The organism is Streptomyces sp. NPDC052101 (assembly GCF_040680235.1).
Classification (GTDB): domain Bacteria; phylum Actinomycetota; class Actinomycetes; order Streptomycetales; family Streptomycetaceae; genus Streptomyces.
Window position 1 is genome coordinate 444,418 of sequence record NZ_JBFAWH010000003.1, and the last position, 97,265, is coordinate 541,682.

85 protein-coding genes, 2 tRNA genes and 1 riboswitch are annotated in these 97,265 nt (G+C 70.9%); of the genes, 53 read left to right on the top strand and 34 right to left on the bottom strand.

The genetic code is table 11. The features are described 5' to 3' along the window. Positions 1-65: 65 nt before the first annotated feature. The 6 genes from AB0L75_RS09360 (at position 66) to AB0L75_RS09385 (ending at position 5,459) form a co-directional block, all read left to right on the top strand. Positions 66-671, top strand: a complete 606-nt coding sequence (locus AB0L75_RS09360) for a TetR/AcrR family transcriptional regulator (RefSeq protein ID WP_365177598.1) — start codon at positions 66-68, stop codon at positions 669-671. 123 nt (positions 672-794) lie between these two features. Then, complete coding sequence (locus AB0L75_RS09365) at positions 795-3,020, top strand: MMPL family transporter (protein WP_365177601.1); 2,226 nt, start codon at positions 795-797, stop codon at positions 3,018-3,020. Between the two features lie 147 nt (positions 3,021-3,167). Then, a complete protein-coding gene (locus AB0L75_RS09370) occupies positions 3,168-3,311 on the top strand; it encodes a hypothetical protein (protein ID WP_365177604.1) in 144 nt (47 codons plus the stop codon). Continuing rightward, positions 3,308-4,156, top strand: coding sequence for a DMT family transporter (locus AB0L75_RS09375; RefSeq protein WP_365177606.1), 849 nt, complete (start codon positions 3,308-3,310; stop codon positions 4,154-4,156). Before AB0L75_RS09370 ends, AB0L75_RS09375 begins: the two co-directional genes overlap by 4 nt. A 42-nt stretch (positions 4,157-4,198) precedes the next feature. Next, positions 4,199-5,089 (top strand): NAD(P)-dependent oxidoreductase, encoded by an 891-nt coding sequence (locus AB0L75_RS09380; RefSeq protein ID WP_365177609.1) that lies wholly within the window; start codon positions 4,199-4,201, stop codon positions 5,087-5,089. Between the two features lie 94 nt (positions 5,090-5,183). After that, a complete protein-coding gene (locus AB0L75_RS09385) occupies positions 5,184-5,459 on the top strand; it encodes a DUF1876 domain-containing protein (protein ID WP_365177612.1) in 276 nt (91 codons plus the stop codon). Between the two features lie 34 nt (positions 5,460-5,493). Here AB0L75_RS09385 and AB0L75_RS09390 read toward each other — a convergent pair whose 3' ends face one another. The 3 genes from AB0L75_RS09390 to AB0L75_RS09400 form a co-directional block, all read right to left on the bottom strand. After that, the gene (locus tag AB0L75_RS09390; protein WP_365177615.1) at positions 5,494-6,681 is read right to left on the bottom strand and encodes a serine hydrolase domain-containing protein; all 1,188 of its coding nucleotides are present in this window, start codon (positions 6,679-6,681) and stop codon (positions 5,494-5,496) included. A gap of 73 nt (positions 6,682-6,754) precedes the next feature. After that, complete coding sequence (locus AB0L75_RS09395; RefSeq protein WP_365177618.1) at positions 6,755-7,201, bottom strand: organic hydroperoxide resistance protein; 447 nt, start codon at positions 7,199-7,201, stop codon at positions 6,755-6,757. A 107-nt stretch (positions 7,202-7,308) separates the two neighbouring features. Continuing rightward, the gene (locus AB0L75_RS09400; RefSeq protein ID WP_365177621.1) at positions 7,309-7,773 is read right to left on the bottom strand and encodes a MarR family transcriptional regulator; all 465 of its coding nucleotides are present in this window, start codon (positions 7,771-7,773) and stop codon (positions 7,309-7,311) included. A 233-nt stretch (positions 7,774-8,006) separates the two neighbouring features. On the opposite strand from AB0L75_RS09400, the gene AB0L75_RS09405 reads away from it, so the two are divergent. Then, positions 8,007-8,345 carry an SsgA family sporulation/cell division regulator gene (locus tag AB0L75_RS09405; protein WP_365177623.1) on the top strand — a complete coding sequence of 113 codons (339 nt, stop codon included), beginning with the start codon at positions 8,007-8,009 and terminating at the stop codon, positions 8,343-8,345. Here AB0L75_RS09405 and AB0L75_RS09410 read toward each other — a convergent pair whose 3' ends face one another. Both AB0L75_RS09410 and AB0L75_RS09415 read right to left on the bottom strand, forming a co-directional pair. Then, complete coding sequence (locus AB0L75_RS09410) at positions 8,346-10,019, bottom strand: penicillin-binding transpeptidase domain-containing protein (RefSeq protein ID WP_365177626.1); 1,674 nt, start codon at positions 10,017-10,019, stop codon at positions 8,346-8,348. Positions 10,020-10,178: 159 nt separating this feature from the next. Next, complete coding sequence (locus tag AB0L75_RS09415) at positions 10,179-11,927, bottom strand: phospholipid carrier-dependent glycosyltransferase (protein ID WP_365177629.1); 1,749 nt, start codon at positions 11,925-11,927, stop codon at positions 10,179-10,181. Between the two features lie 139 nt (positions 11,928-12,066). Between AB0L75_RS09415 and rsmI the strand changes: the two genes are divergently transcribed. From rsmI to AB0L75_RS09445, 6 genes are all read left to right on the top strand, one after another. Then, positions 12,067-12,915 (top strand): 16S rRNA (cytidine(1402)-2'-O)-methyltransferase, encoded by an 849-nt coding sequence (gene rsmI / locus AB0L75_RS09420; RefSeq protein WP_365177632.1) that lies wholly within the window; start codon positions 12,067-12,069, stop codon positions 12,913-12,915. 368 nt (positions 12,916-13,283) lie between these two features. Further along, positions 13,284-13,688, top strand: a complete 405-nt coding sequence (locus tag AB0L75_RS09425; protein WP_365177635.1) for a hypothetical protein — start codon at positions 13,284-13,286, stop codon at positions 13,686-13,688. Between the two features lie 47 nt (positions 13,689-13,735). After that, on the top strand, positions 13,736-14,632 hold the full coding sequence (locus tag AB0L75_RS09430) for a TatD family hydrolase (RefSeq protein ID WP_365177638.1): 897 nt from the start codon (positions 13,736-13,738) through the stop codon (positions 14,630-14,632). Between the two features lie 139 nt (positions 14,633-14,771). Further along, on the top strand, positions 14,772-16,208 hold the full coding sequence (locus AB0L75_RS09435; RefSeq protein ID WP_365177640.1) for a ubiquitin-like domain-containing protein: 1,437 nt from the start codon (positions 14,772-14,774) through the stop codon (positions 16,206-16,208). A gap of 249 nt (positions 16,209-16,457) precedes the next feature. Further along, positions 16,458-17,327: a 16S rRNA (adenine(1518)-N(6)/adenine(1519)-N(6))-dimethyltransferase RsmA gene (rsmA, locus tag AB0L75_RS09440; protein WP_365177642.1), complete on the top strand. Its 870-nt coding sequence runs from the start codon at positions 16,458-16,460 to the stop codon at positions 17,325-17,327. Then, the gene (locus tag AB0L75_RS09445) at positions 17,324-18,217 is read left to right on the top strand and encodes a 4-(cytidine 5'-diphospho)-2-C-methyl-D-erythritol kinase (protein WP_365177645.1); all 894 of its coding nucleotides are present in this window, start codon (positions 17,324-17,326) and stop codon (positions 18,215-18,217) included. The genes rsmA and AB0L75_RS09445 overlap by 4 nt, the downstream gene beginning before the upstream one ends. Positions 18,218-18,226: 9 nt before the next feature. On the opposite strand, the gene AB0L75_RS09450 is transcribed toward AB0L75_RS09445, so the two are convergent. Continuing rightward, positions 18,227-18,817, bottom strand: coding sequence for a Uma2 family endonuclease (locus AB0L75_RS09450; RefSeq protein ID WP_365177648.1), 591 nt, complete (start codon positions 18,815-18,817; stop codon positions 18,227-18,229). A 155-nt stretch (positions 18,818-18,972) separates the two neighbouring features. On the opposite strand from AB0L75_RS09450, the gene AB0L75_RS09455 reads away from it, so the two are divergent. The 4 genes from AB0L75_RS09455 (at position 18,973) to AB0L75_RS09470 (ending at position 25,714) form a co-directional block, all read left to right on the top strand. Further along, positions 18,973-20,781 carry an ABC-F family ATP-binding cassette domain-containing protein gene (locus AB0L75_RS09455; RefSeq protein ID WP_365177651.1) on the top strand — a complete coding sequence of 603 codons (1,809 nt, stop codon included), beginning with the start codon at positions 18,973-18,975 and terminating at the stop codon, positions 20,779-20,781. A gap of 358 nt (positions 20,782-21,139) precedes the next feature. Next, positions 21,140-22,870, top strand: a complete 1,731-nt coding sequence (locus AB0L75_RS09460; protein ID WP_365177654.1) for a PQQ-binding-like beta-propeller repeat protein — start codon at positions 21,140-21,142, stop codon at positions 22,868-22,870. A 109-nt stretch (positions 22,871-22,979) separates the two neighbouring features. After that, positions 22,980-24,803, top strand: a complete 1,824-nt coding sequence (locus AB0L75_RS09465; RefSeq protein WP_365177657.1) for a PQQ-binding-like beta-propeller repeat protein — start codon at positions 22,980-22,982, stop codon at positions 24,801-24,803. Positions 24,804-25,030: 227 nt separating this feature from the next. After that, positions 25,031-25,714 (top strand): LuxR C-terminal-related transcriptional regulator, encoded by a 684-nt coding sequence (locus AB0L75_RS09470; RefSeq protein WP_365177660.1) that lies wholly within the window; start codon positions 25,031-25,033, stop codon positions 25,712-25,714. 117 nt (positions 25,715-25,831) lie between these two features. On the opposite strand, the gene AB0L75_RS09475 is transcribed toward AB0L75_RS09470, so the two are convergent. Further along, positions 25,832-26,173 carry a hypothetical protein gene (locus AB0L75_RS09475; RefSeq protein WP_365177663.1) on the bottom strand — a complete coding sequence of 114 codons (342 nt, stop codon included), beginning with the start codon at positions 26,171-26,173 and terminating at the stop codon, positions 25,832-25,834. Between the two features lie 20 nt (positions 26,174-26,193). Further along, positions 26,194-27,885 (bottom strand): sodium:solute symporter family protein, encoded by a 1,692-nt coding sequence (locus AB0L75_RS09480; protein WP_365177666.1) that lies wholly within the window; start codon positions 27,883-27,885, stop codon positions 26,194-26,196. A gap of 179 nt (positions 27,886-28,064) precedes the next feature. On the opposite strand from AB0L75_RS09480, the gene galT reads away from it, so the two are divergent. Genes galT through galK form a run of 3 tightly spaced genes read left to right on the top strand, consistent with a single transcriptional unit; the run spans position 28,065 to position 31,239 of the window. Beyond that, a complete protein-coding gene (galT, locus tag AB0L75_RS09485; RefSeq protein ID WP_365177669.1) occupies positions 28,065-29,126 on the top strand; it encodes a galactose-1-phosphate uridylyltransferase in 1,062 nt (353 codons plus the stop codon). Further along, a complete protein-coding gene (galE, locus tag AB0L75_RS09490) occupies positions 29,123-30,085 on the top strand; it encodes a UDP-glucose 4-epimerase GalE (protein ID WP_365177672.1) in 963 nt (320 codons plus the stop codon). The genes galT and galE overlap by 4 nt, the downstream gene beginning before the upstream one ends. After that, positions 30,085-31,239, top strand: coding sequence for a galactokinase (gene galK, locus AB0L75_RS09495; RefSeq protein WP_365177675.1), 1,155 nt, complete (start codon positions 30,085-30,087; stop codon positions 31,237-31,239). The genes galE and galK overlap by 1 nt, the downstream gene beginning before the upstream one ends. Positions 31,240-31,302: 63 nt before the next feature. Here galK and AB0L75_RS09500 read toward each other — a convergent pair whose 3' ends face one another. Then, positions 31,303-31,752 (bottom strand): GNAT family N-acetyltransferase, encoded by a 450-nt coding sequence (locus AB0L75_RS09500; RefSeq protein ID WP_365177678.1) that lies wholly within the window; start codon positions 31,750-31,752, stop codon positions 31,303-31,305. A gap of 317 nt (positions 31,753-32,069) precedes the next feature. On the opposite strand from AB0L75_RS09500, the gene AB0L75_RS09505 reads away from it, so the two are divergent. Beyond that, the gene (locus AB0L75_RS09505) at positions 32,070-32,837 is read left to right on the top strand and encodes a response regulator transcription factor (RefSeq protein ID WP_365177681.1); all 768 of its coding nucleotides are present in this window, start codon (positions 32,070-32,072) and stop codon (positions 32,835-32,837) included. On the opposite strand, the gene tamR is transcribed toward AB0L75_RS09505, so the two are convergent. Further along, complete coding sequence (tamR, locus tag AB0L75_RS09510) at positions 32,796-33,293, bottom strand: MarR family transcriptional regulator TamR (protein WP_365177684.1); 498 nt, start codon at positions 33,291-33,293, stop codon at positions 32,796-32,798. The genes AB0L75_RS09505 and tamR overlap by 42 nt on opposite strands. Before the next feature lie 104 nt (positions 33,294-33,397). On the opposite strand from tamR, the gene AB0L75_RS09515 reads away from it, so the two are divergent. Then, positions 33,398-34,210 (top strand): trans-aconitate 2-methyltransferase, encoded by an 813-nt coding sequence (locus tag AB0L75_RS09515; RefSeq protein WP_365177688.1) that lies wholly within the window; start codon positions 33,398-33,400, stop codon positions 34,208-34,210. 2 nt (positions 34,211-34,212) lie between these two features. Further along, positions 34,213-34,593: a VOC family protein gene (locus tag AB0L75_RS09520; RefSeq protein WP_365177691.1), complete on the top strand. Its 381-nt coding sequence runs from the start codon at positions 34,213-34,215 to the stop codon at positions 34,591-34,593. On the opposite strand, the gene AB0L75_RS09525 is transcribed toward AB0L75_RS09520, so the two are convergent. From AB0L75_RS09525 to AB0L75_RS09540, 4 genes are all read right to left on the bottom strand, one after another. Continuing rightward, positions 34,568-34,816 (bottom strand): type II toxin-antitoxin system RelE/ParE family toxin, encoded by a 249-nt coding sequence (locus AB0L75_RS09525; RefSeq protein ID WP_365177694.1) that lies wholly within the window; start codon positions 34,814-34,816, stop codon positions 34,568-34,570. The two genes, AB0L75_RS09520 and AB0L75_RS09525, sit on opposite strands and share 26 nt — an antisense overlap. After that, entirely contained in the window at positions 34,813-35,067 is a 255-nt protein-coding gene (locus AB0L75_RS09530; protein ID WP_365177697.1) for a type II toxin-antitoxin system Phd/YefM family antitoxin, read from the bottom strand. The genes AB0L75_RS09525 and AB0L75_RS09530 overlap by 4 nt, the downstream gene beginning before the upstream one ends. Positions 35,068-35,128: 61 nt before the next feature. Beyond that, complete coding sequence (locus AB0L75_RS09535) at positions 35,129-35,806, bottom strand: TetR/AcrR family transcriptional regulator (RefSeq protein ID WP_365177699.1); 678 nt, start codon at positions 35,804-35,806, stop codon at positions 35,129-35,131. Further along, on the bottom strand, positions 35,803-36,810 hold the full coding sequence (locus AB0L75_RS09540; RefSeq protein ID WP_365177702.1) for a fatty acid desaturase: 1,008 nt from the start codon (positions 36,808-36,810) through the stop codon (positions 35,803-35,805). Before AB0L75_RS09540 ends, AB0L75_RS09535 begins: the two co-directional genes overlap by 4 nt. A 303-nt stretch (positions 36,811-37,113) precedes the next feature. On the opposite strand from AB0L75_RS09540, the gene ppc reads away from it, so the two are divergent. Next, positions 37,114-39,858 carry a phosphoenolpyruvate carboxylase gene (ppc, locus tag AB0L75_RS09545; RefSeq protein ID WP_365177704.1) on the top strand — a complete coding sequence of 915 codons (2,745 nt, stop codon included), beginning with the start codon at positions 37,114-37,116 and terminating at the stop codon, positions 39,856-39,858. A gap of 54 nt (positions 39,859-39,912) precedes the next feature. On the opposite strand, the gene AB0L75_RS09550 is transcribed toward ppc, so the two are convergent. The 7 genes from AB0L75_RS09550 to AB0L75_RS09580 all read right to left on the bottom strand — a co-directional run bounded on the left by AB0L75_RS09550 (position 39,913) and on the right by AB0L75_RS09580 (position 45,651). Then, positions 39,913-40,431 carry a hypothetical protein gene (locus AB0L75_RS09550; protein WP_365178067.1) on the bottom strand — a complete coding sequence of 173 codons (519 nt, stop codon included), beginning with the start codon at positions 40,429-40,431 and terminating at the stop codon, positions 39,913-39,915. 74 nt (positions 40,432-40,505) lie between these two features. Continuing rightward, positions 40,506-41,111: an aminoacyl-tRNA hydrolase gene (gene pth, locus AB0L75_RS09555; protein ID WP_365177707.1), complete on the bottom strand. Its 606-nt coding sequence runs from the start codon at positions 41,109-41,111 to the stop codon at positions 40,506-40,508. Positions 41,112-41,186: 75 nt separating this feature from the next. Continuing rightward, entirely contained in the window at positions 41,187-41,780 is a 594-nt protein-coding gene (locus AB0L75_RS09560) for a 50S ribosomal protein L25/general stress protein Ctc (RefSeq protein WP_365177710.1), read from the bottom strand. A gap of 200 nt (positions 41,781-41,980) precedes the next feature. Continuing rightward, the gene (locus tag AB0L75_RS09565; protein ID WP_365177713.1) at positions 41,981-42,961 is read right to left on the bottom strand and encodes a ribose-phosphate diphosphokinase; all 981 of its coding nucleotides are present in this window, start codon (positions 42,959-42,961) and stop codon (positions 41,981-41,983) included. A 151-nt stretch (positions 42,962-43,112) separates the two neighbouring features. Then, on the bottom strand, positions 43,113-44,561 hold the full coding sequence (glmU, locus tag AB0L75_RS09570; protein ID WP_365177717.1) for a bifunctional UDP-N-acetylglucosamine diphosphorylase/glucosamine-1-phosphate N-acetyltransferase GlmU: 1,449 nt from the start codon (positions 44,559-44,561) through the stop codon (positions 43,113-43,115). Between the two features lie 132 nt (positions 44,562-44,693). After that, positions 44,694-44,767: transfer RNA gene (locus tag AB0L75_RS09575), tRNA-Gln, on the bottom strand. Between the two features lie 11 nt (positions 44,768-44,778). Then, entirely contained in the window at positions 44,779-45,651 is an 873-nt protein-coding gene (locus AB0L75_RS09580; RefSeq protein ID WP_365177720.1) for a hypothetical protein, read from the bottom strand. A gap of 166 nt (positions 45,652-45,817) precedes the next feature. On the opposite strand from AB0L75_RS09580, the gene AB0L75_RS09585 reads away from it, so the two are divergent. Then, positions 45,818-47,113 (top strand): histidine kinase, encoded by a 1,296-nt coding sequence (locus AB0L75_RS09585; protein WP_365177723.1) that lies wholly within the window; start codon positions 45,818-45,820, stop codon positions 47,111-47,113. Between the two features lie 127 nt (positions 47,114-47,240). Here the strand turns inward: AB0L75_RS09585 and AB0L75_RS09590 are convergent, their stop codons facing one another. Both AB0L75_RS09590 and AB0L75_RS09595 read right to left on the bottom strand, forming a co-directional pair. After that, positions 47,241-47,774 carry an SUKH-3 domain-containing protein gene (locus AB0L75_RS09590; protein ID WP_365177726.1) on the bottom strand — a complete coding sequence of 178 codons (534 nt, stop codon included), beginning with the start codon at positions 47,772-47,774 and terminating at the stop codon, positions 47,241-47,243. Between the two features lie 52 nt (positions 47,775-47,826). Further along, positions 47,827-48,342, bottom strand: a complete 516-nt coding sequence (locus AB0L75_RS09595) for a YwqJ-related putative deaminase (RefSeq protein ID WP_365177728.1) — start codon at positions 48,340-48,342, stop codon at positions 47,827-47,829. Positions 48,343-48,605: 263 nt separating this feature from the next. Between AB0L75_RS09595 and AB0L75_RS09600 the strand changes: the two genes are divergently transcribed. The 3 genes from AB0L75_RS09600 to AB0L75_RS09610 all read left to right on the top strand — a co-directional run bounded on the left by AB0L75_RS09600 (position 48,606) and on the right by AB0L75_RS09610 (position 53,875). After that, entirely contained in the window at positions 48,606-49,616 is a 1,011-nt protein-coding gene (locus AB0L75_RS09600; RefSeq protein WP_365177731.1) for an SMI1/KNR4 family protein, read from the top strand. A 10-nt stretch (positions 49,617-49,626) separates the two neighbouring features. Beyond that, positions 49,627-52,680 (top strand): SUKH-4 family immunity protein, encoded by a 3,054-nt coding sequence (locus AB0L75_RS09605; RefSeq protein WP_365177734.1) that lies wholly within the window; start codon positions 49,627-49,629, stop codon positions 52,678-52,680. 322 nt (positions 52,681-53,002) lie between these two features. Beyond that, positions 53,003-53,875, top strand: coding sequence for a cellulose-binding protein (locus tag AB0L75_RS09610; protein ID WP_365178070.1), 873 nt, complete (start codon positions 53,003-53,005; stop codon positions 53,873-53,875). Positions 53,876-53,933: 58 nt separating this feature from the next. On the opposite strand, the gene AB0L75_RS09615 is transcribed toward AB0L75_RS09610, so the two are convergent. The 3 genes from AB0L75_RS09615 to AB0L75_RS09625 form a co-directional block, all read right to left on the bottom strand. Then, the gene (locus tag AB0L75_RS09615) at positions 53,934-55,580 is read right to left on the bottom strand and encodes a cation acetate symporter (protein ID WP_365177738.1); all 1,647 of its coding nucleotides are present in this window, start codon (positions 55,578-55,580) and stop codon (positions 53,934-53,936) included. Then, positions 55,577-56,065 (bottom strand): DUF485 domain-containing protein, encoded by a 489-nt coding sequence (locus AB0L75_RS09620; RefSeq protein WP_365177741.1) that lies wholly within the window; start codon positions 56,063-56,065, stop codon positions 55,577-55,579. The genes AB0L75_RS09615 and AB0L75_RS09620 overlap by 4 nt, the downstream gene beginning before the upstream one ends. A gap of 275 nt (positions 56,066-56,340) precedes the next feature. Beyond that, entirely contained in the window at positions 56,341-57,840 is a 1,500-nt protein-coding gene (locus AB0L75_RS09625) for an MFS transporter (RefSeq protein ID WP_365178073.1), read from the bottom strand. A gap of 514 nt (positions 57,841-58,354) precedes the next feature. On the opposite strand from AB0L75_RS09625, the gene AB0L75_RS09630 reads away from it, so the two are divergent. The 5 genes from AB0L75_RS09630 (at position 58,355) to AB0L75_RS09650 (ending at position 67,293) form a co-directional block, all read left to right on the top strand. After that, positions 58,355-59,143 carry an ABC transporter ATP-binding protein gene (locus AB0L75_RS09630; RefSeq protein WP_365177744.1) on the top strand — a complete coding sequence of 263 codons (789 nt, stop codon included), beginning with the start codon at positions 58,355-58,357 and terminating at the stop codon, positions 59,141-59,143. Next, positions 59,140-61,719: an FtsX-like permease family protein gene (locus AB0L75_RS09635; protein WP_365177747.1), complete on the top strand. Its 2,580-nt coding sequence runs from the start codon at positions 59,140-59,142 to the stop codon at positions 61,717-61,719. The genes AB0L75_RS09630 and AB0L75_RS09635 overlap by 4 nt, the downstream gene beginning before the upstream one ends. Before the next feature lie 265 nt (positions 61,720-61,984). Continuing rightward, complete coding sequence (gene mfd, locus AB0L75_RS09640; protein WP_365177750.1) at positions 61,985-65,518, top strand: transcription-repair coupling factor; 3,534 nt, start codon at positions 61,985-61,987, stop codon at positions 65,516-65,518. Between the two features lie 237 nt (positions 65,519-65,755). After that, positions 65,756-66,472, top strand: coding sequence for an HNH endonuclease family protein (locus AB0L75_RS09645; RefSeq protein WP_365177753.1), 717 nt, complete (start codon positions 65,756-65,758; stop codon positions 66,470-66,472). Between the two features lie 77 nt (positions 66,473-66,549). Beyond that, positions 66,550-67,293, top strand: coding sequence for an N-acetyltransferase (locus tag AB0L75_RS09650; protein WP_365177756.1), 744 nt, complete (start codon positions 66,550-66,552; stop codon positions 67,291-67,293). A gap of 36 nt (positions 67,294-67,329) precedes the next feature. Here AB0L75_RS09650 and AB0L75_RS09655 read toward each other — a convergent pair whose 3' ends face one another. Next, positions 67,330-68,052 carry a hypothetical protein gene (locus AB0L75_RS09655; protein WP_365177759.1) on the bottom strand — a complete coding sequence of 241 codons (723 nt, stop codon included), beginning with the start codon at positions 68,050-68,052 and terminating at the stop codon, positions 67,330-67,332. A 205-nt stretch (positions 68,053-68,257) separates the two neighbouring features. Then, positions 68,258-68,956 carry a hypothetical protein gene (locus AB0L75_RS09660; RefSeq protein WP_365177762.1) on the bottom strand — a complete coding sequence of 233 codons (699 nt, stop codon included), beginning with the start codon at positions 68,954-68,956 and terminating at the stop codon, positions 68,258-68,260. A gap of 184 nt (positions 68,957-69,140) precedes the next feature. Between AB0L75_RS09660 and AB0L75_RS09665 the strand changes: the two genes are divergently transcribed. The 12 genes from AB0L75_RS09665 (at position 69,141) to AB0L75_RS09720 (ending at position 83,417) form a co-directional block, all read left to right on the top strand. Further along, on the top strand, positions 69,141-71,447 hold the full coding sequence (locus AB0L75_RS09665; protein WP_365177764.1) for an N-6 DNA methylase: 2,307 nt from the start codon (positions 69,141-69,143) through the stop codon (positions 71,445-71,447). A 191-nt stretch (positions 71,448-71,638) separates the two neighbouring features. Beyond that, complete coding sequence (locus AB0L75_RS09670; RefSeq protein ID WP_365177767.1) at positions 71,639-72,268, top strand: hypothetical protein; 630 nt, start codon at positions 71,639-71,641, stop codon at positions 72,266-72,268. A 38-nt stretch (positions 72,269-72,306) separates the two neighbouring features. After that, positions 72,307-73,800, top strand: a complete 1,494-nt coding sequence (locus AB0L75_RS09675) for a serine/threonine-protein kinase (protein WP_365178076.1) — start codon at positions 72,307-72,309, stop codon at positions 73,798-73,800. Positions 73,801-73,959: 159 nt separating this feature from the next. Next, on the top strand, positions 73,960-74,616 hold the full coding sequence (locus AB0L75_RS09680) for a SurA N-terminal domain-containing protein (protein ID WP_365178079.1): 657 nt from the start codon (positions 73,960-73,962) through the stop codon (positions 74,614-74,616). Positions 74,617-74,714: 98 nt separating this feature from the next. Then, positions 74,715-75,722 carry a nucleoside triphosphate pyrophosphohydrolase gene (locus AB0L75_RS09685; RefSeq protein ID WP_365177770.1) on the top strand — a complete coding sequence of 336 codons (1,008 nt, stop codon included), beginning with the start codon at positions 74,715-74,717 and terminating at the stop codon, positions 75,720-75,722. Between the two features lie 72 nt (positions 75,723-75,794). Beyond that, positions 75,795-77,153: a cytochrome P450 gene (locus AB0L75_RS09690; RefSeq protein WP_365177773.1), complete on the top strand. Its 1,359-nt coding sequence runs from the start codon at positions 75,795-75,797 to the stop codon at positions 77,151-77,153. A 190-nt stretch (positions 77,154-77,343) separates the two neighbouring features. After that, complete coding sequence (locus AB0L75_RS09695) at positions 77,344-78,501, top strand: transglycosylase family protein (RefSeq protein ID WP_365177776.1); 1,158 nt, start codon at positions 77,344-77,346, stop codon at positions 78,499-78,501. Between the two features lie 185 nt (positions 78,502-78,686). Beyond that, positions 78,687-78,861, top strand: a riboswitch (cyclic di-AMP (ydaO/yuaA leader). A 4-nt stretch (positions 78,862-78,865) separates the two neighbouring features. Beyond that, positions 78,866-79,579, top strand: coding sequence for a transglycosylase family protein (locus tag AB0L75_RS09700; protein ID WP_365177779.1), 714 nt, complete (start codon positions 78,866-78,868; stop codon positions 79,577-79,579). A gap of 364 nt (positions 79,580-79,943) precedes the next feature. Continuing rightward, positions 79,944-81,230, top strand: a complete 1,287-nt coding sequence (gene eno, locus AB0L75_RS09705) for a phosphopyruvate hydratase (RefSeq protein WP_365177782.1) — start codon at positions 79,944-79,946, stop codon at positions 81,228-81,230. Between the two features lie 98 nt (positions 81,231-81,328). Further along, positions 81,329-81,805 carry a septum formation initiator family protein gene (locus AB0L75_RS09710; protein ID WP_365177785.1) on the top strand — a complete coding sequence of 159 codons (477 nt, stop codon included), beginning with the start codon at positions 81,329-81,331 and terminating at the stop codon, positions 81,803-81,805. A gap of 46 nt (positions 81,806-81,851) precedes the next feature. Beyond that, positions 81,852-82,379: a DUF501 domain-containing protein gene (locus tag AB0L75_RS09715; RefSeq protein ID WP_365177788.1), complete on the top strand. Its 528-nt coding sequence runs from the start codon at positions 81,852-81,854 to the stop codon at positions 82,377-82,379. 66 nt (positions 82,380-82,445) lie between these two features. Beyond that, complete coding sequence (locus tag AB0L75_RS09720) at positions 82,446-83,417, top strand: Ppx/GppA phosphatase family protein (protein WP_365177790.1); 972 nt, start codon at positions 82,446-82,448, stop codon at positions 83,415-83,417. Positions 83,418-83,505: 88 nt separating this feature from the next. Here AB0L75_RS09720 and AB0L75_RS09725 read toward each other — a convergent pair whose 3' ends face one another. Continuing rightward, complete coding sequence (locus tag AB0L75_RS09725; protein WP_365177793.1) at positions 83,506-83,736, bottom strand: hypothetical protein; 231 nt, start codon at positions 83,734-83,736, stop codon at positions 83,506-83,508. A gap of 560 nt (positions 83,737-84,296) precedes the next feature. On the opposite strand from AB0L75_RS09725, the gene AB0L75_RS09730 reads away from it, so the two are divergent. Beyond that, the gene (locus tag AB0L75_RS09730) at positions 84,297-85,676 is read left to right on the top strand and encodes an NAD(P)/FAD-dependent oxidoreductase (protein ID WP_365177795.1); all 1,380 of its coding nucleotides are present in this window, start codon (positions 84,297-84,299) and stop codon (positions 85,674-85,676) included. Positions 85,677-85,783: 107 nt separating this feature from the next. Here AB0L75_RS09730 and AB0L75_RS09735 read toward each other — a convergent pair whose 3' ends face one another. Next, complete coding sequence (locus AB0L75_RS09735) at positions 85,784-86,434, bottom strand: hypothetical protein (protein ID WP_365177798.1); 651 nt, start codon at positions 86,432-86,434, stop codon at positions 85,784-85,786. A gap of 249 nt (positions 86,435-86,683) precedes the next feature. Between AB0L75_RS09735 and AB0L75_RS09740 the strand changes: the two genes are divergently transcribed. Then, positions 86,684-87,976, top strand: a complete 1,293-nt coding sequence (locus AB0L75_RS09740) for a cyclopropane-fatty-acyl-phospholipid synthase family protein (protein WP_365177801.1) — start codon at positions 86,684-86,686, stop codon at positions 87,974-87,976. Positions 87,977-88,064: 88 nt separating this feature from the next. On the opposite strand, the gene AB0L75_RS09745 is transcribed toward AB0L75_RS09740, so the two are convergent. Together AB0L75_RS09745 and AB0L75_RS09750 are read right to left on the bottom strand one after the other, a co-directional pair. Next, complete coding sequence (locus AB0L75_RS09745) at positions 88,065-90,593, bottom strand: FtsX-like permease family protein (protein ID WP_365177803.1); 2,529 nt, start codon at positions 90,591-90,593, stop codon at positions 88,065-88,067. Beyond that, on the bottom strand, positions 90,593-91,363 hold the full coding sequence (locus AB0L75_RS09750) for an ABC transporter ATP-binding protein (protein ID WP_365177806.1): 771 nt from the start codon (positions 91,361-91,363) through the stop codon (positions 90,593-90,595). The genes AB0L75_RS09745 and AB0L75_RS09750 overlap by 1 nt, the downstream gene beginning before the upstream one ends. A gap of 412 nt (positions 91,364-91,775) precedes the next feature. On the opposite strand from AB0L75_RS09750, the gene AB0L75_RS09755 reads away from it, so the two are divergent. Further along, positions 91,776-91,862 (top strand) — tRNA-Leu (locus AB0L75_RS09755). Between the two features lie 91 nt (positions 91,863-91,953). On the opposite strand, the gene AB0L75_RS09760 is transcribed toward AB0L75_RS09755, so the two are convergent. Both AB0L75_RS09760 and AB0L75_RS09765 read right to left on the bottom strand, forming a co-directional pair. Next, positions 91,954-92,214, bottom strand: a complete 261-nt coding sequence (locus AB0L75_RS09760) for a hypothetical protein (protein ID WP_365177809.1) — start codon at positions 92,212-92,214, stop codon at positions 91,954-91,956. A 164-nt stretch (positions 92,215-92,378) separates the two neighbouring features. Further along, positions 92,379-92,786, bottom strand: a complete 408-nt coding sequence (locus tag AB0L75_RS09765; protein WP_365177812.1) for a helix-turn-helix transcriptional regulator — start codon at positions 92,784-92,786, stop codon at positions 92,379-92,381. Between the two features lie 232 nt (positions 92,787-93,018). Between AB0L75_RS09765 and AB0L75_RS09770 the strand changes: the two genes are divergently transcribed. From AB0L75_RS09770 to AB0L75_RS09790, 5 genes are all read left to right on the top strand, one after another. Then, complete coding sequence (locus AB0L75_RS09770) at positions 93,019-93,234, top strand: hypothetical protein (RefSeq protein ID WP_365177815.1); 216 nt, start codon at positions 93,019-93,021, stop codon at positions 93,232-93,234. A gap of 44 nt (positions 93,235-93,278) precedes the next feature. Then, on the top strand, positions 93,279-93,497 hold the full coding sequence (locus tag AB0L75_RS09775; RefSeq protein ID WP_365177817.1) for a hypothetical protein: 219 nt from the start codon (positions 93,279-93,281) through the stop codon (positions 93,495-93,497). Positions 93,498-93,599: 102 nt separating this feature from the next. Further along, positions 93,600-95,525 carry a hypothetical protein gene (locus tag AB0L75_RS09780; protein WP_365177820.1) on the top strand — a complete coding sequence of 642 codons (1,926 nt, stop codon included), beginning with the start codon at positions 93,600-93,602 and terminating at the stop codon, positions 95,523-95,525. 80 nt (positions 95,526-95,605) lie between these two features. After that, a complete protein-coding gene (locus AB0L75_RS09785; RefSeq protein WP_365177823.1) occupies positions 95,606-96,289 on the top strand; it encodes a hypothetical protein in 684 nt (227 codons plus the stop codon). 180 nt (positions 96,290-96,469) lie between these two features. Beyond that, positions 96,470-97,265, top strand: a 796-nt coding sequence (locus tag AB0L75_RS09790; RefSeq protein ID WP_365177826.1) for an FAD-dependent monooxygenase, incomplete at its 3' end; no start/stop codon positions are given.

The following is a 97,265-nucleotide window of genomic DNA, read 5'->3' on the forward strand; positions in this document are numbered from 1 at the left end:
ACGCTCTCAGGGTATCTTCATGGTGGTACGCAACCGAAAGGCTCCGGAGTGGGAGGGTGAGTGGCATGACCGAGGTTGTCGCAACGTCGCGTCGTAGCCGGATCACGCCCGAGCGCGAGGCCGAGTTGTACGAGGCCGTGCTCGACCTGCTCCGGGAGGTCGGCTACGACGCCCTCACCATGGACGCCGTCGCCGCCCGCACCCGGTCCAGCAAGGCCACGCTCTACCGCCAGTGGGGCGGCAAGGCCGAGCTGGTGGCGAAGGCGGTGCGGCACAGCAAGCCGGGCGGCTCCGCCGACGAGGTCGACACCGGGTCGCTCAGGAGTGACCTGCACGCCCTCACCCTGCGTTCGGACGACTGCGAGATGGAGCAGAACTCCGCGCTGATGCGAGGTCTGGCCATGGCCGTCCACGGCAACCCGGACCTGCTGCGCGCGTTCAAGGACCATCTCATCGAACCGGAGATGGCGGGATTCCGCCGTGTGCTGCAACGGGCGGTCGACCGGGGCGAGGTCCGTGCGGACAACCCGGCGATCGGCTACGTGATGCACATGATGATCGGCGCGTTCGCCGCCCGCACCCTGATCGACGAGCAGCCGCCGACCCAGGCCTTCCTCCTTTCGTACATCGACGCCGTGGTCCTCCCTGCCCTCGGCGTCACCACCGGCTGATCGCCGCGATCACCGGCTGAACCCTCTCCCCGACAAGCCCACCACCTGACGTCACCGCTCATGTCGTCGGGCTGATCTCCCCTGCCCTGATGAACCCCACGACCTGACCGGGAGTACGTCTCCGTGGCCACGATGCTCTACAAACTCGGCCGTCTCGCCTTCCGGCGACGGCACTTCGTCGCCCTCATATGGGTCGCGCTGCTCACCCTCGCCGGGGTGGGCGCCGCCTCCGCACCGGCCGCCGGCAACACCTCCTTCTCGATCCCCGGCACCGAGGCGCAGAAGGCCTTCGACCTGCTGGAACAGCGCTTCCCCGGCATGAGCGCCGACGGCGCCACCGCGCGCGTCGTCTTCAAGGCGCCGGCCGGCGAGAAGATGACCGACCACGACAACAAGGCGGCCGTCGAGAAGACCGTCAAGGAGCTGGGCAGCGGCTCCGAGGTCACCTCCGTCGCCGACCCCTTCGCGGGGCACGCCGTCAGCAAGAACGGCCAGATCGCCTACGCCTCGGTGAAGTACAAGGTCTCCGGCATGGAGCTGAAGGACTCCTCGAAGGACGCCCTGAAGGAGGCCGCACAGCACGCACGGGACGCCGGACTGACCGTCGAGGTCGGCGGAGACGCGCTGAACGCGACCCCGGAGACCGGCTCCAGCGAGGTCATCGGCATCGGGATCGCCGCCGTCGTCCTCGTCATCACCTTCGGCTCGCTGCTCGCCGCCGGATTCCCGCTGCTCACCGCGATCATCGGCGTCGGCATCGGCGTCTCCACGATCACCGCGCTGGCCAGCGCCCTGGACCTCGGCTCCACCACCTCCACCCTCGCGTCGATGATCGGCCTGGCCGTCGGCATCGACTACGCCCTCTTCATCGTCTCCCGCTACCGCGCCGAACTGGCCGAGGGCCGCGAACGCGAGGAAGCGGCCGGACGGGCCGTCGGCACGGCGGGCTCGGCGGTGGTCTTCGCCGGCCTCACCGTCGTCATCGCCCTGGTCGGCCTGTCGGTCGTCAACATCCCGATGCTCACCAAGATGGGCGTCGCGGCGGCGGGCACCGTCGCCATCGCCGTTCTCATCGCGCTGACGCTGATCCCCGCCCTGCTCGGCTACGCGGGCCGCAGGATCAAGCCGGCCGGCGAGAAGAGCAAGCTGCTCGGCGGCGGCCGTACGCCGAAGAAGCCGGGCCGGCCCAACATGGGCACCCGCTGGGCGAGCTTCGTCGTACGGCGCCCGGTCGCCGTCCTGCTGCTCGGTGTGCTCGGCCTCGGCGCGGCGGCCATCCCCGCCGCCTCCCTGGAGCTGGGCCTGCCCGACGACGGCTCCCAGCCCACCTCCACCACCCAGCGCCGCGCCTACGACCTGCTCTCCGACGGCTTCGGACCGGGCTTCAACGGCCCGCTGATGGTTGTGGTCGACGCCAAGGGCAGCCACGACCCCAAGGCCGCCTTCACCAAGGTCGGCGACGAGATCAAGGGCCTGAACGACGTGGTCACGGTCACCCCGGCCGTGGCCAACAAGGCCGGTGACACCGCGACGATCACGGTCGTACCCCAGTCCAAGCCGTCCTCGCACACGACCGAGGACCTGGTCCACGCCATCCGTGACAAGGGCGCGGACGTCGCCAGGGACACCGGCTCCAAGGTCCTGGTCACCGGTTCGACGGCGGTGAACATCGACGTCTCGCAGAAGCTGAACGACGCGCTGCTGCCGTATCTGGCGCTGGTGGTGGGTCTCGCGTTCCTGCTGCTGATCGTGGTCTTCCGCTCGGTCCTCGTCCCGCTGAAGGCGGCCCTCGGCTTCCTGCTCAGCGTGCTCGCGGCCCTCGGTGCCGTGGTCGCGGTCTTCCAGTGGGGCTGGCTGTCCGGCCTGATGAACGTCGAGCAGACCGGCCCGGTCATGTCGATGATGCCGATCTTCATGGTGGGTGTCGTCTTCGGTCTCGCGATGGACTACGAGGTCTTCCTCGTGACCCGGATGCGGGAGGCGTTCGTCCACGGCGAGACGCCCGACCAGGCCGTGGTGACCGGCTTCAAGTACGGAGCGCGGGTCGTGACCGCCGCGGCCGTCATCATGATCGCCGTCTTCTCCGGCTTCATCGGCTCCACCGAGGCGATGGTCAAGATGATCGGCTTCGGCCTCGCGATCGCCGTCTTCTTCGACGCGTTCATCGTCCGCATGGCCATCGTCCCGGCAGTGCTCGCGCTGCTCGGCAAGCGGGCCTGGTGGCTGCCGAAGTGGCTCGACCGCGCGCTGCCCAACGTGGACGTCGAGGGCGAGGGCCTGCGCGCCATGTCGGACTCGGGCCGCAAGGACGCCGACCCCGACGGGGAGCGGGAGCTGGTACGGGCCTGACGCAGCGCGTCCGGCGGCGGACCGGCCGGTGAGGGTGCCCGTGGGGACGGGGCCGCACCCTCACCGGCCTTCCGCCCTTCTCGCGGCAGGCTCCGGCCCCGGTAAAACGGCTCGATCCCCTCTGTGATCACCGTTAGCGTGCCCCGCATGACGACAGCCGCCACCGACGCCGAAGTACCAGGAGCCCACCCCCGCTTCACCGAGTCCCTCGGCGCGCCCGGCCTCGCGGTGCCGGTGTCGATGGACGACGCCGATGACGCGCCGGTGGACGTGCGCGAGCGGACGGCGTGACGCCGCTGGTGACCGCCGCGGTCCTGCTCGCCGCGGTCACGCACGCGAGCTGGAACGCCATCGCGCACAAGATCACCGACAAGCTGGTCGGGTTCACCCTGATCCTTGCGGGCGGGGTGCTCATCGGGCTGTCGCTGGCTGCCTTCGCGGCGTTTCCGGCGGCGGCCGCATGGCCGTACCTGCTGGTCTCGGCGGCCGTTCATGTGGTGTACGTCGTGCTGCTGATGACGTCGTTCCGGCTCGGTGACTTCGGGCAGGCCTATCCGATCGCGCGGGGGAGCGCGCCGCTGGTCGTCACCGTGTTCGCGGCCCTCTTCGCACACGAGGTGCCCGACGGGTGGGCCGCGGCGGGCATCGCCGTGTCCTGCGCGGGCCTCACCGGGGTCGCGCTGTGGGGGTTGCGCGGGCACCGGCCCGACTGGGCGGCGATCGGGGCCGCCCTCGCCACCGGGCTCTCCATCGCCTCGTACACCGTCGTCGACGGGCTCGGGGTGCGCGCCTCCGGTTCCTCGCTGGGGTACACCGCCTGGCTGATGGTGGTGCAGGGCGTGGTGATCCCGGCGTACGCCGTCTGCTGCCGCTGGCGGCGGGAGACGGCAGCCGTGCTGCGGCCGTTCGCGGCACTCGGGCTTTTCGGAGCCCTGCTCTCCGTTTCCGCCTACGGCCTGGTGCTGTGGGCGCAGACCCGGGCGGCACTCGCTCCGGTCGCCGCCCTGCGCGAGTCCTCGATCATCGTCGGTGCGGCCATCGGGGCGCTGTTCTTCAAGGAGCGCTTCGGGGCGCCCCGGATCGCGGCGGCGGGACTGCTGGTCGTGGGGATCGGGCTGATGCTGCACGCCGGGTAGCAGGATGGCGTTGGGCCACAACACACCGTACGAGGGAGCCTCATGACCGACACACCGACCGTCAGCGTCCTCGGCACCGGCATCATGGGCGCCGCCATGGCGCGCAACCTCGCCCGCGCCGGGCTCGGGGTCCGGGCCTGGAACCGCACTCGCGAGAAGGCCGAGCCACTGGCCGCGGACGGGATCCGGGTCACCGGCACGTCCGCCGAGGCCGTCGAGGGCGCCGACGCCGTACTGACCATGCTGTACGACGGCAACACCGTCCTGGAGGTGATGCGCGAGGCCGCCCCGGCGCTGCGGCCTGGCACCGTGTGGGCGCAGTGCACCACCGCCGGGGTCGAGCTGGTCGCCGATCTCGCCGGCTTCGCACGCGAGCACGGCCTGGTGTTCTACGACGCCCCGGTCCTCGGTACCCGCCAGCCCGCCGAGGCCGGTCAGCTGACCGTGCTGGCCGCCGGGCCCGAGGAGGGCCGGGAAACGGTCACGCCCGTCTTCGACGCCGTCGGCGCGAAGACCGTGTGGACCGGCGAGGACGGCGCGACGGGCAGCGCCAGCCGGCTGAAGCTGGTGGCCAACAGCTGGGTGCTCGCCGTCACCGCGGCGACCGGTGAGGTGCTGGCCCTCTCGAAGGGCCTCGGCGTCGACCCGCAGGGCTTCTTCGACCTCGTCGAGGGAGGACCGCTCGACATGGGGTATCTGCGGGCCAAGTCCGCTCTGGTGCTCGACGAGAAGCTGACCCCGCCGTCGTTCGCCGTGGCCACCGCCGAGAAGGACGCGCGGCTCATCGTCCGGGCCGGCGAGCGGGCCGGCGTACGGCTCGACGTGGCCGAGGCCACGGCCGAACGGTTCGCCCGGGCCGCCGCCCAGGGGCATGCGGGCGAGGACATGGCCGCCGCCTACTTCGCCAGCTTCGACGAGCAGCCGGGCGGGTGACGGGACCGGCGAAAGAACCGGCGCCGGTCCTCCACGTGACGTTCCGCGCGCCCTGGAGCACCCTGGAATCAGCGAAATTCCGGAGGTGGTCGACATGATGCACACCGCTGTGGGATGGCACGTCGAGATGGAATTCCAGGAAGACAGCGACCACACGCGCGCGGTCGCCCTGGTGCGCCTGCCCGATGGCACCGAGGTGCGGGCCCACGGGAACGCCACCCGTCACCGCATCGACGCGAACCAGCCGAGAGTCGGCGAGGAGATAGCGGGAGCCCGCGCACTCAACGACCTGGCCATGCAGCTGCTGACCAAGGCCCACGACGAGATCGACGCGGAGTCCGGGCGGACCTCGCACTCGATCAACGTGTGACGTCGCACGGGTGATGCCGGACGGGTGAGCAGCCCTAGGGGAGCGCCGTGAGCGCCGTGCGGACCGCCCGTACCAGCGCCTGCGCCCTCGGGTCCGCCGTCACGCTCTTGCGGAAGCCGTTGGTGACATAGCCGAAGGCGATACCGGTCTCCGGATCGGCGAAGGCAAGGGCGCCGCCCCGGCCCGGGTGGCCGAAGGAGCCGGGGGAGAGCAGCGGGGACGCCGCGCCGTGCAGCATGTAGCCGAGGCCGAACCGGGTGCCGACGACCAGGACCCGGTCCGGCCCGGCGGACCGCTCGCCGCGGGCCAGCTCCATCGTCTCCGGGGTGAACAGCCGGGTGCCGCCGTCCACCTCGCCGATGAGTGAGGCGTAGAAGCGGGCCAGGCCGTCGGCGGTGGCGATGCCGTTGGAGGCGGGCAGGGCGGCGGCGCGATAGGCGGGGTCGTTCTCGTCGGGGAGCGGGGTGATCGCGGCGAACGCGCGCCGGGTCAGCGAGTCCGGGTCGGCGTAGGCCTCGGCCACCGCGCGTTTGGGGCGCGTCTTCAGGCCACCGGCCGCCTCGGGCGCCTCCAGCGGGCCGACGCGGCCCACGCGCGCGTGCTCCGACTCCGGCAGGCCGAGCCACAGCTCCGCACCGAGGGGGCCGGCTATCTCGTCCGCTATCCACGCGCCGACCGGGCGGCCGGTGACGCGCCGGATCAGTTCGCCGGTGAGCCAGCTGTAGGTCTGGGCGTGGTAGCCGTGGTCCGTGCCCGGCTCCCACACCGGTGCCTGCGCGGCGACGGCCGCGGCGCCCAGGTCGGGGTCGGCGGCCTCGGCGGGGGTCAGCGGGCGGTCCAGCACGGGCACGCCGGCGCGGTGGGCGAGCAGGTGCCGGACGAGGGTCTGCTCCTTGCCGGCCGCCTTGTACTCGGGCCAGTACGCGCCGACCGGGGCGTCCAGGTCGAGTTCGCCGCGCTGCTGCAGGAGCAGGAGTACGGCGGCGGCGACGCCCTTGGTCGCGGAGCGCACGATCTGCGCGGTCCCGGGTTCCCAGGGGGCCGCACCGGGCGCACCGGCCGCACCGTCGACGTCCTTCGTGCCGGCCCACAGGTCGACGACCTTGTGCCCGTCGCGATACACGGCGACGGCGGCGCCGCGTTCCCCGAGCAGCGCGAAGTTCGCTGCGAACGCCTCCTCGACCGGCTCGAAGCCCTCGGCCACTGTGCCGTTCACGTCCACGCCCGCTGTCCCTTCCGTTCGCCTGCGACAGCGGGTGGAACGCGGGCTGCGCGCCTGGGATTCCTCGGTGGGATCAGCCCAGCAGGATCGTTACATCGATGTTGCCGCGCGTCGCGTTGGAGTAGGGGCAGACCTCGTGCGCCGCGTCCACCAGCCGGGCGGCCATGTCCGGGTCGAGGACCGGCAGGGAGACGCTGAGGGCGACCGCGAGGCCGTAGCCGCGGTGCCGGTTCGGGCCGATGCCGACCTTGGCGGCGACCGTGGAGCCGGTCAGGTCGTAGCCCTCGCGGTTGCCGACCAGGATCAGCGCGTTGTGGAAGCAGGCGCTGTACCCGGCCGCGAACAGCTGTTCCGGGTTGGTGCCGTTGCCGTCGCCGCCCAGCTCCGGGGGCATCGCGACCTTCAGCTCGATCTGGCCGTCCTGGCTGGTGACATAGCCGTCGCGGCCACCGTGGGCGGTGGCCTCGGCGACGTACATGATCTTCGTCGGGCGGGTGTCGACATCAGTGATGTCGGTCAAGGCCGGCCTCCCCCGGAACAAGTGGCGCACAAGTACATCGTGCACAAGGTACTGGCCGGTAGGTCAGTGTGCGGAACCAGGGGGCCGCAACTATGGGTAACGTCAGGTCAGCGCCGGTCGGCTGCCGCGTCGGCGCGCCCGGTGAGCTTCCACAACTCCTCACGCAACCGCGCGACCTCCTGTGCGCCGAGGCCCGTCGTGGTGAGGAGCGCGCCTGGTACGCGCGCTGCGCGCTCCCTGAGTTCCTCCCCGCGCCCGGTGCACGCGACGAGCACCGAGCGCTCGTCGCCGGCCGCGCGCTCCCTGCGCACCAGACCCGCCCCCTCCAGCCGCTTCAGCAACGGCGAGACGGTCCCGTAGTCCAGGCGCAGGGCGCGCGCCAGTTCCTTCACGCTGGTCTCGCCGCGCTCCCACAGCACCAGCAGCACGAGGTACTGCGGGTAGGTGAGCCCGAGGTCGTCCAGAAGCGGACGGTATGCGGCGGTCACGGCGCGCTGTGCGGCGTACAGCGCGAAGCACAGCTGCTCGTCCAGCTGCAGCGATCCCTCGACGGCGCGGTCCTCGTTCGTCACGCGCCCATTGTCACGGACTGACCGCGCAGGTAGGAGCGCCGATGAATCCGTCAGGTACGTGCGCCGATCGATTTTGGGCCTTTGTTGCGAAGGTTTTGCAAGAAGTAATCGGTCGTGCATCCGTTCCGCAAGACAGGCCGTTCCCGGGGGCGTGAACCGGAAAATGTGCGACATTGGAGAGAAAGCGGAAGCACGGCTTTCGTATGTGTCACTCAGCGTGAAAGGGCGGTCCGATGTCTGTGGTCGAGCAGTACGCGCGCGCCCATATCGTCACGGACGAGGAGGACCCGGGGGCCGTACCGGTGGTGCTGCGGTACGACCCCGACTCCGATCCACGGTCCGTCCGGGTCGGCCTGCCGGGCCCGCACGAGTGGACCTTCTCCCGCGCGCTGCTCGAACGGGGACTGCGGGCACCGGCCGAGAGCGGTGCCGTCCGGGTGTGGCCGTGCGGCCGGGTGCAGGCCGTCGTCGAGTTCCACACCGACAACGGTGTCGAGGTGGTCCAGTTCGAGTCGAAGGCGCTGCTCAGGTTCCTCCGCCGCACCTACACGGCGGAGCCGGTGCGGACCTGATCAGCCGCCTGTCTTGAGCAGGGTCGCCACCATCGGACCGGCCGTGTCGCCGCCGTGCCCGCCCGCCTGGACCACACCGGCGGCGGCGAGGTCGCCCTGGTAGGCGGTGAACCAGCCGTTCGGCTTCTTCTGCCCGTCGACCTCGGCGGAGCCCGTCTTGGCGCCGTAGTCCCCGCTCATGCCCGCCATCGCCTTGGCCGCGGTGCCGTAGTCCGCGGTGAACTTCAGGACGTCCTTCAGCTGGGACTGCGTCGTGGACGACATGGTGCGCGCGGCCTTCGCCAGCGTGCGGTTGTCCACGGAGGGCGAGACCAGGTACGGCTGCCGGAAGACGCCCGACTCCACCGTCGCCGCCACCGACGCCATGTTCAGCGGGTTCATACGCACCGCGCCCTGCCCGATCAGCGAGGCGCCCATCTGCGCGCCGCTCTGCACCGGGACCGAGCCGTCGAACGACGGCACGCCGATGGACCAGTTGTCCATGCCGAGGCCGTAGACCTGCTGGGCCTCCTGTGTCAGGTCGCTGTCGGACAGCTTCGGCGCGAAGTCGATGAAGGCGTTGTTGCAGGAGGCCCCGAAGCTCTGCTTGAACGTGCCCTTCTTGATCTCGGAGTCGGCGTCGTTGTGGAACGTCCAGCCCGCGAGCTTGTACGTCTTGGGGCACGGGTGCGACGCGTCCGGAGTGATGAGCTTCTTCTCGAACAGCATCGTCGACGTCACGATCTTCATCGTGGAGCCGGGCGCGAGGGAGCCCTGGAAGGCGACGTTGAAGCCGTGCCCGCTGTTGGCGACGGCGAGGATCTCGCCCGTCGAGGGCCGTACGACGACCACGGACGCCTTCGCCCGCTTGTCCACCTGCTGCTCGGCGACGCTCTGGAGGGCCGGGCTCAGCGTCGTCCGCACCGCGCCCGGCGTGCCCTGGCTCAGCTCCACCAGCGTCTTGTCGGGCAGTTGGGCCTTCTGCGAGGCCTTGCCCCGCGCCACACGCAGTTCGATGCCGGCCTTGCCGCCCGCCGTCTTGCCGTACTTCTCCCGCAGGCCGTCCAGGACCGGGCCCAGGGACGGGTACTTGGCGGCCGTCAGCTCGCCGCCGGAGCGGTCCAGCGCCTTGATCGGCGGGGTGCCGGACTCGCCGGTGACGAGCGTGTCGCCGTCCTTCAGGTCCGGGTGGACGACGGAGGAGTGCCAGTCGACCAGCGGCTTGCCGTCGCTCGCCCGCCGCACCACGGTGAGCGAACTGCCGTACGCCAGCGGCTTGCTGAGCTTCCGGTACGACACCGTCGCCTTGACGGAGAACGGAACCCTGGCGCCCGCGGGCGTGCCGGGGGTGAGGGTGACGTCCTTCAGCCGGGCGTCCTTGGCGTAGCCGGTGAGCAGCTTGGTGGCGGCGGAGGTGTCGTCGGTGGTGGCGGCCGCCTCGCTGATCCTGCCGTGCTGCCATGCGGTGAGGAAACCGGTGGAGGCCGCGCGGACCTCGGCGGCGCTGAGCGGGCCGGTCTTGACGTGCTTGTGGTCGGCGGTGGCGGACGTGCGCTCGTCGGCGGCCGCGCCGCCGCCGGTCAGTGCGTAGACGCCGAACCCGGCGCCGCCGACGACCACGGCGATCATCCCGCCGACCAGCACGGCGGGTCTGCTGGTCTTCCGTCGCTCGGCGACGCGCCTTCTCTTGCCCACAGCCTCAGTTCCTCCGTGCCTTCCCCAGGATTCCCGTAGCCCACACACTCCCAACGACGGCACTCACCCTAAAGTCCCCACCTACGAGGGTGATGTCGGCGGCGATTCCGTAGCAGGCTTGCGACAATCCGCGCACCGGTCCGGCCGTCGAACCGCGGTTCAGACCCAGGTGTCCAGCCACATCCGCGACCGCCAGGAGTCGATCGGGATTGCGGTGCCGGTGTAAAGCGGCCAGAAATAGATGAAGTTCCAGGCGATCAGCAGCACCAGCACGCCCGCCGCCGAGGCGCCGACCACGCGGCGGGTGTCGGAGGAGCCCGGCGGGCCGACGATCGCACCGATCAGCATCGCCACCGCCAGGCACAGGAACGGCACGAAGACGACCGCGTAGAACAGGAAGATGGTCCGCTCCTGGTACATGAACCAGGGCAGGTAACCGGCCGCGATCCCGCACGCGATGGCACCGGCGCGCCAGTCGCGGCGCAGCGCCCACCGCCACAGCACGTACAGGATCGCGAAGCAGGCCGCCCACCACAGCAGCGGGGTGCCGATCGCCAGCACCTCACGGGCGCACTTCTGCCCGGCGTCCGAAGGGCAGCCGTCGGCGCCGGGGTTCGGGGACTCGTAGAAGTACGACACCGGGCGGCCCAGCACGATCCAGCTCCACGGGTTGGACTGGTAGGTGTGCGGTTGCGTGAGCCCGATGTGGAACTTGTAGACCTCGTGCTCGTAGTGCCACAGGCTGCGCAGCCAGTCCGGCAGGAAGGTCCAGCTGCCGCCCTTGCCGTCGGTGGCCGCCCAGTTGCGGTAGTAGCCGCCGGTGCCGTTCGTCGGGGAGAGGATCCAGCCGGTCCAGGAGGCCAGGTAGACGGCGATCGCCACCGGGACCGTCGCAAGGAAGGCGATGCCCGTGTCGTACTTCAGGGCCGCCACGTACGGGTGGTGGGCCCCGGCCGTCCTGCGGGCGCCGACGTCCCACAGCACCGCCATCACGCAGAACGCGGCCAGGATGTACAGGCCGTTCCACTTCGTGCCGATGGCGAGGCCCAGCATCAGCCCGGCCGCCCAGCGCCAGGGGCGCAGGCCGAAGCGGAACGTGTCGGCCACGCGCGCGTCCGGGCGCACCCGGCCGTCCGAGTCGGCCGGCAGCGCGGCGGCCAGCCGCTCCCGCGCCCGGTCCCGGTCGATGATCAGGCAGCCGAACGCGGCCAGCACGAAGAACATCAGCACGCCGTCGAGCAGCGAGGTCCGGCTCATCACGAAGTGCAGGCCGTCCACCGCCATCAGCGCGCCCGCGAGGCAGCCGAGGAACGTCGAGCGGAAGATACGGCGCCCGATCCGACACAGCATCAGGACCGAGAGGGTCCCGAGCAGTGCCGTCATGAACCGCCAGCCGAAGGGGTTGAACCCGAACATCAGCTCGCCGAGGCCGATGACGTACTTGCCCACCGGCGGGTGCACGACATACGCGGCGTCCGTCGGGATCGCCAGATGGCCGTGCATCTGCAGCACCTGGTCGTTGGCGTTCTTGTCCCAGTTGACCTCGAAACCGCGGTGGACGAGCGCCCAGGCGTCCTTGGCGTAGTACGTCTCGTCGAATATCACCGCGCGTGGACTGCCCAGGTTCCAGAACCGCAGCAGGCCCGCCATCAGCGTCACCAGCAGCGGACCGCCCCAGCCCGACCAGCGGGTGATCCGCTCGGCGAGGACCGGCGACACGCCGAGCGCCTGCCACAGCCGGGGACTCGGCTCGGCATACGGGGGCACCAGCCGCTCACGTACGTCGCCCGAGGGCGCGTCCCCCGCCGGTACGTATCCGAATCGGCGCAGCCGCTGCTGCCACGACGGCCGCTGGTCGTGCGGCGTCTGGCCCTGCCGGAGGTCCATGGAGGACGCGGTACTGGTCACCGCGCCATGGTAGGGAACCGTCCTGTGCGAGTCCCGCGCATGTGCGGTACCGGTCGGGATGCGGTCGATTTCCCGGTGCCGGAGCTGGCCGCCCGCCGTCGCGGGCGGCACTGTCAGTGGTCCCTGCGAGGATGGGGGCGTGACTGGAACCCTTGTCCTCGCAGGTACCCCCATCGGCGACATCGCGGACGCGCCGCCCCGGCTCGCCCAGGAGCTGGCCGGCGCCGACGTGGTCGCCGCCGAGGACACCCGGCGGCTGCGCCGGCTCACCCAGGCGCTGGGCGTCACGCTCGGGGGCCGCGTGGTGTCGTACTTCGAGGGCAACGAATCCGCCCGCACACCGGAGCTGGTCGAGGAGCTGCTCGGCGGCGCGCGTGTGCTGCTCGTGACCGACGCCGGGATGCCCTCCGTGTCCGACCCGGGCTACCGGCTGGTCGCGGCGGCCGTGGCGAAGGACATCAAGGTCACCGCCGTACCCGGTCCGTCCGCCGTCCTCACCGCGCTCGCCCTGTCCGGGCTGCCCGTCGACCGGTTCTGCTTCGAGGGCTTCCTGCCGCGCAAGGCGGGCGAGCGGCTGTCCCGGCTCCGGGAGGTCGCGGACGAGCGGCGCACCCTTGTGTACTTCGAGGCCCCGCACCGGCTCGACGACACCCTCGCCGCCATGGCCGAGGTCTTCGGCGCGGACCGGCGAGCCGCCGTCTGCCGGGAGCTGACCAAGACGTACGAGGAGGTACGGCGCGGTCCGCTGGCCGAGCTGGCCCGGTGGGCCGCGGAGGGCGTGCGCGGGGAGATCACCGTCGTGGTCGAGGGGGCGCCCGAGGCCGGCCCGCAGGAGCTGGACGCGGAGGAACTCGTGCGCCGGGTGCGAGTGCGGGAGGAGGCCGGGGAGCGGCGCAAGGAGGCGATTGCCGCGGTGGCGGTGGAGGCGGGGGTTCCGAAGCGGGTGGTATTCGACGCGGTTGTCGCCGCGAAGCGTGTTGGTGAGTGAGCGGAGTTTGCTCGGGTAGCGCCGTGGGGGCTCGGTCCGTCGCCGGGTGCGGGTCCGTGGTGGCTTGTCGCGCCCACGCGGCAAAGCCGCATGTCGATAGAGCCCCGCGCCCCTTCAGGCGCTGCCCCCGACCGGCATGTATACCCCCTCTGAGCAGCGCTGTTCTCGGGTGAGCGGATGGGCCATGGGACGGCAAAGGGCTGTCGTCGATGGCAAAGGGAAACGGGGCCGGCCGGGGCCTTTTCGGCAAGGAAGACTCAAATCGCCTCCAACACTCGACAGCCCTGCTGCGTTCGCGCTGGTGAAGGCGTCCACTGGTCGAAGGGACGCACAACCCGTCCCTCGTCCAGCGGACAAGAGGAGCTGGCATGAGCGAGATCGCAGGGCAGACCGGCCTCCGTGGCACGCCCACAGCCGTCGTTCACGAGTCGTATTCCTTCGCCTGCATGCGATGCGGGCACGGCTGGGAGCAGTCGTACGAGATAGAGCACCACACGGACGCCGACGGGCACGAGTTCGTGCTGTACGTGGCCGACGGCCGGGTCGTGCCGTCGCCGCTGAGCCGGCCCAGCTGCCACAACTGCGACGGCCACGTCGTGCGGATCATGCGCGCGGGACAGGTCTCGTCGGTGCGTGGCGCCGCAGAGCGGCACCACAGCGTGCCGCAGGCGGGGCCGGTCGAGGCGCCGCCGGTCGGGGCCGCGCAGCCCAAGGAACCGCACCACTGGCATCTGTCCGATCTCCTGCACCCGTTCCACCGCAAGGCCGGCTGAGCGGATCGCCGTCCGCCGAGGGCGTGCCCCTTTCGTAGGATCGGGGCATGCCTTCGAACGCCGGCCAGACCGCCAAGGGCGACAAGAACGCCGCGCCGCCGCTTCCGCCGCCGCTGCGCGTTCCGGTCGCCGACTCGCACACCCACCTCGACATGCAGTCCGGCACGGTCGAGGAAGGCCTCGCCAGGGCCGCGTCGGTGGGGGTGACGACGGTCGTCCAGGTCGGCTGCGACATCAAGGGTTCCCGGTGGGCCGCCGAGACCGCGGCCGCGTACGACGCCGTCCACGCCGCCGTCGCCCTGCACCCCAACGAGGCCCCGCGCATCGTGCACGGCGACCCCGACGGCTGGTCGCGGCAGGGCGCCCGGGAGCCGGGCGGCGAGGCGGCGCTGGACGCGGCCCTCGCCGAGATCGACCGGCTCGCCGGACTGCCCCAGGTGAAGGGCGTCGGCGAGACCGGGCTGGACCACTTCCGCACCGGCCCGCAGGGCAAGGCCGCCCAGGAGCGGTCCTTCCGCGCCCACATCGAGATCGCCAAGCGGCACGGCAAGGCGCTCGTCATCCACGACCGCGACGCGCACGCCGACGTCCTGCGGGTCCTGAAGGAGGAGGGCGCCCCCGAGCGCACCGTCTTCCACTGCTACTCCGGCGACGCCGAGATGGCGGAGATCTGCGCACGCGAGGGCTATTTCATGTCCTTCGCCGGCAACGTCACCTTCAAGAACGCCCAGAATCTGCGGGACGCCCTCGCCGTCGCCCCGCTGGAGCTGGTCCTCGTGGAGACCGACGCGCCCTTCCTGACCCCGGCGCCGTACCGCGGCAGGCCCAACGCGCCCTACCTGGTCCCGGTCACGGTCCGTGCGATGGCCGCCGTGCGCGGCATCGACGAGGACGACCTGGCAACGGCCCTCGCCGCCAACACCGCCCGCGCCTTCGGCTACTGAGCCGCCTCCCTGTTCGGGCACTGAGCGCGCGCTCGACGGGCAACAGTGCGTAGTCGCGTCGCTTTGGAGAGTGACGACCGCTCCGCTAGGTTCTGGGGGCCCGATCCGGACCCCTCTGGCACCTCTGGAGTGTGTCGGCGTGAGCAAGTCGCAGTACGAGACGTTCGAGACATACGAGTCGTACCAACCGTACGGGTCGTACGGCTCCGAAGCCTCCGTGCACACCGCGGAGACGCTGCCGTACGGGCTGTACGAGGACACCTACCGCCCCGCCTACGAGGCGCAGGCGTACTTCGTCTCCGAGCCGGTGCTGCCCCGGCAGACCGGGAGCATGCCGGGGGCCCGGAGCGCGGCGGACACCTGGAGCGCACGGGACGACGGCGGGAGCGCGCCGGACGAGGACGGGGTGTGTGACGCCGGGTCGCTCGCCATAACGGGTGGGCGGGCGGAGCGCCGGCGCAGGGCGCGCTGCGCCGAGCGCCCGGAGTCCACCGTGCGCCGCCTGCTGCCGCAGGCGCTGGTCGTGGCCTTCCTCGCCGGCGGCACCACCGCGTTCGTCGCCAAGGACAAGGCGATCGAGCTGACCGTCGACGGCAAGCAGCGCACCCTGCACACCTTCGCCGACGACGTGCGCGAGCTGCTCACGGACGAGGGCGTGCGCACGGGGGAGCACGACATGATCGCGCCCGCCCCCGGCGCGGCGCTCGCCAGCGGAGACGCGGTCGCCGTGCGCTACGGGCGCCCCGTCCGGCTCACCCTGGACGGCCGACGGCGCGAGGTGTGGACGACGGCGCACACCGTGGCAGGAGCGCTGGACGAACTGGGAGTGCGCGCCGAGGGCGCGTATCTGTCCGTCTCACGCTCCCAGCGCATCGGACGCGCCGGGCTCGCGCTCGACGTGCGCACCGAACGCGCCGTCACGATCATGGCCGACGGCCGCACCCGGACCATCCGCACCAACGCGGCCACCGTCCGCGAGGCCCTGGAGGAGGCCGGGATCGGCCTGCACGGCCAGGACGCCACCTCCGTCCCGCCCGACAGCTTCCCGCGCGACGGGCAGACGGTGACCGTACTGCGGGTCAGCGGCAGCCGGGAGGTCCGCGAGGAGCAGATCCCCTTCGACGTCGAGCGCACCGATGACCCCACGCTCTTCAAGGGCACCGAGGTCGTCGCGCAGGCCGGACTGCCCGGCCTGCGACGCGACACCTTCCTGCTGCGCATCGTCAACGGCGTCCGGGAGAAACCGCGCCGGGAGACCTCCGAAGTGGTGCGCAAACCGCGCAAGCAGATCGTGAAGGTGGGCACCAAGCCGCTGCCGCACTCCGTGTCCGGCGCGGACCACCTGAACTGGCGCGGCCTCGCCACCTGCGAGTCCGGCGGCCGCCCGAGCGCGGTCGACCCCTCGGGCACGTTCGGCGGGCTCTACCAGTTCGACGCGCTCACCTGGCACAGCCTCGGCGGCAGCGGCCGTCCGCAGGACGCCCCGGCGGAGGAGCAGACGTTTCGCGCGAAGAAGCTGTACACGCGGCGGGGGGCGACGCCCTGGCCGCACTGCGGGGCGCGGCTGCACGGCTGACGGCGGCGGGTACGGGGATGCGCCGTCGGGCTCGCGGCCGTCTGCCGGGTGCGGGTGAGTGGGCGGCTGGTCGCGCCCACGCGGCGGAAGCCGCATATCGACACAGCCCCGCGCCCCCCGGGGGGTTGCGGCCGCCGCACCTGCGTGAGCAGCACCCCGCCGGCGCCGGTGAGTGCGACCCCGCCCCCGGTCGGCCCCGGCACAGGGCACCTGGCAAGCCGGCCGGGCGGACCCCCGTACCCTTGTCCCGTGAGCAGCCCCACCCCCGACGCCCTCCTCGGCCCCGCCGACGTCCGTGAACTCGCGGCAGCGCTCGGTGTCCGTCCCACCAAGCAGCGCGGCCAGAACTTCGTGATCGACGCCAACACGGTCCGCCGTATCGTGCGCACCGCGGAGGTCCGCCCCGACGACGTGGTCGTCGAGGTCGGCCCGGGGCTCGGTTCCCTCACGCTCGCGCTGCTGGAGGCCGCCGACCGGGTCACCGCCGTCGAGATCGACGACGTACTCGCCGCGGCCCTGCCCGCGACCATCGGGGCGCGCATGCCGGCGCGCGCCGACCGGTTCGCGCTGGTCCACTCGGACGCGATGCACGTCACCGCACTGCCCGGCCCCCCGCCGACGGCGCTGGTGGCGAACCTCCCCTACAACGTCGCCGTACCGGTGCTGCTGCACATGCTCGAAACCTTCCCGAGCATCGAGCGCACCCTCGTCATGGTGCAGTCCGAGGTCGCCGACCGGCTGGCCGCCGCGCCCGGTTCGAAGGTGTACGGCGTGCCGTCCGTGAAGGCCAACTGGTACGCCGAGGTGAAGCGGGCCGGAGCCATCGGCCGCAACGTCTTCTGGCCCGCGCCGAACGTCGACAGCGGGCTGGTCTCCCTCGTCCGGCGGACCGAGCCGATCAAGACGACGGCCTCCAGGAAGGAGGTCTTCGCGGTCGTCGACGCCGCCTTCGCGCAGCGCCGCAAGACTCTGCGGGCGGCGCTCGCCGGCTGGGCCGGGTCCGCCGCTGCCGCCGAGGCGGCCCTGGTCGCGGCCGGGGTCTCGCCGCAGGCGCGCGGGGAGTCGCTGACGGTGGAGGAGTTCGCGCGGATCGCCGAGCACAAGGAGACGGGCAAGTGAGCGTGACCGTACGCGTCCCGGCCAAGGTCAACGTCCAGCTGGCGGTCGGCGCCGCCCGGCCCGACGGTTTCCATGACCTCGCCAACGTCTTCCTCGCCGTCGGCCTGTACGACGAGGTGACGGTCACTCCGGCCGACGAACTCCGCGTGACCTGCGAGGGAGCGGACGCCGACCAGGTCCCCCTGGACCACGGCAACCTGGCCGCGCGCGCGGCGATCGCGCTCGCCGCTCGCCGGGGCATCGAGCCGGCCGTGCACATCCACATCGCCAAGGACATCCCGGTCGCCGGCGGCATGGCCGGCGGCAGCGCGGACGGCGCGGGCGCGCTGCTCGCCTGTGACGCGCTGTGGGGCGCGGGCGCTTCGCGGGCAGAGCTGCTCGCGATCTGTGCCGAGCTGGGCAGTGACGTGCCGTTCAGCCTGGTCGGCGGGGCGGCTCTGGGGGTCGGGCGCGGGGAGCGGCTGACCTCCCGGGAGGTCGGCGGCACCTTCCACTGGGTGTTCGCGATGGCCGAGCGGGGGCTGTCCACCCCGGAGGTCTTCCGTGAGTTCGACCGGCTGGCAAAGGGGCGGGAGATCCCGGAGCCGGTGGCTTCGGCGGAGCTGCTGGAGGCGCTGGCGAAGGGCGACGCGGAGGCGCTGGCCGCGGCCGTGTCCAATGATCTTCAGCCCGCGGCGCTGTCCCTGTTCCCGGAGCTGGCGGACACGCTGGCGGCGGGGCGCGGGGCCGGTGCGCTTGCTGCGCTGGTCTCCGGTTCCGGGCCTACGACGGCCTTCCTCGCGCGTGATGCCGAGTCGGCGGAGAAGGTGGCCGAGGCCCTGCGGGCGTCGGGGACGTGCAGGGCGGTGCGGATGGCGCAGGGGCCGGTGCCGGGGGCGATGGTGGTCTGAGGGTGCCCTTCAGAGTTCGTCGATTGCCGTCAGATCGATGTCGATGGAGTACGGCTTGTCGACCTTGATACGGTCGCGGTAGGTGCCGGTCGGCCGGTACATGCCCGTCTCCGCCGAGAGTTCGAAGACCTCGACGACGGGGTGGTCGTCCGGCCCGGCCATCTCGACCAGCCAGTAGTACTGGATACCTGCTGCGGCGTACTTGTGCGTCTTGGTCAGTCGGTCGCGGGCCTCGGACTCCGGGGAGATGACTTCAACGGCGAGCACGACGTCCTTAGCCTCGAAGTACGTCTGCTTCATTCCCTTCTTAGCGGCGGCCTTGATCACGGAGATATCGGGCTCGGGGCCATTGCGCCGATCCAGCACCACCGTCATCTCGCGCGCGACCTTCAGATCGGACGGCATGGTTCGGCGCAGGCCGGTCACCAGCAAGTCCATCGCGGCGAAGTGGAAATAGCGCTGCGGGCTCACAAGGACCAAGCTCCCGTCGATCAGCTCCGTGTGCGGCGGGAGATCCGGCATGGTGAGCAGGTCGTCGATGGTGTAGCCGTCCATCGGCGGCATCCGCCACCCGGACCGCTCAACAGGCTGGGCCGTCATGGTTCCTCCCATGGACAAGATCCTGGCGCCTGCCCTCCACGGTAGCGGCCGCATCCCGATCACGTCATCACAAAGAGTGACAACCCCCTCGCGCCCCGCCCCCGCCTCCGCAGGCCCTACGCTAGAAGGCTGAGGTCCCCGCGCACAGGAGTGAAATGGCCGTCAACCTGGTCAATGTCGAGAACGTCAGCAAGGTGTACGGCACCCGTGCCCTGCTGGACGGCGTCTCGCTCGGTGTGTCGGAAGGGGACCGGATCGGGGTCGTCGGGCGCAACGGCGACGGCAAGACCACCCTCATCCGGATGCTCGCCAAGCTGGAGGAGGCCGACACCGGACGCGTCACGCACTCCGGCGGGCTGCGGCTCGGCGTGCTCACGCAGCATGACTCCCTCGACCCGGCCGCCACCGTCCGGCACGAGGTCATCGGCGACATGGCCGACCACGAGTGGGCGGGCAACGCCAAGGTCAGGGATGTGCTGACGGGACTGTTCGGGGGGCTGGACCTGCCGGGCTTCCCCAAGGGGCTCGACACCGTCATCGGGCCGCTGTCCGGTGGCGAGCGGCGCCGTATCGCGCTCGCCAAGCTGCTCATCGAGGACCAGGACCTGATCGTCCTCGACGAGCCCACCAACCACCTCGACGTCGAAGGCATTGCCTGGCTCGCCCGCCACCTGCCGAACCGGCGCTCGGCGCTGGTGTGCGTCACCCACGACCGGTGGTTCCTCGACCAGGTCTGCACCCGCATGTGGGACGTGCAGCGCGGTGACGTGTACGAGTACGAGGGCGGCTACTCGGACTACGTCTTCGCCCGTGCCGAGCGCGAGCGGATCGCCGCCACCGAAGAGGTCAAGCGGCAGAACCTGATCAGGAAGGAGCTGGCCTGGCTGCGCCGCGGCGCCCCCGCGCGCACCTCCAAGCCGCGCTTCCGCGTCGAGGCCGCCAACGAGCTGATCGCGGACGTGCCGCCGCCCCGGGACAGCTCCGAGCTGATGAAGTTCGCCTCCTCGCGGCTCGGCAAGACCGTCTTCGACCTGGAAGACGTCACCGTGCAGGCCGGGCCCAAGGTGCTGCTGAAGCACGTCACCTGGCAGCTGGGCCCCGGCGACCGGATCGGTCTCGTCGGTGTGAACGGCGCCGGCAAGACCTCGCTGCTGCGTGCCATGGCCGAGGCGGCGCGCACCGAGGGCGAGCAGCAGCCGGCCGGCGGACGCGTCGCCGTCGGCAGGACCGTGAAGCTCGCCTACCTCTCCCAGGAGGTCGCCGAACTCGACCCCACCTGGCGGGTCCTGGAGGCCGTGCAGCAGGTCCGTGAGCGCGTCGACCTCGGCAAGGGGCGCGAGATGACCGCCGGGCAGCTGTGCGAGACGTTCGGCTTCAGCAAGGAGAAGCAGTGGACGCCGGTCGGGGACCTCTCCGGCGGTGAGCGGCGGCGGCTTCAGCTGCTGCGGCTCCTCATGGACGAGCCGAACGTCCTCTTCCTGGACGAGCCCACCAACGATCTCGACATCGAGACGCTCACCCAGCTCGAGGACGTCCTCGACGGCTGGCCCGGCTCGATGATCGTCATCTCCCACGACCGGTTCTTCGTCGAGCGCACCACGGACCGGATCTTCGCCCTGCTCGGCGACGGCGCCCTGCGGATGCTGCCGCGCGGCATCGACGAGTACCTGGAGCGGCGCCAGCGCATGGAGGAGGCGGTCGCCGCGCAGGCCGCCGCCGCGGCGCCCAAGCCGGCGGCGACGGAGAAGAGCGCCGCCGACCAGCGCGCCGCCAAGAAGGAACTCCAGAAGATCGAGCGGCAGTTGGACAAGATCTCCGAGAAGGAGACCAAGCTGCACGCCCAGATCGCCGAGAACGCCACCGACTTCGGGAAGGTCGCCGAACTGGACGGCCGGCTGCGGGACTTGGCCGCAGAGCGCGAGGAACTGGAGCTGCGCTGGCTGGAGCTGGCGGAGGACGCGTAACGCGTACGAGCGCGACGGCGCGGGCGCGGGCGCGAGGGCGTGCGCAACCCATACCCGCGCCCCTGGCGTGAATCAGCCACCGCATGCCCGGGCTTCGCTGCCCTCCCTCCCCGCCCCGCCGTTGTCTTCTCCCGGCGCGCGGCGCTGTTGCGTGCGCCGCGTGAAGGGGGCGTGAAGGCGCATAACGACGGCATCACAGGCCGGTCGTCCCTTGGGAACAGCGGCGGATCCGAGCCCGTGCGCTGTCAGTACCGGGTGATAGAAAGGGCCGTCTGAGAACTGTCTGAGTAACGACCCAGGGTCCGTCAAGAACCTCAGGGCGTGGCTAAAAATCAGTGAACGAGGGGGAAGAGCGCTGATGACTCAGCCGCCCAACCAGCCGCCGGAGGGCGGCTTCGGAGCGCCACCGGGCCAGCCGCCACAAGGCGGCGGCTTCGGCGCTCCCGGTGTACCGCCCACGCCCCCGCCGCCGGCCCAGCCGCCCGCCGTCCCGCCGCAGCCGCCCCAGCCGGGCTACGGCCATCCCCAGCAGCCGGGCCCGTACGGCGCGCCCACCGCAGCGGGCACCCCGGGTCTCTACGGCTATCCGCAGCAGCCCGGCCCGTACGGCGCGCCGCCGCAGCCCGGTTTCGGCCAGCAGCCGCCGTACCCGGGCGCGCCCGGTGCCATGCCGGGCGGCAGGCCCAAGGGGAGGACCGCGCTGATCATCGGCGCGGCGGTCGCCGCGCTGCTCGTCATCGGCGGCACGGTGTACGCGGTCACGAGCGGCGACGGCAAGAAGAAGCCGGTCGCCCAGCACAGCGACGACCCCAAGCACTCCGCCACCACCGCGCCGAGCGCGTCGAGTTCGACCGGCGGCGGTGACGACCCGGAGAACCTCAACGCGGGCCGGCAGGCCGGCGAGGCGAAGGTGCTCTGGTACAAGTCGGCGCCGGACACCCCCGGTTCGGGCGCCGACGCGCCGGGCCTGTGGGTCACCGGCAAGACGGCGGTGAAGGCGGCGTACAAGCAGGTCTTCGGCTACAGCGTCGGCGACGGCAAGCCCGCCTGGAGCCCGATCACCTTCCCGCAGAAGATCTGCGCGGTCACCCCGGAGCCCTCGGCAGACGGCAAGGTCGTCGTGGCGTACATGAACGGCACGGACAGCAAGGCCGAGTGCAACCAGCTCCAGCAGATCGACCTGGACACCGGCCAGAAGGGCTGGAGCGGCAGGACCGACCACCGCGGGGCGTTCGACATCCAGGTCGAGATCGACCTGACCATCAGCGGCGAGACGCTGATGGTGGGCCGCTCGGGGGCGGGCACGGCGTACGACGTCGACAGCGGCAAGAAGCTGTACGAGAAGGGGGAGTACGGCGGGTCCTGCGCTCCGTCCGGGTACGCGGGCGGCGCCGGCCGGCTGATCCAGGCGTCCTCCTGCGCCCCGTTCGAGCCCAACGAGCACTACGAGATCCAGGAACTGGACCCGGCCACCGGCAAGGTCAAGTGGAACCAGCCGGTCAAGAAGGGCTGGGAGGTGACCAAGGTGTACTCCCTGGACCCGCTCGTGGTGTACCTGACCAACCCGGACAAGAAGGCCTGGAACATCTCCACGTTCACCAAGGACGGCAAGTTCCGCTCCGAGGTGAAGGTCGACGAGAAGTTCGCGCCACGCTGCGGCTTCCTCGACCAGGGTCTGCAGGGCTGTCAGGGCGTCGCGGCCGACGCCGACACGCTGTACCTGCCGACGGACACCACCAGCACCGCCAACGAGATCGTCGCGATCGGCCTGGCCGACGGCAAGGCGCGGTGGCGGGCCAAGTCCCCGGCCGCCGAGCCGATGTACCCGGTGAAGGCCGAGGGCGGCAAGCTCGTCGCGTATGTGGAGCCGTCGTACGACGCGGGCGGCCAGGTGGTGTCGATCCCCGTCACCGGTTCCTCTCCCAGGACCACCAAGCTGCTGCAGAACCCGCAGGGCACGGCCGAGATCGAGGGCGCCTTCTACGACGGTGTCGTGGGCTGGGCCGACGGGCGGTTCTTCATCTCCGCCGGCCGGCTGTCCGGCAGCGGGCAGTCGAAGGAGAAGATGATCATGGCCTTCGGCAACTGAGCCGCGTCCCGGCTCCCCCTGTTCGTGGCGAAACCCTTCGCCGTATCCCTGTCCCTTCGCCGTATCCCTTCGCCGTACGGCTTTCGAGCCTCACCGAGGTATCCGTCCCATGACTCAGCCGCCTCCTCCGCCGCCGAACCAGCCCCCGCAGCAGCCCGGTTTCGGCCCCCCGACCCCGCCGCAGCCGCAGCCTCCGCAGCCTCCGCAGCCGCCGCAGGCCCCGCAGCCCCCTCAGCCGCAGCCCGGCTACGGCTACCCGCAGCAGGCACCTCAGCCGCCCCAGCCGCAGCCCGGTTACGGCTACCCGCAGGCCGCGCCGGCCCCGCAGCCGCCCCAGCCCGGCTACGGCTACCCCGGCGGACAGCAGCCCGCCGCCCCCTACGGCGGCCAGCCGCAGAACCCGTACGGGCAGCCCGCCCAGCCGGGTTACGGCTATCCGGGCCAGCCGCCGACCGTGCCGATGCAGCCGCAGCCGGGACAGAGCGGCGGCGGGCGGAACAACACCACGCTGATCATCGTCGTCGCCGCGGTCGTGGCCATCGCGCTGATCGTCGGCGGCGGCTTCTGGTACGCCAACTCCTCCGGGGACGACGGCAAGACGCACCACACCGCCTCCTCCAGCGGCGGCACCGGCGGCAAGAGCGGCGGCGGCACCGGGGGCGGGACCGGCGGCAAGGAGAAGGTGCCGGCCAACCCCGCGGGCAAGGTGCTGTTCGAGGTCCCGCTGCCCACCGCGAACGACTCGATCAGCACCGAGGGTTCGTGGCTGACCGACAAGGTGTACGCCAAGAGCGGCATGGCCGAGATCGTCGGCTACGACCCGGTCAAGGGCACGAAGCTGTGGACGATCCCGCTGCCCGGCCCGGTCTGCGCGGCCAGCCCGCATGCCACGTCCGACGGCAGGACCGCGATCGTCTACCAGCCGAAGTGGAACACGAAGAAGGACATTGCCGGGTGCACACAGATCTCCGCGATCGATCTCAACGCGGGTAAAAAGCTGTGGACGAAGTCGGTCAACTCCGGTGACTATCCCATCAGCTACCGGAATGTGACGGTCGCTCAGCGCACCGTCGCGGTCGGCGACAGCAGGGGCGCCGCCGCCTTCGACATCGACTCGGCCAAGCCGCTGTGGCTGCCGAAGGTGGGCGACGCCTGCTACGACAACGGCTACGGCGGCGGCGACAAGCTGGTCGCCGTGCGCAAGTGCGGAGACTCCGACAACAAGCAGCTGCTCATCCAGACGCTCGACCCGAAGACCGGGAAGGTGATCTCCGAGTACAAGATGGACCCGGGGATCCAGTACGCCTCCATCGTCTCCACCGACCCGCTCGTGGTGGCCGCCGACGTCGGCGACAGCGCCGGTGACGGCAGCGAGGTCTCGGACTACTTCTCCATCGACAACAAGACCGGCAAACTGCTCGCCCACATTTCCGCGCCGGGCAAGAACTACGGCGGCAAGTGTGACGGCCTCTACGTCATCGAGGCCTGCAAGTCGATCGTCGCGGGCAACGGCAAGCTGTACGTGCCGACCGAGGAGCACGACGGCAACGGCTCCTTCGGCAGCACCAACGAGATCGTCTCCTTCGACCTGAACACCGGCAAGCCGACCGGCCAGCGCCTCGAAGCCGGCGACGGCTATCTGCTGAGCCCGCTGCGCATGGACGGCGGCAACCTGATCGCCTACAAGAAGCCGCCCTACGACAAGGGCGGGCAGGTCGTCAGCATCGACGGCGGATCCTTCAAGGCGACCACGCTGCTGCAGAACCCGGCCTTGAACGGCGAGCGGAGCGCAGAGTCCAACATGCTGCCGGAGGACTCGGAGATCCTCTTCGGCGACGGGCGTCTGTACATGTCGCAGGTCTACGCCAAGGAGAAGGGCTGGGCGTCGGACGGCAAGGAGGACCTGGTGGCCGCGTACGGCACGAGCGGCTGACCGGCGCGCCGACGCCGTAGCGTGTCTCGCCCGAATGGGTGACTTACCGAGAAGTGCCCCGGATTTCATCGATCCGGGGCACTTCTCATCAAGAGGGGCAGCAATACGTCGAACAAGCGTGTAGCTTCCGGGGGCATGAAGGGCGGGGTGCCGGGGGGCCCTCTGTCCTTGCGGACCATTGGACGTCCATAGTGGGGCATCCATGGGGGGGACTGGGGGGTTGCTCTATGGGAGTACGGCTCATGGTCGTCGACGACCATCGCCTGCTCGCGGAGGCGTTGGCGTCGGCGCTCAAGCTGCGCGGGCACCGGGTGCTCGCCGCGGCGGCTCCGGCCGCGGGCGCGGCGGACCTGGTGATCGCACGGGCGCCGGAGGTGTGCCTGCTGGGTACGGCGGCACCGGCCGAACCGGGTGTCTTCGACCCGGTGGCGAAGATCAAGCGGGACCGGCCGCAGGTGGCGGTGGTGGTGCTCGGCCCCGTGCCCTCGCCGCGCGGGATCGCGGCGGCGTTCGCCGCGGGCGCCTGCGGGTATGTGCGGCACGACGAGCGGATAGAGGGCGTCGAGCGGGCGATCATGAAGGCGCGCGCGGGGGAGGCGGCGGTCGCTCCGCAGCTGCTCCAAGGGGCCTTCGGGGAGCTGCTCAACCCCGCCGCACAACCTGACGACGAGGCCCAGCGGTTGCTGTCGATGCTGACGCCGCGGGAGGTCGAGGTCCTGGTGCGGGTGGCCGACGGGGAGGACACGCGGCTGATCGCGGCCGGGATGCGGATCGCGCCGAGCACCGCGCGCACGCATGTGCAGCGGGTGCTGATGAAACTGGGGGTGGGGTCGCGCCTGGAGGCGGCGGCGCTGGCCGCGCGCACGGGTCTGCTGGACCGGGCGGGCCCACTGAACCCCGGCCCGGATTAGGCACTGGTGCTGCGGCGGGTCACGTCGGGCGCTGCTCGCGGAGGCTGAGCTGCAACCCCCAGGGGCGCGGGGAACTGCGCGACCAGCCCCCGCGCGCCCGCAGTCGGGAACGGCGCTCTACTCCCCGTGCGTCTCCTCCGGCGAAACCGCCGGAGGCGTCGGCCTGAGTTTGAGCCAGGCCAGGAAGAAGATGCCCAGCAGCAGCATGCCGATCCCGGTCCAGAGGTTGATGTTGACGCCCTGGGCCTTGTCGATGGCGGACTGGGAGTCGGTGATGCCGGTGATCGTGACGATGACGCCGTACACCACGAACAGGCCGCCGATGATGCGGCGCAGGTCGAAGATGCGGGCCGCGGTCGCGGACTTGCCCTCCAGCTCGGTGACTTCCCGCTGGACGTCCTCCTCGCTGTAGTGGAAGGGCTCGTGACGGCGGTCGGAGTGCTCGGAGTTGTCGCTCATGGTTCCTCGGTCCTTCCGTGTCAGAACGAGAACGGGATGTAGCAGGCGGCGGCCAGTACGACCGCGCCCCAGCCCAGCAGGGCCGGCTTGCGGTACCAGGCGTCGTCGCCGGCGGCGGGCGCCTCGGCCATGCCGGGGGAGCGGGTGCCGTAGACGAGCCCCTGGAGTTCCTCCGCCGGCTTCGGCTTGGTGAAGAAGGACACCGCGACCATCACGACCGCGCCGGCGACGAAGCCCGCGATCGCGGAGACGAAGTTGGCGCCCTGGTCGGAGGGGATCGAGATGATGCCCTTCTTGTAGAGCACGAAGTAGTTGACCATCGCGGTCACGGTGCCCGCGAGCAGGCCCCAGAAGCCGGACTTGGCGGACGCGCGCTTCCAGAACATGCCGACGATGAAGACGACGAACATCGGCACGTTGAAGAAGGAGAACAGCGTCTGCAGGTAGCTCATGATGTTCGAGAACGAGGACGCCAGGAACGCCGTGCCGACCGAGGCGGCCACGCCGATCGCGGTGATCAGGCGGCCGAAGCGGACGTAGTACGCGTCCTCGCGGCCGCGCACCACGTACTTGGCCCAGATGTCGTTGGTGAACACGGTGTTGAAGGACGACACGTTCGCCGCCATGCCCGCCATGAAGGCCGCCAGCAGACCGGTGACCGCGATGCCGAGCACGCCGTTGGGCAGCAGCTCCTGCATCAGGTACGGGATGGCGTCGTTGTACTGCAGGCCGGAGCCGGAGGAGCCGATCTTCGGTACGAGCGCGGCGGCGACCAGGCCCGGGATCATCACCAGGAAGACGATGAAGATCTTCGGGTAGGCGGCGATCAGCGGGGTGCGCTGGCCGGCCGAGAGGTTCTTCGCGGACAGGGCGCGCTGCACCTCGGCGAAGTTGGTGGTCCAGTAGCCGAAGGAGAGGACGAAGCCGAGGCCGAGGACGATGGTCAGCCAGTTGGCGCCGAGCGGGTTGACGCTGCCGATGCCGGTCCCGCCCCAGGCGGTCGTGAAGTTGTGGCCGTGGGTCGCGGTGAGCTTGTGGGTCAGCCCGCCCCAGCCGCCGACCTTCTTCAGGCCGAGGATGGTGATCGGGATGAGGGCGGCCAGGATCACGAAGAACTGGAGGACCTCGTTGTAGATCGCGGAGGAGAGGCCGCCGAGCGTGATGTACGCGAGCACGAACGCGCCGGCGACGACGATGGCGACCCACTGCGGCCAGCCGAGCAGCGCCTCGACGACGATCGCGAGGGCGTAGAGGTTGACGCCCGCGATCAGGATGGCGGCGAACGCGAACAGGATCGAACTGAGCAGGTGAGCGGCCCGGTCGAAGCGCAGCAGCAGGAACTCGGGGACCGAGCGGACCTTGCTGCCGTAGTAGAAGGGCATCATCACCAGGCCCAGGAAGACCATGGCGGGGATGGCGCCGATCCAGTACCAGTGCACGGTGTAGGCGCCGTACTGGGCGCTGTTCGCGGCCATGCCCAGGATCTCGGTGGCCGCCAGGTTCGCCGAGATGAAGGCGAGGCCGGTGATCCAGGCGGGCAGCGAGCGTCCGGAGAGGAAGAAGTCGAGGCTGGTCTTCACCGAGCGGCGGGCCGCGAAGCCGATGCCGAGGACGACGACGAAGTAGATCGCCAGGATCGTGTAGTCCAGCCAGTTGGTGGGGAGCCGTAGTTCCGCCGCCAGATACAGGGGGCTGTCTGTGGGGGTTTGCATGAGAACTCGCTTCGTTGCGCGAACTGATCCAGAGCGGAACCTACGTCTCCGCGTTCAGTAATTGAACACTTCTGTTGGTGTTCTTTGTTTGATTGTGATGATCCTAGGTGTTGTCGGGTTGTGGTCTGTTATGTTTGATTGTGTTGAGTGATTGGGTGCGGGACGTAGAGGAGTCCGGCGTGAAGAAGACCTCGACCCGGCTGGCCGACGGTCGTGAGCTGATCTACTACGACCTCCGGGACGACACCGTGCGGGACGCCGTCGACCGCCGGCCCCTGGACCGCACGGTGACCACGTCCGAGATCCGCCCGGACGTGCTGCTCGGCGACTCGGTCGCCGTCGCCTCCCACCGGCAGGGCCGCACGTACCACCCGCCGGCCGACGAGTGCCCGCTGTGCCCGACGCGGGGCGACCGGCTCAGCGAGATCCCGGACTCGTCGTACGACGTCGTCGTCTTCGAGAACCGGTTCCCCTCGCTCGCCGGCGCCTGTGGCCGCTGCGAGGTCGTCTGCTTCACCTCGGACCACGACGCCTCCTTCGCCTCCCTGAGCGTCGAGCAGGCCCGTCTCGTGCTGGAGGCCTGGACGGACCGGACGTCGGAGCTGTCGCATCTGCTCTCCGTCGAGCAGGTCTTCTGCTTCGAGAACCGGGGCGAGGAGATCGGCGTGACCCTCGGTCACCCGCACGGACAGATCTACGCCTACCCCTTCACCACCCCCCGCACCGCGCTGATGCTCCGCTCGCTCGCCGCGCACAAGGAGGCGACCGGCGGGGAGAACCTGTTCGACGCCGTTCTGGAGCGGGAGCTGGCCGGCGAGCGGGTCGTCCTTGAGGGTGAACACTGGGTCGCTTTCGTGCCGTACGCGGCGCACTGGCCGTACGAGGTCCACCTGTACCCGAAGCGGCGCGTCCCCGACCTGCTCGCCCTCGACGAGGCGGCACGCACAGAATTCCCCCAGGTCTATCTGGAACTCTTGAGGCGCTTCGACCGGATCTTCGGCACCGGTGAGCCTCCGACGCCGTACATCGCGGCCTGGCACCAGGCCCCGTTCGGCCCGCTGGCGGAGTTCGACGGGGTGACGAGGGACGACTTCGCGCTCCACCTCGAGCTTTTCACCATCCGCCGCACTTCCGGCAAGCTGAAGTTTCTCGCGGGTTCCGAGTCCGGCATGAGCGTGTTCATCAACGACGTGCCGCCGGAGCGCGCGGCCGAGCGACTGCGAGAGGTAGCGAGTTCATGAAGTACCTGGTGACGGGCGGCGCGGGTTACGTCGGCAGTGTCGTGGCCCAGCATCTGCTGGAGGCCGGCCACGAGGTCACCGTCCTCGACAACCTCTCCACGGGCTTTCGCGAGGGCGTGCCGGCGGGCGCCACCTTCATCGAGGGCGACATCCGCGACGCCGCCAAGTGGCTCGACCCCTCCTATGACGGCGTGCTGCACTTCGCCGCGTCCTCGCAGGTCGGCGAGTCGGTGGTGAAGCCGGAGAAGTACTGGGAGAACAACGTCGCCGGCTCCCTCGCCCTGCTCGGCGCGATGCGCGAGGCGGGCGTCCGCAAGCTCGTCTTCTCCTCCACGGCGGCGACGTACGGCGAGCCGGAGCAGGTCCCGATCCTGGAGACCGCCCCGACGAAGCCGACCAGCCCCTACGGCGCCACCAAGCTCGCCGTCGACCACATGATCACCGGCGAGGCGAACGCCCATGGCCTCGCGGCGGTCTCGCTGCGCTACTTCAACGTGGCGGGCGCGTACGGCGCCTACGGCGAGCGCCACGACCCCGAGTCGCACCTGATCCCCCTGGTCCTCCAGGTCGCCCAGGGCCGCCGCGAGGCGATCTCGGTCTTCGGCGACGACTACGCCACCCCCGACGGCACCTGCGTCCGCGACTACATCCACGTGGCGGACCTGGCCGAGGCCCATCTGCTGGCCCTGACCGCCGCGCGGCCGGGCGAGCACCTGATCTGCAACCTCGGTAACGGCGAGGGCTTCTCCGTCCGCGAGGTCATCGAGACGGTCCGCCGGGTCACCGGCCACCCGATCCCGGAGATCGTGGCCCCGCGCCGCGGCGGCGACCCGGCGGTGCTGGTCGCCTCGGCGGACACCGCCCGCGAGAAACTGGGCTGGAACCCGACCCGCGCGGATCTCGCGGGCATCGTCGCGGACGCCTGGGAGTTCGCGCAGCACATCACAAGGGAGCACTAGTGGGGGCACAGCAGGTCGCGGAGCGCTTCGCCGAGCTGTACGGCGCCGAGCCGGAGGGGGTGTGGGCGGCGCCGGGCCGGGTCAACCTGATCGGCGAGCACACCGACTACAACGACGGCTTCGTCATGCCGTTCGCACTGCCGCACCGTGCGACCGCGGCGGTCTCCCGCCGCACCGACGGCGTCCTGCGCCTGCACTCGGCGGACGTCCAGGGCGGGGTCGCGGAGCTGCGGCTGGACGCCCTCGCCCCGCAGAGCGACGAGGACTGGACGGCGTACCCGGCGGGCGTGGTCTGGGCCCTGCGCGAGGCGGGCCACGCCGTCACCGGCGCGGACGTCCACCTGTCCGCCACGGTCCCGACGGGCGCCGGCCTGTCCTCGTCCGCCGCGCTGGAGGTCGTGATCGCGCTGGCGCTCGACGACCTGTACGAACTCGGTCTGCCGCGCTGGAAGCTGGCCCGGCTGTGCCAGCGCGCCGAGAACGTCTACGTCGGCGTGCCGACCGGCATCATGGACCAGACGGCGTCGGCCTGCTGCGAGCAGGGCCACGCGCTGTTCCTGGACACCCGTGACCTGTCCCAGCAGCAGATCCCCTTCGACCTCGCGGCCGAGGGCCTGCGACTGCTGGTCGTGGACACCCGGGTCAAGCACGCGCACAGCGGCGGCGAGTACGGCAAGCGCCGGGCGGGCTGCGAGAAGGGCGCGGCCCTCCTCGGCGTCGACGCCCTGCGGGACGTCCCGTACGACGGCCTGGACGCGGCGCTGGCCCGGCTCGGCGACGAGGATGAGGTACGGCGCCTGGTCCGCCACATCGTGACGGAGAACCACCGCGTCGAGCGCGTCGTGGAACTCCTCCGTGCCGGTGACACCCGTGCGATCGGCCCGGTCCTCACCGAGGGCCACGCCTCCCTGCGCGACGACTTCCGCATCTCCTGCCCGGAGCTGGACCTGGTCGTCGACACGGCGCTCGGGGCGGGTGCGCTGGGCGCCCGGATGACCGGCGGCGGCTTCGGCGGTTCGGCGATCGTCCTGACCGAGGCCGACGACGTCGACACCCACACCAAGGCCGTCGAAGAGGCCTTCGCGGCAGCGGGCTTCACCGCCCCGCGGGTCTTCGAGGCGGTGCCTTCGACGGGGGCGCGGCGTCTGGTCTGACGTCCGCGGCTCGGGGTGGGGTGGCGCCGGGTGTCGGACCTGGCTTCCTCCGCGGTGCCGGTCTCACGGTGCCGGTAGCCGCTTGGTCAGCGTGTACTCCGTGATGCCCGGTGGGTAGTCGGGGATCACGGACACCACCTCGTAGCCCTGTCTCTCGTAGAAGCGGGGGGCCTGGAAGTCCCAGGTCTCCAGGCGGGCGGCGGTGCAGGAGCGCTCGGTGCGGGCGATGTGCTCCGCCCTCGCCAGCAGGCGCGAGCCGAGGCCCGTGCCGCGGTGGGCGGCGTCGACCCACAGATAGGTGACGTGCAGCCAGGTCGTCCAGGTGTGGCCGACCAGGCCGCCAGCCAGGTCGCCGGCGCGGTCCAGGGCCCAGACGTGCAGGGGGACTTCGCGTTCGCCGGGCGTGCCGCGCAGGGCCGCGAGGACCGGGGACGCCGCCGTGTCGGTGTCCCGCAGCCGGGAGCGGAGCAGATCACGTCGGCCTTTGTCGACTTCCGCCTCAATACGAAACATGCGGCACACGATAAACGCGACGGACGACCAGTTCTGTAAATCCGCTTCCGCTGCGTGCTGTCATCCGTACTCTGTGGAACAGCACCGGTGGGGGCCGGTGCCGCTCAGGGGGCGAGACAGGCGGGTACGGCGCCCGCGGTGGGGTAGCAGTTTCCGCGACGGCGGCGGCCGTGCGGCGCGCGTCCTTGTCCGAAGGTGTCGTACCCGCACGGGTCGTCGTTCTCCGCACCTGTCCGGTCCTGCGGACCGGCTGACGGCGGGTCTCTCCAGGCCTTTGTCGTCCCCTGCTCCAACTGGAGCCTGGGGAAGGGGGTTTCGTGGTTCGTATCCGAGTCCTGGTCGTGGACGACCACCGTATCTTCGCCGAGTCGCTCGCTGCCGCCCTGGCCGCCGAGCCGGACGTCGACGTCTCCGCCGCCGGCAGCGGCCCCGCCGCGCTGCGCTGCCTGGAGCGGGCGGCCGGTGAGGGCCGCCGCTTCGACGTCCTCCTGGTCGACGCCGACCTCGGCGGCCATGTGCCCGGCACCCGCCCGGCGGTGCCCGTGCAGGAGGGCGACGAGGAGGGACTCGTCGACGGGATCTCGCTGGTCGCGGGCGTGCGCTCCGCCCAGCCCGCGGTGCGGATCGTGGTGCTCGCCGAGAAGGACGACCCCCGCCGGGCGGCGCTCGCCCTGCAGGCCGGTGCCTCCGGGTGGGTCGCCAAGGACTGCTCGCTGTCCCGGCTGCTGACGGTGATCCGGGGTGTGCTGCGCGACGAGACCCATCTGCCGCCCGCCCTGCTCACCGGCGTGCTCAGGGAGCTGACGGCCGCCCGCCGGCACCGCACCGAGAGCGAGCGGCTGGTGGAGTCCCTCACGCCCAGGGAGCGGGAGGTGCTGCGCTGCATGGTCGCGGGGCTCGGCAGGAAGGCCGTCGCCGAGCGGCTGTTCCTCTCCCCGCACACCGTGCGCACCCATATGCAGAACGTCCTCGGCAAGCTCGGCGTCCACTCGACGCTGGCCGCCGTGGCGCTCGCCCGCCGCGCGGGGGTCGGGCCGGCCGACCTAACCGGGGAGGTTGTCGAACGGGGCGGTCAACTGGCGTAGCAGACCGGCCAGTTCAGCGCGCTGGGCGCGGGACAGCTCGCCGAGGATCGCCCGCTCCTGCTCCAGCAGCCCGGCCAGTGCCTGGTCCGCGCGGTCCCGGCCGGTGTCGGTGAGCCGGACCAGCACGCCCCGCCGGTCGCTCGGGTCGGGCAGCCGCTCCACCAGGCCCTTCTTGGCCAGCCGGTCGATGCGGTTGGTCATCGTGCCCGAGGTGACCAGGGTCTGTGTCAGCAGCTGGCCGGGGGAGAGCTGGTACGGCGTGCCCGCGCGCCGGAGCGCGGTCAGCACATCGAACTCCCAGGGTTCGAGCTGGTGCTCGGAAAACGCGAGCCGGCGTGCGCGGTCCAGGTGCCGAGCCAGCCTGCTCACCCGGCTGAGCACTTCCAGCGGCTCCACGTCGAGGTCCGGACGCTCCCGGCGCCACGCTGCGACCAGCCGATCGACCTCGTCCTCCATGGAGATCAGTGTAGTGGTTGTGTCGACATGAAGTCTCTTGATGTCGAGTCTCTCGATATCGATTCTCTTGACATCGAGATATATGGGCGGGGACAGTGGCGGGTATGACGAAACCCATCTGGGATCCCGGTCAGTACCTGCGGCACGCCGGTCACCGGGCCCGCCCCTTCACCGACCTGCTCGCCCGCGTCCCGGACCCGCCCGCGCAGCAGCCCCGCATCGCCGACCTCGGCTGCGGCCCCGGCAACGTCACCGTCCTGCTCACCCGGCGCTGGCCCACCGCCCATGTCACCGGCTACGACAACTCGCCCGAGATGCTCGACCGGGCCCACACCGAGCACCAAGGCCAAACGGCCGGAGGCGGCCGGCTGGACTTCGCCCACGCCGACGCCCGCACCTGGGTACCGGAAGAGCCGTACGACCTGATCGTCTCCAACGCCACCCTCCAGTGGGTGCCGGGGCACGCCGACCGCTTCGCCGACTGGATCGCAGCCCTCTCGCCCGGCGGCACCTTCGCCTTCCAGGTCCCCGACAACATCGACGCCCCGCTGCACGCCCTGATGCGCGAACTCGCCGGCACGCCCCGCTGGAAGGCCCGCCTCGCCGACGTCCTGCGCCACACCGACTCCGTGCACACCCCCGGCGCCTATCTGGACCGCCTCGCCCGCCTCGGCTGCGCCACCGACGTGTGGCAGACGACCTACCTCCACGTCCTTGAGGGCGAGGACCCGGTCCTGGACTGGGTGAAGGGGACCGGCCTCAGGCCCGTCCTGACCGCGCTCGCCGACGACCCCGAGGCACGGGACGCCTTCCTCACCGAGTACCGGGACCTGCTGCGCGCGGCCTACCCCAGCGCGCCGTACGGCACGGTCCTGCCCTTCCGCCGGCTGTTCGCGGTCGCCGTGAAGGAGGGCTGAGGATGCTGGTCGCGGTCGATCATGTGCAGCTGGCGGCGCCGCCCGGGTCGGAGGACGCGCTGCGGGCGTACTACGCCGACGTGCTGGGGATGACGGAGATCCCGAAGCCGCCGGTACTGGCGGCGCGGGGCGGCTGCTGGTTCCGGGCGGGGGCCGTCCAGCTCCACCTGGGTATCGAGGATGACTTCCGGCCTGCGAAGAAGGCGCATCCCGGGCTGCGCGTGACGGGTATCGAAGCGTACGCGGCCCGGCTGATCTCCCTCGGCGCCCCGGTGACCTGGGACGACAACCTCCCCGGCCATCTCCGCTTCTATTCGGAGGATCCGGTGGGCAACCGGCTGGAGTTCCTGGAGCCGGTCAGTCCGCCCGGCCGACGTGGGTGACCAGGATGCGGACGACCTGGGCGTCGATGATGTACAGGACCCGGTACTCGTCAACACGCAGGCGGCGGAAGTCCGGGCCGTACGCTGTCGAGGCCGCCGGACGCGGATCGTGAGCCAGTTCGTCGACGGCGTCCAGGACCTTGGCGAGTCCTGCCGGGTCCTCCTCCAGGATCCGTGCTGCGGCATTGAGGGCGTGCGGTTCGAAGATGATCTCGTAGGTCACGGCTTCTCAAGCCCCAGTCGCCTGCGCACCTCTGCCATGGGGATGCCCTCGCCGAGCGTGCCCTCGGCCTTGCGGCGCAGATAGTCGGAGACGGCCAAGGCGTCTTCGAGATCCTCTATCACCTGCGGTGAGACAAGCAGCGCCGCCACGTGCCCGTGGTCGGTGAGGGCGATGGTCTCGCGGCTGTGTGCCGCGCGTCGGACGAGGTCGCCGAGCTGGGAGCGGGCTGCGCTGATCGCGATCTGAGTCATGCGGCTATGTTTTCACAAGGTGGATCCAAGTGCTCACTAGTGTCACCTTTTCCGGTGAACCTCAGCTCTTCCGGTGCCCTATCAGCCGCGGCTTCTGCTCCAGTCCGTCCAGGCCGTGCCAGGCCAGGTTCACCAGATGCGCGGCGACCTCCGCCTTCTTCGGGCGCCGGACGTCCAGCCACCACTGCCCGGTCAGGGCGACCATGCCGACCAGCGCCTGCGCATACAGCGGCGCGAGCTTCGGGTCGAAGCCCCGGGACTTGAACTCGCGGCCCAGGATGTCCTCCACCTGCGTCGCGATGTCGGAGATGAGTGAGGCGAAGGAGCCCGTGGACTGGGGGATGGGGGAGTCACGGACCAGGATGCGGAAGCCGTCCGTGTACTCCTCGATGTAGTCGAGCAGGGCGAACGCGGCCTGCTCGCACAGCTCCCGGGGGTGGCCGGCCGTCAGTGAGCTGGTCACCATGTCCAGCAGCCGCCGCATCTCGCGGTCGACCACCACCGCGTACAGGCCCTCCTTGCCGCCGAAGTGCTCGTACACCACCGGCTTGGACACCCCGGCCTTGGCCGCGATCTCCTCCACCGAGGTGCCCTCGAAGCCCTTCGCCGCGAACAGGGTGCGACCGATCTCCAGCAGCTGCTGGCGGCGCTCGGCGCCGGTCATACGGGTCCGGCGGGTCCGCCGCTGCTTGTCGGTGCTGGAGGTGCTGCTGGAGTCGGTCGCCACGGCGTCAATCATGCCGCCTCGGCGCTCGCCTTCCGGCGCCGGGAACCGTCATCACCGGTGTTCCGGCGCGAATCGATACGCGAGCGTGACGGCCAGCGCACGTCGTACGCCCAGCCGAGCGCCTCGAAGATCCGGATGATGCGGGCCGAGGAGTCGATCTGCCCGCGCATCACACCGTGCCGCGCCGAGGTCGGGTCGGCGTGATGCAGGTTGTGCCAGGACTCACCGCACGACAGCACCGCCAGCCACCACACGTTGCCCGAACGGTCCCGCGACTTGAACGGCCGCTTGCCCACCGCGTGGCAGATCGAGTTGATCGACCACGTCACATGGTGCAGCAGCGCCACCCGTACGAGTGAACCCCAGAAGAACGCGGTGAACGCGCCCCACCAGGACATCGTCACCAGACCGCCGATCAGCACAGGCAACAGCAGCGAGGTGGCGGTCCACAGCACGAACTGGCGGGAGATCGCCCGGATGGCCGGATCCTTGACCAGGTCCGGCGCGTACTTCTCCTGCGGAGTCTGCTCCTCGTCGAACATCCATCCGATGTGGGCCCACCACAGGCCCTTCATCAGCGCCGGAACCGTCTCCCCGAACCGCCACGGAGAGTGCGGGTCGCCCTCCGCGTCGGAGAACTTGTGATGCCTGCGGTGATCGGCCACCCAGCGCACCAGGGGCCCCTCGACCGCCAGCGACCCCATGATCGCCAGCGCGATCCTCAAGGGCCGCCTGGCCTTGAACGAACCATGGGTGAAGTACCGGTGGAAACCGATCGTGATGCCATGGCATCCCAGGTAGTAGAAGAAGACCAACAGGCCCAGATCGAGCCAGCTCACCCCCCAGCCCCAGGCCAGCGGCACAGCCGCCACGAGCGCCAGGAACGGCACGGTGATGAACAGGAGCAGCGTGATCTGCTCGATCGAACGCTTCTGCTCGCCACCCAGCGTGGCGGAGGGGTAGAGAGTGTCGTCGGCCTTGGGTGCTTCTTCGATCACATCGGAACTCGAGGTCATGCGCGTCCCCTGTGGGGTCGAGGGTCGGGGCAGATGCCGGGCCGCCGGGACCGGACGGGACTCGACGGTACTTTCCCTACGGTTCCGTAACCTACGGCGTCGTAAGTATGGCAGCGTGGCGTGCGGCGGCAAGAGCCCGAGAGCCTGCGCGTCCACATGGCCACCTATCCTTGGACTCGGTCGGACAGCGCGGTCCGCTGAAGTTTCCTTCCCGGACGCTCCGGCCCGTATGCGGCGCCCGCCGCCTGCCGGCCGGCCGGGTTCCCTCCCAGACGAGCTTCAACACTGCAAGGAGCCGCACCTGTGAGCAGTGCCGACGACCAGACCACCACGACCAGCAGCGAGCTGCGCGCCGACATCCGCCGGCTGGGTGATCTCCTCGGCGAGACCCTCGTACGGCAGGAAGGCCCCGAGCTACTCGACCTGGTCGAGAAGGTCCGCCGCCTCACCCGCGAGGACGGCGAGGCCGCCGCCGAGCTGCTGCGCGGCACCGAACTGGAGACCGCGGCCAAGCTGGTGCGCGCCTTCTCCACCTACTTCCACCTCGCCAACGTCACCGAGCAGGTGCACCGCGGCCGCGAACTGCGCGCCCGGCGCGCCGCCGAAGGCGGCCTCCTCGCCCGCACCGCCGACCGGCTCAAGGACGCCGACCCCGAGCACCTCAGGCAGACCGTCCAGCACCTGAACGTTCGCCCCGTGTTCACGGCACACCCCACCGAGGCCGCGCGCCGCTCGGTCCTGAACAAGCTCCGGCGCATCGCCGCGCTCCTGGAGCTGCCCGTCCTCGACTCCGACCGCCGCCGCCACGACGTCCGCCTCGCCGAGAACATCGACCTCGTGTGGCAGACCGACGAACTGCGCGTGGTGCGCCCCGAGCCCGCCGACGAGGCCCGCAACGCCATCTACTACCTCGACGAACTCCACGCCGACGCCGTCGGCGACGTCCTGGAGGACCTCACCGCCGAACTGGAGCGCGTCGGCGTCAAGCTCCCCGACGACACCCGCCCCCTCACCTTCGGCACCTGGATCGGCGGCGACCGCGACGGCAACCCCAACGTCACCCCCCAGGTCACCTGGGACGTCCTCATCCTCCAGCACGAGCACGGCATCAACGACGCCCTGGAGATGATCGACGAGCTGCGCGGCCTGCTCTCCAACTCCATCCGCTACACCGGCGCCACCGACGAACTCCTCCAGACCCTCCAGACCGACCTGGAACTGCTCCCCGAGATCAGCCCCCGCTACAAGCGCCTCAACGCCGAGGAGCCCTACCGGCTCAAGGCCACCTGCATCCGGCAGAAGCTGACCAACACCAAGCAGCGCCTCGCCAAGGGCACCCCCCACGAAGCAGGCCGCGACTACCTCGGCACCGCCGAACTCCTCACCGACCTGCGCCTCATCCAGGACTCCCTCAGGCAGCACCGCGGCGCGCTCTTCGCCGACGGCCGCCTCAACCGCACCATCCGCACCCTCGCCGCCTTCGGCCTCCAGCTCGCCACCATGGACGTCCGCGAACACGCCGACGCCCACCACCACGCCCTCGGCCAGCTCTTCGACCGCCTCGGCGAGGAGTCCTGGCGATACGCCGACATGCCCCGCGACTACCGCGCCAAGCTCCTCGCCAAGGAACTGCGCTCGCGCCGCCCGCTGGCGCCCACCCCCGCGCCCGTCGACGCGGCGGGCGCCAAGACCCTCGGCGTCTTCGGGACCGTCAAGAAGGCCCTGGAAGTCTTCGGCCCCGAAGTCATCGAGTCCTACATCATCTCCATGTGCCAGGGCGCCGACGACGTCTTCGCCGCCGCCGTCCTCGCCCGCGAGGCCGGCCTCGTCGACCTGCACGCCGGCTGGGCCAAGATCGGCATCGTGCCGCTCCTGGAGACCACCGACGAGCTGCGCGCCGCCGACACCATCCTGGAAGACATGCTCTCCGACCCGTCCTACCGGCGCCTGGTGGCGCTGCGCGGCGACGTCCAGGAGGTCATGCTCGGCTACTCCGACTCCTCCAAGTTCGGCGGCATCACCACCAGCCAGTGGGAGATCCACCGCGCCCAGCGCCGACTGCGCGACGTCGCCCACCGCTACGGCGTACGACTGCGGCTCTTCCACGGCCGCGGCGGCACCGTCGGCCGCGGCGGCGGCCCCTCCCACGACGCCATCCTCGCCCAGCCCTGGGGCACCCTGGAAGGCGAGATCAAGGTCACCGAGCAGGGCGAGGTCATCTCCGACAAGTACCTCATCCCGGCCCTGGCCAGGGAAAACCTGGAACTGACGGTAGCCGCCACCCTGCAGGCCTCCGCCCTGCACACCGCACCCCGCCAGTCCGACGAGGCCCTCGCCCGCTGGGACGCCGCCATGGACGTCGTCTCCGACGCCGCCCACGCCGCCTACCGCAGGCTCGTGGAGGACCCGGACCTCCCGGCGTACTTCTTCGCCTCCACACCCGTCGACCAGCTCGCCGACCTGCACCTCGGATCGAGGCCCTCACGCCGGCCCGACAGCGGCGCCGGCCTCGACGGACTGCGCGCCATCCCCTGGGTCTTCGGCTGGACCCAGTCCCGGCAGATCGTCCCCGGCTGGTTCGGCGTCGGCTCCGGCCTCAAGGCACTGCGCGAGGCGGGCCTGCGGCAGGAAGGGGACACCGTGCTCGACGAGATGCACCAGCAGTGGCACTTCTTCCAGAACTTCATCTCCAACGTCGAGATGACCCTCGCGAAGACCGACCTGCGCATCGCCCAGCACTACGTCGACACCCTCGTCCCCGACGAGCTGAAGCACGTCTTCGACACCATCAAGGCCGAACACGAGCTGACCGTCCGCGAGGTACTGCGCATCACCGGCGAACAGGAACTGCTGGACGCCCAGCCCGACCTCAAGCAGACCTTCACCATCCGCGACGCCTACCTGGACCCGATCTCCTACCTCCAGGTCACCCTGCTCAGGCGCCAGCGTGACGCCGCCGAGGCCGACGTCACCCCCGACCCGCTGCTCTCCCGCGCCCTGCTCCTCACCGTCAACGGCGTGGCGGCGGGCCTGCGCAACACCGGCTGACAGCCACGACACACAAGACGGTGCCCCCGAGGTCGTACGACCCCGGGGGCACCGTCACGAACCGGCCTGCACGGCAAGAAAGGCCGCCGTCAGCAAACCCACACCCGACAGACCCAGCACCCACGCCACCCGCGTCAGCCGCATCCCGCCCGCGACCACCACCGACGCCAGCAGCAGCGCCCCGCCGAACGGCACCCACGCATACAGAATCCCCGCCGGACCCGAACGCACCGCGTCCGCCGTACCCGGCTTCAGGACCACGTCGTACGTCCGCCCCGCGCGCACCGCCACGGACTTCCCCAGCTCCACACGCGCACGTGCCCGAGCCCCCGCCGACGTCGGCGTGAAGGGACCGGTGCATATGTCGCCCGAGCAGGAGGTCACCCGCACCGTGCCCTGCTCACGCCCCTTGGCCAGCATCACGTGCTGCGCGCTCCCCCAGGAGCCCCACACCCCGGCGAACAGGACCAGCGCGGCGACCGTGCCCATCACCGCGACCCGCCCGAACCGCAGAGCGGTCACGGAGGCCCGACGAGCAGAAGTGGTGGCTGTGGCAGACATGGCCGGGATCATTGGCCATACCGCCACGACCGGTCAACTCGCCCGCCCGCCGTAGAAGTACATGTCCGGAGTTGTACGCGCCCACATCACGAGTTGTACGCGCCCTGCGCCCGCTCCAGACCCTCGATCACCAGACACTCCACCGCATCCGCCGCACGGTCCACGAAGTAGTCCAGCTCCTTGCGCTCCGCCGACGAGAAATCCTTCAGCACGAAATCCGCGACCTGCATACGACCCGGCGGCCGGCCGATCCCGAACCGCACCCGGTGATAGTCCGAACCCATCGCCTTCGTCATCGACTTCAGACCGTTGTGCCCGTTGTCACCACCGCCCAGCTTCAGCCGCAGCACCCCGTAGTCGATGTCCAGCTCGTCATGGACCGCCACGACGTTCGCCACCGGAACCTTGTAGAAGTCCTTCAGCGCGTTCACCGGACCACCGGACAGATTCATGTACGACATCGGCTTCGCCACGATCACCCGCCGGTTCGCCGGCCCCACAGGACCGATCCGCCCCTCCAGCACCTGCGCCTGCGCCTTGCCCGCCCGCTTGAACTTCCCCCCGATCCGCTCCGCGAGCAGGTCAGCCACCATGAAACCGACATTGTGCCGGTTCATGGCGTACTCCGGCCCGGGATTCCCGAGCCCGACGATCAGCCAGGGGTCACTGCTGACGGGGGTGGTCACGTCCATATCTCCTTGATACGCGCCAGCCGCCGCCCCCCGCGAGGGAAGCAGCGGCTGAACAGTCGATGACGACGGGGAGGATCAGGCCTCCGCCGCCTCGCCCTCGGCGGCCTCTTCGCCCGCGGTCTCCTCGGCCTGCGCCTGCAGGACCTGCAGAACGACCGCGTCCTCCTCGACAGCCAGGGTCACACCGCTCGGCAGCTTGATGTCCTTGGCGTGGACGGAGGCACCGGCCTCCAGACCCTCCACGGAAACCGTGACGGCCTCGGGGATGTGCGTGGCCTCGGCCTCGACCGTCAGCGTGTTCAGGACGTGCTCCAGCAGGTTGCCACCCGGGGCCAGCTCACCCTCGGCGTGCACCGGAACCTCGACCGTGACCTTCTCGCCACGCTTGACCAGCAGCAGGTCGACGTGCTCCAGGAAGCCCTTGACCGCGTCACGCTGGACGGCCTTCGGGATCGCCAGCTCGTTGGTCTTGCCGTCGATGTCCAGCGAGATCAGGACGTTCGGCGTACGCAGCGCCAGCGTCAGGTCGTGACCCGGCAGGGTCAGGTGCACCGGCTCGGTGCCGTGGCCGTACAGAACAACCGGAACCTTGTTCTCACGGCGGATGCGACGGGCGGCACCCTTGCCGAACTCGGAACGGGTCTCGGCGGCGAGCTTCACCTCGGACATACGGATCACTCCTCGTAGAAAATCGGAACGAACGTGGTCACCCGGCCACGAACGGCCTGCTACGAAGAGCGCGTCGATAACGGACCGCCGTACACACGTGTACGGCCTCCCTCGCCGAGCAACTTCACCAGTTTACTCGGACCGGAAGGCCGCACCCAAAAGGATCTTCAGCTAGCCGCCGTGACGGACCGCCAAAAACCTCACTGCTCGTCGAAGAGGCTGGTCACCGAGCCGTCCTCGAACACCTCACGCACCGCACTCGCGATCGTCGGAGCGATCGACAGCACCGTGATCTTGTCCAGATCCCGGCCCAGCTCCGCCGGCGTCGGCAGCGTGTTCGTGAACACGAACTCACTCACCCGCGAGTTCTTCAACCGGTCCGCGGCCGGACCCGACAGCACACCGTGCGTCGCCGTGACGATGACGTCCTCCGCACCATGCGCGAACAGCGCATCAGCAGCGGCACAGATCGTGCCACCCGTGTCGATCATGTCATCGACCAGGACACACACACGCCCCTTGACCTCACCCACGACCTCGTGGACGGTCACCTGGTTCGCCACGTCCTTGTCACGCCGCTTGTGCACGATCGCCAGCGGCGCACCGAGCCGGTCGCACCACCGGTCCGCCACCCGCACCCGACCCGCGTCCGGCGACACGACCGTCAGCTTGTTCCGGTCCATCTTCTCGCCCACGTAGTCCGCGAGCAGCGGCAGCGCGAACAGATGGTCCACCGGACCGTCGAAGAAGCCCTGGATCTGGTCCGTGTGCAGATCCACGGTCAGGATCCGGTCCGCACCCGCCGTCTTCATCAGGTCCGCGATCAGACGCGCCGAAATCGGTTCACGACCCCGGTGCTTCTTGTCCTGCCGCGCGTAACCGTAGAACGGCACAATCACCGTGATGGAGCGGGCCGACGCACGCTTCAGCGCGTCGATCATGATCAACTGCTCCATGATCCACTGATTGATCGGAGCCGTGTGGCTCTGGATCACGAAACAATCGGCACCACGCGCCGACTCCTGATAACGGACGTAGATCTCGCCGTTCGCGAAGTCGAAGGCCTTCGTCGGGACAACCCCGACACCCAGCTGCTGGGCGACCTCCTCGGCAAGCTCGGGGTGGGCGCGGCCGGAGAAGAACATCAACTTCTTCTCGCCGGTCGTCTTGATCCCGGTCACAGCACTGTCTCCTCAGAGGTTGTCTCAGCCAGCCGGCTGCTCGGCGACCTCTCGGCTGGGCAAGAGAGGCCGTATCAGCTGGTAAGGGCGGGCGCACACGTGCGGATGTGCACTTATCACGGTACGCCGTGTTCGACGCAACCGTTTCCGATCACTCCTCGCCCTCACCCCGCCGGGACGCCACCTCGGCCGCCTTCGCAGCCGCACTCCCCGGACGCTTCCGCGCCACCCAACCCTCGATATTCCGCTGCTGACCACGGGCCACAGCCAGCGAACCAGGCGGCACATCCTTCGTGATCACAGACCCGGCGGCGGTGTACGCACCGTCCCCGACCGTGACAGGCGCCACAAACATGTTGTCCGAACCGGTCCGGCAATGCGACCCGACCGTCGTGTGGTGCTTGTCCTGACCGTCGTAGTTCACGAACACACTCGCCGCGCCGATGTTCGTGTACTCACCGATCGTCGCGTCACCCACATACGACAGATGCGGCACCTTCGTACCCTCACCGATCGCCGCGTTCTTCGTCTCGACGTACGTCCCGATCTTCCCCTTGGCACCCAGCCGCGTACCAGGACGCAGATACGCGTACGGCCCGACACTCGCCCCAGAACCCACCACAGCACCGTCGGACACCGTGTTGTCCACCCGAGCCCCCGCACCCACCTGCGTGTCCTTCAACCGGCTGTTCGGCCCCACCTCGGCACCCTCACCGACATGCGTCGACCCGACCAGCAGCGTATTCGGCTGGACCACCGCATCCCGCTCGAACGTCACCGTCACATCCACCCACGTGGACGCCGGATCCACCACCGTGACCCCCTCCAGCATCGCCACGGTCAGCAACCGGTCATTGAGAATCCGCCGCGCCTCAGCCAACTGCACCCGGTTGTTGATCCCGGCGATCTCCCGGTGATCACCCGCCACGGACGCACCGACCCGATGCCCGGCCTCCCGCAGAATGCCCAGCACATCGGTCAGGTACTCCTCACCCTGACTGTTGTCCGTCCGCACCCTCTTCAACGCGTCCGCCAGCAACGCCCCGTCGAACGCGAACACCCCGCTGTTGATCTCCCGGATCGCCCGCTGCGCCTCCGTGGCGTCCTTGTGCTCCACGATCGCGGTGACGGCACCCGACGCCTCGTCCCGCACGATCCGGCCGTAACCGGTCGCATCCGGCACCTCGGCGGTCAGCACGGTCACGGCGTTGCCGTCGGCGCGGTGGGTCGCGGCGAGCCGCGTCAGGGTGGCCCCGGTGAGCAGGGGAGTGTCCCCGCACACGACCACCACGGTGCCGTCCACGGACCCGCCCAGCTCCTCCAGGCCCATCCGCACGGCATGCCCGGTCCCGTTCTGCTCCGCCTGCACGGCGGTCCTGGTGGCCGGGTCGATCTCGGCGAGGTGGGCGGCGACCTGCTCACGGGCGTGGCCCACGACGACGACGAGATGCTGCGGGTCCAACTCGCGGGCGGCGGCCAGCACATGACCGACCAGGGAACGGCCACAGATCTCGTGCAGGACCTTTGGTGTGGCCGACTTCATACGGGTGCCCTCACCCGCTGCGAGAACGACGACGGCTGCCGGGCGGATGGCGCTCACGGGGTTTGCCTTTCGGCTGAGGGTGAGTGGGAATGACAGCCGCAGGATACCGGGGGGACTTCTGGTGGAGATGAGAGCGGGCCCTGACGGCGGTGTTGCCGGTCAGGGCCCGAACCTGGGTCTTGTGTGCTGTGGCTCCCGGAGAAGGATTCGAACCCTCATTCAACGGACCAAAACCGTTTGTCCTACCCTTAGACGATCCGGGATCGTTTGCGCGCTATGTCCGAATTGATTGATCGGCTTCGCGTGCGGCCTCCACTATGCCGTACCAAGACCCCTCGATGCGACGGTACAAGTCGGCACCTTTCAGGACTTTGATCACGAGACAGCCTCGGTAGTTGTCACCGGTGTTCTTGCGGACCGTCTTGGGGTTGTGCTTCTTGATGGTGGTCTTGTTGAAGGAGTCAGGGGTGGCGCCGACGAAGTCCGCCCAGTAGCGCTCGGCTGCTCCGACGTCCGCCGTCTCGTGAATCATCACCGTGAATCGCAGGCGATCGCGTTCCACCTGCAGGAGGTCCAGCCAGGCGAGGAACACCTCGATCATCCCGGGATCACTGTTCACGAAGGTGACGTTTTCCCGGCGGTCGTACGGCTTGTCCTTGCCGCCCTCGGCCCAGTAGAGCCCTACGCCCAGCAGGAACAGCTCCCGCGTCGACAGGTTGCCGATCGCCTGCTTGGCCTCTTCTTTCGTGCGCGTGCGCCCCTCGTCCCGGATGCGCAGCTTCTCCTCCCAGCCCTTCCGGGCGATGGCCGCCGATTCCTCGGGGGTGCGCTTGCGCTCCGGCCTCGGCAAATCTCGCACCCACAGCGAGATCGAGCTCTTCGAGCAGCCCAGCTCGACCTGGATCTGGTCGTAGGTCCAGCCCTGGAGTCGTAGTTCCCTCGCCCTGTCCCGCAGGTCGTCCTTCGCGTTCGGGCGCTTGGTCCACTCGGGAGGCGGCTCGCCTTCCAGGAGTCGGTTGAGGATGTCGTTGTTGTCGACGTGCAGTCGGTCGCGGATCTGTCGTCGGCTGAGCCCTGCCTGGCGCAGGGCGATCGCCTGTTCCCGTAGGGCCTCGAAGTCGGCGTACCTACCTGGTGAATGTGCCATGGGCATACTGTCCGGCCGAAATGGTGGGCTCCGGGGTCGAACGGGAAGGGTTCACCAGTTCGAGGGATTTCGGTGGGTTTCGAGGCGGTCCGGTTGCGGGGTGTGGTGTGTGGAGGTAGGTGAAAGTCACCGGAAAAGCCGCAGCTGTCGCCCGTAGGCTGGAGGCATGACCACGACGGGGGAAGAGCACTCCAGGGCCTTGACCGGGCCCTGGTGGTGGACCAGGTGGCGCAGTGCGGTGCTCGACGGGAGTCTCGCGCTGGTGTCCGCTGTGGAGTGCGGCGCGGAGGGGGTCCCGTTCGCACGGGATGCGGGGATCCCGGTGCCGGTGGGGATCCTTTTCGGTTTGATCGCCGGTTCGGTGCTGCTGGTGCGGCGGAAGTGGCCGATCGCGGTCGTTCTGGTCGCCATCGCGATCACGCCTGCGCAGATGGGGTTTCTGCTGGGCATCGTCGGCCTGTACACCCTGGCCTCGTGTGAGCTGCCTCGGCGGATCATCGGGGCGTTGGCGGGGATGTCGCTGGTGGGGACGGCGGTGGTGACGTTCGTGCGGGTGCGGCAGGACATGGCGCGGGGTGATCTGACGCTCGGTGACTGGTTCGTGCCGTTCGCGGCGGTGACGACGTCGCTGGGGCTGACGGCTCCGCCGGTGCTGCTGGGGTTGTATGTGGGGGCGCGGCGGCGGTTGATGGAGAGTCTGCGGGAGCGGGCGGATTCGCTGGAGCGGGAGCTGCAGTTGCTCGCTGAGCGGGCGGAGGAGCGGGCCGAGTGGGCGCGTAACGAGGAGCGGACGCGGATTGCGCGGGAGATGCATGACGTGGTCGCGCATCGGGTGAGTCTGATGGTGGTGCATTCGGCGGCGTTGCAGGCGGTGGCGCGGAAGGATCCGGAGAAGGCGGTGCGGAATGCCGCTTTGGTGGGGGACATGGGGCGGCAGGCGTTGACCGAGTTGCGGGAGATGCTCGGGGTTTTGCGTGCGGGGGATGAGGTGCGTGCGGCGGGGGTGCCGTTGGTGGCGGTGGGGGAGGCGGCTGCTGCGGCGGCTTCTCGGGCGGTGGTGGAGGACGGGCCGTGTCTGTCGGAGTTGGATGAGTTGATCGGGCAGTCGGCGGCGGCGGGGATGGTGGTGGATCTGTCGGTGCAGGGGGAGGTGCGGTCGTATGCGGCGGAGATCGAGCAGACGGCGTATCGGGTGGTGCAGGAGGCGTTGACGAACGTGCACAAGCATGCGGCGGGTGCGAAGACGCATGTGCGGTTGGCGCATCGGGTGTCGGAGATCGCGATGCAGGTGGAGAACGAGCCGCCGTCGGAGCCGGGGTCGGCGTCGGCGGTGGGGTTGCCGTCGGGTGGGAATGGTCTGGTGGGGATGCGGGAGAGGGTTGTGGGGCTGGGGGGTGTGTTTGTGTCGGGGCCGACGGATGCGGGGGGTTTCCGGGTGTCGGCGGTGATTCCGGCGGCTTGAGGGGGTGTGCCGCCGGGCCCTGATCCGGTGTGCTGCTGTGTCCCGATCCGGTGTGCTGCTGTGTCCCGATCCGGTGTGTCGCCGTGTCCTGGTCCGGTGTGTTGTCGGCCGTGTGCCCGGCGGTGGCTCAGCCGGCGGTGAGGCGTACGGGTTCGATGCCGGTGATGAGGGTGGCGAGGGCGTGGTCGATGTCGGGGCCGACGTACCAGTCGCCGGTGTGGTCGAGGGTGTAGACGCGGCCTTCGTTGTCGATGGCGAGGACGGCGGCGGTGTCGGTCTCTTCGCCGAGGGGGCAGATGTCGGTGCCGAGGGCGCGGCCGAGGTCGCCGAGGGTGCGGGCGTGGTGGAGGCCGTGCAGGGGGTCGAGGCGGAGGGTGGCGGGGGCGATCTGGCGGCCGGGTCCGGTGGGGACGATGTGGAGGCCGCCGAATTCGGCCCAGGCCTCGACGGCGGCGGGGAAGACGGTGTGCCGGTGTCCGGCGGGTGAGGTGTGGTCGCGCAGGGCGTCGGCCCAGATTTCTGCCTGTTTTATGTCCCAGCGTCCGGGTTGCCAGCCGGCGGCGCGCAGGGCGGCGTCGACGAGTACGGGGAAGCGGGCTGGTGTGGTCCCGTGCTCGTGGCGGGTGGACGGTTTGGGGGTGGTGGCGTTGTCGGGGTGCATCTGCCCTTCGATCGTCGTGCCGGCGGTGTCGTACTGGGGTGGACGGTGATGGTCAGCCGTCGGTTGCCGTGGGGTCGACGATGCGGACGCCGAAGTGGGCGCTGAGGGCGGTGCAGGCGCGGCAGGGGGTGGCGAAGCTGCCGTGGAGGGGGTCGCCGTCCTCGCGTATGCGGCGGGCGGTGAGTTTGGCGTGTTTGAGGGATTTGCGGGCTTCGCCGTTGGTCATGGGTTTACGGGAGGCGCGTTTGCTGCGGGTGGTGTCGGCGGCGGTGATGTGCCGGGAGATGAGGATGGTTTCGGCGCAGCGGCCGGTGAAGCGGTCGCGTTCGCTGCTGGTGAGGGTGTCGAGGAAGTCCTGGACGAGGTGGTGCAGGGGCGGGGGTCGGTCGCCGCGGGCGGCGGTGCCGGTGAGGGTGGCGCCGCGGACGGAGAGGGCGGCGGCGACGGTGGGCAGGATGCCGTCGCGGCGGTGCCGGAGGGTGGGGGCGGGGGGTGCGTCGGTGCCGCTCCAGCCGATGCGGGGGTCGCCGGCCCGCACGTCGGTGCCTCCGGTGCGCAAGGTGTTCATGATTGTTTTTCCCTCCCCGGGCATCCCCTCGAAGGACACAGGGTGCCAAATGCCGTGGCCGGTGCGGAAGCTGGGGCGGCGCGACACGCCCGGTCGGGGCAGGTCGTCACGGTGGGGTGACGGCTGGTGACGGAAGCGGAGGGCTGGTTTCCCCGGGGTTGTGGTGGGCCGGTGACCGGGGTTCGTGTACCGCATAGGCTGTCGCCATCCGCGATCGACACCGCCGATTGAGGCCAGAGAGAACGCCGCAGGGGGCTACCGCCATGACGACAGGTCGGCTCGGGCAGCAAGCCGCGCCGCCGAACGCGGCCTATGCCGGGCAGGTCGTGCATTTCCCGGATCCGGTCCGGGCGGCACGTCACCCGAGAGGAGTACGGGTCGACGAGCATGGTTACCCGGATTTCTCTCCGTACGCGCGTGTGGCGGTGGAGATCGCCGAGCCGCCGGACGGTTTCGGTGTCGACGAGTTGCGGCTGACGGACTATGTGTCGGCGAACGCGGCGTTGGCGGCGGAGCAGCACGAGTTGTGGGACACGGTGCCGGATGTGGCGACGCCGCACGGCTGGACGTGGCATCACGTGGTGGGTACGCGCCGGCTGGAGTTGGTTCCGGTCGAGGTGAAGGCGTTGCTGCGGCATCACGGTGGGGTCGCCACGGCGCCGGTGGAGCACGGCAAGCGGGGGACGCGGCCGTTGCAGGAGACGCGGCCGGCGCATTTCGGGCTGCCGAAGTCGGGTGTGGCGGTGACGGAGGCGCAGGTGCAGGGTGTCGAGGAGGATCTCGGCTTCCGGCTTCCGGGCGCGTATCGCTCGTTCCTGAAGGCGGCGGGCGGGTGTGCGCCGGTGGGTACGGCGCTGGACGCCGAGTTGGGTCTGCTGCTGGACCAGCCGTTCTTCACGGTGCGCGAGGAGGCGGCCGTGAATGACCTGGTGTATGTCAACAAGTGTCTGCGCGACCATCTGACGAAGGATTACCTGGGGGTCGTGTTCGTGCAGGGCGGGTTGCTCGCGGTGAAGGTGAAGGGCGAGCGGGTCGGTTCGGTGTGGTTCTGCGCGTACGACGATGTGCGTGATGTGGATCCGTCGTGGTCTCCGGCGGAGCGGGTGGAGCGTCTGCTGCTGCCGTGCGGTGAGGACTTCGACGCGTTTCTGTCGCGGCTCGCGGGCAGTCCGCCGGAGTTGGAGACGGTGGCGAATCTGATGGTCGACGGCGGTTTCGCGCATGTCGTTCCGGTGTCGGCCGGCTCGGCGTCTTCCGGTTCGGTGGGGGAGTGAGCTTCAGGCGATGGTGACCTATGCGCAGGCGCAGGAGCGCGCCGAGGAGTGGATCAACGGTGATGTGCCCGCGTACCAGCACCGTGAGGTGCGGGTGCGGGAGTTCGAGCTGGGCTTCGTGGTGTGGGGCGAGGACCGGGCGGAGGGTCCGCGTTCGGATGCGGGCGCGCAGCGGCTGGTGATCGCCCGGGACAGCGGGGAGGCGACGCTGTGGCCCGGTCTGCCGGTGGGTGAGGTGATCCGCCGGTACGAGGAGGAGTACGGCCGTGCCGACGAGCCGCGGGATGCGGTTCCGGCGCCGGCGGCTGCTCGGATGGACCTCAATCAGACGTCGTTCCTGCTGACTCCTCCGGAGTGGTTGCAGGAGGCGGCGGACAAGCTGGGTATCGGGGGTGAGCGTCGGCCGGAGGGCGAGAGCGGTTCGGGGGCTGGGGTCGGTGCCGGTTCTGGTGCCGGTGCCGGCGCCTCGGGCGCGGGTGCCGGCGCTTCGGGCGTGGGTGCTGGTGCCGGTTCCGGTGCCGGTCTCGGGGCTTCGTCCGGTGGGGCGGGGCTGGCGGAGACGCGGGCCGGGGTGCCGGCGGAGGCTTCCGGGGCGTTCGGTGGGGCGCAGGGTGGGCCGGGTGCGCCGGGCGCGTCCGGTGTGCCCGGGGCGCCTGCTTCTGGGAACGCGCCGTCCATGGATGTGCCGGTGGGGGCCACGCCCTGGGCCGGTACCGACACGAACGCGGGCCCCGGTGAGGACGACCGTTCCGTGCCGCTGCCCGCGACGGTGTTCGCGCCGCCGCTGAGCGATGCGGGCGACGGGGTGCCGAAGCCGCCGGTGAGTGCGCCGGAGGCGAAGACGGCGTTGATGTCGGGGGGCAGCCAGTTGCCGCCGACGGCGGTCGCGCCGGCGCTCGATCCCATGAACGCGCCGGGCGCGCAGGGCTTCCCGCCGGGCGCCGTTGGTGTGCCCGGGGCGCCCGCTGCTCCTGGTGCGCCGGGCACACCGCAGGGCAGTACGCCTCCTCCGCAGCTCGGCACGCCGCCGTACGGCCACCCGCAGCCGCCGGCAGCTCCCGGCACGCCTCAGCCGGGCGTACCCGTGTATCCGCCGGCGCCCGGCGCTCCGCTTCCGCCCCCCGCTGTTCCCGGTGCGCCGGGCGCACCGCAGGGCAGCACGCCCCCGTCGCCTCCGAGCGCTCCGACGTACGGCTATCCGCAGGGGCCCGGCACTCCGCAGGGCGCCCCGGGGTACGGCTATCCGCAGGCGCCGGGTGGTGCGCCGCAGCCTCCGGCGGATGCGGGTGCGTCCGCGCGGCGGCTCGCGCCGAACGCCGGCGACATCGCGGATGCCGCGACCAGCAAGGCGGCGCCGCCGCCGAAGAAGGCGCGCGGCGGCGTGGGTGCGCCGCCTCCTCCGCCGGGTGCGCCTGGCGCGCCGGGCGCGCGCCCGGGGGGTGCGCCGACGCCGCCCGTGCCGGGTGCGCCCGCCGGTGGGTACGTGCCGACGCAGCTGATGTCCTCGCTCGGGCCGGAGGGGCCCGAGGGGCAGGGCGGTGCGGGCGCGCCGGCCGGTCCGGGTGGTGCGGGTGGCGCGGAAGGGGTGCAGGCGCCGGGCGTGCCTCACGTTCCGGGCGCCCCCAACCCGCCTGCCCCGCCTGCCCCGCCTGCCCCGCCTGCGGGCAACGTGCACCATGCGGCCACGATGCTGGCCGACCCCAGCCAGATGGGCAGGGGCGCGCCGCAGATGCCGGGTGCCCCGGGCATGCCGCATCCGCCCGGTGCTCCCGCGGCTCCGGGTGCCCCGGGCATGCCGCCGCCCGTGCCTGGCGCACCGCAGCCTCCGGGCGCCCCCGCCGGTCCCGGCGCGCCTGGCGCGCCAGGCGTTCCGGGGGGCGGGCGCGGGGCCGTGCACCACGCGGAGACCATGCTGGCCGCGCCCCCCGTGACAGGTCCCGGCGCCCCCCCGCCACCGCCCGCCCCTGGCGCACTCGGCGCTCCGGGCGCCCCCGGTATGCCGCCGGGTGCCCCGGGCGCGCCGCAGCCGATGGCGCCGGGCGCGCCCGTGTCGGGGCAGCCGCCGGCGTACGGGTATCCGCAGCAGGGGCAGCCGACGGTCGGCCCGGGCTATCAGGCCGTGCTGCGCTACCGCGCCCAGGACGGTTCGGAGCAGCAGCTGATCCGGCGCTCGGCGCCGGGTACGCCGCATCCGGAGTGGCAGATCTTCCACGAGCTGCGGGCGATGAACGTGCCGGCGGACCAGGTGCTGGAGCTGCACACCGAGCTGGAGTCGTGCCAGCTGCCGGGCGCCTACTGCGCGCGGATGATCCGGGAGCAGTGGCCGCAGGCGCGCATCACGAGCATCGCGCCGTACGGCACGGACCACGCGAGCCGGCAGCAGGGCATGCGGCAATTGCTGGCGCACCAGGGCGAGTTGCACCAGGTGGCGGACGGGCCCGCGCGGCCCGCGCCGGTGCGGGCGCCGCTGCAGCCGGTGCAGGCGGCGCCGCCGGTCCCGCCGGAGGGCATCGCGCAGGAGCTGGCGGCGGTGTTCGGGCCGGGGGTCTTCCGGTTCGAGCAGCAGGCGGTGTCGCGGCAGGGTGTGCCGCCGGTCGTGGCGCACACGCTGGTCGTGGCCGGTCTGCCGGTGGACATGAGCCCGTTCTTCTGGGCGCAGGCCCAGCCGGGCCGTCCGGTGCCGACGCTGGCGGAGCTGGCGGCCGAGCGCGGGGTGCAGCCGGCGTCGGACGCGGGCTCGTACCTCGTGATGGGCACCGACTTCGGCAAGGCGATCTGTGTGCAGTACGGGACGGCGAACATCGTGTCCGTGCCCGTGGAGGCGGGGCCGGGCGGGGCTCCGGTGCCGCCGCAGTTCGTGAACACCGGGTTGCCCGAGTTCGCGCGCTGCCTGGGGTTGCTGGGCCGGATGTGGCGCCTGCGGTACGGGCTGAACCAGGAGCAGGCGGGCCGCTGGACCGTCGACTTCCAGGCGCAGCTGGCCGCGCTGGACCCGGCGGCGCTCGGCTCGCCGGAGAGCTGGTGGTCGGTGCTGCTCGAGCAGATGTGGGACGGGCTGCTGTAGACGGACCGTAGGCCGGGGTCCACCGGCCGAGCCGGGGTGCCTGTGGGCCGAGTGGGTGGCGCCGCTGCCTCGATGTGTCGCCGCGCGGCGGCACGGTGACGGGCGGGCGGCGCCCGTTCGCAGCAGGGGCATCACCCTTGGGAAGGAAAGGGGATGGGCGACCCCGCCCGGCACACCGAGCGCGAAGTGCGGGATCCAGAGCGTGACGTCGCTGCGGAGTGTCGCGTTATGAACACTTACGTCCGATCCATCAAGATGTGCGCGAAATCTTCCTGTCGTGTATGTCCGGTGGAGAGGGGTGCCCAGGGTGAGCAGCGCATCGATGTCGCCCCACGGCTTCGAGACCGCCCGGGGGCGCGGCTACCGCCCCGATCAGGTCGACGCCTCCTTGGAGGCGTTGTCGTACGACCGTGACGCCGCGTGGGAACGGGCCGCGCGGCTGACCGTGCTTGCCCGGGACATGGAGGCGGAGGCCGAGCGGATGCGCGAGGTCGTGGCCCAGCTCGCACCGCAGGCGTACGAGGCGCTCGGGGAGCGCGCGCAGCGTTTGTTCGAGTTCGTGCTGGAGGAGGCGGAGGACCTCCGCGAGCGTACGCGGCGTGCGACGCACGAGCAGGTCGCGCAGGCCGAGGCGTGCGCCGATGACGCGCGCCGGGAGGCGCAGGAAGCGGCGGACGCGCTCCGCGCGGAAGCCGACGAACACGCCTGCCAGCGGCTCCAAGCGGCGCGCGCCGAGGCCGACGCCCTGCGCGTCGGCGCGCGGCGCGAAGTGAAAGAAGGGCGCCAGGCGGCGCTCACCGCGTTGCGCGAGGTACGGCAGCGCACCACCGCCATGCTCACCGAGCAGTCCCGGGAGCACGCCGAGCGCTGGGCCGAGGCCGAGCGCGAGGAGGCCGAGCGGATCGCCGCGCTGGATGCCCGGCACGCCGAGCGGGAGAGCCGGGCCGAGACGGCGCTGTCCGACGCCAAGCGGGCCCTCGAAGAGGCCCACGAGTTCGCGCACCGCAGCCAGGAGGAGGCACGCGCGAGTGCCGCCGAAATCGTCGCCGACGCGCGCGTGCGCGAGGAACGCATCGCCGGGGAGACCGAACAGGTGCTGCGCGAACACGGCGAGACCTGGGACGACGTGCAGGCGCACATGGACCACGTCCGCAGCCGCCTGATCTCGCTGACGGGCAGGGCGGCCCTGGAGTAGCGCTCCCGGCCGCCCCCTCAGTCCTCTCGCCCACCCCTCAGTCTCCTCGCGCCCCCGCTCAACTCCCCTTCCGCACTGCCCCCGCCAGGATCCACCCCTCCACCGCCTCGTACTGACGCCGCTGTCGTTCGGCCTTGGCGCGGCCCGAGACGACCGTGCCGAACCAGCCGAAGAAGAAGCCGGCCGGGATGGAGACGATCCCGGTCGTGGTGAACGGGAACCAGTTGAAGTCGGCGTGCGGGAACGCCGAGACGGGTGAGCCGGAGACCAGATTGGTGCCCGGCATGAGCAGCAGCACGGTCAGTGAGCCCCCGATCAGCGTGCTCAGCAGCCCGCTGCGGGTGTAGCGGCGCCAGAAGAGCCCGTACACCAGGGCGGGCGCGATGGCCGAGGCGCCCATGCAGAAGGAGAGCGTGATCAGGGGCTGCAGGCTGTGGTGCTGCGCCAGCGTCGCCAGCAGGATCGTCGGCACCCCTATGGCGAGCGCCGAGACGCGGGCCAGTGCCATCTCGCGCCGGGCTGGCATCTCCTGCACGCGGGCCGCGAAGACGTCGTGGGCGAGGGAGTTGGCGCAGGCCAGGATCATCCCGGCGACCGAGGCGAGCAGGGTCAGGAAGATCGCGGTGGTGACCATCGTGAACAGGAAGGTTTCCGCCGTGGACACGTCCGCGCCGAACGCCGCCCGCGAGCCCAGCAGGTACGCGGTGTTGCCCTGCGGATCGGCGCCGGCGATCGCGGCGCGGCCCACCAGGGCCGTGGCACCGAACCCGACCACTGTGATGACCAGCACGAACAGGGCGACGATCGACACCGCCCAGGACATCGAGCGGCGCACCTGACGGGCGCTGGAGGCGGTGTACATGCGCATGGTGACGTGCGGCAGGACGCCGCCGCCGAGCACCACGGTCAACTCCGAGGCGATCATGTCGAGCCGGGACTTCGGTGCGGTGCCGAACTCCAGCCCGGAGCGCAGGAAGGCCGGCCCGGCGCCGCTCCGCCGCGAGGCGGCGGTGAACAGGGCGCCCGGGTCCCAGTCGAAGCGGCGCAGGATCAGCACGGCGACGGCGGCGCCCGAGCCGACCAGCATCACGATCTTCAGGATCTGGATGAGCGCGGTGCCCTTCATGCCGCCGATCGCCGCGTAGGCGATCATCAGGGCGCCGAGTCCCACGACGCATCCGGTCTTCAGCGACTCGTTGGAGAAACCCAGGATGAACGCCATCAGCTGCCCGGTTCCGGCGAGTTGGACCACCATCAGCGGCAGCAGCGCGGCGATGGTCACCGCGCAGGCGGTGATGCGTACACTGCGGCCCGGCAGCCGGCGGGCGAGCGCGTCGCCCATCGTGAAGCGGCCGGCGTTGCGCAGCGGTTCGGCCAGCAGGAACATCAGCAGCATCAGCGACAGCGCCGTACTGAGGGCGAGCACGACCCCGTCGTAGCCGCACAGGGCGATGATTCCGCCGGTGCCGAGGACGGTGGCGGCGGAGATGTAGTCGCCGGCGATGGCGAGGCCGTTGCGCAGCGGGGACAGGGAGCCGTAACCGGTGTAGAACTCGTCGAGGTCGTCGCGGTCGGGGCCGGTCATCACGCACAGCAGCAGGATGACCGTGGCGACGGTGGTGAAGGCGACCAGGGACATGGACTGGGCCGTGCCGCTGAAACCGGTGAAGCCTCCCACGGCCGGGGTGCCGGCCGCGCCGGTCATCGGGTCACTCCTCGGCGTGCGTCCAGTTCGGCCACCTTGCGGATGCGGTCCGCGAGCGGGTCGACGTGCCGGCGCGCGGTGTGCTCGTACAGGACGATCGCGAGCCAGGTGACGGGGAGTTGGACCAGGGCGAGCAGCAGCCCGGCGGGGATGCCGTCGGCGACCGTGCGCGTCATCACGCCCGGCGCGCACGCCGACAGGACCAGGAACAGCGTGAAGTAGCCGAGCGCGGTGAGCGTGGCGGTGCGCCGCTGCCACCGGTAGGCGCCGCGCAGTACGCGCAGGTGGCTGTGGTGGCCGAGGGGTTCGCGGGGCGGCCGGCGATCGGGCCGGGGCGGGGCCGCGGGCGCGGGCTGCCAGGGGTAGGTGAGGTGGGAGGGGGCGGGCGGGTCGAAGGCGGAGCGGGGTGGGTAGCTCGGCTGGTGCGGTTGGTCGTAGAACGGATGGGGCGGGTCGTACAACGGGTGTGGTGCGTCGTTGGACATCCCGGGGCTCCTTGCGTGGCTCGGGTCCGTGGCGGCGGACCGCAGGGAGGTGGGGGGTGGGGATTGGAGCCACGCACGTTACTCGCGGGTTCGGGCTCGCGCGGCGTTTTCGCCGAACTGGCCGGTCGGTATGCGCTTACTACGCGAAAACGCGTCCGAGCTGGGGTGTTACCCGCGTTAACTCAGGGGTGTCCGACGTGAGTTGTACGGCCGGTCCGCGTGCCCCTAGTGCCCCGGCACCAGCTCGCCGGGCACCGGAAACCGCCGCGCCGCCGTCACTCCGGCCGGACCGGGAAGCGTCGCGGTGCCACCAGCAGCAGGACCAGGAAGGCCAGTGCCGCCGCGCCCGCCGCGCCGAAATACACCGCGTGCACCGCGTCGGCGATCGCCCGCCGGGTCGCCTCCGGGGCCGTACCGGTGTCCAACGCGCGCGTGACGGAGTCCAGATCACCACCCCCGCCCAGACGCGCGGCCAGCACCCCGTTGGCGACGGCACCGAACAGCGACGCGCCCACCGTCTGTCCGGTCTGCCGGCAGAACAGCACGGACGCGGTCGTGGTGCCCCGCTCCGACCAGCCCACCGTCGACTGCACCCCGACGATCAGCGGCAGCTGGAACAGCCCGAGCGCCCCGCCCAGCAGCAGCATCAGCAGCGTCGGCTGCCACCACGAGCCCGGGTAGGGCAGGAACGGGAACGCGACGAGGATCAGCGTGGCCAGGCCGATGCCGAGCAGCGCGGTGTCCCGGAAACCGATGCGCCGGTAGACGTGCTGGCTGAGCGCCGCCGACACCGGCCAGCTGAGCGTCCACACCGACAGCACGAAACCGGCGGCGACGGGCGCGAGCCCGAGCACCGACTGCGCGTACGTCGGCAGGAACACGCTGGGCGCCACCATCAGCAGCCCCAGCGCGCCGAGCGCCAGATTGACCGCCGCGATCGTCCGGCGCCGCCACACCCACCCCGGGATGATCGGCTGCGCCGCCCGCCGCTCCACCACGACCACCACACCGGCCAGCGCCAGACCGGTGCCGAAGAGCGTCAGCGAGGGCGCCGACAGCCACGGCCAGGCGACCCCGCCCTGCACCAGCGCGGTCAGCAGCACCCCGCCGCACGCGAACACCGTGAGCGCGCCCGGCCAGTCCACACGCGCGCGTGCCGGCCCTTCTGCCTCCGGGTCCTTGGGCTTCTCCCGTTCGGGCTCGTGCAGATGACGGACGACCAGCCACAGCGCGGCGGCGCCTATCGGCAGGTTGATCAGGAAGATCCAGCGCCAGTCGGCGTACGCGGCGAGCACCCCACCGAGCCCCGGCCCGGCCACCGCCGACAGCGCCCACACCGTGGACAGCTTGGACTGGATCTTCGGGCGCTCCGCCAGCGGATACAGATCGGCGGCCAGCGTCTGCACGGTGCCCTGCAACGCCCCGCCGCCCAGGCCCTGCACGATCCGGAACGCGATCAGCGCCGTCATGTCCCAGGCGCCCGCGCACAGCAGCGAGCCCAGCAGGAACACGGCCGCGCCCGCCACCAGTACCGGCTTGCGGCCGAACGTGTCGGACAGCTTGCCGTAGACGGGGAGCGTGACGGTGACGGCGAGCAGATAGCCGGAGAAGAGCCAGGAGAAGACGGAGAAGCCGCCGAGGTCGCCGACGATCTGCGGTACGGCCGTGGAGACGATCGTGGCGTCCAGCGCGGCCAGCGCCATCGCCAGCATCAGCGCGGCGACCACCGCGCCCCGCCGCCGGGTGTCCGGCCGGCCGGCCCCGTCGCCGCATATCGCGGGTGTCGTACTCCCCCCTGCGAACCCCTCGCCGTGACTCCCCACCGCGAACCCCTCCCCTTGACCCTCTGCCCGAGTCTGCCCCGTGCCCCTTGCATCTATCTGCGGTACGACAGCTTGCCACGACCCGTGAGGGTTGACCCTGACCCGACGGAAGGGTGGAGGCTTCCCGCACCGAAGGGTGGAGACGACCCCGAGAAGGGCTCCGCCCGCGGGTGGAGCACCCCTAGGGGTCCCTCCGTACTACGGCTCGGGGAGGGTTCGTCCCGGCGGAGGACGAGATGGGCCCGGTGCCGTCCTTAACCTGGCTTTACGCCGCTGGGGGGCGGCTGACCGCACCGGCGGGGTGGGGTTTTCCCCCGGGAAAGAGGGGGCTTCGCACCAGCGCGGGAGGACCCCGCCGGCCGCGAGACTCGACGACGTACCCAGAGCGACACGACGTACCCGGAACGACGCCCCGGGCCACCGGGGCACCACTCACCGATCTGCCAACCGAAATAGGAGACATACCGTGACATCGGCTGTGACCATTCCCAGGCACGGGGGCACTGGAGGGCCTACGGCCGTTGCCGCGCGGGCGCGGCAGGTCGTGAAGGCGTACGGGTCCGGCGAGACCCGTGTCGTCGCCCTCGACCACGTCGACGTGGACATCGCACGCGGCCAGTTCACCGCGATCATGGGCCCCTCAGGGTCCGGCAAGTCCACACTGATGCACTGCCTCGCCGGGCTCGACACCGTGACCAGCGGTCAGATCTACCTGGACGAGACCGAGATCACCGGCCTGAAGGACAAGAAGCTCACCCAGCTGCGCCGGGACCGGATCGGCTTCATATTCCAGGCGTTCAACCTGCTGCCCACGCTGAACGCGATCGAGAACATCACGCTGCCCATGGACATCGCCGGCCGCAAGCCCGACCGGGCCTGGCTGGACCGCGTGGTGGAGACCGTCGGCCTCGCCGGACGGCTCAAGCACCGGCCGACCCAGCTCTCCGGCGGACAGCAGCAGCGCGTCGCCGTGGCCCGTGCGCTCGCCGCCCGCCCGGAGATCATCTTCGGGGACGAGCCGACCGGAAACCTCGACTCGCGGGCGGGCGCCGAAGTCCTCGGCTTCCTGCGCCGCTCGGTGGACGAACTCGGCCAGACCATCGTGATGGTCACGCACGACCCGGTGGCCGCCTCCTACGCCGACCGCGTGCTCTACCTCGCCGACGGCCGGATCGTCGACGAGATGTACCAGCCGACGGCCGATCAGGTCCTCGACCGCATGAAGGACTTCGACGCCCGGGGGCGTACGTCATGACCGTCCTGAAGACCTCGATGCGCAACTTCTTCGCGCACAAGGGCCGGATGGCGCTCTCGGCGGTCGCGGTCCTGCTGTCGGTGGCGTTCGTGTGCGGCACGCTGGTGTTCACCGACACCATGAACACCACCTTCGACAAGCTCTTCCAGGCCACGGCCTCGGACGTCACGGTCACCGCGAAGGGCTCCTCCGACGGCGGTGAGACCACCTCCCGCACCGGCAAGCCGCCGGTCGTGCCGGCCTCCCTGGTCGCCCAGGTGCGCAGGGCCGAGGGCGTCGCCAAGGCCGAGGGCACGGTGTTCTCCACCTCCGTGACCGTCGTCGACGCCAAGAAGGACAAGCTCTCGCCGACCAGCGGCGCCCCGACCATCGTCGGCAGCTGGAACGGCAACGACGCCCGCACCATGAAGATCACCTCCGGTACGGCGCCCAGGGGCCCGGACCAGGTCATGGTCGACAAGGACACCGCCGACAAGCACCACCTGAAGATCGGCTCCGAGATCGGCGTGATCTCGGTCGTCGGTACGCACTACGCGCGCGTGTCCGGCATCGCCGCCTTCCAGGTCACCAACCCGGGCGCGGCCATCTTCTACCTGGACACGAAGACCGCCCAGCAGACCCTGGTCGGCCGGACCGGCGTCTACACCAACATCAACGTCACCGCCGCCAAGGGCCTGACCGACGACCGCCTGAAGCAGAACGTCACGGCCGCCCTCGGCCACGGCTACAAGGTGCAGACCGCCAAGGAGGTCGCCGACGCCAACCAGAAGAGCGTCAAGAGCTTCCTGAACGTCATGAAGTACGCGATGCTCGGCTTCGCCGGGATCGCCTTCCTCGTCGGCATCTTCCTGATCATCAACACCTTCTCCATGCTGGTCGCCCAGCGCACCCGCGAGATCGGCCTGATGCGCGCCATCGGCTCCTCCCGCAAGCAGGTGAACCGGTCGGTGCTGGTCGAGGCGCTGCTGCTGGGCGTGATCGGCTCCGTGCTCGGCGTCGGCGCGGGCGTCGGCATCGCGGTCGGGCTGATGAAGCTCATGGGCAGCATGGGCATGCACCTGTCCACCGACGACCTGACCATCGCCTGGACGACGCCCACCGTCGGCGTGCTCCTCGGTGTCGTGGTCACCGTCCTGGCCGCCTACCTGCCCGCCCGGCGCGCCGGCAAGGTCTCCCCGATGGCCGCCCTGCGCGACGCGGGCGCCCCGGCCGACGCCAAGGCCGGCGTCGTCCGGGCCGTGATCGGGCTGCTCCTCACCGGCGCCGGCGCCTACAGCCTGTACATCGCCGGCACCGCCGACAAGGCCAAGTCCGGCTCGGGCTGGCTCGGCCTGGGCGTGGTGGCCACGCTGATCGGCTTCGTCGTCATCGGCCCGCTGCTCGCCGCCGGAGTGGTCCGCGTCCTCGGCGCGATCATCCTGCGGGTCTTCGGCCCCGTGGGCCGCATGGCCGAGCGCAACGCGCTGCGCAACCCGCGCCGCACCGGCGCCACCGGCGCGGCCCTGATGATCGGCCTGGCCCTGGTGGCCTGCCTGTCGGTGGTCGGCTCCTCCATGGTCGCCTCGGCCACGGACCAGCTCGACAAGACCGTCGGGACGGACTTCATCATCTCGCCCGACAACCAGCAGCTGATCAAGCCGCAGGAGGTCGAGGCCGTCAAGTCCGCACCGGGCCTCGCGCGGGTCACCGAGTACCGGCCGACCCAGGCCGACTTCACCACCCCGGACGGAAAGACCCTCAAGGACACCGACATCACGGGTGCGGACCCGACCTACGCGACCGACCTGCGCACCAAGACGGTCGCCGGCGACCTCAAGGACGCCTACCGGCCCGACTCGATGTCGGTCCACCAGAAGTTCGCCGAGGACCACGGCATCCACCTCGGCTCCAAGATCACCGTGGCCTTCCAGGGCGGCTCCACGGCCCACCTGACGGTGCGCGCGATCACCAGTGACGACACCGTCATCGACAAGGGCGCGATGTACACCTCCCTGGCCACCATGGTCAAGTACATCCCCGCCGACAGGATGCCGCTGGACGAGATGGTCTTCGCCTCCGCCAAGGACGGGCAGCAGGCCGCCGCCTACAAGGCGCTCAAGGCCACGCTGCACAGGTATCCGGAGCTGACCGTGCGCGACCAGACCGACTACAAGAAGGCGCTGAAGGACCAGGTCGGCCAGCTGCTGAACATGATCTACGGCCTGCTCGCCCTCGCGATCATCGTCGCCGTCCTGGGTGTCGTGAACACCCTGGCCCTGTCGGTGGTCGAGCGGACCCGGGAGATCGGCCTCATGCGGGCCATCGGTCTCTCCCGCCGCCAGCTGCGCCGGATGATCCGCCTGGAGTCTGTGGTGATCGCCCTCTTCGGCGCCCTGCTCGGCCTCGGCCTGGGCATGGGCTGGGGCGCGACCGCCCAGAAGCTCCTGGCGCTGCAGGGCCTGAAGGTTCTCGACATCCCCTGGCCGACGATCATCACGGTCTTCATCGGCTCGGCCTTCGTGGGCCTGTTCGCCGCGCTGATCCCGGCGTTCCGGGCGGGCCGCATGAACGTACTGAACGCGATCGCGACGGACTGATCGCGACGGACTGATCGCGACGGACTGGCGGAGCAGCCGCGCAGGCTGCGCCGACGACCACCGCATACGGGGGTTGCGGGGGAAGACCCGGTGCCGGGGAGTCTTGGGTGACTCCCCGGCACCGGGTCCTTTTGCCGTCAACGGAAACAGGGGTTGTCCACAGGCTCCGACGGCAACGCCGACGGAGTCGTACGCTGGACACCCCCGGCCCGTCGCACGAGTCGGGCCCTTCGTGTTGCCGACCCCCCTGGACGGAAAACCCTCCATGACCCTGCACGGTCTGCTCGACGCCGTCGTCAAGGACCCCGCCCTCGCGGAAGCGATCACGGCGGCCGCAGACGGCAACCGCATGCACGTCGACCTCGTCGGCCCCCCGGCGGCCCGCCCCTTCGCGGTCGCCGCCCTCGCCCGCGAGGCGGGCCGCCCGGTGCTCGCGGTCACGGCGACGAGTCGCGAGGCCGAGGACCTGGCCGCCGCCCTGCGCTCCCTGCTGCCCGCCGAGGGCGTCGTGGAGTACCCCTCCTGGGAGACGCTGCCGCACGAGCGGCTCAGCCCGCGCAGCGACACCGTCGGCCGCCGCCTCGCCGTCCTGCGCCGCCTCGCCCACCCCCGCCCGGACGACCCCGAGACCGGCCCGGTCTCCGTCGTCGTCGCACCCGTGCGCTCCGTGCTGCAGCCGCAGGTCAAGGGCCTCGGCGACCTGGAGCCGGTGGCCCTGCGCACCGGCCAGAACGCCGATCTGAACGACATCGTGGAAGCCCTCGCGGCCGCCGCCTACGCGCGCGTGGAGCTGGTCGAGAAGCGCGGCGAGTTCGCCGTGCGCGGCGGCATCCTGGACGTCTTCCCGCCCACCGAGGAACACCCCCTGCGCGTGGAGTTCTGGGGCGACGACGTCGAGGAGATCCGCTACTTCAAGGTCGCCGACCAGCGCTCCCTGGAAGTCGCCGAGCACGGCCTGTGGGCGCCGCCGTGCCGCGAGCTGCTGCTCACCGAGGACGTCCGCGCACGCGCGCGTGCCCTCGCCGAGGACCACCCGGAGCTGGGCGAACTCCTCAACAAGATCGCCGAGGGCATCGCGGTCGAGGGCATGGAGTCCCTCGCGCCCGTCCTGGTCGACGACATGGAGCTGCTGCTCGACGTCCTGCCCAAGGGCTCGATGGCCGTCGTCTGCGACCCGGAGCGGGTCCGCACGCGCGCCGCCGATCTCGTCGCCACCTCGCAGGAGTTCCTGCAGGCCTCCTGGGCGGCCACCGCCGGCGGCGGCGAGGCCCCGATCGACGTCGGCGCGGCCTCCCTGTGGTCCATCGCCGACGTCCGCGACCGCGCGCGCGAGCTGGACATGATGTGGTGGTCGGTGTCGCCGTTCGCGGCGGACCTGGAACTGGACGCGGACACCCTCAAGCTCGGCATGCACGCGCCCGAGACCTACCGTGGCGACACCGCGCGGGCCCTCGCCGACACCAAGGGCTGGCTCGCCGACGGCTGGCGCGCGGTGTTCGTCACCGAGGGCCACGGCCCGGCCGCCCGCACGGTGGAGGTGCTCGGCGGCGAGGGCATCGCCGCCCGCCTCGACGCCGACCTCGGCGAGCTGAGCCCCTCGGTGGTGCACGTCTCCTGCGGCTCGATCGAGTACGGCCTCGTCGACCCGGCGCTGAAGCTCGCCGTGCTCACCGAGACCGACCTGTCCGGCCAGCGCGCGACCGGCCGCGAGGGCGCCCGGATGCCGGCCCGCCGCCGCAAGACCATCGACCCGCTCACCCTGGAGGCGGGCGACTACATCGTCCACGAACAGCACGGCGTCGGCCGCTACATCGAGATGGTGCAGCGCACCGTCCAGGGCGCCACCCGCGAGTACCTGGTGGTCGAGTACGCGCCCGCCAAGCGCGGCCAGCCCGGCGACCGCCTGTACATCCCGACGGACCAGCTGGAGCAGATCACCAAGTACGTCGGCGGCGAGGCCCCCACCCTGCACCGGCTCGGCGGCGCCGACTGGACGAAGACCAAGGCCCGCGCCAAGAAGGCGGTCAAGGAGATCGCCGCCGACCTGATCAAGCTGTACAGCGCCCGCATGGCCGCCCCCGGCCACTCCTTCGGCACCGACACGCCCTGGCAGCGCGAGCTGGAGGACGCCTTCCCCTACGCCGAGACCCCGGACCAGCTCACCACCATCGCCGAGGTCAAGGAGGACATGGAGAAGTCGGTCCCCATGGACCGCCTGGTCTGCGGCGACGTCGGCTACGGCAAGACCGAGATCGCGGTGCGGGCCGCCTTCAAGGCCGTACAGGACGGCAAGCAGGTCGCCGTGCTCGTACCGACGACGCTGCTCGTGCAGCAGCACTTCGGGACGTTCTCCGAGCGGTACGCGCAGTTCCCGGTGAGCGTGAAGGCCCTGTCCCGCTTCCAGACCGACACCGAGGCCAAGGCCGTCCTGGAGGGCCTCAGGGACGGCGCGGTGGACGTCGTCATCGGCACCCACCGCCTGTTCTCCTCCGAGACCAGGTTCAAGGACCTGGGCCTGGTCATCGTCGACGAGGAGCAGCGCTTCGGCGTCGAGCACAAGGAGCAGCTGAAGAAGCTGCGCGCCAACGTGGACGTGCTGACCATGTCGGCCACGCCCATCCCGCGCACCCTGGAGATGGCGGTCACCGGCATCCGCGAGATGTCCACGATCACCACGCCCCCGGAGGAGCGCCACCCGGTGCTCACCTTCGTCGGGCCGTACGAGGAGAAGCAGATCGGCGCCGCCATCCGCCGCGAACTGCTGCGCGAGGGCCAGGTCTTCTACATCCACAACCGCGTCGAGTCCATCGACCGGGCCGCCGCCCGGCTGCGCGAGATCGTCCCCGAGGCGCGCATCGCGACGGCTCACGGCCAGATGTCGGAGTCGGCGCTGGAGCAGGTGGTCGTCGACTTCTGGGAGAAGAAGTCCGACGTCCTCGTCTCGACCACGATCGTCGAGTCCGGCATCGACATCTCCAACGCCAACACCCTCATCGTGGAGCGCGGCGACACCTTCGGCCTGTCCCAGCTGCACCAGCTGCGCGGCCGCGTCGGCCGGGGCAGGGAGCGCGGTTACGCCTACTTCCTCTACCCGCCGGAGAAGCCGCTGACGGAGACGGCCCACGAGCGCCTGGCGACCATCGCCCAGCACACCGAGATGGGCGCGGGCATGTACGTGGCGATGAAGGACCTGGAGATCCGGGGCGCCGGCAACCTGCTCGGCGGCGAGCAGTCCGGGCACATCGCGGGAGTCGGCTTCGACCTGTACATCCGCATGGTCGGCGAGGCCGTCGCCGACTACCGGCGCCAGCTGGAGACCGGCGAGATCGAGGAGGAGCCGCCGCTCGAGGTCAAGATCGAGCTGCCCGTCGACGCGCACGTCCCGCACGACTACGCGCCCGGCGAGCGGCTGCGTCTGCAGGCATACCGCGCCATCGCCTCCGCCAACTCGGAGGAGGACGTCAAGGCCGTCCGCGAGGAACTCACCGACCGCTACGGCAAGTTGCCCGAACCGGTGGAGAACCTGCTGCTGGTGGCCGGACTGCGGATGCTCGCCCGCGCGTGCAGCGTCGGCGAGATCGTGCTCCAGGGCACCAACATCCGCTTCGCACCGGTGGAGCTGCGCGAGTCGCAGGAACTGCGGCTCAAGCGCCTCTACCCGGGCACGGTCATCAAGCCGGCCGTGCACCAGGTGCTGGTCCCGCGCCCGAAGACCGCGAAGGTCGGCGGCAAGCCGCTGGTCGGCCGCGAACTGCTGGGCTGGGTGGGCGAGTTCCTCGCTTCGATCCTGGGGTCGTAGCAGGTCGTAGCAGGTTGTAGAGGGTCGTATCGGGGCGGCGGCACGTTGTGAGCGGGCTCACGCGCGTGCCGGCCGTGCTCCCCCCGTACGGCACCGCTATGCCCCAACCCGAACACCGGCTGTCCGAAAACGCCGCTTTGGTCCTCATCTGCAGGGGGCCTCGCGGCGGTTACCGTAAGGGACGGAACGATTCCGCCTGTGTCCGGGGCGGGCCGGGGTGAGTGAGGGGGACGTACCGTGACGCGTCTGAGGGGCGGGGCGGTCGCCGCCGCGGTCGTGCTGATCGCCGTGGCCGGCTGCAGCAAGGAGAAGACCAAGGGGGCCTCCGGGTCCGAGCGGACGGGCGGCAACGGCGCGGTGCTGGCCGCCGTCGACTCACTGCCCGTCAAGGGCCGGGCGCCGAAGACCGGTTACTCGCGGGAACGGTTCGGCACCGCCTGGGCGGACACCGACTCCAACTCCTGCGACACCCGCGACGACATCCTCAAACGCGACCTGAAGGACCTGAAGTTCACCGGCGGTACCTGCAGGGTCTCCTCCGGCCTGCTGGAGCCCGACCCCTACTCCGGCAAGGACATCACCTACCGGCGCGGCCGCAGCCAGGTCGACATCGACCACGTCGTCCCCCTCTCCGACGCCTGGCAGAAGGGCGCCGAGTACTGGGACGCGAGCAAGCGCATAGCCCTGGCCAACGATCCCCTGAACCTCATCGCGGTCGACGCGAGCACCAACCGCGGCAAGGGAGACGGCGACGCGGCCACCTGGCTCCCGCCCAACGCGGCGTACCGCTGCACCTATGTCGCCGACCAGGTCGCCGTGAAGAAGAAGTACGGGCTGTGGGTCACCGACGCCGAGAAGGCCGCCATGAAGAAGGTCCTCACCGGCTGCCCGAACCAGAACCTCCCCACGGGCGGCAACCCGACCAAGGCCCCGGAGCGCTTCACCGCCCGCTGAGCCGGGCGGCCGGCACGCACCGACCGGGCGGTGAAATCCATTACCCGAGGCGGGGCGTGCCGCCTACCGTGAAGGTCATGGACGTCAAGGTGAGCAGCGTCGCCGAGCGGCCCGACCGGCTGCCGGCGGTGTTCGAGATGGCCGACACATGGCCCGAGTTCGTGACCAACGACCCCGTGGGCGCCGCCCACTACGGCCGTATCCCCGCCGAACTGCCCGAGTACGCGCTGTTCGCCGAGGACGAGCACGGCGAGATCGTCGCCCACGCCTTCAGCGTGCCCTTCGCCCTCGACGTCGACGGCCGGCGCACCTTGCCCGCGCGCGGCTGGGACCAGATCCTGCTCTGGGCCTTCGCCGACCTGCGCCGCGGCACCCGCCCCGACACGGTGAGCGCCGTCTCCGTCACGATCGCCCCGCACGCCCAGGGCCACGGCCTGTCCGCCGTCATGCTCTCGGCGATGCGGGACAACGCCCGCGCCCGTGGCTTCCGCGAGGTCGTCGCCCCCGTCCGCCCCAGCGCCAAGCACCGGGAACCGCACACCCCGATCACCGAGTACGCCCACCGGGTACGCCCTGACGGCCTGCCCGAGGACCCGTGGCTGCGCGTCCACGCCCGCGCCGGTGCCCGTATCGACTCCATCGCCCCGGCCTCCATGACCGTGGGCGCCTCGCTGGAGGAGTGGCGCCGCTGGACGGGGCTGCCCTTCGATGCCACCGAGGACGTCGAGGTGTCCGGCGCACTGGTCCCGGTCCGCTGCGAACCGGAGCAGGGCTACGCCGTCTACGTCGAGCCCAACGTATGGATGCGGCACCCGCTGTGACCGGATGAGCGTCGTACGGCGCCAGTACCCCGTGGGTCAGGCGGACTTCATGGCCTTCAGGGAGCCGAGGGTCCGCGTCGTCACCTTCCTCGCGGACGCGGCGCCGTTGTCGCCGCCCGCCGTGGAGAGCACGGTGACCACGGAGCTGCCGGAGCGCACCGCGATCAGCGTGCTCCCGTTCTCCCAGGCGCCGCTCGTCAGCGTCATCGTGTAGGCCTCGTCACCGAGGCCGGCCGTAGCTCTGCCCGTGAGCCTCACCTTGGCGTGCGCGTCGGTGTCCGTGAACGTGGCGCACTCGCCGGCGACGGTCCGGATCTCCTTCATCACCGCGTTCGCCGTGGTGCCCTGGAACGCGTCGATCTCCTCGACCACCTCCTCGGTCTTGCCGCGGTTCGCGTAGTCGTTCTGCGCGAACGACACGCCCCCCTTGAAACCGGTCACCTGGATCCAGGACGTGCCCTCCAGCCTCGTGCAGTCCGGCTTCGCGGTGCTCCGGCCGGACGGTGCGAGGAACGTGCCGCCGCTGTCCGAGGTGCCGTCGGCCGTGGGAGCGAACCCGGCCGGGAAGGCCGACGCGGGTGCCAGCGCCTTCTTCAACTGCGTACCGGTGGCGAGACCGGCGTTCAGGTCCTTCGCCTTGGCCGGCTTCGCGTCCGTGCCGCCGCCGGTGGCGGAGGAGGAGCCGGAGGAGCAGGCGGTGAGGGCCAGGGGAAGTACCGCGACGGCGAGCAGCGTGGCGGCACGGGGCGAGAGGCGCATGACAGTCCTTCAGAGGTGGGTGTTGCGGGGGATGTGTACGGCGTGCCGTACGGCGTCCTGGGCCGGTCCGGCCGCGGGGCTGAGCCCGCGAACCGGCAGCCGGGGGACGGGTGCGGTGAGCGATGAGCGGTTCGTGATGAGCGGTTCGTGATGAGTGGTGAGGGGTCAGGGGCCGGAGTGGGGGCTCCGTGGGTGGTGGTGCGGCTCAAGCCGCCTTCTTCCAGTTGCCGCAGCCGCTGGTCTTGAAGTAGGCGTCGTCCGGGCTGATGGTGACGACGGCGGTGCCGGTCACGTTGTCGTTGGCGATGACCGAGTCCAGTCCGTGTTCGGCGTCCTTGGTGCGCTCCCAGTAGCAGGAGTCGTCCTTGTTGCCGGTCGACCTGTAGGTGCCCGGCGCGATGTCGGTGCCGACCTTATACATGCCGCCGTCGCCGTCCATCGCCCGGGCGGGCGTGCCCTTCGCCGCGGGGTCGACGGCCTCCCAGTCCTTGCAGCCGCTGGACTTGAAGATCTTGTCGCTGGCCTTGACGGTCACGTAACCGGTGCCGGTGACGTTCTCGTTGGCGAGCGTCGAGTCCGTCTCGCCCTTGGCGTCCTTGGCGCGCTCCCAGTAGCACTGGTCGTCGGTGTTGCCGGACGTGCGATACGTGCCCGGCCGCATGTCGGAGCCGATCCGGTACTCGCCGTCGCCGGCGAGGGCGGTCTTCTTCTTCCCGGCCGCCTGCGCGTCCCCCGGGCCCTTGGCGTCCTTCGTGCCGCCGGGAGTGTGCTCGGCCGAGGCGGACGAGCCCTTGCCGCCGCCGGAACCGCCGTCCTTGCCGTTGCCGCCGGCGTTCGCGGACACGGCGGCGATGACGGCGATCCCCACGACGGCACCCAGCCCGACCTTGGTCTTCATTCCCATGGCGAATCCCTCCCCAAAGCGGCGGCCACCCCCTCCGGCGGGCCACTCGTTCGCTGGGTCAATGACAGCAGAGGCTGTGAACCGAGTCAACACGGTTCACAGAGTTAATTGCGTACACGATGTGAATGCATGGATCTCGTGTACGCCGGTATGCTCGGTGCACACGGACGAGGGGAGCGGGCCGGTGCAGGACAACGCGACAGAGGTGACCGCGGCCGGAATCGCCCGGCTGGCCGGAGTGGGCCGCGCCGCCGTCAGCAACTGGCGCCGCCGGCACGCCGACTTCCCCAAGCCGGTCGGCGGCACCGAGACCAGCCCGTCCTTCGCGCTCGCCGAGGTCGAGGGCTGGCTGCGCAAGCAGGGCAAACTCGCCGAGGTCCCGCTCCGGGAACGCGTCTGGCAGCAGCTCGTCGGACACCCCGCGGGTGCCCTGACCGCCCTGGTGCACACCGGCTGCGCGCTGCTGCTGATCCACGAGCACCCCACCGTCTGGCTCGACGCGAGCGCCGGCTCCGACGCCCGCCTGGCCGCGATGCTGCCGGGCGCGCTGGAGCAGGTCCTGCGGGGCGTGAACGCGGGCCCCGCGGCGCGTGGTGTGAACGCGGGGCACGCGGGGGCCGGAGTGAACGCGGGCTTCTCGGCGTCTGGTGTGAACGCGGGTCCTTCGGCGTCCAGTGTGAACGCGGCCGCCGTGGCATCCGGTGTGAACGCCTCTCTCGCGGCGCCGGGTGTGAACCCCTCAGCGGACCGGCAGCCTGTGAACACCCCACCGGCTGTTCACAGCACCCCCCCTGTCCACGGCACCCCGGCCCTGCACGCCCCCACCCCGCGCACCCCCACCCCACAGGCCCCCACCCCGCCCCCCCTCGCCCTGCGCACCCCCACCGGCCCCCAGCTCCTCCCCTCCACCCCGCTCCTGCGCGGCGCGGCCGAGCTGGCCGCCGGGACCGGGGCGCGGGAGGCCTTCGAGTTCCTGCTGGGCCGGCACCTGGACGCCAACCCCCGCCAGTACACGCTCACCCCGGCCGAACTCGCCGGTCTCATGGCCGACCTCGCCGGCCCCGCCCGTACCGTGCTGGACCCCGCCTGCGGCACCGGCGCCCTGCTGCGGGCCGTCGACACCCGCCCCGACCAGGAGCTGTACGCCCAGGACAGCGCACCCGACCTGGCCGCGCTCACCGCGCTGCGGCTCGCGCTGCACTCCCGGGCCGGCGTGCACGGCGCCACCGGCGACACTCTGCGCGCCGACGCCTACCCGGAGCTGCGCGCCGACGCGGTGCTGTGCCATCCGCCGTTCAACGAGCGCAACTGGGGCCACGACGAACTCGCCTACGACCCGCGCTGGGAGTATGGCTTCCCGGCCCGCACCGAGTCCGAACTGGCCTGGGTGCAGCACGCGCTGGCCCGGCTGGCCGACGGCGGCTTCGCGGTCCTGCTCATGCCGCCGGCCGCGGCCTCCCGCCGGTCCGGGCGCCGGATCCGCGCCGACCTGCTGCGCCGGGGCGCGCTGCGGGCCGTGGTCGCGCTGCCCGTCGGGGCGGCACCGCCGTACAACATCCCGCTGCATGTGTGGGTGCTGCGCCGGCCCGACCGGACGCCGGCGGCGCCCGAGGTGCTGCTCGTGGACACGGGGAGGTTCGCCGGGGAGGGGCGCGGCGGACCGGACTGGGCAGCGGTGCGCGAGGCCGTACTGGAAGCATGGCGCGCCTTCGAGCGTGCGGGACGGCTGGAGGAGCGGCCGGGGCTCGCGCGTTCCGTGCCGGTCATCGAACTCCTCGACGACGATGTCGACCTCGCTCCCGCCCGCCATCTGCCGCCGCCGGCCGTGGCCGACGGCGCGGAGCAGCTCACGGAGGTGCGCGAGCGCCTCGGCGCGACCCTGCGCCTGACCGCCGACCTCACCCCGCCGCCCGCCGACCCGGCGCCGGGCGCGCGCTGGCCGCTCACCACCGTCGGCGAACTCGCGCGCGGGGGTGCGCTGATGATGCGCAGCGGCGGAAACGGCGGCCACGCGCGCGTGCCCGTCCTGACCGACCATGACGTCCTCGCCGGCACGGTGCCCTCCGGGACGCTTCCGGAGAGCGAGGAGGAGGCCGTGCTGACCGAGCCGGGCGACGTCGTCGTACCGGTGCTCGGCGGCGGCTCGGTGGCGCGCGTGATCGACGATGCGACGGGGGGCGCCGCCCTGGGGCGCAACCTCGTGCTCCTGCGCCCCGATCGCACAGCGCTCGACCCGTGGTTCCTCGCCGGCTTCCTGCGCGGTACCGCGAACAACCGGCAGGCCAGCAGCTATGCCTCCACCGCGACCCGGCTGGACGTGCGCCGCCTGCAGCTGCCCCGGCTCCCGCTGGACGAACAACGGCGCTACGGCGCGCGTTTCCGCGCACTCGACGAGTTCGAGCGGGCGCTGCGCCATGCGAGCCGGCTCGGGCAGCAGCTCGTGCGCGGGATGTACGACGGACTCACCGACGGTACGGTGGCGCCCGACTGATCGCCGACTGATCGCCGGCGGGCGCCGGTCGGCCGCTGGTCGTGTGCGCGGGCCGGACAACGGTTCGGTACAACCGGGACGCTTGTCCGTGTCGGGTCATATGCTCGAAGCGACAATCACACGACCGGCGTTGTCCGCCCTCCGGAGCGCCGGGCGGACACGTACGTCCACATCAGGCATCAGGAGCAGCCATGCAAGGCCACGGCTACGGACAGCCGGTGAAGCAGCCGCCGCACACCGCGTGGCTGGTTCTGCTGCGTGTGCTGTTCGTGGCGATCGGGTTGTTCAGCATCGGCTTTCTGGCCTGGACGATGCTGCTGCGGCTGGCGGCCGTCACGCGCCGGTCGCTGGACTGGGGCCTGTTCATCGCCGTGCTGGCCGCCGACATCCTCAGCATCACGCTGCTGGCCGGCGAGCCCGGCGACGAGATCCACACCTCGTCCGGCTACGTCGGCCTGTTCCTGCTGCTCTTCACGCTCGTGGCCGCGATCGCGTACTACCTCGCGGCGGACGTCCGCCACTTCCTGCAGCGGCAGCAGGCGTACGCGGCGCAGCGCACGGCACAGGCCGCGTACGCCTATCCCGGCCCCGCGAACCCGTACACCGCGGCGACCGTGCCGACCCCGCCGGCCATGCCGGTCGGCCCGCACACTCCGCCCCCGATGCCGCACACGCCCGTGCCCCGGCCGCCGCTGACCACCCCGCCGCCGCAGCGCCCGGCGCCCAGCCACATCGACCAGGTGCGTGCCGAGCTGGACGAGCTGAGCGACTACCTGCGCAAGCACGACGGCCGGCCCGGCGGCCACGAGGGCGGAAGGTGACCGTGGCGGCAGGACGTGTCGTCGCCGGCCGGTATGAACTGTCCACGCTCATCGGACAGGGCGGCATGGGCCAGGTGTGGACGGCGTACGACCGGCGGCTCGACCGGCGCGTGGCGGTGAAGCTGCTGCGCCCCGACAAGGTGGCGGGCCAGGAGGCGGACGAACTGCGCCGTCGCTTCCTGCGCGAGTGCCGGGTGACCGCGCAGGTGGATCACCCCGGTCTGGTGACCGTGCACGACGCGGGCACCGAGGGCGAGGAGCTGTTCCTCGTCATGCAGTACGTCGACGGCGCCGACCTGTCCGACCATCTCGCCGAGCACGATCCGTACCCGTGGCAGTGGGCGGTCGCGGTGGCCGCGCAGCTGTGCGCCGTGCTGAGCGCCGTGCACGCCGTGCCGATCGTGCACCGCGACCTCAAGCCGCGCAATGTGATGGTGAAGCAGGACGGCACGGTCACCGTTCTCGACCTGGGCGTGGCCTCGGTGATGGACACCGACACCACCCGCCTCACCCACACCGGCTCCCCGATCGGCTCGCCCGCCTACATGGCGCCGGAGCAGGCGATGGGCGGCGCCGTCGGCCCGTACACCGACCTGTACGCACTCGGTGTGCTGATGCACGAACTGCTCAGCGGTGACGTGCCGTTCGCGGGCTCGACGGCGCTCGGAGTGCTGCACCGGCACCTGTACGAGCCCCCGCTGCCGGTGCGCCGGATCCGCCCCGAGGTGCCGGAGGCGCTGGAGGCGCTCGTGCTGCGGCTGCTCGCCAAGGACCCGCAGCACCGGCCGGCCTCCGCACAGGAGGTGTACGAGGACCTGGCGGCGCTGCTGCCGGCGCGCGGGATCCCCACCGGGGCACCCCTGGACCCCACGCGCCCCTTCCTGCGTCCGCACGCTCCCTGGCCGGACCGCGCGCGGACCCCCGCGCCCCAGCCTGCCCCCGTCACGCCGGCGCCGCCGGTGGCCGGGAAGCCCGACGTCGCCGCGGCCGTCGACGAGGTCAAGCGGCTGCTGGGGGAGGGGCGCATCACCCAGGCCGTGGACATCCTGGGCGCGATCCTGCCCGCCGCCGCCGAGCAGCACGGCGAGCACTCCCCGGTCGTGCGCACCCTGCGCAAGCAGTACGCGGCCACGCTCATGGACGACGGCCAGTACCGGCGCGCGCTGCCCGAACTGCGCCGGCTCGCCGCCGAACGCGCCGCCGAGGCCGGCCAGGCCGATCCGCAGTCCCTGCGCTACCGCTACGAGGCCGCGCAGTGCCTGGAGCAGCTGGGCGAACCGGCCGCGGCGCTCGCCGAGTACCGCGCGCTGCTGCCGTACTACGAGAACCAGTACGTCTCCGGCGACCCGCAGCTCGCCCACGAGGTCCGCAGGCGCATCGGCCATCTGCTGCTCGCCGTCGGCGACCGGCCGTCCGCCCACGACACCCTGGCGCGGCTGCTGATGGACGTGGAGCGGCTGCACGGCCCCGGCTATCCGATGGCCCTGGAGATCCGGCGCACCCTGCACTGGCTCGGACAGGTACGCGGCTAGATCCGCCGTCGCCCGGTCCGGGGACCTTCAAGGGCGCCGCGGTGCCCGAAGCGCGTGCGAATCGTTGGTCGAATGGGTTGGCCGCGGCCTCCCCACTGCCTACCATCGATCACCGCAAGACTTTGTGCACAGCCGCACAATCTCCCCTTGGAGGTTCCCTTGCACCGCCGCCGTCGCACCGCGCTCGTTCTCACCGCCGCGATCGCCGCCGCGGCACCCCTGCTGACCGCCTGCGGAAGCGCCGCGCACCCGGGCGCCGCGGCCGTCGTCGGAGGGCAGCGGATCACCGTCGCCCAGCTGGAGAGCCGGGTCGACGAGATCCGCACGGCACAGCGCGCCGCGGTGCCCGATGCGGCCCAGTACCAGCAGGTCCTCGCCTCCACCAGCAGCCTCGCCCGCGACACCCTGCACAACATGGTCCTCGACCGGGTGCTGCACCGCGCCGCGCAGGACGCGGGCATCACGGTCACCCGCAAGGAGGTCCAGCGGATGCGCACGAGCCTGGAGCAGCAGGCCGGCGGCGCCAAGGGACTCGAGACGGCCTGGCTGCAGAAGTACGGCATCGCCCCCGCCCACCTCGACGAGAACCTCGGGCTCCAGCTGGAGGCGCAGAAGCTGGCCGGCAAGCTCGGCACCGACACCAGCCAGCCCGCCTTCTGGAAGGCGCTGTCCAAGGCCTCCCAGGAACTCCACGTCGACCTCAACCCGCGCTACGGCGCCTGGGACGTGCAGAAGAGCAGCCGCGTGGACACGATGACGCCCTGGGTACGGGAGGTCACGACGTCGGCGTCGGGCGGGCAGCCGGCGACGGCCTGACCCAGGGGCGGGCCGGCTTCAGTCATACGATCACACGATCCTCCCCGGCCTGTGGATAACCGAATCCGTCCTTTCCCGCCGTGGGTTACGTTCGGATCGTGAACGCATCCAGCTCCGACCTCGCCCCGGCCGCCGACCACGGTCGCATCGTCCTGCTCACCACCAGCCACCGGGTCGCCCCCGGCCTGCTGTCCTGGCCCGCCTGGCAGGCCCTGCGCGCCGCCGACGCCGTGCTGTGCGCCGACGGAGCCCATCCGCAGCTGCCGTATCTGCGCGAGGCCGGGATAGCGGTGAAGCAGTCGTCCCCCACCGCGCAGGAGCTGGTCGACGCCTGCGCCGGCGGGCGGACGGTGGTGGTTGTGGCCACGGGTGAGGGAGAGCCCGCGCTCACCGACGGCCTGGCCCGGCTGGCCGGCTCCGGCCGCGTCCAGATGCCGGAGCTGGAGCTGCTGCCGGCCTCCTACGACCTGCCCGGCGCCCGCCTGCTGGACCTCGTGCAGGTCATGGACCGCATCCGCGCCGAATGCCCCTGGTCGTCCCGGCAGACCCACGAGGGACTCGCCAAGTACGGCATCGAGGAGGCCTACGAGCTGGTCGAGGCGATCGAGGCCGGCGACCGCGAGGAGCTGCGCGAGGAGCTGGGCGACGTCCTCCTCCAGGTCGTCTTCCACTCCCGGATCGCCGAGGAGCACCCGGATACGCCGTTCTCCATCGACGACGTGGCCGGCGGCATCGTCGCCAAGCTCGTCCACCGGCACCCGCACGTCTTCGGCGACGAGAAGGCGGAGACGCCGGAGGACGTCAAGGAGCACTGGCTGCGCACCAAGGCCGAGGAGAAGCGGCGCACCTCGGTCACGGAGGGCGTCCCGCTCGGCCAGCCCGGCCTGGCCCTCGCCGCCAAGCTCGCCTCCCGCGCCCACACGGCCGGCCTGGACGTCCCCCTGCCGACCGGCGAGGACGTCGGCTACGAACTGCTCGCCCTGGCGGTCCGCGCCGAGCAGGCAGGCGTCGACCCGGAGGCCGCGCTGCGAGCGGCGGCACGGGTGTACCGGGACGCGATACGCCGGGCGGAAGGCGCGCACGACACCGCACCGGACCAGGCGTAGGGCGCGGAAGGCGGGGTTTCGCAGAGTGGCTCCGGAGCAAGGGGAGCGGGAGTGTGCGGATACCGTCGAGGGGTGACCGACCAGCACCACCCCCCGACCGCCGCCGACTCCACCCCGGGCTCCACCTCTGGCTCCGCCCCGGAATTCACCTCGGGCTCCGCCCCGGACTCCGCCCCCGACCTCTTCACCTGGGAGTTCGCCACCGACCCCTACCCCGCCTACGCCTGGCTGCGCGAGCACGCGCCCGTGCACCGGACGCGGTTGCCCAGTGGGGTCGAGGCGTGGCTGGTCACGCGGTACGCCGATGCCAAGCAGGCCCTCGCCGACCAGCGGCTGAGCAAGAACCCGGCGCATCACGACGAGCCCGCGCACGCCAAGGGCAAGACCGGCATCCCCGGCGAGCGCAAGGCCGAGCTGATGACGCATCTGCTGAACATCGACCCGCCGGACCACACCCGGCTGCGCCGGCTGGTCAGCAAGGCGTTCACCCCGCGCCGGGTCGCCGAGTTCGCGCCGCGCGTGCAGGAGCTGACCGACCACCTCATCGATCAGTTCGCCGCGCGGGGCTCGGCCGACCTCATCCATGAGTTCGCCTTCCCGCTGCCCATCTACGCCATCTGCGACCTGCTCGGCGTCCCGCGTGAGGATCAGGACGACTTCCGGGACTGGGCGGGCATGATGATCCGGCACGGCGGAGGGCCGCGGGGCGGAGTCGCACGGTCCGTCAAGAAGATGCGCGGCTACCTCGCCGAGCTGATCCACAAGAAGCGCGAGGCGCTGCCCGCCGAGCCCGCGCCCGGCGAGGACCTGATCTCCGGCCTCATCCGCGCCTCCGACCACGGTGAGCACCTCACCGAGAACGAGGCCGCGGCGATGGCGTTCATCCTGCTGTTCGCCGGATTCGAGACGACCGTCAACCTCATCGGCAACGGCACCTACGCCCTGCTCAGCCACCCCGAGCAGCGCGAGCGGCTCCAGCGGTCCCTGGCCGGAGGGGAAGAGGATCTGCTGGAGACCGGCGTGGAGGAACTCCTGCGCTACGACGGCCCGGTGGAGCTGGCCACCTGGCGGTTCGCCACCGAGCCGCTCGCCATCGGCGGGCAGGACATCGCGCCGGGGGACCCGGTGCTGGTGGTGCTCGCGGCGGCGGACCGGGACCCGGAGCGGTTCGCCGACCCGGACGTGCTGGACCTCGCCCGGCGCGACAACCAGCACCTCGGCTACGGCCACGGCATCCACTACTGCCTCGGCGCGCCGCTCGCCCGGCTGGAGGGCCAGACCGCGCTCGCCACCCTGCTCACCCGCCTGCCCGATCTGCGGCTCGCCGTCGACCCGGCCGAGTTGCGCTGGCGTGGCGGGCTCATCATGCGGGGGCTGCGCACCCTGCCGGTGGAGTTCACCCCGGTGGCCGACAAAGCCGTAGAGCCGTAGAGCCGTAGAGCCGTAGAGCCGTAGAGCCGTAGAACGGTGAACATCAGGGACGTTCAATTCCGTGATCTTCACGTGATCTGCGCGGCATGAACTTGTGACAAGTGATCGTCTGCCGATACGTTCACCCATCAGTGTGGCGAGGGGTACCAGTTCGCCACGCCGGTTCTGCTGTCGCACGAAAGGCTTCCGCATGCTCTCCGGGAACGGTCGTCACCGTCGCCCCCGTCAGGCTCCGGCCCTCCTCGTCGCGGCCGGAGTGACCGGCTCCGCCATCGCCCTCCCACTGCTCGGCGCCGCGAGCGCCCACGCGGCCGACGGCACCACCTGGGACAAGGTCGCCGAGTGCGAGAGCGGCGGTTCCTGGAGCGCGAACAGCGGCAACGGGTACTACGGCGGCCTGCAGATATCGCAGGGCGACTGGGACAAGTACGGCGGCACGCAGTACGCCGACAGCGCCGACCAGGCCAGCCGCTCCCAGCAGATCGCCGTCGCCGAGAAGATCCTGGCCGACCAGGGCACCAAGCCGTGGACCATGTGCGCGCTGACCGCCGGGCTGACCTCCAACTCCGGTTCGGTCGACGTGGACACCGGTGTCGGTGGCTCCGGCGGCTCCGGCGGGGCGAGTGACGGGTCCGGCTCCGCCGATACCTCCGACTCGTCCGGTCTGTCGGATTCATCCTCGCCGGGCTCCGGTTCCGACTCCGGTACCAGCTCCGGCTCCGGTTCCGACGCGGGCTCCGCGTCCAACTCCGCTTCCGGCTCCGATTCCTCGGGCTCTCCCTCGTCCCACTCGCCCGCCACGCCGAGCACAGGCACGGGCGCAGGCAAGGGACAGGACCAGGGTCAGGGGCAAGGCCAGGGTCAGGGGCAGGGCGAAGGGGCCACCAAGACTCCGGAGGCGACCGGCGACCCCACGGGCACCAGCACGCCCAAGTCCGACAAGGGCGACAAGTCCGGTTCGGGCGGAGATGGGGATCAGCAGGGGAGCGACAGCTCTCCCTCCGTGACCCCCGGTACCGACGACTCGGACAAGTCCCAGCAGTCCGCCGGTTCTTGGAGCCTGGTCGACACCGGCGCGCTCAGCAGTGGCGGGCGTCACCGTGGCGGTAGTGCGGACGAAAGCGCGGCAAACGGTCAGAACGGTACATCTTCTGGCCGTCACGCGACCCGCGAGCCGGGCGCGTACATCGTCCGCGAGGGCGACACCCTCGTCTCCATCGCCGACTCCCTTGGTGTCGACGGCGGATGGCATGCGCTCTACGACGGCAACAAGAAGGTCATCGGCGCCGACCCGAACCACATCACTGCCGGTCAGACCCTGAAAGTCGAGGGCGAAAAGGGCGATTGACAGGGAGAGTTGGCGCCCCACTTCATGCCTAATGTCCGGTTTGGCGAAAGTGTGGGATGAGTCTCAGAAGCCCTGATCGTCTTTGAAATTCCCTCGATCACGTGGCTACGGTCAGGATCGCTCGTCACCACGAGCCCCGGCATCCGCAACGCCGAATCCTGCCAGCGGTCGCCCGGGAACAGTCGTCGCGTCAAGCGCCGTAGGCAGGAGCGGGGGACCCAAGGTAGGTGCTGGAACCGGCGGTTGACGCCGGAACCGGCTTGGGGTGAAGCCGCAGGCCCGCGACAGCGGGCGTGCGGCCGGGCAACTCAACCGGCCCGAACCCGACAGCTCACCTCGCAGGCGTCGGTGAGGGGATCCTTCCATGCTGTTTTCCGGTAAGGGCAAGCACCGTCGCCCGTCCAAGGCCGTTCGTGTCGTCGCGCTCGCCGGTGTCACCGGTGCCGCCGTGGCCGCCCCGCTGATGGCGGCCGGCAACGCCTCCGCCGCCACCGCCTCCGAGTGGGACGCGGTCGCCCAGTGCGAGTCGGGCGGCAATTGGTCCATCAACACCGGCAACGGCTTCTACGGCGGTCTGCAGTTCTCCGCCTCCACCTGGGCCGCGTACGGCGGCACCGCCTACGCCTCGACGGCCAACCAGGCCACCAAGGCGCAGCAGATATCCGTCGCCGAGAAGGTCCTCGCCGCTCAGGGCAAGGGCGCCTGGCCGGTCTGCGGCACGGGCCTGTCCTCCGCCGCCTACAACGGCTCCGCCCCGAGCACCAGCTCCTCGAACAGCTCGTCCGGCTCGTCGAGCAAGAGCGGCAGCACCGCCACCACCCGCTCCACCGACCAGCAGGCCGCCTCCCGCTCCGCCGAGCGCACGGCCCCGGCGAAGAGCAAGACCGTCACCACCCCGACCGGCAAGACGGTCAAGAAGGGCGACGGCGAGTACAAGGTCGTCACGGGCGACACCCTCAGCTCCATCGCCGTCAAGCACCACGTCCAGGGCGGCTGGCAGAAGCTCTTCGAGCTGAACAAGGACATCGTCGAGGACGCCAACCTCATCTACCCGGGCCAGCAGCTGCACCTGAAGTGACACCTGGCTCCCAACGGACCCACAGTGCCCTCACATCCCCGGCCCGCACACTGAAGGCCTTGTGAGGGCCACCCCCGTCCCCACGGGCTCCCCGTCCCGGCGCGTGTTCCCCCGTACGCGCCGGGGCGGGGTTTTTATGTGCCGCTTTCCCCCCTCTTCACCTCGGCTTTCCCACTCTTCATCTCGGCCTCACCCGGAACCCCCTTTGTTCCGTCGATGAACAATGGGTACCGTCTGCGTGTCCTCCCCGCCCACGGGAAGGTCGGTCAGTGGCCGATCCCCCGGAGACGGTTAGGCTCTAGTCGCAAGGCACAGCCGTAAGGCACACGCGCCCCGCACTTCCAGCGTCACATCCAAGAAGGAGATGCTCGTGCCGTCCATCGACGTCGTCGTAGCCCGGGAAATCCTGGACTCCCGAGGCAACCCCACGGTCGAGGTCGAGGTCGGCCTCGACGATGGCAGCACGGGTCGTGCCGCCGTCCCGTCCGGCGCCTCCACCGGTGCCTTCGAGGCCATCGAGCTGCGCGACGGTGACCCCAACCGCTACCAGGGCAAGGGTGTCGAGAAGGCCGTCCTCGCCGTCATCGAGCAGATCGGCCCCGAGCTGGTCGGCTACGACGCCACCGAGCAGCGCCTGATCGACCAGGCGATGTTCGACCTGGACGCCACCGACAACAAGGGCTCCCTCGGCGCCAACGCCATCCTCGGCGTCTCCCTCGCCGTCGCCCACGCCGCCTCCGAGGCGTCGGACCTCCCCCTCTTCCGCTACCTGGGCGGTCCCAACGCGCACCTGCTGCCGGTGCCGATGATGAACATCCTGAACGGCGGCTCGCACGCGGACTCCAACGTGGACATCCAGGAGTTCATGATCGCCCCGATCGGCGCGGAGTCCTTCTCCGAGGCCCTGCGCTGGGGCACCGAGGTCTACCACACGCTGAAGAAGGTCCTGAAGAGCAAGGGCCTGTCCACCGGCCTCGGCGACGAGGGCGGCTTCGCCCCGAACCTCGGCTCCAACCGCGAGGCCCTCGACCTGATCATCGAGGCCATCAAGGAGGCCGGCTACGCCCCCGGCCAGCAGATCGCCCTCGCGCTCGACGTGGCCGCCTCCGAGTTCTACAAGGACGGCAAGTACCTCTTCGAGGGCAAGGAGCGCTCCGCCGCCGAGATGACGGAGTACTACGAGGAGCTGGTCGCGGCCTACCCGCTCGTCTCCATCGAGGACCCGCTGTTCGAGGACGACTGGGCCGGCTGGAAGGTCATCACCGACAAGCTCGGCGACAAGGTCCAGCTGGTCGGCGACGACCTGTTCGTCACCAACCCCGAGCGCCTGGCCCGCGGCATCGAGGAGGGCACCGCCAACGCCCTGCTCGTGAAGGTCAACCAGATCGGCTCGCTGACCGAGACCCTGGACGCCGTCGAGCTGGCCCAGCGCAGCGGCTTCAAGTGCATGATGTCCCACCGCTCCGGCGAGACCGAGGACGTCACCATCGCCGACCTGGCCGTCGCCACCAACTGCGGCCAGATCAAGACCGGCGCCCCGGCCCGCTCCGAGCGCGTCGCCAAGTACAACCAGCTGCTGCGCATCGAGGAGATCCTCGACGACGCCGCGGTGTACGCCGGCCGCAGCGCCTTCCCGCGCTTCAAGGGCTGACCCAACCTGGGGTAAGGCTGAGCCCGTCGTACGTACGTCCCCGTACCCGGTCCCGTACCGTGTGCGGGGACGTACGCACGTATCAGGGAGGCGGGGACATGGCCGTGAAGGACCGGGACCGGTTCTCCACCGCGACCAGGCTGCGGCTGCTCGGCGAGCAGACGGCGGCCCGGGTCTACCGCTCGCAGACCAAGCGGCAGGCCCGCCGCTCCCGGCTCACCGGCCGGGCGGCACTGCTCGCGCTGGTGCTGTGCTCGATGATCGTCGCGCTCGCCTATCCGATGCGGCAGTACGTCTCCCAGCGCGCGCAGATCTCCGACCTGCGGCGGCAGCAGGAGCAGGCCGCCAAACGGGTCGAGCAGCTGCGCGACCTCAAGGCGCGCTGGCAGGACGACTCCTACGCCGAGCAGCAGATCCGGCTCCGGCTGCACTATGTGATGCCCGGGGAGACCGGGTACATCGTCGTCGACCCGGGCACGGCCAAGCAGACCCGGGCCGACCTCCGGGCCGCCCAGCGGCCCTGGTACGCGAACATCTGGGACGGGGTCGACAAGTCCGACGCCTCCGACCAGTGACCGGCCCCACGCCGGCAACCGACAGAAAGCCATCCTGAAAGCAGTCATGGAAACGCCCCCGCCGCCCACTCCGCGCACCGAGCCCACCGAAGCGGACGTCGAGGCCTTCAAGCAGCAGCTGGGCCGTCCGCCGCGGGGCCTGCGGGCCATCGCGCACCGCTGCCCCTGCGGTCAGCCGGACGTCGTGGAGACCGCGCCGCGGCTGCCCGACGGCACGCCCTTCCCGACGCTGTACTACCTCACGTGCCCGAAGGCGTCCTCCGCCATCGGCACGCTGGAGGCGAACGGCGTGATGAAGGAGATGACCGAGCGGCTGCAGACGGACCCCGAACTGGCCGCCGCGTATCGCTCCGCGCACGAGGACTACATCCGGCGCCGGGACGAGATCGAGGAGCTGACGGGCTTTCCGAGCGCGGGGGGCATGCCGGACCGGGTGAAGTGCCTGCATGTGCTGGTCGCCCACTCGCTGGCCGCCGGGCCCGGGGTGAACCCGCTCGGTGACGAGGCGATCGCCATGCTGCCGCAGTGGTGGAGCAAGGGGGCGTGCGTCGATCTCGGCGCCGCCGCGGAGTGACCGCCGGCCGAGTCCGGCACCAGGGGGCGCAGGCCCGCTGTGAAGCGAGAGTAGAAAGGCCCGCTCATGACCCGCGTCGCTGCCATCGACTGCGGCACCAACTCCATCCGGCTGCTGGTCGCCGATGTGCATCCCGAGACCGGTGAACTCGTCGACCTGGACCGCCGGATGACGATCGTGCGGCTCGGCCAGGGTGTCGACCGTACCGGCCGGCTCGCCCCGGAGGCGCTGCAGCGGACGTTCGCCGCCTGCCGCGAGTACGCGGAGATCATCAAGAAGTACGGCGCCGAGCGCCTGCGCTTCGTGGCCACCTCCGCCTCCCGCGACGCCGAGAACCGGGACGACTTCGTGCGCGGTGTGCTGGACATCCTCGGGGTCGAGCCGGAGGTCATCACCGGCGACCAGGAGGCCGAGTTCTCCTTCACCGGCGCTACCAGGGAGCTGACGGGACGGGCGGACCTCACCACGCCGTATCTCGTCGTGGACATCGGCGGTGGCTCCACCGAGTTCGTCGTGGGCGAGGAGCATGTCCGGGCGGCGCGCTCGGTGGACGTCGGCTGTGTGCGGATGACGGAACGTCATCTGGTGCGGGACGGCAAGGTCTCCGACCCGCCCGGCGAGGAGCAGATCGCCGCGATAAGGGCCGACATCGAGGCCGCCCTGGACCTCGCGGAGCAGACGGTGCCGCTGCGTGAGGCGCACACCCTGGTGGGCCTCGCCGGGTCGGTCACCACGGTCTCCGCGATCGCCCAGGAGCTGCCCGAGTACGACTCCGCGCGTATCCACCACTCCCGGATCTCCCACGACCGCGTCCGCGAGATCACCGAGTGGCTGCTGCGCTCCACGCACGCCGAGCGCGCCGGGATCCCGTCCATGCACCCCGGCCGGGTCGACGTCATCGGCGCGGGCGCCCTCGTGCTGCTCGCGATCATGGAGCGGATCGGTGCCGAGGAGGTCGTGGTGAGCGAGCACGACATCCTCGACGGCATCGCCTTCAAGGTGGCGGAAGAGGCGGAGTCGGGCAAGGCCGGCCACTGACCCGCGGTGACGTGGCACGGCCCCGGTTCCTCATGGGCAGGAACCGGGGCCGTCGCCTGAGCCCGAGCAGGGCCGGGCAGGCCGTCAGCTAGCAGAGAAGGGCGATGAGGGCGATGCACCCGTTGTTACCGTCGTCTTCGTCGTCATGTCCGCCATGGCCGCCGATGGGGGCGGCCGCCTTGGTGATGACGTGAGAGGCGGGCGGCGCGGCCACGGCGGATGCGGCCGTGGCCGTACCCGTCGCGAGAGCGATGCCCAGGACTGCGCTGACCGCGCATATTCGCGAGAAGGCCTTGAAGGCCAGCTGTGAAGTGTTCATGGCTGGAACGCTATGGCCGGTTCCGTCCGTTATCACGCTGTACGCGGCTGACGGGTGAACGGCGCGGCATCTAACGGTCCGTCCGGGTGGGTTCCCTTGCTGCGGCTGTTGCCCGGCTCTCATTTGTTACTGACGGGTAGCCGTTGGTTGAGCAGGTCGGATAACGTTTGAGCGGCTTCCCGGGCCGCTTCGGGGCCCCTCGGTGACGTGGCGTCGGAAAACTTCGTGAAGTTCTTCACAAGGATTTCGGCCCGGTCGGCGTACAGGAAGCCCCCTGTTGGCCCTTTCGGGGGGTGAAGGGGCCTTTGAACGTGTTCAGATGGGGGTCGTACGCCGCCTTCGGATCGCGTGTCGACGGCGGTGTTTCGCGCGGCTCACGCCCTCGCCCTCGACCGAGAGAGGCAGCTCACGCGGCATTGACAACGGATCAGGGGATACCGCGGTTCCCCTGGCCGGTCATGATCTGCGTCACGCGAGCCGCGGAGTGTAGCACAGGGCCTGCCGGACCTTGTGAAGGGGCGCACGAGCGACCCCCTAGTGGCGGGTGGATACTCGATGGCATGAGCACCACGGAGCGTCCCAGGATCCTCGTAGTAGGCGGTGGGTACGTAGGCCTGTACGCAGCTCGGCGCATCCTCAAGAAGATGCGCTACGGAGAGGCGACCGTCACGGTCGTCGACCCCCGGTCGTACATGACCTACCAGCCCTTCCTCCCCGAAGCCGCCGCCGGCAACATCTCCCCTCGCCATGTCGTCGTCCCGCTGCGGCGCGTGCTGCCGAAGGCGGAGGTCCTCACCGGCCGGGTCACCACCATCGACCAGGACCGCAAGGTCGCCACGATCGCCCCGCTGGTGGGCGAGGCGTACGAGCTGCCCTTCGACTACCTCGTCATCGCGATGGGCGCGGTCTCCCGCACCTTCCCGATCCCCGGCCTCGCCGAGCAGGGCATCGGCATGAAGGGCATCGAGGAGTCCATCGGCCTGCGCAACCACGTCCTCGAGCAGCTGGACAAGGCCGACTCCACGACCGACGAGGAGATCCGCCGCAAGGCGCTGACCTTCGTCTTCATCGGTGGTGGCTTCGCGGGCGCGGAGACCATCGGTGAGGTCGAGGACATGGCCCGGGACGCGGCCAAGTACTACAAGAACGTGTCCCGCGAGGACATGCGCTTCGTCCTCGTCGACGCCGCCGACAAGATCCTGCCCGAGGTCGGTCCCAAGCTCGGCCAGTACGGCAAGGAGCACCTGGAGAGCCGTGGCGTGGAGATCTACCTCTCCACCTCGATGGACTCCTGCGTCGACGGCCACGTGGTGCTGAAGAACGGCCTCGAGGTCGACTCCAACACGATCGTCTGGACCGCGGGCGTCAAGCCGAACCCGGCCCTGTCCCGCTTCGGTCTCCCGCTCGGCCCGCGCGGCCACGTCGACTGCGAGACGACCCTCCAGGTCAAGGGCACGGACTACATCTGGGCCGCTGGCGACAACGCCCAGGTCCCGGACCTCGTCGGCCGCAAGGCGGGCAACGAGAACGCCTGGTGCCCGCCGAACGCCCAGCACGCGCTGCGCCAGGCCAGGGTCCTCGGCGACAACGTGGTCTCCGGTATGCGGGGCTTCCCGCAGAAGGACTACGAGCACGCCAACAAGGGTGCGGTCGCGGGGCTCGGCCTGCACAAGGGCGTGGCGATGATCGTCATGGGCAAGATGAAGATCAAGCTCAAGGGCCGTCTCGCCTGGTACATGCACCGCGGCTACCACGGCATGGCGATGCCGACCTGGAACCGCAAGATCCGCGTCTTCGCCGACTGGACGCTCGGCATGTTCCTCAAGCGCGAGGTCGTCTCCCTCGGTGCGATGGAGAACCCGCGCGAGGAGTTCTACGAGGCCGCCAAGCCGGCGCCCGTGGCTGCCGCCAAGACCGAGGAGAAGGCCAAGGCCTCCTGACCCCGGTCAGCTGAAGACGCCGAAGGGGCCGCCTGCCATCCGTGGTGCGGGCGGCCCCTTCGGCGTGTGCGGACACCGGTCCCGCCGAGGCCGGTGACGCTTTCCGGTCAGGTGGACACGGCGGACGCCTCGGCCCGCGGGGCGCCGTGGTGGGGGACCTTGATGCTGTCGAGCACCTGCTGGTAGTCCCGGTCGACGGCGGCCTGCTGCCCGCCGCGGCCGACGGTCATGAGCATGATCGAGTGCTTGCCGAGGTCGACGATGCGGATGTGCCCCACCTTGCCGTCGACGCCGACGAGTTTCGCCTCCACGTAGTGGTCGCCGTCGTGCGTGGTGCCGTGATGGACGTCGGTGCTGGTCAGTTCGGCGCCGGCATCGACGCTGTTGTAGCCGTCCAGTGCGGCCTTGAGGCCTCCGTCGAGGTCCCACGGTCCGGTGGCCGCATCGGGCTTGTCGTAGACCGAGAAGCCCGTGGCCCCGTATCCGGTCGTCACCAGGTAGTCACGGATGGCGACTCCGGCCGTGGTGTCCTTCTGGATGTCGGGCTTTCCGGGAAGCCGGACGGTGACGCCGCTCGCGGTGTCGTCGATCTGCTTCCATTGCGTGTCGGCGTCGGCGCGGTGGGCGGCGGTGACGGCGGCGGTCCGCGGGGCCGCCGGGGCGGCGAACGCGCTGCCCTGCGACAGCACGCCTGCTGTGATGACGGTCGTCGAGGCGGCGAGCAGGGCGAGGCGCTGGAACCTGGAAAGACGAATCATGGCGATGCACATCCGATGAGGAGAAGAAGCCGGGTACGTCACCCATTACGGCCGGGCTTCCGATGCCCGTCACGCCCCTGCAAGTCGTGACTTGACCGACGGCCGGACTTGGCGCACACTTCACGCCAATCTGTGTGGCCTATACAGCTATTTTGCCCAGTTGTAACTCCGTTGCGGGACTGCGCGCGAGAGCCGACGGTGTTTACGTGATGACCGGCATCCGGGATCGTCGTCTTGGAGGTGTGCGCCATGGCCGACGCCGCGTCGCGGCTGAGGAGTCTTGCCGAGCAGCTGCTGGGAGTCCCGCTCCCGCTCCGGCTGCGGGCCTGGGACGGATCGCAGGCCGGGCCACCGGACGCGCCGGCGCTCGTCGTGCGCAACCGCCGCGCCCTGCGCCGCATGCTGTTCAAACCGGGCGAGTTGGGCCTGGCCCGCGCCTGGGTCGCCGGTGACCTGGAGGTCGAGGGCGATCTCTACACCGCGCTCGACGCGATGGCGGGACTGGTGTGGGAGCGCGGGGACGGCGCCCGCGGCCTCGTCGAGAGCCTGCGCGACCCCGCCGTACGGGCCGCCGTACGCGAGCTGCTGAAGCTCGCCGGGCCGCCGCTCCCGCCGGCCCCGCCGCGCGAGGAGGTGCGCAGGCCGCGCCGGCGTCTGCACACCCGGCACACCGACAAGCGGGCCATCAGCCACCACTACGACGTCGGCAACGACTTCTACGAGCTGGTCCTCGGCCCGTCGATGGTCTACTCGTGCGCCTACTGGGAGGACGGCGGGTCGCTGGAGACCGCCCAGCGCGACAAGCTCGAACTCATCAGCGCCAAGCTCGGCCTGACGCCCGGTCAGCGGCTGCTGGACGTCGGCTGCGGCTGGGGCTCGCTGGCCATCCACGCGGCCCGTGAGCACGGCGTGAGCGTCGTCGGGGTCACGCTGTCGCAGGAGCAGGCGGCGTACGCCCGTAAGCGCGTCGCCGACGAGGGGCTGACCGACCGGGTGGAGATCCGGGTCCAGGACTACCGGGACGTCGCGGACGGCCCCTTCGACGCGATCTCCTCCATCGGCATGGCCGAACACGTCGGCGCCGAACGCTATCTGGAGTACGCGAGCCAGCTGTACACGCTGCTCAAGCCCGGCGGGCGGCTGCTCAACCACCAGATCGCCCGCCGCCCGCAGCGCGACGAATCGGCGTACGAGGTCGACGAGTTCATCGACGCCTACGTCTTCCCGGACGGCGAACTCGCCCCCCTCGGCACCACCGTCACCCAGCTGGAGCGCGCCGGGTTCGAGGTGCGGGACGTGGAGTCCATCCGCGAGCACTACGCCCGCACCCTGCGCCAGTGGGTCGTCAACCTGGAGGCGGACTGGGACCGCGCGGTCCGGCTCAGCAGCCCCGGCCGCGCCCGCGTCTGGCAGCTGTACATGGCCGCCTCCGCGCTCGCCTTCGAACGCAACCGGATCGGCGTCAACCAGGTCCTGGCGGTCCGCACCCCGGAGCCGGGCGGGTCCGGGCTGCCGCTGCGCACCCGCACCTGGAACACCTGACAGCGGGCGCGACGCCCGACAGCGGCTACGACAGGAGGGGCCCCGCGCGTTGCGGGGCCCCTCCTGTGTCGTACGGCTGTGGTGACGGCTACTCGGCCTTGATCGCCGCCAGCATGTTCAGCCGGGCCGCGCGCCGGGCCGGCCACAGGGCGGCCAGGACGCCGACCACGCCCGCCAGCAGCAGGAAGACCGCCATCCGGCCCCAGGGCAGGACCAGTTCGTACGTCGGCATCTTCGTGCCCAGCAGCTGACCGGCCGCCCAGCCGAAGAACACGCCCAGGCCGATGCCGAGCACGCCGCCGAACAGGGAGATCACCAGGGACTCCAGGCGGACCATCCGCTTGATCGCCTTGCGGTCCAGGCCGATCGCGCGGAGCATGCCGATCTCCTGGGCGCGCTCGAAGACCGACATGGCCAGGGTGTTGATGACACCGAGGACCGCGACGATCACCGCCATGCCGAGCAGGCCGTAGACCATGTTCAGCATCATCGTGAACATCTTCGCGATGTCGTTGGAGATGTCCTGCTTGTCCTGGATCTTGATCGCCGGGTTGTCGCCGAGGACCTTGGTCAGCTTGTCCTTGGCCGCGCCGGTCGCGCCGCCCGCCGTCTTGACCATGACCTGCATGTCGGCCGGGTCCTTCAGATGCGGGGTGACGACCGCGTCGTCGAGGATGATCCCGTTGATCATGTCGTTGCCCTCGTAGACACCGGCGACCGTCAGCGACTTCGCCTTGCCGTCCGCGAAGTGCGCGGTGAACTGCGAGCCGGGCGTCCAGCCGTACTCCTTGGCCCGGTCCTTGTCCACGACGACCTGCGAGCCGCCCACCGTGAAGGTGCCGCTGTCCACCTTGAGGTCGGTCAGCTTCGTGATGGACGAGCCGTCGACGCCGGTCAGGAACTCGGTCTTGCCGTCGATCCGGGACTCGGCGTTGCGCAGCGGGCTGCTGGCGGTGACACCGGAGGCGGCGGCGACCTTCGTCGCCACGTCCGGGGAGAGCGGGGAGCGGTTGGCCATCGAGACGACGTAGTCCGCGCGGATCGCCGAGGAGGCCATCTTGTCGATGGAGGTCTGCAGGCTGCCCGCCATCACCGTCATGCCGGTGATCAGGGTCAGGCCGATCATCAGCGCGGAGGCGGTGGCCGCCGTACGGCGCGGGTTGCGCACCGCGTTCTGGCGGGCCAGCTTGCCGGAGACGCCGAAGGCGCGCAGCACCGGGGTGGCGGCCGCGATCAGCGGCCGGGACAGCAGCGGGGTCAGGATGAACACGCCGATGATCAGCAGGACGGCGCCGAGGCCCATCGGGCCCTGGGCGGAGTCGGCGTCCATCGTCGTGCCCGCGAGGACCACGGCGACTCCGGCCGCCGCGAACAGCGCGCCGAGCGTGTTGCGCAGCACCAGCGACTTGGTGCCGGCCTTGGCGTGCACGCTGCTCATCGCCGCCACCGGCGGGATCTTCGCGGCCCGGCGGCCGGGCAGCCAGGCGGCCAGCATGGTGATGAGGATGCCGACCGAGAGGGCGGCCACCACGGTGCCGGGGCTGATCACCAGCGGCCCGTCGGGCACGCTCGCGCCGAAGGAGCCCAGCAGGGCGCGCAGGCCCGCGCCGATGCCGATACCGGCGGCCAGACCGGTCACACCGGCGACCGTGCCGACCGCGAACGCCTCGATGAGCACCGAGCGGGTGACCTGGCGGCGGGAGGCGCCGACCGCGCGCAGCAGGGCCAGTTCCCGGGTGCGCTGGGCGACCAGCATGGTGAAGGTGTTGGCGATGATGAACGTGCCGACGAACAGCGCGATACCGGCGAACACCAGCAGCGTCTGCTTGAGCCCGCTCATCGAGTCGGCGATCGCCTTCGCCTGGTCGTCGGCGAGCTGCTTGCCGGTGGTGGTCTCCACCAGGTGCGACGGCAGTGCCTTGTCCAGCCCGGACTTCAGCGCGGACTGGCTGGTGCCGGCCGCGGCCCTGACGTCGATCTCGTCGTACGCGCCCTTCTTGCCGAACAGCTTCTGCGCGGTCGGCGTGTCGAACAGGGCGAGGCTGCCGCCCGCCGCCACGTTGCCGTCGTCGGTGGTGAAGATGCCCGCGACGGTCGGGGTGAGGACCGGGCCGTCGACGGAGAGCCGCACGGTGTCACCGACCGCGTAGCCGCCCCGCTGCGCGGTCTTGGAGTCGAGCAGCACCTCGTCCTTGCCGTGCGGGGCATGGCCGCTGACCAGCGGGTACCGGGCGTCCTTGGTGCCCCAGTAGTTGCCGCCGGCGGACTGCCAGTCGCCGCCGAGCAGCTTGCCGTCCTTGTCGGCGACGGCGGTGAAGCCGGTGACGACACCGGTCGCGGAGGCGGCGCCGGGGGTCTTCGCGGCCTTGTCCAGCAGGGCCTGGGTCAGATCCGGCGTCTTGCCGACCTTGTCGCCCTCGGAGTCCTGGTACGTGGGCCGTACGGCGACGTCGACCTGGTCGAAGCCCTTCGCGGAGCTTTTCTGGTAGGCGTCGGAGATGGTGTTGGTGAAGACCAGCGTCCCGGAGACGAAGGCCACGCCGAGCATGACGGCGAGCACGGTCATCAGGAGCCGGGCCTTGTGCGCGAGAACGTTGCGCAGGGCGGTGCGGAACATCAGCTGGTACGGCCCTTCGCGTCGAACTGCTTCATCAGGTCGAGGACGGAGTCGGCCGTCGGGCCGTGGATCTCGTCGACGATCCGGCCGTCCGCGAGGAAGACCACGCGGTCGGCGTAGGCCGCGGCGACCGGGTCATGGGTCACCATGACGACGGTCTGGCCCAGTTCGCGCACCGAGTTGCGCAGGAAGCCGAGCACCTCGGCGCCGGAGCGCGAGTCGAGGTTTCCGGTCGGCTCGTCGCCGAAGATGATGTCCGGCTTGGAGGCCAGGGCGCGGGCGACGGCCACGCGCTGCTGCTGGCCGCCGGAGAGCTGCGCGGGCCGGTGGCTGAGCCGCCCGGACAGGCCGACCATCGAGATCACCTGGTCCAGCCAGGCCCTGTCGGGCTTGCGGCCCGCTATGTCCATCGGGAGGGTGATGTTCTCCAGGGCGGTCAGCGTCGGCAGTAGGTTGAAGGCCTGGAAGATGAAGCCGATCTTGTCGCGGCGGAGCTTGGTGAGCTGCTTGTCCTTCAGGGACCCCAGCTCGGTGTCACCGATGCGCACGGACCCGGACGAGAAGGTGTCGAGGCCCGCCACACAGTGCATCAGCGTGGACTTGCCCGAGCCGGACGGGCCCATGATCGCGGTGAACTCGGCCTGCCGGAAGTCGACGGAGACCTGGTCCAGGGCGACCACCCGGGTCTCACCCTGCCCGTAGATCTTCGACAGCTCCGAGGCGCGTGCGGCCACGGCGGTGGTCCGGCCGGCGGTGGGTGTGGTGGTCACGGGAAGGTGCTCCTGTCGGGACGACGTGTTCCATGGGGACTGCTTCCATCGTCCCGGCGCCAGGACGCCGTGTAGTCAGTCGCTGTTCCGGTTCCTGGGGACGACTCCGGTCGGACGGGAGAGCGCTGTGTCATACCTGGGGAGGACACCCGCCCCTGAGAGAGGCGCGGCCGAATCAGTGTCGAACGCCGTCAAGAACGGGTGGTACGCCCTCGTTCAGACGGTGAAATTCCGTCATTCCACGTACGGGCGTATCCCCGTCACGCCACGCTGTTGGCAAGTGCGGATGGCTCGTTCCGCGGGCTGATGCACCCTCAGACGTCAATAAAATAAGACAACATCGGTCCGCCCTTCCGCTGTTCGGGGGATGCGTCCCGATAGGCTCGAACCTCGAAGCGGAGCCCCATGGCCTGCCCGGATGGTGGAATGCAGACACGGCGAGCTTAAACCTCGCTGCCCCTTCGCGGGCGTGCCGGTTCAAGTCCGGCTCCGGGCACCAACCGCGCCTCGGCCGCGGGAGCGGACCTCCCGTCGATCACCCTCGGATGACCCTCGTGCGGCCCTCGCGTCACCCTCGTGCAGGCCTCGTATCACCCCTCGTACACCGTCAGTACCGCGCCGTCCACCTCGATGCGCCGGCCCGCCCGGAGGCCGTCGGTACGCAGGGTGCGCAGGCAGGTGCGGAACAGCTTCAGCTCGTCCGCGTCCAGGATCGCGGCCGCCAGGTCCAGCAGCTCGGTCACCGCGTCCTCGGTGAGCACGTCAGGCAGCTCGCCGGAGAGCAGGACGACCGATTCACCGGCGGGGCCCCGGACCACCGCGGTGGCCGGCCCGCCATGCACGAACAACACGTTCCCCCCAAAGGGCCCGGGGTCGTGCGGCTGTCGCTCCTCGGGCAGGACGAGAGACTAGCGGGGGATCTCGGTCCATTCGGGCGCAGTTGCAATTTTTCCGGCGCGGCTGCGGCGGAGCCGGCCGTCACCGCTTCGGCCCGGCGCGCGTGCGGCCGGATCGGTCACTTCTCGGGTGCCGGCCGTGCGGAACGGCCCAGCAGGGACTCGACCAGGGCGGCGACATGCCGGCGGTCCTCGGTGGACAGCTGCTGCACGCTGGCGATGAGCAGGTCCACCTCGGGGTCGGCGCTGCGGGCGGCCGTGCCGTCGGCGTCCTGGCCGGCCGGGGCGCCGTAGACATGGATGCCGCAGGCCTCGGCCGCGGCCCGGCGCACGGTGTCGAGTGGCAGCTGGAGCCCCTTGGCCAGGCCTTCCAGCGTGGTCGCCTGGGGCATGCGGACGACCCGGTCGGTGGTGGCCAGGTGGTGGACGGTGGAGCGGGGTACGCCACCGCGCCGTGCCACGTCGCCGTAGGACCAGCCTTCGCGGTCGAGACGCTCACGGATCAACTGCTGCAGTGCGTTGGCCACCGAAGTCCACTTCCTGCTCGCCGCTCGGCCGAACCGTCCCTGTCGGCGCCGATTCTACGGGCGGGTATCCGGGCCGCCGAAAGGGTGATTCACCGAACGGGTTGCGGAGCGGTGCCGCGAGGCCCTAGTGTCCAATCTCGTTGGACAGTTCGTCCGACCAAATTGGACAGAGTCCGGGGGGAACCTGACTCTCTCCGATCAGAACCGCCTGTTTCCCGAGGGGGAATCGATCATGTTGAACGCCCATGAGCTGGACGCCGAGTCCGCGGAGCTGCTGCCCGGCCGCGAGGCCCTCGGCCGGCTGAAGTTCAGCTTCGGCAAGACGCTCAACGTCACCAAGCACGTCGCGAACATCGACGCCCACAACGAGTCGGCCGCCATGAACGACCACTCCTCGTGGTCCGTGGCCGACTCCGGCGCCTGCCAGAGCATCAGCGTCAGCCAGTGACGCGCGCACCCCACTTCGACACCCATCACGAGAGGACTTTCATCATGAGCATGGACATGCGCGAGCTGGACGGCGAGTCCGCGGAGCTGCTGCCGGGCCGCGAGGCCCTCGGCCGGCTGAAGTTCAGCTTCGGCAGGACGCTCAACGTCACCAAGCACGTCGCGAACATCAACGCGCACAACGAGTCGGCCGCCGTGAACGACCACTCCGCGTGGTCGGACGCCGAGTCGGCGGCCCAGCAGACGATCACCGTCCAGCAGTAAGGGCACCGCACGACGACAGCCGCGGGGACGGACCACCGACGGGCGTGCGCAGTGGTCCGCCCCCGCGGCGATGCCGGGGGGAAAGGTGGGGGGAGACCACAGATGACGGTGCTCGACGAAGGCGCCGACGCGTTGTACGACACCGGCCCGGTGCCTGGGCCCGGGGGCTGGCCGGTGACGTACGAACAGGTGACGACGGGCAGCCTGCCGGCCGTCGGAACGCCGGTCCGGCCGGCCCCGCGGCTGAGCGCGGGGCTGCGGCTGCACGGCGAGTACCAGGGCTCGGGCTTCACCGAACCGAAGTACATCGCCCGTCGGGGGGACGGGCAGGTCGTCCAGCTCTCGCGGCTGCTGTACCTGGTGGCGTCGTCCGTCGACGGTATCCGTGACGTCGACACGATCGCCCACCGGGTCAGCGCCCGCTACGGCCGCGAGGTCAGCGGCGAGAACATCCGCTATCTGCTGGAGAACAAGCTCCAGCCGCTCGGCGTGACCGTGCCCGAGGGCCAGGAGGACGACGAGGTCGACGCCCCGCGCTCCGACCTGCTGCTCGCCCTCAAGGGCCACCGGGTGATCTTCGACGAGCGCCGCACGGCGCGCATCGCCAGGGCCCTGGCCTGGCTGCACCGCCCGGCCGTGGTCACCGCCGTCCTGCTTGCGGCCGTCGCCCTGGACACCTGGCTGTTCGGCTTCTTCGGGGCGATCGAACCGGTGCTGGAGGTCCTGGACCAGCCGGTGCTGATCCTCATCGTCTTCGGGCTCACCGTGGCCTCGCTCGTCTTCCACGAGTTCGGCCACGCCTCCGCCTGCCGCTACGGCGGCGCCCGGCCCGGCTGCATCGGCTGCGGGCTGTTCCTCATCTGGCCGTCGATGTACACCGACGTCACCGACGTCTACCGGATCTCCCGCTCGGGCCGGCTGCGCACCGACCTCGGCGGGGTGTACTTCAACGTCGTCTTCATGCTGGCGATGGCCGGGGCCTACTTCGCCACCGGGGCGCAGTTCTTCCTGGCCGCCGTCTACCTCGGGCACTTCGAGATCCTGGAACAGCTGATGCCGGCCGTCCGCCTGGACGGCTACTACATCCTCGGCGACCTCGCCGGAGTGCCGGATCTCTACGGCAAGATCAAGCCGATCCTGCTCTCGCTCCTGCCCGGCGCCGCGGGCCGCGCGGCGCGCACCGAGGTCGCCGGACTGAAGAAGTCCGCGCGCACCGTCGTCGCGGCCTGGGTGCTGACGATGGTGCCGCTGATCGCCGGCGAGCTGGCGTACGCGCTGTGGAACCTGCCCCGGATCCTCACCACGATGGTCCGCTCGCTCGCCGGTCAACTCCTCGGCACCGGCGAGGCGTTCGCGCACGGGCAGATCGTCGCCGGGCTCGTCGGAGTGATCGGCAGCGTGATGCTGCTCTGCCCGATGGCCGGTGTCGTCTATCTGTCCGTGAAGATCGGCGGCCGGCTGCTGCGGGCCGCGAAACGCGCGACCGCCGGACGGCCCCGGCTGCGGCTGGCGCTGTGCGTGCTCGCCCTCGCCGGGCTGACCGGGCTCTCCTACGCCTGGATGTCCGGGGCGACGCCCCAGCCGCTGCCGAAGAAGCCGCCGATCGCACCGATCCTGCAGCCGGGGGTGCCGACCGGGGAACCCGCACCGCCGGACGCCTCGGCCCCGGCCCGGGGCGGGCACGGCGGCCACGGCACCGGCGGCGCCGCCGCGTCGCCGTCGGCCGTGCCGGGGCCCGCCACGCCGGCGCCGGGGGACGGTCCGTCGCCGGGCGTCTCGGGCAGCGCGTCCGCCTCCGCGCCGCAGCCGTCGGCGTCCGGCCCGGCGCCGGGCGAGCCGACGGGTTCCCGGTCCCACCAGCCGGAGTCCTCCTCCGGCGGCACGTCCGCGGTTCCGGCCCCGCCCACCAGTGCGGACCCCGGCCCGCCGTCCGCCTCGCCGACCCTGTCGGAGAGCGTCCCCGCGTCGCCCTCGGCGCCCGTCTCCGTACCGCCGACCGGCGGCTCGCCCGCCCCGGCGTCGCCCTGACACCTCGTCCACGCCCGGGCCTGACGCCCCGTCCACTCCCGGAAGGGAGCCCAGTCCTCATGACACCACTGGAGATACCCATGAGCAGCCATCGCAAGGCACGCTCCGGCAAGCACCCCTTCACCCGCCGAGCCCTGCGCACCGTCCTCCTCGCGGCCGGTGCCGCCTCGGCCGCCGGTGCCGCCGCTGCCGTACCGGCGCAGGCCGTGACCGGTGTGACGCACGCGGCCGTCGCGTCCGACCACGTCTTCAGCCACGCCGACCGCGCGCATCACACCGAGGCCCGGGACTCCTTCACCGTCCGCCAGTTCGGCACGGTCGACGCGGTCGGCGTACGCAACCAGGCCAACGCCGTCTCCGCGGGCTGCTCGGCCGACGACCACTGCCGGTCGGTCGCGCTGTCCTTCCAGATCGTCACGGTCGCCGGCGAGCACACCCACCTCGATGCCGCCAACTACAGCGACGCGGCCGACAAGGGGTGCACCGGCTGCCAGACCCTGGCCGGCGCCTACCAGTTCGTGGTCTCCACGCCCACCCCGTTCGGCCTCGACGCCGACACCCGGGGCCGGCTCGACGACATCCACCGCCGCCTGGACGCGCTGACCCGCTCCACGCTGCCCGCCGCCGAGCTGAAGACGCAGGTCGACGGCTTGGCCGGCGAGGTCACCGCGGTGCTGCGGGACGCCGTGGCCCACGCCCCGAGGACCGAGGCGCAGCCCACTGTCACGCTCCACCGCCACCTGGACGGCTGGCCGGGCCACTGACCGCCCCGCCCCCGTCCCGTACGGCCCCCGCCGGTTGCGCGAACGCCTCCCGCGCACCGGTGGGGGCCACGCCGTGTCCGGCCATTGACATCGGATGCCCCCCCGGCGGAGACTCGGCGCCAATAAGTGAAGAAAGGTTCACTGGACGAACGCCTGGAGTCGACCCGAAGGGACGAACCGATGCGTACCACCGTCGGGATCATCGGAGCGGGACCGGCCGGACTGCTGCTCGCGCGGCTGCTGCACCGAGCCGGCATCGACGCGGTCGTCCTGGAGAGCCGCGGCCGCGCCTATGTCGAGCACCGCCAGCGCGCCGGGATCCTGGAACAGGGCACGGTGGACGTGCTGCGCGCCGCCGGCGCCGGGGAGCGGATGGACCGGGAGGGGCTGCGGCACGACGGCATCGAGCTGCGCTTCGACCGCCGCCGCCACCGCGTCGACTTCCCCGGCCTGACCGGCGGTCGGTCGGTGATGGTGTACGCCCAGACCGAGGTCTGCAAGGACCTGATCGCCCTTCAGCTGAAGGAGGGCGGACCGCTGCTGTTCGAGGCGGAGGCGCTGGCGGTCGAAGGCGCGGACAGCGACCGGCCGCGCATCCTGTTCCGGCACCAGGGCCGCGAGGACGTGCTGGAGTGCGACTACGCCGTCGGCTGCGACGGCTTCTGGGGCGTGGCCCGGCAGGCCTTCCCGGCCGCCCTGTCCCAGGTGTTCGAGCGGACGTACCCCTACGCCTGGCTCGGCATCCTCGCCGATGTGGCGCCCTCGCACGACGAACTCGTCTACGCCCGCCACGAACGCGGCTTCGCCCTGTCGTCCATGCGCCCGCCCGTCACCCGCCGCCACCCTTCCAAGGAAGTCGCTTCGCTCCCTATTGATTCCCCCGTCACCCGCCGCCACCCTTCCAAGGAAGTCGCTTCGCTCCCTATTGATTCCCCCGTCACCCGCCGCCACCCTTCCAAGGAAGTCGCTTCGCTCC

Coding starts and splice junctions, on each gene's coding strand:
- AB0L75_RS09360 (WP_365177598.1), top strand. CDS start 66: ATGACCGAGGTTGTCGCAACGTCGCGTCGTAGCCGGATCACGCCCGAG.
- AB0L75_RS09370 (WP_365177604.1), top strand. CDS start 3,168: ATGACGACAGCCGCCACCGACGCCGAAGTACCAGGAGCCCACCCCCGC.
- AB0L75_RS09380 (WP_365177609.1), top strand. CDS start 4,199: ATGACCGACACACCGACCGTCAGCGTCCTCGGCACCGGCATCATGGGC.
- AB0L75_RS09385 (WP_365177612.1), top strand. CDS start 5,184: ATGATGCACACCGCTGTGGGATGGCACGTCGAGATGGAATTCCAGGAA.
- AB0L75_RS09405 (WP_365177623.1), top strand. CDS start 8,007: ATGTCTGTGGTCGAGCAGTACGCGCGCGCCCATATCGTCACGGACGAG.
- AB0L75_RS09425 (WP_365177635.1), top strand. CDS start 13,284: ATGAGCGAGATCGCAGGGCAGACCGGCCTCCGTGGCACGCCCACAGCC.
- AB0L75_RS09430 (WP_365177638.1), top strand. CDS start 13,736: ATGCCTTCGAACGCCGGCCAGACCGCCAAGGGCGACAAGAACGCCGCG.
- AB0L75_RS09450 (WP_365177648.1), bottom strand. CDS start 18,817: ATGACGGCCCAGCCTGTTGAGCGGTCCGGGTGGCGGATGCCGCCGATG.
- AB0L75_RS09455 (WP_365177651.1), top strand. CDS start 18,973: ATGGCCGTCAACCTGGTCAATGTCGAGAACGTCAGCAAGGTGTACGGC.
- AB0L75_RS09460 (WP_365177654.1), top strand. CDS start 21,140: ATGACTCAGCCGCCCAACCAGCCGCCGGAGGGCGGCTTCGGAGCGCCA.
- AB0L75_RS09465 (WP_365177657.1), top strand. CDS start 22,980: ATGACTCAGCCGCCTCCTCCGCCGCCGAACCAGCCCCCGCAGCAGCCC.
- AB0L75_RS09470 (WP_365177660.1), top strand. CDS start 25,031: ATGGGAGTACGGCTCATGGTCGTCGACGACCATCGCCTGCTCGCGGAG.
- AB0L75_RS09475 (WP_365177663.1), bottom strand. CDS start 26,173: ATGAGCGACAACTCCGAGCACTCCGACCGCCGTCACGAGCCCTTCCAC.
- AB0L75_RS09480 (WP_365177666.1), bottom strand. CDS start 27,885: ATGCAAACCCCCACAGACAGCCCCCTGTATCTGGCGGCGGAACTACGG.
- galE (WP_365177672.1), top strand. CDS start 29,123: ATGAAGTACCTGGTGACGGGCGGCGCGGGTTACGTCGGCAGTGTCGTG.
- AB0L75_RS09500 (WP_365177678.1), bottom strand. CDS start 31,752: ATGTTTCGTATTGAGGCGGAAGTCGACAAAGGCCGACGTGATCTGCTC.
- tamR (WP_365177684.1), bottom strand. CDS start 33,293: ATGGAGGACGAGGTCGATCGGCTGGTCGCAGCGTGGCGCCGGGAGCGT.
- AB0L75_RS09515 (WP_365177688.1), top strand. CDS start 33,398: ATGACGAAACCCATCTGGGATCCCGGTCAGTACCTGCGGCACGCCGGT.
- AB0L75_RS09520 (WP_365177691.1), top strand. CDS start 34,213: ATGCTGGTCGCGGTCGATCATGTGCAGCTGGCGGCGCCGCCCGGGTCG.
- AB0L75_RS09530 (WP_365177697.1), bottom strand. CDS start 35,067: ATGACTCAGATCGCGATCAGCGCAGCCCGCTCCCAGCTCGGCGACCTC.
- AB0L75_RS09535 (WP_365177699.1), bottom strand. CDS start 35,806: ATGATTGACGCCGTGGCGACCGACTCCAGCAGCACCTCCAGCACCGAC.
- AB0L75_RS09540 (WP_365177702.1), bottom strand. CDS start 36,810: ATGACCTCGAGTTCCGATGTGATCGAAGAAGCACCCAAGGCCGACGAC.
- AB0L75_RS09550 (WP_365178067.1), bottom strand. CDS start 40,431: ATGATCCCGGCCATGTCTGCCACAGCCACCACTTCTGCTCGTCGGGCC.
- pth (WP_365177707.1), bottom strand. CDS start 41,111: ATGGACGTGACCACCCCCGTCAGCAGTGACCCCTGGCTGATCGTCGGG.
- AB0L75_RS09560 (WP_365177710.1), bottom strand. CDS start 41,780: ATGTCCGAGGTGAAGCTCGCCGCCGAGACCCGTTCCGAGTTCGGCAAG.
- AB0L75_RS09580 (WP_365177720.1), bottom strand. CDS start 45,651: ATGGCACATTCACCAGGTAGGTACGCCGACTTCGAGGCCCTACGGGAA.
- AB0L75_RS09585 (WP_365177723.1), top strand. CDS start 45,818: ATGACCACGACGGGGGAAGAGCACTCCAGGGCCTTGACCGGGCCCTGG.
- AB0L75_RS09590 (WP_365177726.1), bottom strand. CDS start 47,774: ATGCACCCCGACAACGCCACCACCCCCAAACCGTCCACCCGCCACGAG.
- AB0L75_RS09595 (WP_365177728.1), bottom strand. CDS start 48,342: ATGAACACCTTGCGCACCGGAGGCACCGACGTGCGGGCCGGCGACCCC.
- AB0L75_RS09600 (WP_365177731.1), top strand. CDS start 48,606: ATGACGACAGGTCGGCTCGGGCAGCAAGCCGCGCCGCCGAACGCGGCC.
- AB0L75_RS09605 (WP_365177734.1), top strand. CDS start 49,627: ATGGTGACCTATGCGCAGGCGCAGGAGCGCGCCGAGGAGTGGATCAAC.
- AB0L75_RS09610 (WP_365178070.1), top strand. CDS start 53,003: ATGTCGCCCCACGGCTTCGAGACCGCCCGGGGGCGCGGCTACCGCCCC.
- AB0L75_RS09615 (WP_365177738.1), bottom strand. CDS start 55,580: ATGACCGGCGCGGCCGGCACCCCGGCCGTGGGAGGCTTCACCGGTTTC.
- AB0L75_RS09620 (WP_365177741.1), bottom strand. CDS start 56,065: ATGTCCAACGACGCACCACACCCGTTGTACGACCCGCCCCATCCGTTC.
- AB0L75_RS09635 (WP_365177747.1), top strand. CDS start 59,140: ATGACCGTCCTGAAGACCTCGATGCGCAACTTCTTCGCGCACAAGGGC.
- mfd (WP_365177750.1), top strand. CDS start 61,985: ATGACCCTGCACGGTCTGCTCGACGCCGTCGTCAAGGACCCCGCCCTC.
- AB0L75_RS09650 (WP_365177756.1), top strand. CDS start 66,550: ATGGACGTCAAGGTGAGCAGCGTCGCCGAGCGGCCCGACCGGCTGCCG.
- AB0L75_RS09655 (WP_365177759.1), bottom strand. CDS start 68,052: ATGCGCCTCTCGCCCCGTGCCGCCACGCTGCTCGCCGTCGCGGTACTT.
- AB0L75_RS09660 (WP_365177762.1), bottom strand. CDS start 68,956: ATGGGAATGAAGACCAAGGTCGGGCTGGGTGCCGTCGTGGGGATCGCC.
- AB0L75_RS09670 (WP_365177767.1), top strand. CDS start 71,639: ATGCAAGGCCACGGCTACGGACAGCCGGTGAAGCAGCCGCCGCACACC.
- AB0L75_RS09695 (WP_365177776.1), top strand. CDS start 77,344: ATGCTCTCCGGGAACGGTCGTCACCGTCGCCCCCGTCAGGCTCCGGCC.
- AB0L75_RS09700 (WP_365177779.1), top strand. CDS start 78,866: ATGCTGTTTTCCGGTAAGGGCAAGCACCGTCGCCCGTCCAAGGCCGTT.
- eno (WP_365177782.1), top strand. CDS start 79,944: ATGCTCGTGCCGTCCATCGACGTCGTCGTAGCCCGGGAAATCCTGGAC.
- AB0L75_RS09710 (WP_365177785.1), top strand. CDS start 81,329: ATGGCCGTGAAGGACCGGGACCGGTTCTCCACCGCGACCAGGCTGCGG.
- AB0L75_RS09715 (WP_365177788.1), top strand. CDS start 81,852: ATGGAAACGCCCCCGCCGCCCACTCCGCGCACCGAGCCCACCGAAGCG.
- AB0L75_RS09720 (WP_365177790.1), top strand. CDS start 82,446: ATGACCCGCGTCGCTGCCATCGACTGCGGCACCAACTCCATCCGGCTG.
- AB0L75_RS09725 (WP_365177793.1), bottom strand. CDS start 83,736: ATGAACACTTCACAGCTGGCCTTCAAGGCCTTCTCGCGAATATGCGCG.
- AB0L75_RS09730 (WP_365177795.1), top strand. CDS start 84,297: ATGAGCACCACGGAGCGTCCCAGGATCCTCGTAGTAGGCGGTGGGTAC.
- AB0L75_RS09735 (WP_365177798.1), bottom strand. CDS start 86,434: ATGATTCGTCTTTCCAGGTTCCAGCGCCTCGCCCTGCTCGCCGCCTCG.
- AB0L75_RS09740 (WP_365177801.1), top strand. CDS start 86,684: ATGGCCGACGCCGCGTCGCGGCTGAGGAGTCTTGCCGAGCAGCTGCTG.
- AB0L75_RS09745 (WP_365177803.1), bottom strand. CDS start 90,593: ATGTTCCGCACCGCCCTGCGCAACGTTCTCGCGCACAAGGCCCGGCTC.
- AB0L75_RS09770 (WP_365177815.1), top strand. CDS start 93,019: ATGTTGAACGCCCATGAGCTGGACGCCGAGTCCGCGGAGCTGCTGCCC.
- AB0L75_RS09775 (WP_365177817.1), top strand. CDS start 93,279: ATGAGCATGGACATGCGCGAGCTGGACGGCGAGTCCGCGGAGCTGCTG.
- AB0L75_RS09780 (WP_365177820.1), top strand. CDS start 93,600: ATGACGGTGCTCGACGAAGGCGCCGACGCGTTGTACGACACCGGCCCG.
- AB0L75_RS09785 (WP_365177823.1), top strand. CDS start 95,606: ATGAGCAGCCATCGCAAGGCACGCTCCGGCAAGCACCCCTTCACCCGC.